Origin of the sequence: Arthrobacter sp. PM3 (genome assembly GCF_003352915.1) — a bacterium.
Classification (GTDB): Bacteria; Actinomycetota; Actinomycetes; order Actinomycetales; family Micrococcaceae; genus Arthrobacter.
The window spans coordinates 1,318,656-1,433,998 of the sequence record NZ_CP022314.1; the positions used below are offsets into that span (position 1 = coordinate 1,318,656).

Here is a 115,343-nt window from a genome sequence, read left to right on the forward strand (position 1 = left end):
GCTCCGGGGTGATGCCTCCCACCGGCGATCCCGCCGTCAGGACAAACTCGAGGTCGTACGGGGCCAGGACGGCCCGGTCCCGGCTGAGGTTCATCGCATGGATGCCGCCTTGGCTGTAACCCACGGCCACGAGCTGATCGCCGGCACTGGCTCCGGCCTGCCGCAGGGCCTCCCGGATCGCCGCGGAGGTGGCCGACGAGTCGTAGCCCAGGGCCTCGGCGACGCCGGCAGGGTCGAATGGATTCGTGCCGTCCGGCGGGCCGTCCAGCTGGGTCCCCGGAATGATCACCACCCATGCCGGCCGGCGTGCGCCCTCGACCTCGATGACTTCGATCCGGCCGCCCTGCGCCCCAACGTCCCCGGCGCGCCGCAGCAGGCCGGCCGGCGAGAGGTCGACGTCGGCGGAAATCGTCTCCCGGTCCACGATCTTCACGGGCCGGGGCTTGAGGAACGCCAGCCCCGGCGCCTCGGTGGCGTCCCTGACCAGGCGGCGCACGTCAGCGGGCCCGTTCAGGGCACCGAGCACCGCGGCCAGGGGCGCGGGCACGCCCAGCAGCGCGGTGAGGTGTCCCGGCATCCCGGCGATCCAGCCCTCCACGGCGCCCCGCACGCCGGGAAGGGCGAACGGCTCCGGCGCCGCCCCGTACCCGGCGCCCTGGAAGCCGAGCCGCATGAGCAAAGCGTTCCGGGCCTCGGCGTACTCGTACTCCCGGTGGCTGGCGCGGACGTCGTCGCCGATGCGCTGCAGCTGCGCGCGGACACGGCCGACATCGCGGCCGGCTTCCCCCACTGCGATGATCGCGTTGCTGCCGCTGGCATAGGAGTCGGACTGGAACGGCCCGAGGGCGTGTTTGACGGCGTCGGCCTCCACTTCCACAGCCTGCAGCTCCCGGACCAGCCCGTCCAGGGCCGTGGCGCCGGCCAGCAGCTCCTCGAACTGGAAGCGGATGCCGCCGATCCCGCCCCGGATGCGCAGGCTGCCGTCAGGCGGCGGCGCGGAGACCCGGGGCGCGCCGCCGGCGTCTGGCGGGGTCGCCTCGGCCATCAGGGGCCGGCCCTGCCCGCGGACAGTGCCACGTTGCAGGCGTGCCGCTGCACCACGGCCGCGGCTTCCAGCAGGGCGTCCCGGCTCCGGCGCAGCGACGCGGCCTGCAGGGACACGGTCACCCGGTAGGCGCGTCCGGCGGGCGACTGCCAGCCCTGCAGTTCAAGCCGGGCCAGGCCGGCGAGCACGGCGTCGGCCGCATCCGCGCACCGCGCCACGCGGGCGGCGAGCTGCTCCACGTCGGAACTGCGGGATGCGCACGCCTGGGCGTCGGCAGCCCGCACACCGGGGGCGGCCGCGTCCCCGGCCGGCATCCGGCTGGTCGTTTGCCCGGTCGTTTGGCTGGTCGTTGGGCTGGTGGTTTGGCTGGTCATTGCGCTGCTCACGAAACCGACGCTAACGGCCGGTCCGGAGCGGCTGAAGACGGGGGTCCTGCTATGTGGACAACACCCTGCACGGGAGCGGCCCCGGGCACCCGCAGGACCCCGCACTTTCATGGGAAGTGTCATACGGGCAGGTGCGCTTAAGGGCCGGCGGCACTTCGTGAAAGAATCGGACCATGCCTGAAACTGCCGCCACAGCTGATACCCGCACGCCGTCCGGACGCCTGGCCCTCGCCGCGTCCGACCACCAGATCGCGCTCGGCCCGCTGGACGGCCGCTACCAGTCCGCCGTCGCTCCACTGGTGGACTACCTGTCCGAGGCCGCCCTGAACCGGGACCGCGTCGCTGTGGAGGTCGAGTGGCTCATCCACCTGACCGGCAACAGCGTGCTCCCCGGCGCCGGTCCGCTCAGCGCGGCACAGCAGGAGCAGCTGCGCGCGATCGTCACGGAGTTCGACGCCGCGTCCGTCGCCGAACTGGCCGAGATCGAGGCCGTCACGGTGCACGACGTCAAGGCCGTGGAGTACTACATCGGCCGCCGCCTGCCCGGCATCGGGATCGAGCACCTGACCGCCCTCGTGCACTTCGGCTGCACCTCGGAGGACATCAACAACCTCTCCTACGCCCTCGGCGTCAAGGGCGCCGTGGAGGATGTGTGGCTGCCCGCGGCCCGCGCCCTCGTCGCGCAGATCAGCGCCATGGCCGAGGACAACCGTGCAGTGCCGATGCTCTCCCGCACGCACGGCCAGCCGGCCACCCCCACCACGCTGGGCAAGGAACTGGCGGTCATCGCGCACCGCCTGAACCGCCAACTGGACCGGATTGCCCGGACCGAATACCTCGGCAAGATCAACGGCGCCACCGGCACGTACGCCGCCCACGTCGCCTCCGTCCCGGGCGCCGACTGGGAGGCCGTTGCCAAGGGCTTCGTCGAAGGCCTCGGCCTGACCTGGAACCCGCTGACCACCCAGATCGAAAGCCACGACTGGCAGGCCGAACTGTATGCCGACGTCGCGCGCTTCAACCGCATCCTGCACAACGTCTGCACCGACATCTGGAGCTACATCTCGATCGGCTACTTCGTGCAGATCCCGGTCGCCGGCGCCACCGGCTCCTCCACCATGCCGCACAAGGTCAATCCGATCCGCTTCGAAAACGCCGAGGCCAACCTCGAGATCTCCTCCGGGCTGCTGGACGTGCTCGGCTCCACCCTGGTCACCTCCCGCTGGCAGCGCGACCTCACCGACTCCTCCTCCCAGCGCAACATCGGGGTGGCGTTCGGTCACTCGCTGCTCGCCATCTCCAACGTCGCCAAGGGCCTGGAGCGGCTCAAGGTTGCCGAGGACGTCCTGGCCGCGGACCTGGACACCAACTGGGAAGTCCTGGGCGAGGCCATCCAGATGGTCATGCGGGCCGAGGCGATCGCCGGCGTGGAGGGCATGGAGAACCCGTACGAGCGGCTCAAGGACCTGACCCGCGGACACCGTGTGGACGCCGCCCGGATGCAGGAGTTCGTCCAGGGCCTGGGCCTGTCCGCCGACGCCGAAGCCCGGCTCCTGGCGCTGACCCCCGGCCGCTACACCGGCATCGCGGACAAGCTGGTGGACCACCTGAAGTGAGGCTCCTGCTCATTCGCCACGGCCAGACGCCCGGGAACGTCCTCGGGCAGCTGGACACTGCCCACCCCGGCCCCGGGCTGACGGAGCTCGGCGAGCGGCAGGCCGCCGCGATGGCGGAATCACTGGCGAACGAGCGGATCGGCCTGCTGTACGCGTCCACCCTGGTCCGCACCCAGATCACGGCCCGGCCGCTGGCCGCCATGCGCGGCCTCGACGTCGAAGTCCTGGCCGGCCTGCGCGAAATCGAGGCAGGCGCGCTGGAGAAACTCACCGACCACGAATCGCATGCGCGCTACTTCGGGACGGTGGCCGCATGGACCGCGGGGGACCTGGACCGCCGGATGCCGGCCGGGCCCAGCGGCCACGACTTCTTCGACCGCTTCGACGCCTCGATTGACCGGATTGCCGCGGCGTCGGACGCCGCCGGCTCCGGCACGGTGGCCGTCGTGAGCCACGGCGCCGCCATCAGGGTCTGGGCGGGGCGGCGGGCCGTCAATGTGGGCCCGGAATTCGCCATCCGCCACGTGCTCGCCAACACCGGCATCGTGGCGCTGGAGGGCGATCCCGATGCCGGCTGGCAGCTGTTCCACTGGGATGAAAGCCCCATCGGCGGCCTGGCCCTGGCCGACCCGACGGCGGAGGATCCCACCGGCCGTCCCATGTAGCGGCCCGTTTCCCTGCCGGGCCCCACGGCCGGGCAGGGCTGGACGGCTCCCCCGAACGCGGCGATGATGAAAGCAGGCTTGGGGACAGGACGGTCGGCCGCGGCCTGCGGCCGATCCCGCGCAGTGGAGGCGCAGGGGCATGTCACGCAAATCGGAGCACCCGGGGCATGCGCCCGGCGGCGTCTTCCCCGGGTTCGATGACCAGTTCCTCGCGGCGTACTACGAGCACGCCGCGGCGGAGGACCTGCAGGGCTACAGCCCCGAAGACCTGGAGCGGCGGGCCCGGCGACATGCGGAACTGGCCGACAGCCGCCCCGCAGGCACGGCGGCGGTCAGCATCCTCACGGAGAGCGACGCCAGCGTCCTGCTGGTGGTTGCGGACGCCCTGCCGCACCTGATCCATTCCCTCACCGCCGAACTGGGCCGGCGCAACGAGTCCGTCCGGCTGCTGGTGCATCCCGGTTTCCTGGTGCGCCGGGATCCGCGGACGGACCGGCTGACCGAGGTGCGGCACAGCTCGCCCCCGTCAGGACTGCCCGGCCGGGGCGCCGGCGGCCCTGGGACGGCGGCTTCCGGCACGGGCCAGGCCCCGCCGGGGTGGTTTGCCGAAACCTGGGTGGCGGCAGAGATAGGCCGCCTGCCGGGGTCGCGGGCCATCGCTGAGCTCATCGGCACTGTGCGGCGCATCCTGGCCGACGTGCAGCTGGTGTCCGATGACGCCCCCGCCATCCACTCCTGCCTTGCCCGGGCGATCACCTCCCTGGACCGGCTTCCGGCCGGCACGGTTCCTGCGCCGGCGCAGCTGGCGGAGCTCCTGGGCTGGCTGGACCACGGCAACTTCACGTTCCTGGGGTACAGCGAGTATGACTACCCGACGGCGGAGGGACCCGACGTCGTGACCGTGCGGACCGGCGCGGGGCTGGGCCTGCTCAGGGACGGCCGGCCGGAGGCGCTCCAGCCCGTCAACGGGATGCCGCATGAGCAGGCCCTCACCCTCGCCATTTCGGACCTGAGATCGTCGGTGCCGCGCCCGGCCTACCTCGACGAATTCCTCATCCGCACCTTTGACGGCGCGGGAAGGGCCACCGGCGAGGTGCGGTTCGTGGGCCTCTTCACCCCGGGCGCCACGGGCCGGTCCGTGCGGCGCATCCCAGTCATCCGGGACAAAGTGCGCGCCATCCTGGACCATCTCGGCCACAGCGAGACCTCCCACCCGGGCAGGCAGCTCCTCAGCGTCCTCGAGTCCTTCCCCCTGGATGAGCTGTTCCACCGGGACCTGGATGAACTGTCCGGGCTGGCCCGGGAGATCCTGCTCCTGCAGGCCCGCCACCAGACGCGGGTGTTCCTGCGCTCGGACAGCTACGGACGCTTCATGACCGCCCTGGTTTTCCTGCCCCGCCAGAGGTACAGCACCGCCGTGCGCCTCAGGATCGAAAACGAGCTCAAGCAGGCTTTCGGGTCCGCCTCGCTCGAATTCGAAGTCCGGTTGGGCGGCTCTCCGATGGCCCGCGTGTTCTTCCGGATCCTGCTGCCGGCCGGCGGCATGCCCGACGTCGACCCCGCCGCCGTGGAGCGCAGCGTGATCAGTGCGACGCGGACCTGGGCCCAGGGCCTGGACGAGGCGCTCCGCGGCCGGCTGCCGTCCGCGGAGGCCCGCCGGTTGTCCGCGTTATGGTCCGGCGCCTTCCCGGCCAGCTACCGGGCCGATTTCGACGTCGAGGACGCCGTTGAGGACATTATCCGGTTTGAGCAGTTCGACCTCGACGGCGCGGGCGGCCGTCAGCTGAACGATCCGCAGCTGGCCGTCCAGGTCCGCCCGGTTGCGGCCCCCGCGCCCGCCCGGAACCCGGCCGAGGATGCCCGGATCCGGCTCTACCTGACCGCCGCCCACAGCCTGACCCGGATCCTGCCGTTCTTCCACAACCTCGGGCTGGAGGTGCTGAACCAGCGGCCCTTCGACCTGCTGCGCGGGAGCGGCCGGCCGCTGTTCCTCTACGACCTCGGCGTCCGGTACCCGGCCGGCATCGATCCGGCCCTGACCAGCGGCCTGCTCGGGGAGGCCTTCGCGGCGGCCATGCGCGGGGACTCGGAGTCGGACCGCTTTGACGCCCTGGTCCTCCGGGAGGGCATTCAATGGCGCCAGGCGGCGATCCTGCGCAGCTATGCCAAGTACCTGCAGCAGCTGGGCACAACGACCTCCTACGGCTTCATGGCCGATACCCTGCTGGCCAACGTCCGGGCCACCCGCGCGCTTTTGGCGCTGTTCCGGGCCAAGTTTGATCCGGGCCTGACGGCGCCGCGCAGGCTCGGGGACACCGAGGCTGCGCGAAAGGAGCTGCTGGCCGCGATCGAGGACATCCCCGTCCTCGACGCCGACCGGTTGCTGCGGACGTTCATGAACCTGGTGGAATCCACACTCCGCACCAACTACTTCCAACACCGCCCCCACCTGAGCCTGAAGCTGAATCCCGCCGCGATCGCGAGTGCGCCGTTTCCGCGGCCCAAATACGAAATCTGGGTTTACTCGCCGCGCGTGGAAGGCGTCCACCTGCGGTTCGGGGCGCTGGCCCGGGGCGGCCTGCGCTGGTCCGACCGCAGCGAGGACTTCCGCACGGAGGTCCTGGGCCTGGTCAAGGCGCAAAACGTGAAGAACTCGGTGATTGTGCCCACGGGCGCGAAGGGCGGTTTTTATCCCAAGCACCTGCCCGACCCGGCCGCGGACCGTGACGCCTGGCTGGCGGAGTCGCTGGAGTGCTACCGGATTTTCGTGCGGGGCCTGCTGGACGTCACCGACAATCTCGTCACCACCGCACACGGCGAAACAGTCGTGCCACCGGCGCGGGTGGTGCGGCACGACGCCGACGACTACTACCTCGTGGTGGCGGCGGACAAGGGAACAGCGTCATTTTCCGACGCCGCGAACGCGGTGGCCGCGGAATACGGCTTCTGGCTGGGCGACGCCTTCGCCTCCGGCGGGACCGTTGGCTATGACCACAAACAGATGGGCATCACGGCCCGCGGGGCGTGGGAATCGGTGAAGCACCATTTCCGCGAACTCGGGGTGGACTGCCAGGAACAGGATTTCACCGTGGCCGGCGTCGGCGACATGAGCGGCGACGTCTTCGGCAACGGGATGCTGCTCTCCCGCCACACCCGGCTTGTGGCGGCCTTCGATCACCGGCACATCTTCCTTGACCCGGCGCCGGACGCCGCGGCGTCGTTCGAGGAACGACGCCGGCTCTTCGCCCTCCCCCGCTCCTCGTGGGCGGATTACGACCCTGCGCTGATCAGCGACGGCGGGGGCGTCCACTCCCGCCGGACGAAGTCGATCCGCATCACGGACCAGGTCAGGGACGCGCTGGCGCTGGACCCCGGCACCGTGTCGCTGCCGCCCCATGCGCTGCTGCAGGCGATTCTCCGGGCGCCCGTGGACCTGCTTTACAACGGCGGCATCGGGACGTACGTCAAGGCCTCGACGGAGGACAACGCCGGGGTTGGCGACAAGGCGAACGATCCCATCCGGGTCAACGGCAATGAGGTCCGGGCGAAAATCATCGCCGAAGGCGGAAACCTGGGCATTACGCAGCTTGGCCGGATTGAGGCCGCCCTGGGCGGGGTCCTGCTCAACACCGATGCGATCGACAATTCAGCCGGCGTGGACTGCTCGGACCATGAGGTGAACATCAAGATCTTCGTGGACCGGATGATCGCTGCGGGAAAGATGCGGCCGGCCGAGCGCACCGGCTTCCTGCACTCCCTCACCGACGAAGTAGCCCGGCTCGTCCTGGCCAACAACACGGACCAGAATGTGCTGCTCTTCAACGACCGGCACTTGGTGCTGGACTGGAGCCACGGCTTCGAACGGACCATCGACTGGCTTGAGAACGCCACCGATCTCGACCGCAGGCTCGAGGGCCTGCCCAGCAGCAAGCAACTCCGGGAACGGGTACGTTCCGGTGCGGGCCTGACCGCACCGGAGCTGGCGGTGCTGGCCGCCTACGCGAAAATCGAACTGGCAGCCGAGCTCAACGCCAGCGGCCTGGCCGAGGACCCGTGGTTCCGGCGGGTCCTGCGCGGCTACTTCCCGCACCAGCTGTCCGCACGCTTCGAGGCCGAGCTGGACACGCACCCGCTGCGCCGCCAGATCGTGTGCACGGTGATGGCCAATGACATGATCAACCTCGGCGGCATCACCTTCGCCTTCCGTGCCATCGAGGAGACCACCGCCACGGCCGCCGTTGTTGCCAAGGCCTTCGTGGTGGCGCGGGAAGCGTACGACCTCCCGTGGATCGTCAACCGGCTGGCCGCACTGCCTGCCGGCTACCCCAACGAACACATCGCCGAAGCGACCCTGCACATGCGCCGGATCCTGGACCGGGCCACCCGGTGGTACGTCACGCACGACCACCGGGACCAGCCCGTGGACGCGGCCCTGGGCAGGATCATGCCTACCCTGGACCTCCTGCGGACGCGCACCGTGGACTACCTCCGCGGCTCCGACCTGGACCGGGTGCAGGAGCGGCTCGTGCACTGGGACGCCGTGGGAATGCCCCGCGAGCTGGGAATGCGCGCCTCGGACATGCTGGAAAGTTTCGGGCTTCTGGACATCTCCCTGATCTCCGAGCAGGTGCGCGAACCCGTCCTCACCATCACCGACCTGTACTACGCCGTCTTCCAGCGGATCGGCGCCGCGAACCTGCTCCTGAGCATCACCGACCTGCCCCGGCAGAGCCGCTGGGAGGCCCTCGCCCGGGCCGCCCTGCGCGATGACGTGTATTCCGCGGTGGCGGACATGACAGTCTCCGTCATGGAGACGACCCGGGGCCAGGGCGCCGACGCCGGCACGTCGGATGCCGTGGAACGCATCGTCGAATGGGAACGCGGTCACCAGGAACAGCTGGGCCGGATCAAGGACACCTTCGCCGAGGTCACCAAGCCCGGGCAGGTGGATATCGCCTCGATCTCCGTGGCGTTGAAACTCCTGCGGACACTCGTGCGGCGCTGACCGCCACAATTCTCCCGACGCTTACCGGGAGGAAACACAGCGGAAACCACTGCTGCCTAGCCTTGGACTGCATAACCCTTCGGCGAATCGAGGCAGTCATGCAGACCAATCCGCGGCTCAATATCCGTCAGGTCACCTGGGCCAACCCGGTCGGCGCCGACCTCCGGGCCGCCCAGCAGGCCGAACTCGACGCCCGGTTCGGCCGGCCGGACCACGAACCCGGGCCGCCGCCGTCGGAAGCGGACACGGCCGTGTTCCTGGTGGCGCACGACAAAGCCTCCGGCCAGCCGGTCGGGTGCGGGGGCCTGCGCATGCTGGACGCCCGCACGGCCGAAATCAAGCGGCTCTACGTGCTGCCCTACACGCGCGGCTCCGGGGTGGCGAGCTCCATCCTGGCGGCCCTCGAAGCCCATGCCCATGCCCTGGGGATCACCACCCTGACCGCGGAGGCCGGCTCGGTGCAGACCGACGGACGGCAGTTCTACGAGAATGCCGGCTTCGTGTCCGTGCCGAACTTCGGCCCGTACATCGGCGTGAAGCACTCGCACTGCTACGCGAAGCCGATCGACTCGCACAGTGCCGCGCACACCGCCATGGCCTAGGGCGGCACGGCTCAGCCGTCACACAAAGCCGTCCCGGCACGGAGTCGGCTAACCTCGCACTATGGAACCGGCCGACATCACTTTCCGCACCCGCAAATGGGTGCGGCCCGAGGACCTCAACGCCAACGGCACGCTCTTCGGCGGCAGCCTGCTGAAGTGGATCGACGAGGAGGCGGCCATCTACGCCATCCTGCAACTGGGCAACGGCCGGGCTGTCACCAAGTACATCTCCGAGATCAACTTCGTCAGCTCGGCCGTGCAGGGCGACCTGATCGAAATGGGCCTGACCGCGACCCGCTTCGGCCGGACGTCGCTGACCATGCGCGCCGAGGTCCGGAACATGATCACGCGGCAGAGCATCCTCACGATTGACCAGATAGTCTTCGTGAACCTGAACCCGGCCGGGAAGCCTGAGCCTCACGGGTACACCGAGATCACCTACGACCGGGACCGGATTCCGAACCACCACCTGACCGCAACCCTGGACCAGGACTGAACTTCAGGACGGGCGCCCGTCAGGTCCAGAAGTCGTCTGCCTTCGCCGTGTCCTCGAAGAACTCGCGCCCTTCCGTGATCATTCCGTCGCGGACCACAAACGTGATGACGGTGGGCATGTCCAGGGTCTTTCCGTTGTTGGTGGCGCGGGTTTGCTGGATCGCTACGGTGTGCTTGTCCCCGCCGACGATGTCCTGGACGTCGGCCTGGAACTGGCCCTGGGTGCGCGCTCCGAGTTCACCGAAGTAGGCCAGGATCGCGTCGCGGCCCTGTTTGGTTCCGGAAAGCACGCCGCTGCCGGCAACGTGCCAGACTGCGTCCTCCGCGAACATGTCGCTGAGGGTCGCCATATCCCCTGAGTTGAAGGCCGTGTAACCCCGCCGGACCAGCTCAACATTCTCTGCGGTTCCCATGATCGGACACCTCTCCGTCATCCTTGTCGGGTCATGCTGGGACGGTTAAAGGCTAGTCCTGGCCCGTAGGCCTGTCGACGGAAAAACGAAACCCGGCCGGGGCGGCCCTACCGTGCTCCCGGCCAGCCCGTGTAGGCCTCGGCGAGGTAGGCGCGGCCGTGCCGGGAGGACACCACGGAGTGGAGCTCGCCGAGCTGGCGGGCGCGGGCGAAGTCGTCGGCGTCGGCCGGGGTGTGCAGCATGGAGGTCATCCAGTAGGAGAACTGCTGTGCCTTCCACACCCTGTCCAGGGCGCGGTCGCTGTAGGCGTCCAGGAGCGCGGTGGAGCCGGTGGAGTAGAAGCTGTCGAATCCCTCGAACAGGACCCTGACATCGTTCAGCGCCAGGTTAAGGCCCTTGGCGCCGGTGGGGGGCACGGTGTGCGCGGCGTCGCCGGCGAGGAACAGGTTCCCGTGCCGCATGGGGGTGTGGACGAAGCTCCGGAATTTCAGGACCGTCTTGTCGATCACGGGTCCTTCCTTCACCTCGAAGCCGTTGCCGTTGACGCGGCTGCGGAAGGCGTCCCAGATCCGCTCCTCGCTCCAGTCGTTGACGTCCTCGTTGGGGTCGCACTGGAAGTACATCCGCTGGACTGTCTCGGTGCGCTGGCTGATCAGGGCGAAGCCGTTCGCGGAGTTGGCGTAGATCAGTTCGTCGGAGCTGCGCGGCGCCTCGGCCAGGATGCCGAACCAGGCGAACGGGTATTCGTGGAAGTACCACTTGCGCTGCGCCTCGGGGATCTGGAAGCGGCAATGGCTGCGCGAGCCGTCGGCCCCGGCGATGAAGTCGGCCTGCAGTTCGAATTCCACGCCGTCGGCATCCGTGAACCAGACCTTGGGCTTGCCTTCGATGTCATGGATGGTGGTGTCCGTGACGCTGTACCGGACGTCCCCGCCGTCGTCCTTTCGCCGTGCGGAGAGGTCCAGGAAGACGTCCGTCTGCGGGTAGAGCCAGACCGATTCCCCGACGAGGTCCTTGAAGTCGATCCGGTGGCTTTCGCCGTTGAACCGCAGTTCGATGCCGTCATGGCGGTCGCCTTCGCGCAGGACACGGTCGGAGACACCGCTGTCGACGAGCATGTTGACGGAGCCGTGTTCCAGGATGCCGGCCCGGACCGTCTCAGAGATTTCGCGGTGGCTGCGGATTTCGAGGACGGTGGATTCGATGCCGGCCTTGGCCAACAGGTGGGACAGCATGAGGCCGGCCGGGCCGGCACCCATGATCGCGACCTGGGTGGTGAGGATTTTTCGCTGTGCCATGTGCTTCTCGCTTCGTTGCGGGGCTCCCTGGCGGATTGTGTGGGTCAGGAGCCGGGGGCCGGAATGGTCATCTGGCTAACAGTGTGCCCCCCGGCGCGTGATGCGCGTTACAAGGATTCCGTTGAATGGAAACCAATAGCATCGCGCGGCTCGCCCAGCCGCCGGCCGATCCCGCGGGCCGCGGTCTGGAGGGCCGGGACGAGAGCCTGCAGGCGCATTTCGCGGAGCGGGACGACGACGCCGAGGGCCGCCACAGCCCGTTTCCTGCGGTCGAGCACGGGCACCGCGATCCCCCAGGCATCCGGGTCCACGACGCCGGCCAGCTGCGCATAACCCTGATGGGCCGCCTCACCAAGGAGGGTGCGGAGCTCCTCGGTGCCCAGCCGGCCGGTCGGATCGCTGAACCGTTCGAGGTAGTCGATCTGGACAGCGTGGGGCTGATGGGCCATGAGCACCAGTCCCGCGGAGGACACGTGCACGGGCATCCTGCCGGCCACCTGTGCGCGGTTGGCCACCGATCCCCGACGGGACAGCCGCTCCACGAAGAGCGCTTCCCAGCCGTCCAGCACGGCGAGGTTCACGTTCTGATTCAGCACCTGCTGGATGTCCTCCATGAAGGGCAGCGCGGCCTGGCGGAGCTCGAGCGTGGGCGAGTTGCGGTTGACGATTTCCCACAGCCGCAGGCCCAGGCTCACCGAGCCGCCGGGGCCGACATCCAGGAGCCCGTGGCCGGCCAGCTGCCGGACGAGCCTGTGCGCCGTGGTCAGGGGAAGTTCCGCCCTCGCGGCCAGCTCCGAGAGCGGCAACGCCGTCACGCCGGCCGGGAAGGCGGCGATCAGGCGCAGGACCCGGTCCACCACGGAGTCACCGGAGTTCGAATTGGCCACGATGCCCCTTCCGTTGAATGGTATGAAGTGTCCCATGCAACACCCGGGGGTGATAGAACTCTCACGTTAGAAAAGCCGCGGCCGGCGCCGGCCGGGCACAGGAAATCACGTCAACAGTATCGCTGAGGTAGCAATGTCAACGTCGTCATTGGAGAACAAGTCACGGTGGCCCGTGTGGCTTTGCTGGCTGGCCATGGTGCTGGACGGCTTTGACCTGGTGGTCCTCGGCACGGTCATCCCCACACTCATCAAGTCGCACGAGCTGGGCTTCGACGCCGTCGGGGCGACGTTCGCGGCGACCATTTCGCTGGTGGGCGTGGGGCTTGGCGCCCTCTTCATCGCCCCGCTGTCGGACCGGTTCGGCCGGCGAAACCTGCTGGTGGCCTGCGTGGCCTGGTTCTCGGTGTTCACGATCGCCGTCGTCTTCGCGCCGAACGTGGCGTTGTTCAGCACGTTCCGGCTGCTCGCCGGCCTGGGCCTGGGCGCCTGCCTGCCCGCCGCCCTGGCCTACATGAACGACTACGCACCGGCCGGAACGGCGGGCAAGTCCACCACCCGGACCATGACCGGCTACCACGTGGGCGCCGTCGCGACCGCCTTCCTGGCCCTCATGGTGATTCCCAGCTGGCGGACCATGTTCGTGGTGGGCGGCCTCGCCGGCCTTGCCCTCGTCCCGTTCCTGTGGTTCAAGCTCCCGGAAACCCTCCCGCCGGTGCACCACCACCCCGAGGCCGCCAAGGCTGAAGCAGCCGCGGCACCCGCGGAAGAGCGGGCCAGTTTCCGCGATCTGGCCCGCAAACCCTACCCGCTGATTGCGGCCGGCGTGGCCGTGGCGTCCTTCATGGGGCTACTGCTGGTCTACGGCCTGAACACCTGGCTGCCGCAGCTCATGGCCTCGGCCGGCTACGGCCTGAACGCCGGCCTGGCTTTGCTCCTGGTGCTCAACGTCGGCGCCGTCGTGGGCCTGCTGATCGCCGGTGTCCTGGCGGACCGGCACGGCACCAAGAAGATCGTCCTGCTTTGGTTTGGCCTGTCCGCCGTGTTCCTGGCCGCGCTCAGCATCCAGATCCAGAACGAAATCGTGCTGTACGCGGCCGTCTTCGTCACGGGCGTATTCGTCTTCAGTTCGCAGGTCCTGGTCTATGCCTGGGTCAGCCAGCTCTTCCCCGTCCGCCTGCGCGGCACGGCCCTCGGCTTCGCCGCCGGGGTGGGCCGGCTGGGAGCCATCCTGGGCCCGGCCGTGACCGGGGCGCTGGTAGCCGCCGGCATCGCCTACCCCTGGGGCTTCTATGTCTTCGCCGCGGCCGCGGTCCTGGCGGTCCTCGCCCTGGCCTTCGTTCCGCAGACCGTCGCCGCGGTGTCCCGCACCGGCGCCGGCGTCGGGCGCCAGTAGACGCATCCGGGGGACGCGGGGCCTAGCCGCGGCGTGCGGCCAGTCGCCGCCAGGCGCCCGGCGCCAGCACGACGGCGATGCCGACGGCGGCGCCGATGACGGTCTCCACAATCCGGTCGCGGAGCAGGATGCCGGGCGGGACGGGTGCCACGAGCAGCGTCGAAGTCAGGGCCAGCGGGGTGACGAAGACCTGCGCGAGCATGTACTGCCGCGCGATGAACATTTCGGCGCCGAACTGGCAGGCGGCAATCACCAGCACGGTCTGCCACGGCGTCGGCTGCAGGAGCAGGATCCCGGCGAGCAGCACCAGGCCAAGGGCGGTGCCCGCGATGCGCTGCAGGCCGCGGCTGACGCGATGCCGGGTGCTGTGCCCCACGAGCGGAACGACGGCGGCCACCATCGCCCAGTAGTTGTGGCCGACGCCGAGCCATTCACCGGCCAGCGTCCCCAGGGTTCCGGCCAGGCCCGCCGCCACGACGTACCCGGCGCTTTCCTGCCACGCCGCCCGCTTCTCGCGCGGGGTCAGGGCCGGGGGCTTCGACCTCACCCACGGGGTCCGGTGGCTGCGGGCGACGCGGGCGGACTGGCCGACCAGGAGGGAGAACACAACCGTCAGTACCGCCGCCAGCATGCACTGCCACAGCGGCGGCTGATTGGGGATCGACGCGATGGCGGCGAACGCGAAGATGTGGAACAGGGACCCGGAGGGGCGCAGGCGCCACCAGGCAACCACCAGCGAGCAGGCGCCCGCCACGACGGTGGTGGCCCCGACCAGGACCCAGGTGGTGCCTTCCGCCGAGAGCCCGGCCAACGCGTCGACCCGGGCAGTGAGGGCGGCCAGGAAGATGACCGCCAGCATGAGGCCGCCGGCCCGCACCTGCAGCCGCAGGCGCCTGGCGTGCGGCTCGTTCCGGCCGTAGATGCCGGCGAAGGCGCCGAACGAGGCGAAGATGGCCAGATCCAGCCGGCCCAGCAGCACCAGGGTGATCAGCGGGACGAAGACGCCCACGGCGCAGCGGAGCGCGACCTGATGGTCCTTGTTCGCCGGGGCCATGGTGAACATTTCGGCAAGCAGTTTCAACGCGCCGGCCTCACGGGGATTCCTTCATGGGTCGGGCGCCTTTCGTTGCAGTCTGGTGGTTCGACGGCGGCACTGGCATCCACGCTGAATTTTACGCGTGCACGGCCCCGGCGGCGCATTGGCGCCCGTTGATCGGAATCTGCCGCGCGGGCCCGAGGTGGTAGCGTCTACCGGTTGAAGCAACACCCTGAGTCCCAGCAACGCACACCGGAGGTTCCCATGCTCAAAGGATTCAAGGATTTCATCCTGCGCGGCAACGTGATCGAACTGTCCATCGCCGTCGTCGTCGGCACCGCCTTCACGGCCCTGGTCGGTGCCTTCACCACAAACATCGTGAATCCGATCATCGCGGCGGCCGGCGGCGTCGAGACCCAGGGCCTGGGCTTCCACATCTGGCCGGGCAATGACAAGACGTTCGTCAACATCGGCGCCGTGGTGACGGCCTTCCTGACTTTCCTGATCACGGCGGCGGTGGTGTACTTCATCTTCGTGGCGCCGATGAACCGGATCAACACCATGGTCAAGAACCGGCTGGGTGCGGCCGAGCCGGAGGAAGAACCCATCCCGGCTGAAACCGCACTGCTGGCCGAGATCCGGGACCTGCTGGCCCGCTTGGCCGGCCCGGACCCCGACGGCCGCAGCGCCGGCCCCGCGGGTGACGCCGAGGCATTGGATGACGACGCGGACGAGTCCCGTCCCCGCCACGCGACCAGTCGCTACTAGGAGCCGCTGGCAGCACCCGGCGGCCGTCCGAAACCGTCACCCGGCGGCAACCCGGCCGAAACAGCGGACCGGAATCATGGGGGCATGACGCGAAACGCCTTTGGCAACACCCGGCGCAGGAACCGGCCCGCGGCGACCTCCGAGTTAAGCTGCGAAGTGTGCGGCCAGATGCCCGAGCCGCCCAAGGCGCGGCTGACCCTGGCCAATATCGCGGTGATGCTTCCGATCGAATTGCTGGTTCACGCGGCGGTGGTGGGCACGCACCTGCCGTATGTTGCCAAGGTCCTGGTCCTGACCATGACCGCGACCGTGCTGGTGATCTGGGTGGCCGAGCCTTCGGCAGCCCGGATCCTGCGCGGCTGGCTGCACGCCCCGGCGCTGCGCCACCGCAAACGCCTCGTCGCCGCGCCGGCCCTGTGGCGGGCCCGGACCGTCCTGAAAGACCGGCCCGGGTCGCTGCAGAAACTCACGCAGGCCCTGGCCGGCCTGGACACGAACATTCTCAGCATCCACGTCCACCCGGTCACCGGCGGAGTCCTGGACGAATTCGTGCTTGCCGCGCCCGGCGGGATCCGTGAGGCCGACCTCCTCCGGGCGCTGCGCGCGGGCGGCGGGGCCCACCCGCACGTCTGGCCCACCACCGCCCTGGCCATGGCCGACGGCCAGACGGGGGCGCTGAGCCTGGCCGCCCGGATCGCGGCGAACCCGGACGAGCTGCCGCTGGCCGTCGCGGAGCTGCTGCGGGCCAGGATCGTCACCGCGCCCGTCCGCGGCGCCGCCTTGCCGGCGGCGGGCCCGGAGGGCACGGTCCTGAAGATCCCGACAGCGTGGCACGGGCCCATCACGTTTTCCCGTCCCGGCGAGCCGTTCACCCCGGCCGAGTCCGCCCGTGCGCACCGGCTGGCCGAACTCGCCGAAATCGTGGCGCACCGGCCAGTGGCACGCTAGATGGTCCGTGCCGGCGGACTAGGGCGAATCCTGCCCGGGCGTCGCCGGCAGACGGCTGCTCTCGTCGCGTTCCCACCCGCCTGCGGGCGCTGCACCCCGCCGGCCGGCAACCGCGAACCCCAGATACACGGCCGCGTTGACAGCGGAGAGCGGTCCGCGGATGGATCGGACAACCTCCTGCAGCGTGTCGCGGGCCGTGCTGCGGCGTCCTTCCGCCCGGTTCTGCTGGGTATTGCCACGATAGACCCGGTTCAGCACCGCCAGCTGGGCGCTGGGAGTCCGCGGGGGGCGTACCACCACCGGCTCCACGTTGAGGACCGCTTTCTCCGCCGGCGAGAAAAGCCGGTCCACGAAGAGATCGTCCCCGACCACGTCCGGGAACTCCGCGAACCGTTCATGTCCGGCCTTGCAGAGCCCGTAGGCGCCCGCCGACCAAAGCCCGTTGTGTGTCGACGGCAGACGCCGCCGCGTGCCATAGTAGGCGTGGATCAGCGGATGGGCACCCTCCAGGTCGAAGCGGACAGCGGGGCGTGCCGCCAGCAGGCCACCCGGAGCCAGTGCGGCCAGCACGTCCCGGACCGCCGCCGGGGTGATCTGGATGTCAGCATCCAGATACAGCCTCGGCCACCGGGTGGCGGCGGCATCGCCTGCGTTCAAAGCGGCGGACTTGGACGCCTGGTCGATCTCAAGCACGGTCACGCCCTCGAATCCGCGGGCGATCCCTGCCGTGTCGTCGGTGCAGCCGTTGCAGGCGACGAAAACATCAACCGCTCCTGCTGCAGCCAGCGGCGCCAGTGGCGCCAGAGTCCGCGCTATGACTGCAGCCTCATTGTGTGCCGGGATGATCACAGAGCCCTCGGGGAAGTCCTCCAGCGGAGTCGGTGTGGTGGGCCCGGGCAGGCCGGCCCAGAGCTGTTCGTTCAGGACCGTCCGCAGCACACCCTTACGGTCAGCCTTCCAGCAGCGCAGGGTCTCTGACAGGATGACCGCGCCGCGGAAAGCCGCCGCATAGGCCGCCGAATGGTGTTTGCGGATGTAGCGGATGCAGTTGACAGCCAGCAGCGCGTTCAATTCCGGCGACGCGCCGGACCCACCGCCCGCATGGGTCATGGTCGCGCCCGGTTCATACCAGACAGTCTCGCCCAGCATCCGCAGGCGACGGAAGAAATCGACCTCCTCCGAATACAGGAAATACGATTCGTCCCATGGCACGGCATCTGCGACCGCACGGCGCACCAGGAGGGCCGCTCCCGTTGCCCATTGCACCGGATGGGGGTGGTCGTAGCTTTCCGCGTCGAAATCACTCGTGGCGAGCCAGTCCGGCCGGCGGGCCGCGCGCCGCCCGAGGAACGCATCACCGACGGTCCGCGCGATACTTGGTTCGCGCCGCAGCGAATGACTGAGCTCCCCGCTCGGATCCAGTAGCCGGGGCACCACGGCGCCGGCCTTCGAGGCCTGCAGTCGGTGCAGCATCGTTTTCAGACTGCCTTGTTCGACCCGGAGGTCCGGGTTGAGCACCAGCACGGTGGCGGCGTCCCCCGCCCGCCGCATGGCGGCATTGATGCCGCCGGCGTATCCCAGGTTGCCTCCGGTGGAGAACGCGATAACGTCCGGGTCAGAGCGGCGGATCAGCCCCAGCGTGCCGTCGCTGGAGCAGTTGTCCGCGACCAGCACGCGTAAGTTCAGATCCCGGGTCTCGGTGCGCAGGCTCATCAGCAGCCCGCCGATGTCGCGTGAACTGTTATACGTCACGACGACGACGGCGACATCCGCCGTTCCGTCCGGTCCGGTGAAGTGGCCCGGTGTTCCGCCCGGCACCACTTTGTTCATCATCAAGTCGTCGCCCCCTCAGGACATTTCCTCGGGCAGCAGCTGCCCGTTCGCTTCGACGTACCGGCGTCCCGTGGCCGGGCAAAGCCAGCTGCCGCCGTCGTCCTGCTTCAACGGATGCCCGGCTTCCCCCACCCAGCCCACCTGCCGCGCCGGCACGCCCGCCACCACGGCGAACGCCGGTACGTCTTTGGTCACGACTGCGCCTGCCGCCACCGTGGCCCACTCGCCGATGCACGCGGGGGCGATGCACACAGCGCGGGCGCCAACGGAGGCACCCTTGCCGATCGTGACGCCGACGGCCACCCAGTCATCGGAGCCCTTGAGCGTGCCGTCCGGGGTGACGGCCCGCGGATACAGGTCATTCGTCAGCACGGCCGCCGGCCCCACGAAGACGCCGTCGGCCAAGCGGGCCGGCTCATAGACCAGGGCATAGTTCTGCAACTTGCAGTTATCCCCCAACTGCACGCCCGGCCCGACGTACGCACCACGGCCGATGTTGCAGTTCGCGCCCAGAACCGCGTCCTCGCGGATCTGGGCAAGGTGCCAGATCCGGGTGCCTTCACCGATGCTGGCGGTTTCGGCCACGTCTGCTGAGTTCGCCACCGTTGTCATGTCACTCCTGCCGTGCGGGGTTGCTGGACTGGGGATGGGCTGAGGATCCGGTGCCCGGGGCCGGGTGCGCGCCAGCCTGATGACCAGTGCGCCCAGCAAGGCTCCGAGAGTGTTGTTGACGACGTCGCGGAGGCTGGCCTGGCGTTGGCTGAGCATCACGAACTGGACGGCTTCAATAGCCGCAGAGGCCAAGAGGCCGGCCAGGACGGCCAGCCCCCACTTGCGCACGGGCAGCAAAAGGGCCACGAAGGCGCCAAGGGGGAGGAACAGGATGACGTTGGCCGTGCCCTCCACGACGTGGTAGTCGATGCCGGCCGTCAGGGCGTGCTCCTGCAGGACGGAGAGGACATCATCGAGGAATCCGGAGAGGGGCCGGTCCACCGGTGTGGGCCAAAACCCGATGCAGCCCAGGGCAGCAAGGTAAAGAGTCAGGAGGACGAGGACTCCGTGGCGTGCGTTCGGGTTGAGGCTTTGCCGTGCGCTCGTCCCCTGGTCTCTGGCTGCAGTGCGGGCACCCATGGCCTAGGCCGCCGTTCCGCTCGGAATTGCGGCCCGCAGGACGCGTGCGGGCACGCCCGCCCAGGTTTCGCCAGCCGGCACGTCGGTCAGGACAGCGGCGCCCATGCCGATTGTGGCGTTGGCGCCCACCGAGGCGCCTTCACGGACGCTGGCGTTCATGCCCAGGTAGGCGCCGCGACCGATCCTGACACCGCCGCCCAGGGAAACGCCGGCGGCAAAGGTGGCGAAGTCCTCCACGACGTCGTCGTGGGTCAGCGTCACTCCGGGCATCGCCACCACATGCTCACCGAGGTCGACCCCGGCGGTCAGGGTGACGTGGCCCAGCAGGACGCTGCCGCGGCCGATCCTGCATCCGGCCGGGATACGGACCGACGAGTCGATGACGGTGGCGTACCTGCGGTCCGCCACTCCGAGGGCGGCCAGCCGGTCCACAATCCGGGCGCGCCCGGCACCGGCGCCGACGCAGACCACGACGCCGGCCCCCGGATAGCGCAGAACGTCACTCGCCGGGCCCAGCACGCGGGTTCCATCCACGATGGTCCCGGTCTTGCCGGCGTCGTCGTCAAGGATCCCGATGACATCGAACTGTCCGCTTTCGCGGACGGCGGCGAGGACTTCACGTGCCAGGCCGCTCGCAGCCAGGAGGAGCAGCTCATCCATGGTTCCGCCCGCCGGCCGTCCGGAGCGAGTGGATCACCCGGAACTGCTCGTCAGGCGTCAACTGGTGGTAGACGGGAAGAATCACGGTGTTGTCCGTGAGCCGTTCAGTCACAGACAGATCGGCCCCGCCGGTGTCCCGCCCTGCGTAGGCCGGCTGCCGGTGCGCGGCCATGATGCCGCGCCGTGCCGAGATTCCGTCCCGGGCCAGGTGTGCCAGCAGTTCCTCCCGCCCCGGCCCGAAGTCCGGCAGGACCTCGAACCAGAATGACTGGAAATTGCTGGTGCCGAACGCTGGGTCCTGGCTGAACCGCAAGCCTTCGACATCGTCCAGGGCGGCCCGGTATCCTGCGACGATTCCGCGGCGCCGGGCGACGGCCTCCTGAAGCCTGCCCAGCTGGACCAGTCCGACGGCCGCCTGCATATCCGTCATCCGGTAATTGAAGCCGACCTCCACATACTCTTCCGCCGGGGCCAGCAGGCTGGCGTGCCGGTCATTCGCCGAAACGCTCATGGAATGTTCGCGCAACTGGCGGGCGCGGGATGCCCACTCCGGGTTGCGGGTGGTCAGCATGCCGCCCTCCCCTGTGGTCAGGATCTTGCGGGGATGGAAGGACCATGCGGCAAGCTCGGCCGACGCCCCTACCGGACTGCCCTTGTAGGTGGACCCTGCCCCGCAGGCGGCATCCTCGATCACAGTGATGCCCAGGGGGTCGCAGAGCTCGCGGATGGGGTCGAGGTCGACCGGCATGCCGCCCTGGTCCACAACGATCACGGCACGCGTGGCCGGGGTCAGGGCCGCCGCGATGCTGCGCGCGGACACGTTCCCGGTGTCGGTTTCGACGTCGGCAAATACCGGCCGGGCGCCAACGTAGACGGCGGCGTTGGCGGTGGCAATGAAGGACAAGGAGGGAACCACGACGTCGTCGCCCGGGCCGACGCCGGCAACTTTCAACGCCAGGTGCAGCGCCGTGGTGCAGTTGGACACGGCGACGGCATGCGGCGCTTGTTGCGCTGCGGCAAAGGCTTCCTCAAAGCGGGCCACGCGGGGTCCCTGTGCCACCCAGCCGGAAGCGATGACCTCGGCGACGGCGTCGGCTTCCTCGGTTCCGAGCCACGGCTTCATGACGTTGATCCGGCTCAGCGTCTGCTCTTGGAGCTGCTCCTGGTCGATGGTCACCTCACACCGCCTACCCGGGCGGCGGCAATCTCGCCGCGCAGCGGACGCCACCAGTCGACGAGTTCGCGCAGTCCTTCCTCCAGCCCGGTTTCGGCGGTGAAGCCGAGATCGCGCGTTGCCGCAGTCGTGTCCGCCAGCCGACGGATGACGCCGTTGACGGCGCGGTCCGGGCCGTGTTCCACTGCCAGGTCCGAATCCATGGCCCGCAGGAGCGCCTCGGCCAGTTGCAGGAGGCTCGTCTCGGAACCGCTGGCGACGTTGTACACGCCTTCGCGGACGCTGCTCCCCGCGGCCAGGATGTTTGACCGCGCGATGTCCCGGGTGTGGACGAAATCCATGGTCTGCCGTCCGTCGCCGAAGATCAGCGGCGGCTGGCCGTCCGCAATCCGCTCCATCCACCGCACCAGCACCTCGGTGTACAGACCGTGCACGTCCATCCGCGGCCCGTAGACGTTGAAGTAGCGCAGCAGCACGTAGTCCAGCCCGGTCATGGCCCGGAAGCTGCGGGCCATGCCTTCGTTGAAAGACTTCGCCGCGCCGTAGAAGGTGTCGTTGTTGTGGTGGTGGTGGCGTTCGGTGGTGGGGAATTCCTCCGCCATGCCGTAGACCGAGGCGCTGGAGGCTGCAATGAGCTTGTCGACGCGGTGGGCAGCGGCGGCCTCCAGCACGTTGAAGGTGCCATCGACGAGCACCTCCAGGGCCAGCCGGGGCTCCTCCGCGCACTGGGTGATGCGGATGGCTGCCTGGTGGAAGACGATGTCCTTGCCCCTCGTGAGGTCATGGACCAGGTCCCGGTCACGCAGGTCGCCTTCCACCAGGCGCACCCGGCCGCTTTCCATTGCGTCATCGAGATTGGCACGGCGTCCGCGGACAAGGTTGTCGAGGATGTCGATCCGCCCGGCTCCGGCGGCGAGCAAATGGTCAACAATGGTGGACCCGATGGTTCCGGCCCCTCCGGTCACGAGGACCCCAGCCCCCTGCAGTGTGCTCATCGTCTTCCTTCCAGCTGAAATTCGTTTCCTGTGACGGCGCTTGGCTGTCCGTTCGCGCCGAGGCTGTTGCTGACCGCTTCCAGCACCGAGAGGACGCGGAGCCCGGACGCCCCGCTGGTCCGCGCGGGCCTTCGCTGCCAGATGCTGCTGGCAAATTCGGCCACCATCTGGCCGAGCGCTTCGTGTTCGGGCAAGGCCGGGGACCAGGTGTCGCCCAGCCGGTAGGAAATGGCCGAGGCCTTTCTCTCCGCGGCGGAACGGGACTGCGCGTCCAGGCTGACGCCACGGTCGTAGACGCTGAGCCGCTGCTGCGGGTTCAGGTCATCCCAGACCAGCGTGCGCCGCGACCCGCCGACCACCAGTTGCCTGATCTTGGTGGGGCTGAGCCAATTCACGTGCACGTGGGCCATGCCGCCGGCCGGGAGTGCGAAGGTCAGGTGGCCCACACAGGCGTTGCCGGTGCCGAGAGGGTCCGCGCCGTGGGCCGAGACTTCCGCCGGCCTGAGGCCGCCGGGGAGAATGAAGTCGAGGATCGACAAGTCGTGGGGGGCGAGGTCCCAGAAGACGTCCACGTCCGGCTGGATGAGGCCAAGATTGATCCGGACGGAGTCGATGAACAGAATCTCGCCCAGGGAGCCGTCGGCAACCAGCTCGCGGATCTTTAGCACCGCCGGGGTGTAGCAATATGTGTGGTCCGCCATCAGAACCAGGCCGCGGTCTTCGGCTTCCGCGACCATTTCCAGGCCCTTGGCCCGGCCGTCGGCCAGCGGCTTTTCAACGAGCACGTGTTTTCCGGCCCGCAAGGCTGTGAGGGCGATGCCGTGGTGAGTCCGGGCCGGCGTCGCGATGGCCACGGCATCGACGTCAACCGTGTCCAGGAGATCCTCCACGGAACCGCAGACGGTGACGTCGCCATTCGCTGCGGCCAGCTTGGCGGCCCGTGAACGGTCCATGTCCACGATTGCCGCCAGCTCCCAGTCGGGGGCGGCCTTGAAATTGCGGGCCAGATTTGGCCCCCAGTACCCTGCCCCTATGACGGCCACCCGCAGAGGGGCCGGAGAGACCATAAACCCGGACTCGACGGACGGAATTGCCACGACCAACCCCCAGTGCGCTAGACGTCGGCATCGAGACGATGCCACTGCCTATCCAAGCCGGTACCCGGCTGGCCCGTCACGAGTGCTGATTACTTGCCTTTGCGAACAACGTCCCAGCCCGGCGCGTGGGTAGTACTCAGTTTTGCCCCGGGAGCCACCACGTGGTCCGCCCCGGGGCAACCGCCTGCGAACACACGGTCGACGCCCGGTCAGGGGCAGGGGATGGTTGTCTCAGATGGCCGACATCCGGACGGCGAGGGCGCCCGGTTCCACCGTGACGGCGAGGTGTTTGGCGGTGCCGAGGGGGTCGCCGTCGAGCTGGAACTCCTGCTCGTGCGCGAGTTCGATCTCGGCCGACCTGCCGGCGAAGTACTCGACCGACGCGTTCTTTGCCGTGTTCTTGCCGAAGACGCCCGCCAGCACGCCCAGCCAGCCGAACCGGCCGACAGGGGCGAGGATGACGACGTCGAGGACGCCGTCATCGACCTTGGCGTCGGGGAAGATCTCCACGCCGCCCATGATCTTGCCGCAGTTGCCGACCATGACGCTGCGGATCCGGCGCCGCACGGCGTGTTGGCCGTCGATGCTGATCTTCGCCTTGACGGGGCGGCCGGGAAGGTGCCGGATGCCCGCCTCGACGTAGGCGAGCCAGCCCACGCGGTCCTTGAGCTGGTCCACAGTGTTGGCCATGATCGCGGCGTCGTAGCCGAGACCGGCCATGACGAGGAAGACGTTCCCGTCCTCGGCGTGGTCCAGCGTGGCCCGCACCACGTCAACGGTGACATCGGTACCGCTCAGGACGTCATAGCTGGCGGCTACGGGGTCGGTGATGTCGACGCCGAGGTTTCGGGCCAGGAGGTTGCCGGTGCCCATCGGGACCAGGCCGATCGGGGTCCCGGTGCCGGCCAGCGCCTCAGCCACGCAGCGGACGGTTCCATCGCCGCCCGCGGCGATCACGACGTCGACCCCTGCCTCCAGCGCCTGGCGGGCCTGGCCAAAGCCGGTGTCCTCCTTGGTGGTTTCCAGCCACAGCGGCTCTTCCCAGCCCTGAGTCTCGCACAGCCGGAAGAAGGAGGCGCGGAAGCTCTCCCCCGGGGACTTCATGGGATTGATGACGACGGCGGCGCGGCGGGGCGCGACGGTATCCGTGGCGTCGTTCTCAGGCGCTGTGGTGTTCTCTGTCATGGCGTCCTCTGCGGAAAAGGGCGGGCGGGGTCCCGAAGTGAATCCTAGCCGCAGTCACCGGGCTACCCTGACAGGACCGGTGCGAACCGCCTTTCACCGGCCGGAGGTCAGGTCCTCCGAGATGAGTTCCGCCGTGGCGAGCGTCGCCTCACGGACCGCGGCCAGGTAGGCCTCCGGGTCCGGCTGCGCCGACACCGCCTGGGCCTGCAGGGAGACGTTGACCGCCGCCACCACCTTGGGCCCGTCGTGGACAGGCGCGGCGACGGACATCAGCCCGAGCTCCAGTTCCTGGTTCAGCAGGCACCAGCCCTGGGCGCGGACGGTGTCCAGTTCGGCCAGGAGGGCCGCCCGCGTCCCGATGGCCCCGGGGGTCAGGGCCCGGATCTCGGCGGCCGCGAAGTACTCGTCAAGCTTCGCGGGCGGAAGGGCCGCGAGCAGCACCCGGCCCATCGAGGTCGCGTAGGCGGGGAACCGGGTGCCCACCGTGATGCCGACCGTCATGATCCGCCGGGTGGCCACCCGGGCGATGTAGGCGATGTCGGTGCCTTCGAGCACCGCGGCCGACGTCGACTCCCCCAGTTCGAGCGAGAGCTCCTCCAGGTGCGGCTGGGCCAGCTGGGGCAGGGACAGCCCGGACAGGTAGGCGTAGCCAAGCTGCAGGACTTTGGCGGTCAGGGCGAAGATCTTGCCGTCCGTGCGGACATAGCCCAGCTCCACGAGGGTGTGCAGGAACCGCCGGGCCGTTGCCCGGGTCAGTCCGGTCCGGGCCGCAACCTCGGTCAGCGTCATCTTCGGGTGCTCTGTGTCGAAGGCGCGGATCACCGCGAGCCCGCGCGCCAGCGACTGCACGTACTGGTCGCTGGCCGCGGGCACGCCGCCGCTCCTGGCTGCCTCAATCATTTATCGCCTCCCGGTCCCGGAATACTTTAGCCCTGCTCAAGTGATCCCAGTACAGGGCGGTCAGCTTCCGTCCGCGGGCGCCGCCGTCAGCGGCACGGGGACCATGGCCTGGAGCTCGGCGAGGGTGCAGCCGAAGGTTTCGCGGACGCGGACGCCGTCGGGGCCGGTGAGGAAGACGGCTTTGTCGGTGTAGACGCGGGTGACACAGCCGATCCCGGTGAGCGGGTAGCTGCAGGCCTCGACCAGTTTGGAGACGCCGTCGCGGGTCAGGAGCGTCATCATGACGAAGACGTCCTTCGCGCCGGTGGCAAGATCCATGGCGCCGCCGACGGCCGGGATGGCGTCCGGGGCACCGGTGTGCCAGTTGGCGAGGTCGCCGGTCGCGGAGACCTGGAAGGCGCCGAGCACGCAGATGTCCAGATGTCCGCCGCGCATGATCGCGAAGGAGTCCGCGTGGTGGAAGTAGGACGCCCCGGGCAGTTCGGTAACGGGGATCTTGCCGGCGTTGATGAGGTCGCCGTCGATCTGGTCCCCGACGGCCTCCGGGCCCATGCCGAGCATGCCGTTCTCGGTGTGGAGCGTGATGTTCTGCTCCGGTTCGAGGTAGTTCGAGACCAGGGTGGGCTGGCCGATGCCGAGGTTCACGAAGGATCCCGGGGCGATGTCCCGGGCCACGAGGCGGGCGAGGTCGTCCCGGCCCAGCGGCGTGTCGCTGGTCCGGATGTTGGTCTGGCTGTTGGACTGGATGCTCATCTCAGGCCACCTTCACAATGCTGTTGACGTAGATTCCGGGGGTCACGATGTTTTCCGGGTCCAGGCTCCCGGTGGGGACGATCCCGGAGACCTGCACGACGGTGTGTTTCGCCGCGGCGGCCATGATCGGGCCGAAGTTCCGGGCGGTCTTGCGGTAGACCAGGTTGCCCTTGCCGTCGGCGGTGAGGGCCTTGATCAGGGCGACGTCGGCGTGGATGGGGGTCTCGAAGACCTGCCATTTGCCGTCCAGGAAGCGGGTTTCCTTGCCCTCGGCGAGCATGGTGCCGTAGCCGGTGGGGGTGAAGAATCCGCCGATCCCGGCCCCGGCGGCCCGGATCCGCTCGGCGAGGTTGCCCTGCGGGACTAGTTCGAGTTCGATCTCGCCGGCGCGGAACTTGGTATCGAAGTGCCAGGAGTCGGACTGGCGGGGGAAGGAGCAGATCATCTTCTTCACCCGGCCTTCCTTGATCAGCAGGGCCAGGCCCTGGTCGCCCTGGCCGGCGTTGTTGTTGACCACGGTCAGGTCCGTGGCGCCGCAGTCCATGAGGGCGTCGATCAGTTCGAACGGCTGGCCGGCGTTGCCGAAGCCGCCGATCATCACGGTGGAGCCGTCCTGGATGCCGGCGACGGCCTCGCCGACGGTGTCTACGAAGTTCAGCATTTTCCCTAACCCTCCACGCCAGCAGTTACGTTTTCGAGGACGACGGCCAGGCCCTGGCCGACGCCGATGCAGATCGCGGCGACGCCCCAGCGCTGCCCGGAGGCCTGCAGGGACCGGGCCAGGGTGCCCAGGATGCGTCCGCCGGAGGCGCCCAGCGGGTGGCCCATCGCGATGGCGCCGCCGTGCCGGTTCACGATTCCCGGGTCGATGCCCCAGGCGTTGATGCAGGCCAGGGACTGCGCGGCGAACGCCTCGTTGAGTTCGACGGCGCCCACCTCGTCCCAGCCGATCCCGGCCTTCGCGAGGGCCTTGTTGGCGGCCTCGACGGGGGCGTAGCCGAAGTACTGGGGGTCGTTGGCGTGCGCGCCGCGGCCGGCGATCCGGGCCAGCGGGTCCATCCCCAGCAGCCCGGCGGCGGCCTCGCTGCCCAGCCAGGCCGCGGAGGCGCCGTCGGAGAGCGGGGAGGCGTTCCCGGCGGTGACGGTGCCGTTCTCGGCCCGGAACACCGTCTTGAGGCCGGCGAGCTTCCCGGCCGAGGACCCGGCCCGGATGCCTTCGTCACGGACCAGGTCCGTGCCGGGGACCGGGGCCACGAGGGTGTCATAGAAGCCCTCGTCCCAGGCCGCGGCGGCCAGGTTGTGGGAGGCAGCGGAGAACTCGTCCTGCGCCTCACGGGTGATCGCGTACTTCTCGCGGAGCCGCTCGGTGGCCTCGCCCAGCGAGACGGTCCACTCGGCGGGCATGGCCTTGTTCACCAGCCGCCAGCCCAGCGTGGTGGAGGCCAGGGTCAGGTCCCCGGCGGGGTAGGGCTTCTCGGTCTTGGGCAGCACCCAGGGGGCGCGGGACATGGACTCGGCCCCGCCGATCAGCATGAGGTCGGCGTCGCCGGTGTTGATCTGCCGGGACGCGATGATCGCCGCGTCCAAAGAGGACCCGCACAGCCGGTTGACTGTGGTGCCCGGGACCGAGACCGGCAGGCCGGCCAGCAGGGTGCCCATCCGGGCGACGTTGCGGTTTTCCTCGCCCGCGCCGTTGGCGTTGCCGAACACCACCTCGTCAATCCGCTCCACGTCCAGCTTCGGGGCGCGTTTGACGGATTCGCGGATGACGTGAGCGGCGAGGTCGTCCGGGCGGACGGCGGCGAGGCCGGACCCGAACTTGCCGAAGGGGGTGCGCACGGCGTCGTACACAAAGGCCTGGTTCATGATGCGTTGTCCGTTCCGGTGCTGTCCATGGCGGCGTTGTCCATGGAATGGAAGACCTGTTGGGCGGTCTTGAAGGCGGTGTTGGCGGAGGGCACTCCGCAGTAGATGGCGGTCTGGAGCAGGATTTCCTTGATCTCGTCCCGGCTCAGGCCGTTGGTGATGGCGGCGCGGATGTGCATGGCCAGTTCTTCCCAGTGCCCGTGGGCCACCATCGCGGTGATGGTGACGGCCGAGCGCATCTGGCGGCTGATCCCGGGCCGGGTCCAGATGCCGCCCCAGGCGATCCGGGTGATCATGTCCTGGAAGTCCTCGGTGAAGGCATCTTTGTTGGCGTTGGCGCGGTCCACGTGCGCGTCACCGAGGACCTCGCGGCGTACTTTCATGCCGCCGTCGTAGATTTCCCGGCTTGTCGCGCCGGGCTGGACTGCACCGTTGCGTTCGGGGCCGTTCCGCTGGCTGTTCATGCGTCCGTTCCTTGCGTTTCGGTCCAGGTGATGAGGCCCTTGAGCAGCTCGGCTACGTGGCCGGGTGCCTCAAACGGGGCCAGGTGTGCCACGCCCTCCAGGCTGACGGCGGTGGCGGTCCCGCCGCCGGCGGTGATGCCGGCGGCCACTTCCTCGGCCATGGCCGGCGGGGCAACGGAGTCCAGGACCCCGGCAATGACCTGGGTGGGGACCCGGATGGTGCCCAGCTGGTCCCGGACGTCGAAGCCGGCCAGTGCCTCGCAGCAGTAGGCGTAGCTGAACCGGTCGGCGTCCCGGAGGGTGTGCAGGAGCCGGCCGCTGAGTTCCGGCTGGCGGTCCATGAATCCCGGGGCGAACCAGCGCTGCGCCGAGCCCTGGATCATCACCGGGGTCCCCTGGGTGCGCACGGTATCGGCGCGTTCCAGCCAGCCCTCGGCAGTGCCGAGCTTCGCCCCGGAGCACTGGACGGAGAGGCTCTTGAGCCGGTCGCCGTGCTTGATGCCCAGCTGCAGGCCGGCGGCCCCGCCGAGGGACACACCGGCGTAGTGGAAGCGCGCACCGGGGGCGATCGAATCGACCAGGCCGATCACGGCGTCGGCCAGTTCGGCGACGCTGAAGGTCTCCTGCGCCGCAGGTGAGACGCCGTGCCCGGGCAGGTCCCAGGCGATGACGTCAAACTCGGTGCCCAGCAGGGCGCCGGCCTGGCTCCAGAGCAGCGACGAGGTCCCGAGCGAGGACCCCACGATCAGGAGGGGCCTGTCGCCGAGCGCGCGCTGGGGCGAGAGCAGGACGGCTTTGACGATGGGTTTAGCCACGGGAGGCTCCGTTCTGGAGTAGGCGGGCACCGGCGTATTCCGGGTACGCGGCGAGGATGCGGCGGGTGATCTCAGCGGCCTGGCCGAGGTAGTTGGCCGGGTCCAGGAGCTCCTCGAGCCGGCGGTCGGCGAGCAGGTCCCCGGGGACCGCCGCGCGGAGCAGCCTCCGGTACGTGCCTGCCTGCTCCCCGGCCGGGGCCTGCAGGGTCTCATCCACGACGGCCTGCAGGCGCTGCTTGCCGGTCCGGCCGGATCCTGCTCCGTCGCCCGGGCTGTCCAGGAGCGGCGCGACGGCGGCGTTGACGGCCTCGGACAGCAGCAGGGGCCCGGCGAGGTCGAGGTTGCGCCGCATGGCGTCCGGGAACACCTGGAGCCCTTCGGCCAGTTCGCGGAGCTGTCCGGCGGCGCCGAGGGCCAGCCGGAGCAGCTGGCGCAGGGCCGCCCATTCGCTGTGCCAGGCACCGTCGGGGCGTTCGTCGTTGAAGTTGGCGGCCGCGAGGTGCAGCTGCGCGGCCAGGTTCGGGGACTGCAGGGCGGCGCTGCGGATCAGCACGGACAGCACCGGGTTCTGCTTCTGCGGCATGGCCGAGGACACGCCCCGGCCGGCGGCGCGCGGTTCGGCGAGTTCGGCCACTTCCGGCCGGCTCAGGAACAGGACGTCGGCGGCGATCTTCCCGGCCGCGTCGGTCACGGCGGTCAGGGCGTCACCGAGCGCGGTCACGGCCAGCCGGTTGGTGTGCCAGGGGGCCGGGACGGGGGTGAGGCCCAGGCGGGCGGCTAGCCGGTCGGCGAGATCGAACGGCGACAGCGTCCCGGCAGCAGGGCCGGCCCCCCCGCTCAGCCCGGCTCCCCCGGTCAGGAGCGTGCCGGCGGCCAGGGTCCCGGCGGCGCCGCCGGTCTGCACTGGCAGCTCGAGCGCTTCGAGCCGGCGGGCGGCGGCGGCCAGCCCGGCGAACCACTGCGCGGCCCGCAGCCCGAAACTGTAAGGCAGGGAGTGCTGGGTCAGGCTCCGGCCGACGCAGAGCGTCTGCCGGTGGGCCTCGGCCAGGCCGGCAAGGGCGGTCGCGGCCGCGGCGAGTTCCGCGCGCAGCGTGCGCACGGCCCCGGCCGCGAGCAGCATCAGCGCCGTGTCGAGGACGTCCTGGCTGGTCAGCGACGCGTGAACGGCCCGGACCGCGCCCGAACCGGCGGCGTCGAGCGAGATGACCTGGTCGCGGAGATCGGCGAGCAGCGGGATGACGGGGTTGCCGCCGCCCTGCGCGCGGACGGCAAGGTCCGCGACGTCGTAGCGCCGGACGTCCGCGGCGGCAGCCACCACCGCGGCGGAGCCGGCGGGCGCCAGGCCCGCCTCCTCCAGGACCGCCGCCCAGGCCGCCTCGACGTCCAGGACGGCGGCGAGCACCGCGCGGTCCCCGGTCAGCGCCGCCACAAGGGGCGACGCCGACACGGGGCTCAGCAGGCCGAAATCGCCGTCCGGTCCGGAACCGCCGGCCAGTCCGGCGTCACCCCCGGTTTCGAAGGAGGTCACTTCGAGGCACCCTCGGCGTCGCTGAAATCGAGGAAAACGGTCTCGCCGTCGCCCTGCAGCCGGATGTCCCAGGTCAGGCCGCCGTCCGGGTCGCGGCGTGCGATCAGGGTCTTGCGGCGCTCCGGTGCCAGCGAGGACAGCAGCGGGTCCGCCGCCAGGGCGGCCTCGTCCTCCGGCAGGTACACCCGCGTGAACAGGCGGTTCATGAGGCCGCGGGCAAACACGGCCACCGCGATGAACGGGGCGGCGCCGGGTTCGGTGGGTCCCGGGTTCACGGTGGTGAAGGTGAAGACCCCGGTGTTGCCTACCGCGCTGCGGCCGAAGCCGGTGAAGGTGTAGCCGTCCCGGACCAGCGAGCCGGTGTGGTGCGGGACCTTGCCGTCGGCGTCGGCCTGCCAGATTTCCAGGATCGCGTCCGGGATGGGGTGGCCGGCGCCGTCGTACACGGTGCCCTGGAGCCGGATGGATCCCGGGGACCCGGGGGCCAGGAGCTCGCGGTCCTTGGCGTAGGGCAGGGCGTAGCCGTAGAACGGACCGACGGTCTGGCCCGGGGTGGGTGTCAGTTTGGTGGGGTTACTCATGGTCGTCGCCTCCTGCGCCCAATGCCTCGTTCTCGGTCCAGGTCCGCTTCGACCCGGTCAGGACAATGTCCCAGTTGTACGCCAGGGCCCATTCGGGCCGGGTCTGCTCGTGGTTGTAGGTGGCCACGAGCCGGTCGCGGGCGTCCTGGTCCACGATCGACTGGTAGATCGGGTCCAGCGGGAACAGCTGGTCACCGGGGAAGTACATCTGGGTGATGATCCGCTGGGTGAACTCCTGCCCGAACAGGGAGAAATGGATGTGCGCCGGGCGCCAGGCGTTGAGGTGGTTCTTCCACGGGTACGCGCCGGGCTTGATGGTGGTGAAGCTGTAGGAGCCGTCCGCGCCCGTGATGCAGCGGCCCACGCCGGTGAAGTTCGGGTCGATCGGTGCCGGGTGCTGGTCGCGCTTGTGGATGTAGCGGCCGGCGGCGTTGGCCTGCCAGATTTCAACGAGCTGGCCGGCGACGGGGCGGCCGTCGCCGTCGAGCACACGGCCGGAGACGATGATGCGTTCACCCAGCGGCTCGCCGTTGTGCTGGATGGTCAGGTCCGATTCGAGCGCGTGGACGTCCATGTGGCCGAACGCCGGCGAGTAGAGCTCGATGGTTTCCGGGTCCGCGTGGTGCAGGTCCTTGGTGGGGTGGCGCAGGACGCTGCTGCGGTACGGCGCATAGTCGAGCCGCGGCTGGGTTTCGGCCGGGGCGCCGTTCTTGAGCGCCTGCGCGTAGGCTTCGCCGATCGCCTTCATCTCGGCGCTGAGGTCCGCCTGCGACTCTGCGGCGGCATCCAGCGGCGCGTACGTCTTCGTTGCGGCCTCCGTGGCGTCGTCGGACACGTCTTCGGTGATCGGGTCGGCATTGAAGGTCTCGAGGTTCAGTTCTTCAGGCACAGCAGCCTCCTTTCGATGGTGTGGTTGTTGTTCGGGTGGGGTCAGGAAGTGCGGGTCAGCTGGTGGAGGTGGTCGTACTGGACAGCGTGGCGGACGGGCGCATTCGGGGCGCCGTAGCCGTCATAGGCGCCGCGGCGTTCCACCATTTCGAAGAACACGCTGCCGACCGTGGCCGTGTAGAAGTGCAGGAATTCGCCGTCGGCGTCACGGTCGTAAAGCAGGTTGAGTTCGCGGAGGGTGGCCAGGAAGTCCGGGTCCAGCGCAAACCGGGCATCGAGGTCCTCGTAGTAGTTCGCCGGGATCTGCAGGAAGTCCAGGCCGCGGTCCCGCGCGGCCCGGGCCGTGGCGACGAGATCATCCACCGCGAACGCCACGTGCTCCTGGTAGGTGCGCGGCCGGCCGGCCCCTGAGGTTGCCGGGGCTTCCTGCTGCAGCAGCGGCGCCAGGTTCAGCACCAGGCGGACGCCCCGGTCCCGGGTGCGCATCACCTGGGAGCGGACCAGGCCCGTGGGGCTGGCCACTTCGGCATACGGCTGCGGCTCAAGTGCGAGGGCACTGGTGTAGAACAGCACGGCCTCGTCAAAGTGCTGCCAGGGCTGGGCCAGGTTCACGTGGTCGATCACGGCGCCGGCAGCGGACGCGGGCGGCGGGCCGCCGGATTCGCGGGGTGCACCGGGTTCACCGAATTCACCGACCCAGGCCGCCGTGCCGTCCGGGCTGCCCTGGCACAGGAAGATTTCGGTGGAGTCCGGCGCGGCGAAGCCCTGGAAGACTTCCTCGTTGGCCTGGCTCTTGCGCGGCACCGCGGGGGCCTTGAGCTGCCGGGCGCGGGCGGCGGCGATGACGGGAGAGCCGACGTCAAAGCCCAAGGCGGAAATAGCAGGCGAAATGGCGGCCGGCGTGCCGCCGGAGGCGGGTTCCTCGTTGATGATCAGGCGGGCCTGGCCCATGGTCCACAATTGCACGTTCTTGGTCCGGTGGCGCCCGTTGAACGCGAAGCCCAGCTGGCCGAGCAGGGTTTCCAGGCCGGCGGTGTCCCCGGCGCTGACTTCGGCGAAGTTGAAGCCGGCGGGCTCGGCCACCCGGGGAAGCGTGGCGAGCTCCATGGGATAGCGGCGGCGGGCCGCGGCGCCGCCGGCCTCCGGGCGCGCGGCCGGGTGCGCGTCGAGCCAGGTGGAGCTCTGCTCTTCGAGCCAGATCAGCGACCGCATGGCATCAACGGCGGTGCGTTCGACGTCGGACTGGCGGAAGACGTCGTTGAAGACTTCCAGGGACACCGGGCCGGTGTAGCCGGCGCGGACCACGTGGCCCATGAACTTGGGGAGGTCGAACTGCCCTTCGCCCGGGAAGACCCGGTAGTGCCGGCTCCAGGACAGCACGTCCATGGACAGTTTGGGGGCGTCCGCCACCTGGACGAAGAAGATCTTGTCCGGGTTGAACGCCTCGATCGGCGCGGTGTCCCAGTCTCGGGAGAGGATGTGGAACGAGTCCAGGCAGGTGCCCAGGTGCGGGTGGTCCACCATCCCGACCAGCCGGTGGGCGTGCTCGTAGTCATTGACGTACTTGCCCCAGGCGAGGGCCTCGTAGGCCACCCTGACGCCGTGTTCGCCCGCGAGGTCGGCCAGCCGGGAGAGCTGGGCCGCCCGGAGCTCGTCGTCGTCAATCGTGGCCGTGCCCACATTGGAGCACAGCAGCATGGTGTCCATGCCCAGGCGGGCCATGAGCCGGAACTTCGCCTCAGCGCGGCGCAGGTTGGCGGCGAGCAGGTCCGCCGGCACGCTGTCGAAGTCGCGGAACGGCTGGTAAAGGTCCAGGGTCAGGCCGAGGTCCGCGGCGAGTTTCCGGACATCTTCCGGGCTCAGCGGGGAAGTGACCAGGTCCTGTTCGAAGATCTCGATCCCGTCGAAGCCGGCCACGGCGCAGGCCTGCATCTTTTCCCGCAGGGTGCCGGACAGGCAGACGGTGGCGATTCCGGTGCGCATCAGGCGGACACCTCTTCGGCCGCCACGAGTTCCAGGAAGTGGGAGCGCATGCGGTCCGCGTCGGGCTCGCGGCCGGTGAAAATCCGGAACGCGTCCGCCGCCTGGCCCACCGCCATCCGGCCTCCGTCGAGGACCTCGCAGCCTTTGGCCCGGGCCTCGCGGACCAGCTCGGTTTCGATCGGGCGGTACACGATGTCGGCCACCCAGTGGCGCGACTCCACGAGGGACATGTCCAGCGGGACGCCCGGATGGGCAGCCATGCCCACCGGGGTGCAGTGCACCAGGCCGTCGGCCAGCGGCATCAGCTGCGGCAGCTCCGCCGTCGTCCGCGCGGTGACGGTCCGGTCCGGGAAGAAGTCGGCGAGTTCGGCTGCCCGGGCGGCGCAGCGCGCCGCATCCGTGTCCACGAGGTCCAGTTCCCGGACCCCCGCGGTGAGCAGGGCGTAGGCGACGGCGGATCCGGCGCCGCCGGCGCCCAGCTGCACCACACGGTCCAGTGTGGCCCCGGGGAGGCCGGAGGCCAGCGCGGCGGCGAAGCCGGAGAAGTCGGTGTTGTGCCCGATGAAGCGGCCGTCGCGGATCACGACGGTGTTGACGGCGCCCAGGCGGCGGGCGTCGGGGGAAACCTCGTCAAGGTAGTCGAGCACGATCTGCTTGCAGGGGTGGGTGATGTTCAGCCCGTTGAAGCCGAGGCTCCGGGCACCCGACAGCAGCTCCCCTACGGCCTGGCCGGGCAGGCCGAGCTCGATGAGGTCGATCGGGCGGTAGAGGTACCGGAGGCCCTGCACGTCCCCTTCGCGCTCATGCATATAGGGCGTGAGGGAGGGCATGACGCCGTCTCCCACGAGGCCCACGAGGAAGGACTCTGCTCGATTGCTCATCCGGTTAGCTCCTTTGACAACGTCACACGGCGGGCGGCGGCGCTTGCGGCGTCGCCGGCAGTCCGGGTGACAGGGATTACACTACAGACTTTGTTCACATATTGCACTGTTGTTCGAATGGCGAACATTTTGTTACGCCGCGCCAGCTTCCGTCCGGCTTCAGGCCTGCGGCAGCCGGGCGGACAGCTCGGCGGCCGCCGACTGCAGGAGCGGGACGTGGGCCACGAGGGCCTCCATGCTCAGCCGGAACACCGGCACGGCCGTGGCGAGGGAAGCGAAGGCGTGGCCCTGGGCATTGAAGACCGGAACCGCAACGGCACGCATGCCGAGCTCGTTTTCTTCGTCCATCGTGGCGTAGCCCTGGCGGCGGACGAGGTCGATCTCCGCCCGGAAGGCCGCGCGGTCCGTGATGGAGTGCTCCGTCAGCGGGTCGAGGGGCAACTCCTCGAGGAGCTGGGTGCGGGTGGCGTCATCGGCGAAGGCCACCAGGGCCTTGCCCACGGAGGTAGTGTGCAGCGCCCCGAGATGGCCGGGGTCGCTCGTGACGCGGAAGGTCCGCGGCCCGTCCACCTTGTTAACGGTCAGATGGTGGATGCCGTCGCGCACGGAGAGAATGGTGGCCTCGCCCGTCTCCTCGGTCACGCGCCGCAGGATGGGCAGCGCCGTTCCCGCGAAGCCGTGGTGGTTGGAGACCCGCTGGCCGAGCTGGAACACCCGCAGGCCCAGGTGGTAGCGGCGGCCGTCCGGTTCGTAGTCCACGAAACCGTCACGCGTCAGGGAGCCCAGCAACCGGTACGTGGTGCTGAACGGCAGCTCGGCCCGGCGGGAGATTTCCGCGGCACTGGCGCCGCGCGGCTCGTCTCCGAGCAGGACCAGCAGGCCCAGGGCCTTGCCCACCATGTCCGTCCGCGAGTCGTCTTTAGCGGACTTATTATCCGTCTTGCCAGTCCTGCCAGCCGGCTCTTCCGCGGCCCACTCGTCTGTGGCTTGATTCACACTCATGCATTGATATTGCCACATAGTGAGAGCTATTTCTAGATGGTGATTATTTTTCTTGACAAGTGACTATGCTCACAGCCATGATTGCTACATTGCACAAGTAGCTTCCACAATGTGGCTACTAGTCCGGGTCTTTCCACGGACTTCCGGCTGCACCACACTTATGAGGGCGGCAGTCGAGACCTTCCTGATCCATCCGCGACAACGTCGTCACACAAAAGGAACATCATGAGCCACACTGTCCCGTCCACGACGCCGGGTATCACCACAGGAGGGACGCCGAAGAAGGCGGCCCTTGCCAGCTTCCTGGGCAGCGCCGTCGAGTACTACGACTTCTTCATCTTCGGTTCGGCAGCGGCCCTGATCTTCCCGCACGTTTTCTTTCCGGACGCGGACACCAACGCGGCGATCATGTCGTTTGCCACCTTCGGCTTCGCGTACGTTGCCCGTCCCGTCGGCGCCATCATCCTCGGCCACTTCGGCGACAGGATCGGGCGACGGAAAGTCCTTATGTTCACGCTGCTGCTGATGGGCGCCTCCACCTTTGCCATCGGCTGCCTGCCGGACTTCAAGACCGTGGGCTGGTGGGCTCCCGCCCTGCTGGTGCTGGCACGCCTCTGCCAGGGCTTCTCCGCGGCAGGCGAGCAGGCCGGCGCCTCGTCCATGACCCTTGAGCACGCCCCGGACAACCGCCGCTCGTTCTTCACCTCCTGGACCCTGACCGGAACCCAGGGTGGACAGATCCTCGCGGCCCTGGTCTTCATCCCCGTCCTGGCCCTGCCCGACGAGATCAAGTACGGCATCGGCTGGCGCATCCCGTTCTGGCTCAGCGCCGTCGTCGTGCTGATCGCGTTCTTCATCCGCCGCACGCTGCACGAGCCGCCGGCGTTCGAAGAGGCCAAGAAGACCGCGCAGATCTCCAAGCTGCCCGTGGCCGACCTTCTGAAGGACCACTGGCGCGATGTCCTGCGCGTCATCGCCTGCGCCTTCATCGCCGCCGTTTCCACGGTCTTCGGCACCCTGGCCATCAGCTACGCCAAGAACGTCGCTGGGGTGGACGGCACCACCACCCTCTGGCTCGTCGTCGGCGCCAACTTCATGGCCCTGGGCACCCAGCCGCTCTTCGGCATGCTCGCCGACAAGATCGGCCGCAAGCCGGTGTTCATCTACGGCGCACTCTCCAGCGCCATCCTGACCCCGGTCTTCCTGCTGAGCCTCGAGTCGGGCAACGTCGCGCTGATGTTCCTGGCGGCAATCGGCTTCTTCTCCTTCGGCTACGCCGCGGCCAACGCCGTCTGGCCCTCCTTCTACGCCGAGATGTTCAGCACCAACGTCCGGTTCTCCGGCCTCGCCATCGGCACCCAGCTGGGCTTCCTGATGGCCGGGTTCGCCCCGGCAATCGTGGCGGCCATGGGCGGCATCCAGCCCGGCGGCTGGGTCCAGATCACCATCTTCACCGGCGTCATCTGCCTGATCTCTGCCGTCGCGGCGCTGACGGCCAAGGAAACCTTCAAGGTCCCCACCAAACAGCTGGGCGTCAGGTAGCCCCGCTTAGCCCCACCCGAGGTGGCCCTTCGCGGCAGTGTTTTCGAAAACACTGCCGTGAAGGGCCACCTCGCGTTTAATCGGGACTTCGGGCCGCCCCGAAAAACTAACCGGCCCCTAACCGGGCTGAAACGCGGGCGCAACATTGGCGCAGGACACTGGAAGTGCCGGCAAGAGCAGGCACCACTCTCCAGTCCAGGAGGCCCCGCCATGTTGAAGGAAGCCAAAGCCCATGTGACCCGAATCCGCGCCCTCGACCAGCTGCACCGCGGCGATGAAATCGAGGCCCGGCTGAGCGTCGGCCCCAATTACGACGACGTCGTGATCCGGCGCGGCAGCGTCCAGGAAACCGCCCCCGGAATCGGCGTCGTTTGGATCATGGACCGCCACACCGGCATGCGCAAAGCCATCAACGCGGACGAATGCACGGTGTGGCGGGTCGCCTGAGGCGTCAGCCCCCCGCGACGGACTGGATGATCAGTAGCTCCTGGCCCGGCGCTACCGTCGTTGCCAGGCCCTGCAGCCGCCGGATCTCATTCCCGTTGACGTAGATATTCACGTAACGGCGAACGGCTCCGGTCTCGTCCCGCAGCCGGCGCGACAGGGCCGGATAATCCCCGGTCACCGCATCCAGCAACGACCCCACCGTCACCGCCGCCTCAGCGGGCGCAGTCAGGATGGACTGCCCGCCGGCGAGCGGTTGGAGGACGCTCGGCAGGATGACACTGATCGCGGTATCCGCAGGCTCCCCCTTGGCCCCGGTCATACCGTCAGCAGACATCGCCTCAGTCATGCCGTCGCGGCAGCGGGGGCACCTGGGCGGCGGAAACCGCGGCGGCCCTCACGCACAGCACGTCCGGCAGGTGGGAAGCCACTTCGCTGAAGTGCTCCCCCTCGTCGGCGCTGGCGTAGACACTGCCTCCGCGCGTCCCGAAGTAGACCCCGGCCGGCTCCGCTTCGTCGACGCAGGCGGCATCGCGCAGCACCGCGTTGTACTCGGGGTCCGGGAGCCCGTCGTCGAGCCGCTTCCAGCTGGCACCGGCGTCGTCGGTCCGGTGCACCGCCAGCTTTCCGTCCGGCGGAATCCGCTCGCCGTCCGCCTTCAGGGGGATGACCCAGGCCGTGCCGGCCCGGCGCGGATGCGTCAGCATCACGAAGCCGAAGTCCGCCGGGAGCCCGTCGGCGATCGACTCCCACGATTCGGCGTCGTCATCGCTGCGGTACACGCCATGGTGGTTTTGCGCATACAGCCGGCCTCCGACGGCGGCATCGGCGGCGATCTTGTGGACGCACTGGCCGAACTCCGGGTTGGGGTCCGGCATGAAGTAAGCGGAGATTCCCTTGTTGCGCGGTTCCCAGGAGGTGCCGCCGTCGAGCGAGCGGTAGACCCCTCCCGTACTCATGGCCACGTGGACCTTGTCGCCCGTAGGGTCTACGACGATCGAGTGCGCCGCGGCGCCGCCGTAGCCGGCACCCCACTCGCTGCGGTGCGGATGGTCCCACAGGCCGCGGTTGAGCTCGAAGTGCTCGCCGCCGTCGGTCGATTTCCAAACAGAGATGGGCTCACAGCCTGCCCACACGACGCCCGGGCGGGAATCGGCGTCGGGGTGGATCTGCCAGATCCGCTCCAAGGCGGCGTCGGTGCCGTCGGGAAACGTGATGGCCCCGTTTTCGGGTTCGTTCCAGCTGGCGCCGAGGTCGTCGGAGTGGAAAACGGTGGGGCCCCAGTGCTCGGAACGGACCCCAACCAGGATCCGGGTCCGGCCGGCGCGGGTATCGATGCCGATGCTGGGGATTTCGCTCATCAGAAAATGCGGCCCGGACACGGACCAGTCCTTCCGGTCAGGACTGGTCGCAATCCAGAGGCCCTTCTTGGTCCCGATCGCCAGGACGTAACTCTCTGCAGTAGCCATGACCCCCATGCAACCATCCGCGCCAGGGGGCCGCAATGGTTTTCTCCAGGGATTAGTCCACGAACTCCGACTGCGTCTCGATGAAATCCCAATCGGCGGCCGTCAGGGCCGCGTCGCCGCCGGCGCTGCCGATCCCCTTCTGCACGTCCTCGGGCAGCTCGGCGCTCCGCAGGTTTTCCCGGAGCCATTCCTTGCTCGCCAAATCCAGATCCAGCCACCACATGTAGATTTCCACGACGGCCACCTCCTCCTCCTGTGTTCTTCAACCGTAGGCCCCGCCCCCGGGGTGTTCAAGGGAGACGGCGGGACGCCCTTCCGGGCCGGCTCGGGCCGCCGGGAGGGGGAGTAAGTCCCTGTTCAGGTCCCGTCCCGGGGGAAAGAATGAATGCATGTCAGCCGAGTCCGACGCCGGGCCGCCGCCCCTTGTGGTGGCCGTGCTGCCGGGACAGCATCCCGAGGTTGTGCAGACCGCGGCCTCGCTCGCGGCACGGCTGGGAGTGCCCGTGATCTGCGCCTATGTGGACGAGGCGAGCTACCTCGTGGAGTGGGATCCGGAGCGGTCCGCGCACCGCCTCTCGCTGCACCCGGACAGGGACGACGCCGAGATCCGGGCCACCGCCGAGGAGCTGCGGACCGCCGTTGAGTCCGGCTGTGCGGGCCGGGACATCGACTGGACCCTGCGCATCCTGGCGGGCGATCCGGCCCGGGCGATCGGCCGGCTCGCCGCGGAGGCCAACGCGCAAATGATTGTGGTGGGCACCCCCGAACCCGGCCTGGGCCACCGCATCTCGGCGGCGCTCAACGGCTCTGTCGCGGCGTGGCTAAGCCATCACCAGGAGCGCCCGGTCCTGATTGTTCCGGCCGCCGAAAAGTAAAGCGAAAGTACTTATTCGAGGTGCTGGCGCGCACCCGTACCGCCAAGTAAGCTCGATATGTAGGCCGGATGAACCGCCTACCCCCTAGCTGCTCCGGAGTGCGTATCCCCCAATAACGCACTCCGGAGCTCTTTAATTTCCGGATCAATTGTCCGCCCCGTCCGGAAGCGCTGCCGGCCCGGAACCGCCCACTTGAAACATACCCCTAGGGGGTATATGTTGGGGGCATGAGCGAGTCCGAGGTTCCCGCCACCGCCCCCGCGGCGCCCCCCGAGCAGCACGGCTACACCTCCAACAAGGAGGCCTATCTGCGCCGGCTCAAGCGGATCGAAGGCCAGGTGCGCGGGATCGCCCGCATGGTGGACGAGGACAAGTACTGCATCGACATCCTCACCCAGGTCGCCGCCGTGACCAAGGCCCTGCACGCGGTGAGCCTGGGGCTCGTGGAGGAGCACATCGGTCACTGCGTCGTCGGCGCCGCCTCCGAGCCGGACCCGGAGCTGCGGGCGGAAACCATCGACTTCAAAGTCAAAGAGGCCACCGACGCAATCGGCCGCCTGCTGCGCTAAGACCCGCACCATCCACCAGACCACCGGGCCGGGAAACACCCTGCGCCCAGCGACAAGGAGCACGCCATGAGTACTGTTTCCACCACCGTCAACGTTTCGGGCATGACCTGCGGACACTGCGTGTCCTCCGTCAGTGAGGAACTTGAGGCTCTCTCCGGCGTCGAAAAGGTCGACGTCGACCTCAAGGCCGGCGGCATCTCCACCGTCACGATCACCTCCAGTGAGGCGTTGTCATCCGCCGAGATCGGCGAGGCCGTGGCGGAAGCCGGCTACCTGGTGGTTGCCAGCGAAGCCTGAGCGCCGCCGCAGCCCCCGGGCGGCGGGGACCGGACCGGAACAAACGAGGAGAACAGGAAGGCGACGTGAAGAGCGAGCAGCTGCTGGACAGCAAACAACTGCTGGAGCACGCCGGAAGCCGTGTCATCGACCTCGACATCGAGGGGATGACCTGCGCCTCCTGCGTCAACCGGGTCGAACGCAAACTGGGAAAGCTCGACGGCGTCGAAGCCAGCGTCAACCTGCCTCTCGAGTCCGCCCGCGTCACCGTCCCGGCGGACATCACGGACGAACAAATCACCGCCACCGTCGCGGCGGCCGGTTACCGGGCCACGGTCCGGGCCGCCCAGGAGCCGGTGCAGGCGGCCGAGCCGGCGCCGTCCGCCGGTCCCGGGATGGCGGCCGGCGCAGCCGCCGCCGAACTCCGCCCCCGGCTCATCGTGGCAGCCGCCCTCACCGTTCCGGTGTTCGCGGTGTCGATGATCCCTGCGCTCCAGTTCCCGAACTGGGGCTGGGCAGCCGCCATCGCGGCCCTGCCGGTGGTCGGCTGGGCGGCCTGGCCCTTCCACCGGGCCGCGGCCATCAACGCCCGGCACCTCGCGTCGACAATGGACACCCTCGTTTCGATCGGCGTGACCGCGGCCTATGCGTTTTCCGCCGGCCAGCTCCTCGCGGACCCGCGCCTGACCGAACACCCGGCCATGGAAGGCATGGAAGCCGGCGGCCTCTATTTCGAGGTCGCCTGCGTGGTCACGACCTTCCTGCTGCTGGGCCGGTACCTCGAGGCAAATGCCAAGCAGAAGGCCGGAGACGCCCTCAAGGCCCTGCTCAGCCTGGGCGCCAAGGACGCCGCGGTGCTCCGCGACGGCAAGGAACTGCGGATCCCGGCGGCGGATCTGGCGGTGGGAGATGTGCTGGTGGTCCGGCCCGGCGAAAAGATCGCCACGGACGGCGTGGTCTTGGAGGGCTCCTCGGCCGTGGACGCCTCCTTGCTGACCGGCGAATCCGTGCCGGTGGAAGTCGGCCCGGACAGCCAGGTCACCGGGGCCACCATCAACACCTCCGGCCGTCTCCTGGTCCGCGCCACCCGCGTCGGTCCAGGGACCACCCTGGCCCAGATGGGCCGGCTGGTCTCCGCGGCGCAGACCGGAAAAGCCCCCATCGCTCGCCTCGCTGACCGGATCAGCGCTGTCTTCGTCCCCGTCGTCCTGGTGCTGGCGGCCCTCACTTTCGCGGCCTGGCTGCTGGCGGCCGGACCGGCCGCCGGTCCCGACGGGGTCCGGGCGGCCTTCACCGCCGCCGTCGCCGTGCTGGTCATCGCCTGCCCCTGCGCCCTCGGGCTGGCGACGCCCGTGGGGCTGCTGACGGGGACCGGCCGCGGTGCCCAACTCGGCATCCTCATCAAGGGGCCGCAGGTCCTGGAAGACACCCGGACCGTGGACACCATCCTGCTGGACAAGACCGGCACCGTGACCACCGGCCACCTGGCCGTGGACGGCATCGAGAGCTTCGGCACCTACAGCGACGCCGAGGTCCTGCGCCTGGCGGGGGCCGTGGAAAACGCCTCCGAGCACCCGATAGCCCGCGCCATCGCAGGGGCGGCCGGGGAAGACGGCGCCCTTCCCGCCGTAAGCGGCTTCCGCTCCGCGCCCGGCGGTGGCGTCCGGGGCACCGTCGAGGGCCGTCTGGTGACGGCGGGCCGGACGGGCTGGCTGGAGCAGAACGGCATCGTTCCCGCCGCCGCAGAGCAGGACGCCCTCGGCGGCGCCGAAAACTCCGGCGCCACCGCGATCTGGGTTGCCGTGGATGGCGACACCGCCGGCATCATCCGCCTGCGCGATGCCCTCAAGCCCGGCTCCAAAGCCGCCGTGGACCGGCTCCGGCAGCTCGGGCTCCGGCCCATCCTGCTCACGGGCGACAACGCTGCGGTGGCCGCCCAGGTGGCTGCCGCCGTCGGGATCCGACCCGGGGACGTCCATGCCGGCGTGCTGCCGGAAGGCAAGGTCAAGGCCGTGCGGGATCTGCAGGCGGCCGGCGCCACCGTGGCCATGGCCGGCGACGGCGTCAACGATGCCGCGGCGCTGGCCCAGGCGGACCTCGGGGTCGCCATGGGCTCCGGGACGGATGTGGCCATCGAGGCCGCCGACCTGACGGTTATGGGCAACGATCTGGAGCAGGTGGCGCAGGCGATCGAACTGTCCCGCAGGACGCTGGCCACCATCAAAACCAACCTCTTCTGGGCTTTCTTCTACAACGCCATCGGCATTCCCGTGGCGGCTTTGGGGCTTCTGAACCCGATGATCGCGGGGGCGGCCATGGCCGCCAGTTCCGTGCTGGTGGTGGCCAATTCGCTCCGGCTGCGCAGCTTCGGGAGGTAGCAGCCGGACGCCCTGCGGATCCGCGTTGCGGGCTCAGGCGGCGCCGAACCGGACGGCCGCCCTGGCACGGGCCTTGGCCGCTTCCTCCTCCCGGTCCCTGGCCGGGGCATGCGTCACCAGCGAGTCAAGGAGATGCTGCGTCGCGTGGGCGATCTCGTGCACGGCCCGGTTGAAGGCTTCCTCGTTGGCCTTGGACGGCTTCGTGGAGCCGCTGATTTTGCGCACGTACTGCAGCGCGGCGGCCTCCACCTCCGCGTCCGTGGCGTGCGGTTCGAAGTTATGCAGGGTCCTGATATTGCGGCACATAGCTCCACTGTAGGCGCCACACCTTCCGGGATCGAGGGCCGCCGGGATCGGGGCCTTCGGCCCCTGGCCGGCCCGACGCCTGGCCGGCACAGCGGTGTCAGGGCACGGGTTCGATATCGTTCGCGTGGTCCAGCTGCGCCGCCAGGGGAGCCGCGCGCAGTTCGTCCAGGCGGACCAGGAGCACGCCGCCGACGATCAGGAGGCCGCCGAGCAACTGGATGCTGCCGGGCAGTTCACCCAGGAGCAGCCACGCCCAGATGACGGCGAAGAGCACTTCGGTCAGCGAAACGAACGACGCCACCTTGGAGCCGAGTGCCCGCGCGGCCATGATTCCGGACACGTAGGCCAGAACCGTGGCCAGCACCACGAGCCCGCCGAGGGCGACCCACCAGGGGGTGATCCAGGGCCCCAGCCGGGTGTCCGCCGTGCCAAAGGCCATCGGGACCAGGCCGGTGGCGGCCGCGAGCCACATCACCACGGCCCCCACCATCAGCCCGCCCGAGGCCAGGACGATCGGCGGGAGGGTGTCGTTTTCCCGGGCCGTGATGAAGAAGTAGATCGCGAGGCAGACGGCGGCCGCCATTCCCCACAGCACGCCGATCAGGTCGATCTTCACGGCGCCCGTGAGGTCCAGGACCAGGATCAGCCCGCCCAGCGACAGGAGCGTGCCGGCGATGGTCAGCGGGCGGGGATGCTTCCGGCTCGCGGCCCACAGCCAAAAAACGATGATGACCGGCGCAAGGTACTCCAGCAGGAGCGCGACGCCCACGGACAGCCGGGCCACGGCATTGAAGTAGAACAGCTGGCAGGCGGCGACGCCGATGACCCCGAAGAGCAGGATGGTCAGCCAGTTGTCCTTGAGCCGGTGCCAGCGTCCGCGCAGCGCAAGGACGGCTGGAACCGCCAGGATCAGCGCGGCACCGGTGAGGCGGGCCGTGACGGCGGCCCCGGGCGACCAGCCTGTTTCCAGCAGTGCCTTGGCGAATGAGCCGGAAAGGCCGAAGACCGCCGAGGAGAACAGGGCGGTGCCCAGGCCCGAGGCCATGAAGCCGGGCGCGGCGCCGCGCCCGGTGCCGCCGGGTTCGGAGGCAGCCCGCTGGGCGGCGAGGTCTCGAACCGGGGCGGCGACGGTGCGGCGGGGGGCAGACACGGGCATCCTCCTGTCAGGAGTAAAGTAGGGTTATGGTCATGACATTACGCCCCGGCGAGGTAAGGAGTCAAGATGGTTTTTGCCCCTGACACGGAAGTTGCCCTGCGTTCGGTGGTCAACCTGATCAACACCGCGGCCAACGGTGAGGAACACTTGGCCACGCTCAAGGACCTGGACGAGTTCCTGGCCGACGAGGGCTTCACGGGTTCCCGGACCCGGGACGAGGCCGAACTCGACAGCATCCGTAAGCTGCGCGGCGAGCTCGCCGGGCTCTGGCTGGCAGAGGAGGCCGCCGCGGCGGAGACCGTCAACCGGCTGCTCCGGCAGGCAAGGGCACTCCCCCAGCTGGTCAAGCACGATCCGTGGGACTGGCATCTGCACGCGACTACCCCGGAGGCTCCGCTGGCGGACCGGATGAGCACGGAGGCGGCGATGGCGGTGGTGGACGTGATCCGCAGCAAGGAAATGGACCGGATGCTGGTCTGCGCCGCGGACGACTGCGACGCCGTCGTGCTGGACCTGAGCCGCAACCGCTCCAAGCGGTACTGCGACACCGGAAACTGCGCCAACCGCGCCCACGTGGCCGCATACCGGGCGCGCAAGGCGGTGTCCTGACCGCGGCGAGGGGCCCGGCTACAGGGTCAGGCGCGCGGGCCGCCGTCGTTCGGCTCGGCCGGACCGGCTGACTCAGGACCCGACTGGGCCGGCCCACCGCCATGGCCGGAAGAGGTCCGCTTGGAACTGAGGTTGACGCCGGAGCCCTTCCCCAGGTATTCGGCGTTGTCCTTGTGGCTCATCGAGAGCATGGCGGCAACCACGAGGATCACGATGAAGGCGATCCCGGCGCCGATCAAGGCGAGGTCGAAACGGGGCGAACGGGCGCTGCCGCCCGAGGCAAAGATCAGGACCCCGAAGAAGACCACCACGGCCCAGAACGCGGAGAACATGAGCGGTCCCTTGACCGAGGTCCGCAGGCTGCGGGGCGCTCCGGGTTTCTGCTGTGCCAAGGTCTCTTCCTCCTGCAGCCTGCGCGGGGACGCGTGGCTGTCTTGTTACCGCCAATGTTCTACGCCGGGTAGAACCTGTCGGTACTAGTTTACGGCCTCCGCAGCTGCGCCCCGGGCATCGTGCCGCAGGGTCAGCCCCGCCAGCGTCCAGAGCACGCCGCTGATGATGGCGCCGCCGCCGGCAACGCCGAGGAGCGCATGCGCACCGAGACCGATGAAGAACGGCAGCGTGATCGCCGTGCCGAGCCCGATCACGCCCGAGGTGATCCAGTCGCGGGCCAGCACGGACCGGCCGCGGCCCATAATGCCGGCAGACAGTTCAGCGGCGCCGGCCACCCCCAGACCCAGGGCCGCGATGGTCCCGAAGACGAGCGAACCGGGGAGCAGGCCCACGGCTGCGCCGGCGCCGGCCAGGGTGGCCCCGCCGGCGGAGAGGATCCTGCCGGCGCGTTCCCGCGGGCTGTACCCGGTCTTGGTCACCGTCCAGATCAGCACCGCGCCGGTGGTCAGCAGGTAGAGGCCGCCGGTCCAGGCCATGCCGGTCTCGGGCGGCGCGGCCCAGAACACCGTGACAGCGCCGAAGACGAGCGCGACGGCGGCCCTGACCAGCACGGGCTTCCAGAGATCGGCGGCGGCGCGGACAGCGGGGGTCGCGTCGGGGGTTGCGGGGAAAGTCACCCGTTCAGTTTAGTGCGAAGCTCCCGCCCGGCTTACCCCGCACCGAGGACCATCCACCGGTCGGTCCGGGCGCGGAGGCCCAGGGTCAGTGCCCGGGCCGCCATGTAGCCCAGGGAGAAGGAGGCCCAGAGCCACAGCAGCCCCGCGCCGGCCGACCATACGGCAAGCAGCAGCGGCAGGTACACCGCGAGATTCACGACGCCGGCAAGGGCCAGATAGCGGGCGTCGCCGGCCCCGATGAGCACGCCGTCGAGGACGAAGACGTAGCCGGCGATCGGCTGCCCGGCGGCGAGCATCCACAGGGCGAGCGTGAGCGCCGCCCGGACATCGGCGTCGGCGGTGAAGAGGGCACCCGTCCAGGGCGCCGCGAGGGCGAGGAGGATTCCGGTCAGGACGCCGAAGCCAAGCCCCCACCGGGTCATGGTGCGCGTCAGGGCACGCGCCGTCCCGGACCGGCCGGCCCCGAGTTCCTTGCCGATCAGGGCCTGGGCCGCGATCGCGAGGGCATCCAGGGCGAAGGCGAAGAATGTGAAGACCGTCATGGCCAGCTGGTGGGCGGCCAGATTGACGGGACCCTGCGCCGTGGCGACCACCACTGTGGCCAGAATCGCGATGCGCAGGCTCAGCGTGCGCAGCATGAGCCAGGAGCCCACCCTGGTCAGTGAGCGGACCCCCCGCCAGTCCGGCAGCAGGGATACACCGTGGTTGCGGGCGTTCCGCCGGACAATCAGCACATAGACGGCCGCCATGGCCCACTGCGCGATGCTCGTGCCGACGGCGGAGCCGGTCACGGACCAGCCCAGCCCGTAGACGAGGACCAGGTTCAGCACGATGTTCAGCGTGAACCCTGCCGCGGCGACCACCAGCGGGGTCCGCGTGTCCTGCAGACCCCGCAGCACGCCGGTGCCCGCGAAGATGAGCAGCATCGCCACGAGTCCCGGCATGGATCCGCGGAGGTAGTCCACAGCAAATCCGTGCACCTCGCCGCGGGCACCCATCAGCTCCAGCAGCGGCCCGGCGGCCACGAACCCGGCAGCGGCCAGGACGATGCCCAGCAGGAGCGCGAGCCAGATGCCGTCACGTCCGGCGGCCAGGGCCTTGGCCGGCTGGCCGTTGCCGATGGCCCGCGCGACTGCTGGCGTGGTGGAGTACGCGAGGAACACCATGAGGCCGACCGCTGTGTGCAGCACCGCCGACGCCAGCCCCACGCCGGCGAGCTCGGCCACGCCGAGATGGCCCACGATTGCCGAATCCGCGAGCAGGAACAACGGTTCGGCGATCAGCGCGCCGAACGCCGGCACGGCCAGGCGGAGGATCTCCCGCCGGTGCCCGGCAGGCGGCGGCAGGGTCTTGGACAGGAATGCGGAGGAAGGCACGGCTTAACCCTAGCCGGGGCGCACGCCGCGACACCCGGCGTTATTTTTAGTTGACATTTCAACTAAAAGCCGGGACCCTAGAACTTGAAAATACAACTATCGTCGCTGGGGCAGGGGCATCACATCCCGCCACGCAGCGGCGCCCGTCCTGCAGAAAAGGCACGTTATGAACCAGCCCGCACTGACCACCTCCGCCCGGACCATCCTGCGCGTCATCACGGGTTTCCTGTTCGCCGCCCACGGCTGGCAGAAGTTCAATGAATTCACCATCGCCGGCACCCAGGCGGCTTTCACCCAGATGGGCGTCCCGGCGGCCCACGCGGTGGCCCCGGTGGTCGCCACCCTCGAGCTGGTCGGCGGCATCGCCCTGATCCTGGGCGTGCTCACCCGCGTGTTCGCCGCCCTCCTGGCACTGGACATGCTCGGCGCCCTGTTCCTGGTCCACGCCTCCGCCGGCGTCTTTGTCGCCACCGGCGGCTACGAGCTCGTCCTGATCCTGGCCGCCGCCGCCGCGGCCGTGGCCCTGGTCGGCGCGGGCAGCTTCTCGGCCGACCGCGCCCTCTTCGGCCGCAGCAACTCGAAGCTCAGCGTCCTCGCTTAGGGATTCCCCGGAGGCGAGCAGCAGTCGACGGCGGGCAGTCACCGGAAGGTGGCTGCCCGCCGTCGCATATCCCCGCCTGCCAGGCGTTTCAGTACACTCGCACCATGAGCGAGAACGCGCCCAACTCCGTGACCCTGCGCTTCCTGGCGGCCCCCACCGACGTCGGCCACAGCGGCTCGGTGGACGCCGGCACCGTGCTGGAGTGGGTGGACAAGGCGGCCTATGCCGCCGCCGTCGGCTGGGCAAAGTCCTACTGCGTGACGGCCTATGTGGGCAACATCCACTTCGCGGATCCGGTCAACAGCGGCGACATGGTGGAGGTCGAGGCCACGATCGTCTACACCGGGCGGTCCTCGATGCATATCCGCACCGTGGTGTCCTCCGGCGATCCCAAGGGCGGCCCCGCCACCATGCGCAGCCAGTGCATGGTGATTTTCGTGGCCGTGGGCGCCGACGGCAGGCCCATTCCGGTGCCGCAGTTTGAGCCGGCGACGCCGGCGGAAGTCGAGCAGCGGGACCACGCGCTGGCCCGGATCAAGGTCCGCGAGGACATCGTCCAGGCCATGAGCGGACAGGAATATACCGACGCCGGCACGGCCGAGCGCGTTGTGCTGCGGTTCATGGCGGCCCCCATGGACGTGAACTGGGGCGGCAAGGTTCACGGCGGAATCGTCATGAAGTGGATCGACGAGGCCGCCTACGTCTGCGCCTCCCGGTACTGCGGGAGGGACACGGTGGCCGTCTTCTCAGGCGGCGTGCGGTTCTACCGGCCGCTGCTGATCGGCCATGTGGTGGAGGTGGAGGCCCGGCTGGTCTACACCGGCACGAAGGGCATGCATATCGCCGTCCACGTCCGCTCCGGTGATCCCAAAGGGCGCGAACTGAACCTCACGACTTACTGCCTGACGGTCATGGTGGCCCGCGACGAGGCGGGTACCTCGGTCCCGATCCCGCAGTGGGTGCCGGTCTCCGAGGAGGACAAGCGGCTGCATGCCCACGCCCGCGAACTGCTGGAAATCCGCGGCCGGGCCCCCGGAAACCGGCTGCCCAACCACCTGCTCGCGGCCGGCGAGGGCAAGGGCTAGCTAGAAGCCGCCGCCTCCTCCGGCGTCGGCCGCCATATTGGCAAACCGCGAGTAATGGCCCTGGAAGGCGACCACGATGTCTTTCGTGGGGCCGTTACGGTGCTTGGCGATCAGGATGTCCGCCTCTCCGGCGCGCGGGGATTCCTTGTCGTAGACGTCTTCACGGTGCAGCAGGATCACCATGTCGGCATCCTGCTCGATGGAACCGGATTCACGCAGGTCCGAGACCATGGGCCGCTTGTCCTGACGCTGCTCCGAGCCACGGTTCAGCTGGGAGAGCGCGATGACCGGGACCTGGAGTTCCTTCGCGAGGAGCTTCAGGGCACGGGAGAATTCGGAGACTTCCTGCTGGCGGGACTCCACCTTCTTGCCCGAGCTCATGAGCTGCAGATAGTCCAGGATCACGAGCTTGAGATCGTGCTGCTGCTTCAGGCGCCGGCACTTGGCGCGGATCTCCATCAGCGACATGTTGGGGCTGTCGTCGATAAACAGCGGGGCATCGTTCATGCGTCCCATGGTCGTGGCGATCTTGGACCACTGCTCGTCCTTGATGGTGCCCTTGCGCAGGTCCTGGAGACCGATCGTGGCCTCGGCGGACAGCAGGCGCATGGCGATCTCGTTGCGGCCCATTTCCAGCGAGAACATGACCGTGGTCAGGTTGTTCTTGATCGCGGCGGAGCGGGCGAAGTCCAGCGCGAAGGTGGACTTACCGACGGCCGGGCGCGCGGCGATGACGATCATCTGGCCCGGATGCAGGCCGTGGGTCAGTTCATCGAGCTCATAGAAGCCCGTGGGGACGCCCACCATGCCCTCGCCGCGGTGTCCCGAGGCCTCGATCTCGTCCACCGTGGATTCCATGACGTCCTTGAGGACCACGTAGTCCTCGGCGGTGCGGCGCTCGGCCACGGCATAGACCTCGGCCTGGGCCTGGTTGACAAGGTCCTCGACTTCGCCGTCCTGGCCGTAGCCGAGCTGGACGATCTTCGTGCCGGCGTTGACGAGGCGGCGCAGAACCGCGCGCTCGGCCACGATTTCGGCGTAGTAGCCGGCGTTCGCGGCCGTGGGAACGGTCTGGATGAGTTCATGCAGGTAGGCGGGGCCGCCGATCCGGTTGATTTCGCCGCGCTTGGTCAGCTCATCGGAGACCGTCACGGCGTCCGCGGGTTCGCCGCGGCCGTAGAGGTCGATGACGGCCTCGTAGATGGTTTCATGGGCCGGGCGGTAGAAGTCCTGACCGCGCAGGATCTCAACGACATCGGCGATCGCGTCCTTGGATAGCATCATGCCGCCAAGAACCGACTGTTCCGCAGGGATGTCCTGCGGCGGCTTGCGGCTGCCCTCGGCTCCCCGGGTGCCCTCGACTGAGTCCAGATGCGTAACTGACAAAACTGCCGTCCTTCATTGTGTGCCGCGGCGGACATCGGTTCGCCGGGCGGGTCTGCCTGTGCCTCAAGTCCGCCGGTGCCTGAACTGCGTGGCGCCCTGCGGCATGCTCCCGGCGAGAGCCGGCTGTTCGATTCCTATCAGCCAGCTCCGACAGTTCGTGCCGGATACTTCGCGCAGCCGTTTTCAACATCACAGGTGGGCCGGCAGCCGTCCGGATCGCGACGCCGGGCCGCGGGCGGACACCGCCAGCAACCTGGGGATTCGCGCCGCAACGCCCGGTCTCCTGCAACGTTATCCCCCGAGCCCGCAGGCACCAACCCGGCCGGCGCGCACCCCTGTGGATAACCTGTGCATTAGTGGCTGATGCTTGTGCACAGTCTGTGGGCAGGCCTGTGGATAGAAAAAAAGTTGCGTCTGTAATCCGGCGTTGACCTGCGGAAACATTGGATTCATCTTGTGGACACAAAACAATTTTTGCAAGGCTTCATCCACAGCCGGAACCTTGCGGCTGGGGATACCACACAGCAGAGGGCGCCGTATTTGCCCGCCGATATACACATTTTGTGACCGGACTCACGGCCGCAGGAGCAATCGGCAGGGAGCACCCACCGACATCGGCACTGAAAGGGCGCGGAGTCGGCTCACACCGGCCCCGGAACAGGCGCTGGCCGTGGGTGCATTACCCGGTCGGGAACATGCTGTGGATAACCGCAATCTGGCATAAGCTCTAGGCATGGGCGATGTACTGCTGGTCATGTTGCCTGCCCTCATTCTGGCGGCGGTGCTGTGGGCAGTCGCCACGGCCCTGAAACCCAGGAATTTCGGCATGTCGGACGCCGAGCGCTACCAGCGGGAACTGGCCGTCAAGTCCCAGGCCCATTACGCGGAGCAGGTCCAGGCTGCCATCGCGGCCCGCGCCCGGGTGGAAGCCGCCGTCCGACCCGGCCAGAATCCCCGGCCGCAGCAGCTGCCTGAGGTCCATGCCCGCGGTCACCGGAAGACCAAGACCAGGGTACTGCCGTGGGAGGCAGCCCACTCTGACACCACCACCGCCAAGAATCACAAAGATCGGCTGTAGCCCATGGACTCCCTGCTCATTCCCGTCCTGATCCTGGTGCTCGTGGCCGCCGGCGTGCTGCTGGTGGTCAGGGCGTGGAGCCGCCGCGGCGAACGTTCCCGGCCGGCAGCCCCGCCGCAGCCGGACACCGACTCCGCCGAGCTGGCCCGGGTGTCGGCCGCCCGGCTCAACCAGGAGCAGCACCGGCGAATCTATGCGCTAATCGCACAGGGGCAGGCTATGGCCGCCATTAAGGTGTACCTGGAGGCCACGGGCGAGGGCCTGCGGGCGTCCCGGGACGCCGTCGCGGCGATGGCGGCGCACCCCCAGCCGTACCGCGCCCCCGAGGCTGCCAGCCCGGCCGTCCCGGACGAGGACGACGTGCCGCAGCGCTTCCCGTACCGCTACCGCGCAATTGCCAGCAAAGGCGATGTGACGCGCGAGGTGAGCAGCAACATGCTCAATGACGAGATTTACGGGCGGATCCGCACCCTGGCCAAGAGCGGTGACACCGAGGCGGCGGCGACTGCGCTGACCCGCCACTCGGATATTTCCATGAAGCAGGCCAGGGAGTTCATCGCCCTGCTCGACGACTGAGCAGGGCGATGGCCCGGCCGCCGGACGCTACTGCCGGCCGGAGATGCCCGCAAGCAACTGCTCGAACGGCAGCGATTCCAGCGCGGCAGGCTTATGCCGGGACTCTGCGTCCTGCAGCAGGCGGACGAACTCTCCGCCGGCACGGTCCACCCGTACCGACAGGGGCGAGCCGCCGTCGTCGTTGTTACCCCAGTCCTGGGGACCGGCGAAGACCGCTGTGGCGGCGATCCGGGTGCGCAGGTAGGTGAAGAGAGGCCGGAGTGCGAAGTCCAGGACCATCTGGTGCCGGTCCGTGCCGGCGGTGGCCCCGATGAGGACGGCTTTGCCCTCGAGCGACTTGGGGTCCAGAACGTCGATGAACGACTTGAAGAGCCCGCTGTAGGACGCGCTGAAGACGGGGCTGACGGCGATCAGGCCGTCCGAGGCCTCGACGCCGGCGATCACCTCGGCCAGCCGCGGTGCCGCGTAGCCGGTGACGAAGTTGTTCGCGATGTCCACGGCGAGGTCCCGCAGTTCCACGACCTCGATGTCCACGGCGTACCCCGCCGCGGCCAGCTGCCGCCGGGCCGACGCGGCCAGCTGGTCGGCGAGCAGGCGGCTTGACGACGGGACGCCGAGGCCGGCGGAGATAACGGTGATACGGCGGGTTTCCACGGAGTGCTCCTAAGTTGAATCCAGGTCGGCAACGCCACTACATGCGTTTGCATCTACCTGCACAAGCGGCGGCCGCGGGGATTTATTCCCGCAGCCGCCCGACCCGGCGCTGGCCGGAATCTGGCAGACTGCCTTCATGGCGGAGAACAAGACCCAGGTAACCGGCGCGTCCGTGGACGGGTTCCTCGCCGCCGTCGGGCATCCGGTCCGGCGCGCCGACGGGCTCCGGCTGCTGGCACTGATGTCCGGGCTCACCGGCCAGCCGGCGGAAATGTGGGGCCCGACGATTGTGGGATTCGGCCGCTACCACTACAGGTATGCCAGCGGCCGGGAGGGAGATGCCCCGGCGGTAGGGTTCTCGCCCCGGAAGTCCAGCCTCTCGCTGTACGGCCTGACGTGCGGACCGGAGGCGGCGGGACTGCTCGGCGGGCTGGGCAAGCACAAGCTGGGCGCCGGCTGCCTGTACATCAACAAGCTCGAGGACATCGACGAGCACGTCTTGGCCGAGCTGGTCCGCCGCGGGTACCGGCACGCCACCACAGTGCTCCACCACGGCTGACCCCGAGTTGCGTTGAGGACCCGGTTAAGCGCAGAAGGCCCCCGCTTCCGGTTCCCCTAGGGGCTTCCGATGACGGGGGCCTTCCGGCCGTACAGGCTGCAGCCGTGAAGACTACCTGCGCTGAGTGACTACTTGCCGGCGACGACGTCGAGTTCGATCACAGCGGAAACGTCGTCGTGCAGACGGACGTTTGCCTGGTAGGAACCAGTCGACTTGATGTGTGCCGGCAGTTCGACCTTGCGCTTGTCGATGCGGCCGAGGCCAGCGGCCTCAACAGCGTCGGCCACGTCGCCCTGCTTGACGGTGCCGAACAGGCGTCCGGTAGCGCCGGCCTTGACGACCAGCTTGACCGGCTTGGCGGAGAGTGCAGCGGCCTGCTTCTGAGCGTCTTCCAGGGAAGCGTGCTCGCGGGCAACGCGGGCAGCCTTGATGGACTCAACCTGCTTCTCGCCACCCTTCGACCAGGTCAGGGCGAAGTTGCGGGGCAGCAGGTAGTTACGGGCGTAACCGTCCTTGACCTCGACAACATCGCCAGCAGCACCGAGACCGGTTACTTCGTGGGTCAGAATGAGCTTTGCCATGTTAGTTAATCCCTTCCTTAGCCGCGGCCAGCGCCGGAGTAAGGCAGCAGAGCAACTTCGCGGGCGTTCTTGATTGCCTGGGCGATCTTGCGCTGTTCCTGCACCGTGACGCCGGTGACGCGACGGGCGCGGATCTTTCCGCGGTCGGAGATGAACTTGCGCAGCAATGCTACGTCCTTGTAGTCGATGACAGTGATGTCAGCGGCCTTCAAGGGGTTGGACTTTGGTTTGGGCTTACGGAGTTCAGCCTTAGCCATCGTGGAGCTCCTATTCGTTGGAGCCCGTGGATATTGATCCACGGGATGGTGGTGATCCGGCACAGTCCGTGCCCGGACGCCTCGCGGCGTCCCGGCGGTTTTCGTTGCCGGACCTTAGATGTTGTTTAGAAGGGAGGTTCGGAGTCCGGGCCGTTGCCCCAGCCGCCGCCTGCGTTGCTGACCCCGGGCGTCGCCCAGGGGTCGTCCTGCGCTGCGGACTGGTTGCCGCCCCAGCTTCCGCCGGAGTTGCCGCCCTGGTTTCCACCAGAGTTGCCGCCGAAACCGCCGCTGTTGCCGCCGCCGAAGCCGCCCTGCCCACCCTGGCCGCCGGAGCGCTGGGTGCGGTTGACCTTGGCATTGGCGTAGCGCAGGCTCGGGCCGATTTCATCGACCTCGAGCTCGATAACGGTGCGCTTCTCGCCTTCTTTTGTTTCGTAGGAACGGCTCTTCAGCCGGCCGGAGACAATCACGCGCATGCCCTTGGTGAGGGATTCGGCGACGTTTTCGGCGGCTTCGCGCCAGACCGACGCGCGGAGGAACAGGGTTTCCCCGTCCTTCCACTCATTGGACTGCCGGTCGAAGGTGCGGGGAGTAGACGCGATGGTGAAATTCGCTACGGCCGAACCCGACGGCGTGAACCTGAGTTCGGGGTCATTGGTGAGATTGCCGATAACCGTGATAGTGGTTTCGCCTGCCATCTACTGCCTCCTTGTGCGTTCCTGCGGGGATGAAGATTGAAAATCGTCGGCTGAATTACTCAGCAACAACCTTCTGCTCTTCGGGGCGGGTGATCTTGGTGCGCATGATGGTCTCGTTGAGACTCAGCTGGCGGTCAAGTTCCTTGGCGGTAGCCGGCTCAGCGGTGAAGTTCACCACGGCGTAGATACCCTCGGACTTCTTCTGGATTTCGTAAGCCAGGCGACGGCGGCCCCAGATGTCAACCTTTTCGATGGTTCCACCATCGTTGGTGATGACGTTCAGGAACTTCTGAAGCGACGGCTCAACGGCACGCTCTTCGACCTCGGGGTCGATGATTACCATCAATTCGTAAGGACGCATATGTGAACCCACCTCCTTTGGGCTAAGCGGTTACGGCATTTCCGTAACAGGAGGTTCATTTGCGGTGCCCTGCACTGCCCGGCCGCCGGAACGGAGGCTGGGCGCAGCACAGACTTCACTATCTTAGTGCATCGGAAGGTGATTCGACGATTCCCGACGCGTCAACGCTAGCCGGGGCCGCCCGGCGTCGGAAACCGGGAAACTGACCCATGTGGAAAACCGCCGCACGTCCGGCGGTCGGGGAGCGTAAGCACAGTCTGTGCCATGATCTGAAAATGGACACCGACACCGATTCCGCCGCCGTGCCGCCCCCGGTCCGGCGCAGCCGGCTCCGCTTCGCCGTCATGGTGCTGGTGGGGGTGCTGGCCGCCGGTCTGACCGGCCTGGCCGGCTACTGGGTGGAGGCCCCGGCGGTCGGGTGGGGCTGCGCCGCGGCCTGCTACGTGATCTGGGTGTGGCTCGTGGTGGGCCGCCTCGGCCCGGCCGAAACCGAAGCGCACGCCACGGCGGAGGATCCGTCCCGCAGCGTCACCGACCTGCTGATCCTGGCCACGAACGCAGCGAGCCTGGTGGCGGTGGTCGCCGTCGTCATCGATTCGCACAGCAGCAACACCACCACGCGCCTCGGCGGCGGCGTCCTGGCCCTGGCGTCGGTGGCCTTGTCCTGGCTGTTGGTCCAGACCCTGTTCACCCTGCGGTACGCCGAGCTGTATTACAGCACCGAGCCACGGGCCGGAGCGGCCGTGGGCGGCATCAGCTTCAACCAGGACGGCCCCCCGCAGTACACGGATTTCGCCTACCTTGCCACGAGCCTCGGCATGACATACCAGGTCTCGGACACCGCCCTGGAAAACCACAGCGTGCGGGCCGAGGCCCTGAAGCACAGCCTGCTGTCCTATGTTTTCGGGACCATCATCCTGGCCGCCACCCTCAACCTCGTGGTCGGGCTCACCGCCTAGGTCGACACGCTGCTGCGCACGCCCGGGTGGGTGCCGCGCCGGCTATGCGAACGGTCCTGCAGCCCCATCTGAGTACACCCGGGGCCAATTACTCGTGTTTTGCAAACCCTGTACTCGATTATCCGAACTTCCTAGTCCCCGGCTGGGAGCCAAGCTACATTGGCAACAGCGCGGCCATTTGGTCAGGGATTCCGCTCCAGCCCCGGAGTTTGATCCCTGATCTTTGCTTTGGAAGAAGTATTGGACCGCGGATTAAACGGCTCGGACCGGCTTCATTGCTCCGAAAGGGAAATGATGCCGGTCCGGGCGGTCTCAGGGGATGAAATGGGGGGTCCATGGTTCTGTTTGGCCGAGACAAGGAAATCGCCCGTATCCGCGCGTTGATCCGAAGTGCCCGCGAGTCCGCGATGACGGTCACGGGAAGCCACGGAAGCGGAAAGTCCTCGCTGCTCGCGGAGATTCCGGGATTGCATGAGTACCGCACAGTCCTCCTCCGCGCCAATATCTCAGAATCGGAATGGCCTTTTTCCGGGCTTACCGCCCTGCTCAACGGGATTGACGATCCCGCGTTGGCGCCCCTCGCCGACTATGTGGCCACCTCGCCGCGTGGAAGCCTGGAGGCTGCAGACATTTCAACGATGCTCCTGTCCGCGCTCCGGCAATGGTCGGCGGACCGGACGGTTGTGGTTATTGACGACGCCGAACAGCTGGATTCTGCCAGCCAGGTTGTCCTGGGCTTCCTGGCCCGGCGGCTCGCCGGCACGGGAATTGTGCTCATTGCAGGCATGCGCGGTGAGGCGCCGGAAAGTCCGTTTGCCAGGCTGGCCACTCTCAGGTTGGAGAACCTGAGCCGCAGCGACACTATAAAAATGCTCGAGGACATGCCTGGACAGGCCGACGCGGCAACAATGCACGCTGTTGCGACGGCTACTGATGGCAATCCGCTGGCATCGATTGGTCTTTTCAATCAGCTGACGCAGCGCCGGCCGCAGGGAAATTACGCATTTCCTACCCCCCTGCACTGGAACGGAAGCTTCGAACCTGAACTCGCTGCATCAATTTCAGGACTTTCACCGCACGCGCGCCGGGCACTTGACCTGCTTTCCCTTTCTTACCAGAGCAGCATCACTCTCCTGGAAGAGATGCCCGGAAACCTACGGGAGGGTGTGGAAGAAATTGTCTCCGCCGGGATTGCTGTCCGCACGGGTTCGTACGTCAGAATTCAGAACCAAATGCTGCGCGCGCACATCTTCTCCGCCCTGCCCCCGGCTGAGAGAACAGCCCATCACCAGGCGTTGGCTGCGGTTGCCGAAACCGCGGACCGCCAGGCGTGGCCCTGGCACTTGAGCTACACCCCCGGCGTCCGCCGCGACACATCATTCAGCCTGCTCCGGCATGCCATTGAACTTGTGCGCGCGGGCGAGACGCACTCCGCGGTTGAGTACATCGAGCGTGCCCTGACCATCAATCCCTGGGAAGCAGAGACGGCGGCGCGGCTGGGCACCGTCGCGGAAGTGCTGTTTAGCAGAGGTGAATTCGTTTATGCGAAGCGCTACTTGGACTGGGCGCAGCGGATTACGAAGAACCGGGCATTGACGCTGCGCCTTACCGGCCTCGATTTCCAGATAGAGCTGATGAAGGGCAATTCTGTACGGCCGAGCATGATGGTTCGGCTCGTCAAGGAGTTTGGGCACCATGATCCGGGACTCTCGGCCTGTCTGCTGTCCATCGGCGCGCTGCATATGGTCGAGCGCTGGCAAGTCGAGGATGCCGAGGAACTGCTGGAGCAAGCGGAACAATTCCTGGGTAACGCCTCCGGCGAGGCTTTGGCTGTGAACCAGCGCGCAAATCTTATGGTTGACGCCGTTAAGGGGCGGCTTGAGCGGATCTCCCGGGCAGCCGACGCAGGCGTCAGCAGTTCCCCGGCATCGCTGCTGCTCAAGGGGCGTGCCCTGACCTATGCCGAGAATTACGAGGGAGCCCGCGACCTCTTTTCCCTGGTGCGGAACTTGAGCGCAAGCAGCGATGCGAACTGGAGTGAGACGGCACGATACTTCGCGGCGGACAACGAAATCCGCGCCGGAAACTTTCGTGCCGCCATTGCCCTAATTGATGAAATTGCCGGTTCGGGAACAAGCCGGCAGTATCACCTTGGAATGCGCAACAACTTTCTGCTCTGGCGGGCCCATTCTGTCGGGGACACGGTGGAGGCCCAGGTTTGCCTCGCCGAGGCTCAAAAGTTTGTCAGCGCTGACGCGCCACCGCAGACGGCAGCGCAGCTGTTCGCGTGCCAGGGGCATTTTGCCCTGATGCGGGGTGACCTTGAAGACGCCTGCACCCTCTTGTCCAGGGCTGCCGAGATCGGAACCGGTTTCAGCAACCCGGCCCTTCTGCGGTGCGAGGCAGACCTGGTGGAATCACTGGTCAAGTCGGGCCGCCGCCGCGAGGGCGCCCGGGTACTCACTGGGATGGAATACCGGTCGGCCGGCCTGAAATCCCGGTGGCTGCGGATGGCGGTCTCCCGGTCCCGGGCCTTGGTCGCTGAGGGCGATCAGTCTTTGGAGCTCTTCGTCCAGGCCCTGAATACGTGGCAGAAGGACGATTCCCTGTTCGAGCGGGCCAGGACGTTGCTTTGTTATGCCGACCGGCTGAAGACGTCCGGCAGGCACAATGACGCCAAAACTGCCCTGCTCCGGTCAAAGGCGCTGTTCGAAGAGGCAGGCGCCGCGTCATGGACACAGTCAGTAGACGCGCAGCTGCTCGGTGACCAGCTGCGGGATGTTCCTCAGATCCAGAGCCCGGTCTTGCCCTTGCTCTCGGACCAGGAGCGCGAACTTGTACAGCTCGTCGCCCGGGGCCGGCGCAACAAGGAAATTGCAGCATCCCTGTTCGTGTCCGTCAGAACGGTTGAAGTGCGCCTCACCGCGATATATCGAAAGCTAGGGGTTCAGTCACGCTCCCAGCTGACGTGCCTCGTTTCTGCCGGAGGACCCGTTCCAGCACCAGCACTGAGCGGCGGGACATCCCCGCTGTCAGTCTGAAGTTTCGACTGTCCGGCGATGGTGCACACCACATCCACAATCCCGCAAATCCCGCATACTTCTCTCCCCCGGACCACATCAAGCACCCGATTCCGGTTCTTGCCGGTCCGTCCGCGCTAGCTTTTTCGTAGGCACACGGAATGAACTGCCGAACCGGGTCGCAAGGACCACCGGCAGGATCCGCGAACAATCGGCGCCGCGCCGTTATGGTGCGGCGGGAGAGAAGGTGGGGGATGGCGGCTTGGCGAGTGGCAGGTCGGGACAGGCAACCCGGAGCGAGCCAATCGGCGTCCGGCATAAAGTTCCGCTTTGCCGGGACCGCGGACACCCATCACAGATTCAATCCGGTCAATTCCGGCCGGATTGCCGGGCCCGTTGCTGCACAGCGGACCCACGAACAGGGGCTGGCAGCATCCGGCGCAGACGGAACCCTCGCCCGGATGCTGCCAGCCCGCCTCAACCCTGTGGCTGCCGGGTGCGCTCCGCAGTCCCGCGCCGGCGTCACGGGCAAGAGGATGGTGAACCAGTGAGCGAGCTCTTGCTGATCGCCGCCACGGGCCTGGCCCGTGAAGTGCTGGCTACCGTTCGCAGCAGCGGACGATACGACGTCGTCGGATTCCTTGACGACGACGCCGACAGGATCGGGACCGACGTGGACGGGGCGCCAGTCCTGGGAACCATCGATGACTCGGTCCATTACACTCACGCTTTCTTCCTGGTCTGCCAGGATTCCGGGCAGTCCCGAAGGGCGGTGGTTGAACGCCTGAGCGCCTTGGGCATTGGCGCCAACCGCTATGCCACCGTCATGGACCCGGCTGTCCGCATACCTGAAGGATGCCGGATCGGGCGGGGCAGCATTCTGTTGCAGAACGTAACGCTTACCGCCTCTGTGACCTTGGGTTCGCACGTCGTGGCAATGCCCGGCGTCACGTTCACGCACGACGCCGTCGTCGCGGACTTCGCAACGTTTGCCGCCGGCGCCTCTCTTGGCGGCGGGGTGCGGATAGGCCATGCCGCCCACCTCGGTATGAATTCCAGTGTGCGGGAACGGACGTCGGTGGGAGCCAACGCGGTCGTGGGGATGGGGGCCGCGGTCCTTAGTAACGTGCCCGACGGCGAGACCTGGGTCGGTGTCCCGGCGCACGGACTGGACCGTGAAGCGTTCTGTTTCGGGGGCGGACAATGAGCGCGGGCATACCGCTGAGGGCGGATGCTTCCGTCCCCTTGGTGGACTTGGTCGCGCAACAGGCCGAAGTGAACGCGGAGGTCATGGAGGGGCTCGCGGACGTCTTCAGCAAAGCGGCTTTTGTCGGTGGTCCGGCCGTGGCACAATTCGAGGCTGCATACGCCGGATTCCTGGGTGCCCGGCACTGCATAGGCGTGGCCAATGGAACCGATGCGCTGGAACTGGCGTTGCGGGCATCCGGAGTTGCGGCCGGCGACGAGGTCATCCTTCCGGCAAACACCTTCATCGCCACCGCGGAGGCGGCAAGCCGGATTGGCGCGGTCCCCGTGCTGGTCGACGTCGATCCTGAATACTTGCTGATCGACCCTCAGGCCGTGGCAGCCGCTGTCACGCCGCGTACCCGGGCCATTGTGCCGGTGCACCTCTTCGGTCAGACGGCCTTCGTGGAGCAGCTCATTCCTATTGCCTCGGCCTGCGGCGCCGTCATCATCGAGGACGCCGCGCAGTCGCAGGGCGCCACCCGGTTCGGCCGTTCAGCAGGCACGCTGGGGCTGGCTGCCGGAACCAGTTTCTACCCCGGCAAGAATTTGGGGGCGGCCGGCGACGCCGGTGCCGTCATGACGGACGACGCCGGGCTGGCAGCCCAAGTGCGTACGCTCAGCTCCCACGGAAGCTTGACCAAGTACATGCACGACGTCGTAGGGTTCAATTCGCGTCTTGACGCCGTCCAGGCAGTAGTGCTTGGCGCCAAACTCATGAAGCTCCAGATGTGGAACCAGCAACGGCGGGCCGCAGCTGAAAGGTACAGCCGCATGCTCGCTGACGTGCCGGGGGTGGAAACCCCGCGCGAGGCTCCCGGCAATGTGGATGTCTGGCACCTGTACGTCGTTCGTGTCCCCGACCGCGATGCCGTGCTCGCCGCCCTTCAGGCCGCTGGAATCCAGGCCGGGGTCCACTATCCGGTACCCGTGCACCTCAGTGGCGCCTACGCCGTCCCGGAGGTGCGGGAAGGCTCGTTCCCTGTCACGGAGCACGCCGCCGGCCGCATCATTTCGCTGCCGCTGTATCCACACATCACTCAGGCGCAGCAGGAACGCGTGGTGGGTGCCCTGATCGAGGCGAGGAACTGGTCATGAAGACCGCCGTTGCAGCGCCCGGGGCCACCAATGCCTTCGCGTGGAGCCTTCTCAATACAGCGCTCTCCCGGCTGGGAACCATGGCGATCGGCATACTGCTGGCCCGCCTGCTCGGGCCGGAGTCATTCGGAACCTTTGCCATTGCCCTCGTGGCCCTGATGGCCATCCTCAGTTTCAACGAGCTCGGAGTCTCTCTGGCAATCGTGCGATGGCCGGGAGACCCGCGGGAAATTGCCCCGACGGTCAACACCATCTCCGTCGTTGGCAGCGCCGTGTTCTGCTGCGGTGCTTTCTTCGCAGCGCCACTGTTCACCGCAGCGATGGGCGACCCTGAAGCCACCGATGTGATTCGGGTGCTCATCGCGAGTGTCTTCATCAATGGGATTGTTGCGTCACCGGCCGCACTACTCCAGCGCGGATTCCGCGAAAAGACCCGCCTGCTGGTGGACCAGGTGAACGTTTGGATTGGAGCGGTCCTCTCAGTCCTTCTGGCCATAGCCGGAATGGGAGCGATGGCATTGGCGGTGGGCCGTGTTGCAGGCAGCCTCATCTCCGGAGTCGTGTTTCTGGCGGCCTCACCCCTCCCGTATCGGTTCGGGCTGGACCGTTCTCTGGTTGGACCCCTGCTTCGCTTCGGGATGCCGCTGGCCGGCACCAGCCTGATTTTCTTTGCGGTCAGCTACGCGGACCAATTGACGGTCGGTACCATCCTGGGTTCCACCGCCCTGGGTTTTTACGCGTTGGCATTTAACCTGTCCAACTGGCCAGTCAGCATCGTCGCCCAGCCACTGCGACGGGTCGCCCCTGCGTCATTTTCCACACTGCAGCATGACCGTCCCGCCATGAACGCAGCGCTGACTTCCATCATCGCCCTGCTGGCATCAGCAGCGCTTCCTCCCGTCTTCTTCCTCGTGGGCGGCGCGGTCCCCATGGTGAATTTCATTTACGGCCAAGCGTGGCTGCCCGCCGCTTCGGCACTGTCCTGGCTTGCCGTAGCAGCGATCTCTAAAGTGTTCTGTGATCTTGCCTATGACTTCCTCGTGGTGTTGGGAAAGTCCGGGACGGTCCTGATGATCCAGGCTGCGAGTCTGCTGGTGCTGGTACCCGCGCTTGTCGCCGGGGCAACATGGTTTGGGTTGGCGGGGATCGCCGCGGCGCAAGCCTTCGTTGCCTGCTGCGTCGTACTGCCCCTGTACCTTTGGCAACTGCAGAAGAGCGGCATACGGCTGCACCCGCTGGCCAGAAAAATGCTGCTCCCCCTTATGACTGCGGTTATCACGGGGCTGCTGGCGTGGGCAGCGGCATCGATGATCCCGGACCCGTTCCTGGCTCTCATCGCCGGAGGCGTTGCCGCGCTCGTGGGTGCCGCGATCCTGGTTCGCGGGCAAGCGGACCAGTTCAGACTGCTGCGAACCATTGGCCGCCCCGCGCCCAAGGAGGTGCCGGCATGAGGATTGTTGTTTACCCCCATGACCTGAATATGGGCGGAAGCCAGCTCAACGCGATAGAACTGGCAGCCGCGGTGCGCGCCTTGGGCCATGACGTGATCATGTTCGGCCAGCCCGGCTCCCTGACCCTTCGAATCAAGGAGTTGGGACTGGAGTTCATTGCTGCCCCGAAGCCGCACCACCAGCCGTCCCGCACAATCGTGCGCGCACTGGCTGAGGTCATCCGCGACAGGAAGATCGACATAGTGCACGGCTATGAATGGCCACCTGCCCTGGAGTCCCGGCTCGCCGCCGACCGCAACCCCGGGACGGCCGTGGTGTGCACTGTGATGTCCATGGCAGTTGCACCGTTTATTCCCAAGACGATGCCCCTGCTGGTGGGGACGCGCGAAATCCTTGCTACGGAAGTCGCTTTCGGTCGGGCCAGCGTCGGGCTCCTGGAACCACCTGTCGACGTCAAGCTCAACAACCCCTTCCTGGAACTGCCCTTGGACGACTTCCGGCAGCGTTGGAACCTCGACCCTGACGCCCACACCGTGGTCCTGGTCACCAGGCTTGCCCAACAGCTGAAGCTTGAGGGCATCATTGCCGCCATCAAGGCAGTTGGTGCCCTGGCCGGGGAAATGAAAATCCAACTGCTCCTGGTCGGTGACGGTCCAGAGAGGGATGTTGTGCGGGCCGCGGCCCGGGAAATCAACCAATTGCACGGCCCGGGAACAATCGTCCTGACCGGTCAGCTCGAAGATCCTCGGCCCGCGTACTTGTTGGCAGACGTGGCTTTGGGCATGGGAGGCTCCGCCCTGCGCGCCATGGCCTTTGCCAAGCCGCTCATCGTGCAAGGAGAAATGGGCTACTGGAATCTGGTCACCCCTGAAACGCTTCCAGAATTCCTGGAGCAAGGCTGGTTCGGAGTCGGCCCCGGCAAACATGCAGGGGAAGGGCGCCTGGTGGAAATTCTGCGCCGGCTCCTGCCCGATGACAAGCAGCGGACGGCACTGGGCGAACTGGGCCGGCGGACCGTTCAGGACAGATTTTCTCTCGACCGGGCCGCCAAGTTTCAGGAGGACTTTTACCGTCAGGCCCTGAGCGCTCCGCGTCGGTCCAGCCCCGTGTCGGACGCACTGGCGGTGCGGCAGCTGATCGAATACCAGGTGGCCGCCCACGCCAAACGGCTCTTTGGACGGCTTGCTGCCGACGATTTCAACGCCAGGCCAGTCAGGGCGCGAACCGCTGCACGCGCAAAGGGATCCACGACGAGCCCGGGGGGGATGCTGTGAACTTTCGAGACAGCAAAACCATCAAGATCTTCGTCTACATCTCAGGAAATCGGTGGGACGACGTCGAGGGCACTGACCGGCGCCTGGCCGCCGCGCTGGGGGAAGACATCCCTGTGCTGTGGGTGGACCCGCCGCTCGCCGTCCATCGCGCATTCGATCGCGGTGCGCGGGCACTGTTCCGAGGCATTGAGCTTCAGGACGTTGCACCCGGTATCACGCGACTGAGGTGGCTTTTTGTTCCCGGCGCCACCAGGGGAGCGGTAGCCCCCCTCACGGCGGCTGCTCTTTACAACGTCATTAACCGTTGCCTGAAAGTACTAGGGGTCGCCCCTGCCGCCGTCATGTGCACTTCGCCCGTCATGACCCTCCCGGACAGAGTCTCCGGCACAAAAATTTTGTATGTCACGGACGATTGGGTCTCAGGTGCGGACTTAATGGGGCTTTCCCTGAGGCTGGTCAAAAAGAACCTGGTCCGCAATCTGCAACGCGCCGACATCACGTTGGCGGTGTCACCGCACCTGGTCAATACGCTCAACCGGGAACCCGGGCGGCAAGTCGAAGCCGGGCTCCTTCCCAATGGCTGTGTGCTCCCCGCGGGAACTGCCCAAAGCAGTCGAGGCCGAACGGCGGCACTTGTTGGAACGCTGAACGAACGCCTGGACCTTGCGCTGCTCGAAAAGCTGGCCGAATCAGGTACACCGCTGCTCGTCATCGGGCCCCGTGCCGACAAGGACCCGGCGTTCAGTGCGCGATTGGACCGGTTTCTTGCCGCCGACACAGTCCGCTGGCTGGGCAAACTTCCGGCAGCGTCCCTCCCCGGTTATCTCGCCACTGCCAGCGTCGGCCTGACACCCTACGTAAGCAGTGAGTTCAACCGCGCCAGCTTTCCCCTGAAGACCCTGGACTATCTGGCAGCAGGCTTGGCGGTAGTGGCCACGGATCTCCCCGCCGTGCGCTGGCTGGATTCCGAGGACGTGGCGGTGGCAAAGGATCACACCGAATTTCTGAATCTGGTGCACTTGGCCCTGCGCACGCCGTCGGATCCGGCGACCGAAGCCCGGCGCCGCAGCTTTGCCGGCTCGCACTCTTGGAGCGCCCGGTCGTCCGCCTTGCTGGCACTCGTGGACGCACGCGCAAGCAAGACTGCCAGCACCCGCACCGCCGTCAGCCTAGCGAAGGAATGACATGCGAACCGACGTGGACCACGTGATCCTGACCCGTTTCAATCTTCCCTCCGAAGGTGCCGAAAGTACCGTCCGGGCCAAAGAAGGCTGGCTGCGCACCCGCGTTGAGCTTTTCGAACGCTACTGCCTGCCGTCAGTGGAAAACCAGACGGTACGTTCGTTCAACTGGGTGATCTACTTTGATCCGCAAAGTCCGGAGTGGCTGAAAGCCAGGATCGACAAGCTGTCCCGTGGGTCGGTCTTCACACCGATCTACCGGGCACGGGTCAGTCAGGCGGAACTCGTGACGGATCTCCGCGCGGTTACCGGGGCGAAGGCGCCGCGCCTGCTCACCACCAACTTGGACAACGACGATGGTCTGGCCTCGGATTTCGTCGCCCGGCTTCAACAAGTTCCCGTCGGCGAGCAGCGTGCTGCCATCTATTTGGTACACGGACTTATCCGTTCCGGAACGGGGCTCTACCTCAGAACCGACAGGGCAAATGCATTCTGCTCGGTTCAAGAGGACTGGCATTCTGCACAAACATGTTGGGCCGACTGGCACAACCTGCTTGGCCGGACCATGAACGTCATTGAAATCGGAGGGGATCCCGCCTGGCTTCAGGTGATCCATGGAACCAATGTCAGCAACCGCATCCGCGGACGACTCACAACGGTTGAGGCCTTCGAACCCCTGTTTGGCGCGCTGCTGGACGGTGCAGTGAACCCGGGACGCGCGGCTCTTGCACGCGACCTTCTGGTGGCCCGGCCGGGACGCTACGCCCGGGATCTCGGGCGTGAGGCGCTCAAGCGCGCAGCGATGTCGGTGCTGGGAAAGGAGGGCATCGACCGGCTAAAGGCCGAATGGGCATCCCGCCCGGTGCAGCGGAATCAGGTCTCCCGCTGAAATCAGAAGTAGTTTGCTCCGTGGCCCCGCCGGGTCACGTGAATGGAAGAGGGGAGCTGGGCAATGTTCTTGCACAATCTTGGTTGGGGACTCCTGAGACGGTGGTATTTCGCCCTCGCGGGTATTCTCATCACAGCAGCCGGAGCACTGTTTGTCTGGACCGCCGTTCCCCCTTCATACCAGGCCACCTCGACGGCTGTCCTTCTGCCGCCCTCCTCATTGGTCGGAGAGAAGGGGAACCCTTACCTCTACATGGGTGGACTGGAACAGGCATTGACAGTCCTGACTGTCAGGCTCAGGTCCGCCGAGGTCGAAGAACCGTTGATTCAAGGCCGCGGAGACCTGAGCTACCTGGTCGAGAAAGACCCAGCTTCCCCGGGCCCCGTCATGCTGATAACTGCCACCGCCGGCTCACAGGCAAGCGCCATGGAACTACTGGAGGAGGTGGTGAAGGTTATCCCCGCAAACCTCGCCGTGATGCAGGACCAGCTTCGGATTCCGACCTTCAACCGGGTTGAAGTGATGACGGTCGTTCAGGACCATACCGCAGTCCTCCTCATCAAGGACCAGTTGCGCGTGCTCCTGGCCGCCGTCGCGGGCGGTCTCGCAGTCACCGTCCTGGTGACGGCGCTGTTGGACCGGGTCCTGACATCGAGGAGAAAAAAACGGGATGAACATCGCATACAAGCGTCGAATCAGGTACCGGCGCTTCTGCCGGAGCCGGAAACTCCGAATCTCGAGTCACAGCCCACAGCCCGCAGGCGAGCCGCGGGCGCAAGCAAGGGGAATCTGGGTAATGCTCTCGCCCGGGATCAGGAGTTTGAAATTCCGACCGCGACTTCGAACCCCTAGCCATGTCCAACGTTGGAACACCAGCTCTGGCCCGTCTGGCCGAGCTTCGCGGCGAGCTCGGCCGGATCCGGCCTGACGCCACAACGGTCCTTACGGCCTATGCAGTCCTGCTGTATGTGGTCCCGTCTGACCGGCGCATTGCGCCCCTGGGGGGCGCAGGATCACTGGCGTCCCTGCTCGCCACCGCAGCGTTGCTTTGGTGGGGCTGGCACCAAATCAACGTCGCAACCCCAGTGCTGCGGCCCAGGATCCAATGGGTCCGCGTCGGCGCCTTCACGTTCTTCGGGGCCTGTGTGGCCAGCTACGCGGTGTCGGCGCTGACTCCACTGACCGCCGCCGACGCAAGCGTAGCGGACCTCGGGCTGGTCCGCGTCGCGGCGTTGGTGGGGATCCTGCTTGTCGCAAACGACGGCATAACCACCGAAGAGCGTCTGCTGCTGCTGACACGCCGCCTTTGCTGGTTGGGGGCCGCGTATGCCGGCCTTGGAATCGTGCAATTCTTTACGGGAACAAGCTTCGTTGACACGATCCAGATCCCAGGGCTCACAGCGTCCGTTGATGCGGGGATCAACGCGCGGAACGGCTTTCCGCGGCCCGTCTCGACGGCCCTCCACCCACTGGAGTATTCGGTGGTCCTGACCATGATCCTGCCGCTGTCCCTGGCTATGGCCATCCATGACAAGCAACGGCCCGCCATTCCCCGCTGGAGCCCCGTGGTGCTGATCACCATGGCCTCCGCCCTCTCCGTCACCCGATCGGCGCTCCTCGCGACGGCCGCCGTCTTTCTGGTGCTTCTTCCCTCCTGGCCCCGCGCTGCCCGGCGAGCCATGATCGCCGCAGCTGCCTGCGGATCGCTGGCGCTCTACCTGGTCGTGCCCGGGATGGCGAGCACCATCCTCGCCATGTTTACCGAACACGACACCAGCGTCACGTCCAGGACGGACAGCTACGGCACGGCGCTGTCATTCATTTCCATCAGTCCGCTGTTCGGGCGCGGTTTTGGAACCTTCACGCCTGCCTACCGAATCGTCGACAACCAATATCTGCTAAGCACCATTGAAATCGGCGTCGTGGGTCTGGCATCCCTGCTGGCACTGGTACTCGCAGCAATGATCATCCCCCTAAAGCGCCGGCGGTCATGGAACACCCAACCCATGCGGGGACTGGGACCGGCACTGTTCGCGTCCATGCTTGCAGGCGGCATGATTCTTGCCTTTTTCGATGCCTTCGCCTTCTCGCAGGCCTGCGGCACGCTCTTCATGATCATGGGACTGTGCGGCTGTTACTGCAACATACCCAGCACTGGGTTTGAGACAACAGAGGAACGATGATGGGCACGTGGACCCGGTTGTTGCACCGCCTCAGAGCCAACGCCAGCACCATCTTGCGCAGAAGGCTCCTGGCACTCCTTGTCATTCTCATGATGCTCCCGGTGACTTTTGCCGCCAAGGGTGTGGAAGGAGTGTTTTACAGCCGCGCGGATGTACTCTTCCTGCCTCCGTCAGCGCTTTTTGGCGGGAATCTCCTCCAGGCAGATCCAGCCCAGACGCTGTCATTTGCCGCCATCATCGAACACCGAATCAATGCCGAGCAGCCCAGCACCGCTCCACGCAGCACATCGGCACCCCTGTACGGAACGGGCGCCCGAAACACCCACGCCGTGTACATTCCCAGCTCCGGCGGTCAGTGGCAACTGAGTTTTAGCCGGCCAGTGATCACCGTGGAAGTTGTTGCCGACTCCGCTGAAGCAGCCACCAAAATGCTCAATCAACTCGTGGGAAGAATTTCCGACCTGTCGTCGCAAACCCAGACGGACAACGGCATTCAAACAGCTGCCCAGATAAGTACCGAACTATCTCCCGGACTGCCTTACGTGACCTATGTTGCCGTGCGCAATGATCGGGCGGTCGGTGCCCTCGTCCTGCTGACTCTCGGGCTTGCCGTCGGCATTCCGTTGGTCACGGAGCACTTCACCACGAGCCGCAGGAAACCGGCCCTTCGCATCTAGGCAGGGTGGAGTGTGATCGCGCGGAAGGGGCCGGTGTGCCTGGCGGCGAGTAGGCGCCTCGTTGCGCGAGGGCGCGATCGGACGGAACAGCTCACAGGACGGAACAGCTCACAGGACGCTGCAAGGCAGGGCCCGCCGGTTCCAAATTAGTCAGGGCTTCAAGACCCCATCGCAGCATTTGCTATAACCCGGTTAATGCCGTCGCTGAAAATGCGGTTGTCTTTGTCCCGCTCCACCAACAAGCGGCCTGCCGCTCCCATTTTGTCGGCCCTCGCAGGATCGTTCCACAGCGAAACAATGGCCGCCCGCAACGCCTCTACGTCCCCCGGAGGAACCCAGAGACCCTCGTGTCCTTCAGTAAACGCACCCCGTTGCCCCTCCACATCAGAAACAATTACCGGCCGGCCCATTGCCCACGCCTCATTCATGCACGTGATGCCGTTATCACTGTTTGTGGGTTTGAGAGGAACAACCACCAGGCGGCACTTAGCGTACATGGCCCGCAGCTGGGAAGGCGGCATTATGCCAAACGTTACATTCGCCGGAATTCTTTCCTCGGCATCGAATTCTCCGGATGCAGAGTTCCACCAGTCCTGCCGTGACGTATCCAGGGCGCCGGCAATATGACAGGGAATATCCAGCCCCTCCAAGGCCTTCACAAGAGTACGGTAGTCACGCATCTCACCGCCAGCGGCGCAAACCATGGAGCGCTCAGGAGTCTGACCGCGCCCGCTCCAGAATTCAGAGTCGGTTGTCCACGGCAAGCCGATAAGCTTTTCCGCTGGAACGCCGAGTTCGATTTCCGCAATCTCGCGCTGGGTTGCCGGGGGCAGGATTATTTTGGATATTCTGCTATGCACCAGTTTAAGCAATCTGGCCTTCTTGGGCTCAGAAATTCTGGTGAAGAGAGCTACGATCGTCATGCGTCGGAATGTCACCTTGAGCAGCAGGGCCAGCACGAGCGCAACATTGGCAACGCTCCAAAAGAAGACAACATCATATTTTCGTCCCGTTCGGTATACCTCCAGGACTTGGACAACCCACATCGGCAATCGCTTATAGATCGATCGCCGCCATTTGGGCGGATTAGTTTGAAGGCGCTGGTCCAGATACTCCACTTCAGCGTCGATATCATGCACCCAGCTGCGCGGAATGGTCCCTCCACGTTCCAACTCGCGCAAGTCTTCGAGGTATGGCGGAAAGAATAATGAGTTTGGCACGAGCAACACCCGCAGTTTTTTGTCATCCATCAGATCTGCCACCTCCGGACACGGTTTTGGGCCCTCCTGCCGTCATCGAGTCCAGCGATACTTCATCACGTTGGGGTGCCTGCGTGACGATTCCCGGTCGTCTCGGGCCACGCGACCGGAAACTCCGCAGCTGGTTCGGACCCCGCAAGACTGGCACGGCCGGAAACGCCTTTGCGGAACTCTCTCCAGTCGATTTGTGCGGCTCCAGGCCGGCCGCTTCTTCAAGCACTGCATCACCGCTGTCCGACAGATCAAGGGCCCTGCCGAGGCCCCTGCTAAGAATTTCCCGGGCGAAGTACTCCTGGTGGTCGTCGACATGCTCACCGTTGTGCGCCGACCGAACAGCCAAGACAGGCACGGCGCCGTTGTCCAACGCCTGCAGGACAGAACCCACACCCGCGTGGCAAACAAAAGCGTCGGCCTCCCTTATGAGTTGCCCCATCTCCGTCCAGGGCAATTCACGGTGTGCCGCTCCGGGCAGGTCATGGCGTGACGTGGCTCCGAGCTGCCACGTCACTGAACAATCGTCGGGCAGGATTGCCTTCAACGCATCGACGGCACGGTCGAATCGGTACGGCTGGATGGTGCCCAGGCTAACCAGGACATTCCTGACCGGCGTGCCGTCGCCCCGAGACCGGACTTCCCAGTTGTCCAGCACGGATCCTGCGTATTTCCACCGGTCATTCGCCCAGCGTTCATATTGGGTGTAGGTCCGCACGGCGGGAAACAGGCCAAGGATCCTGCCCGTGGTCGACGCCGCATGTGTTCTCGTCAAACTCTCCACATAAAGCGCTCGGACACCCATTGCGGAGGCAAGCGGCAGGAAGGAGACGGCTACTGCGGCTCCGGTGCTCACGACGTAGTCGAATGACCCCCTTCGAAGAATTCTGTATGCGGTCACTAGCGTGCGCAGTGTGCCCAGCGCATCCCGGGTTCCAACGGGGGAAATGAAGCGCACATTGTGGCCGGCAAGCATGGACCGCGCCTGAGGGGTATCAAAGGTGACCCACGTGGATTCTGTATCTGGACCCGGGTACAGGTCGGCAATCTTCTTCAGTTCGGCCAGGTGTCCACCGCTTGAAGATACCCATAAGACACGTTTTCCCGGCGCGATCAATGCGCCCAGTGTGGCCGTCACGATCGTCCAGTCCCAAAACGGGCCAACGAAAGCCGTTTGCGGGAGATACGTTGCAGTGCAGACTTCATTTCCGGCTCCATCACTCGCGGCACAGCCACGCAGCGGCATGATCCGGGGGTCTGCACTCCCCCTTTTCCTGCCAGCGGTACCGGCTTCCGGCACCTGCTGTCGCGTTCCGTCCGTTGATACAGCTGTCCCGCAGGTGGTGAGACGGTGAGTCTCTACGCCATGCGGCCCGGAACCATGAGGCCGCATGCCCGCGGGGCATCCGTATTTTTTTCAACCGTAGGCATGGCCGTCCGCATCCGCTAGACGTGCCGGTCGACTATGTGGCTATCCGCACCAACTTTGTGGTGCGGACCAGACCCCGGACCTTCACGCCGCCGTGCGGAAGAACAGCTCGGTCACCTCCGCCAGCCGGCGCGGGTCCTCGACGCCGCACAGTTCGCGCGCCGAGTGCATCGACAGCAGCGGCACCCCGACGTCGACCGTCCTGATCCCCAGCCGGGTGGCCGTGAGCGGGCCGATCGTCGAGCCGCACGGCATCACGTTGTTGGAGACGAACTCCTGGTACGGAACGCCGGCCTCGGTGCACAGCCGCGCCCAGTAGGCGGCACCGGCGGCATCTGTGGCGTAGCGCTGGTTCGCGTTGATCTTCAGCAGCGGCCCGCCGTTGAGGACCGGGCGGTTGGCGGGATCGTGCCGCTCCGGGTAGTTCGGGTGCACGGCATGGCCGGCATCCGCCGACACGCAGAACGACGCCGCGAACGCCTGCCGCCGCTGGCTTGCCGTGGCGTCGAGCCCGTCGGAGATCCGCACCAGGATGTCTTCAAGGACAGGCCCGCACGCACCGGACCTCGACGCCGAGCCGATCTCCTCGTGATCGAAGGCGGCCAGCACGGCGATCGGCGCCTCTTCCGGCAGCGGTGTCCCGGCGTGCGCGATCAGCGCTGTCAGCCCGGCGTGCGTCGCGGAGAGGTTGTCGAGCCTGCCGGAGGCGAAGAACTCGCCCTTCGCACCGAACACCGCCGGAGCCTGGGTGTCGGCGATGACGATGTCGTACCCGCCGATCTGCGCCGGGTCCACCGCGGCGCCAGCGACCCGCGCCGCGAGCAGGCCGAGCAGGTCCTCGGCGGCAGGATCGCCCAATCCGAACACCGGGTTCATGTGCTGCTGCTTGTCCAGGGCCAGCCCGTCATTCACTGCCCGGTCCAGGTGGATGGCCAGCTGCGGGAAGCGCAGCAGCGGGCCGGTGGCCGTGAGGTGCTGCGTGCCGTCGCGCATAACGAGGCGGCCGGCGAGCTGGAGTTCGCGGTCCAGCCAGGAGTTCAGGAGCGGCCCGCCGTAGACTTCGACGCCGGCCTGGAGCCAGCCGAACCTGCCAGTGGTGGGCTTCGGCTTGAGTTTGAACGACGGCGAGTCCGTGTGGGCGCCGAGGATGTTGAAGCCGGTGGTCGCGCCGGCGCCGGCGGGCAGCACCCAGGCGATGAGCGCGCCGTCGCGGATCACGTAGAACTTGCCGCCCGCGGCGGATGCCGGCCAGGGCAGCAGTTCATCGAGTCCCGTGAAGCCGGCCGCGTCGAGCCGGCGTGCCGCCTCCCGGACGGCGTGGAAGCTCGACGGCGACGCGCTGACGTAGGCGCCGAGGTCCTGGATGTGGTCTGCGGCAGTGCTCGGTGTTGGCATGGCTTCGAGTCTAGCCCGGCCCGCGACGGCCCGGACCCTGACGCTGAGGCCCGCGGCGGACGCGGACATGCCCTCCCTCCGCGCCGAAGAGTGGACATGAGGGCACTATGTCCAGTGCTGGGCGTCGGGGGAGGGCATGTCCCGTGGTGAGGGTCAACTCGGGGGAGCATGTCCAGTGCTGGGCGCCGGGGGAGGGCATGTCCGGTGGGTGGGGTCAGCGCGGGGGAGCATGTCCAGTCCTGGGCGCCGGGGGAGGACATGTCCCGCAGTACGGCCCCCGCGGGGTGCGGGATCCTACGCCTCGGTGCGGGCCCCCGCGCCGGCCGACCCGGTGCGGGCCCCGGCTGCCTCCAGGTCGGCACGCTTCGCCGCGGCCCCGCCCACAGCATCCGAAGCCCGCCCGGCGGGAGCGGCGGAAGCAGCACCCGCCGCCGGGGCGGCCGCTGCAGCGCCGTTCCTGCGGTACCGGAAGACGCCGATCCCCACCACCACGGCGGCGAGGGCCAGCGAGAGCACCAGCGATTCCCGCGTGGATTCCAGGATCACCATGCCGATCAGGAGGGCGACGATGCTGCCGATGGCCACCCAGGTCAGGTACGGGAAGAGCCACATCTTCAGCTGCAGGTCCTTGGCCGCGGCGCCCATGCGCCGGCGCAGCACCAGCTGGGAGGCGGTGATTACGAGCCACACAAACAGGGCGATGGCTCCGGAGGTGTTGACCAGGAACAGGAAGACGGTGTCCGGGGCGATGTAGTTCAGGCCCACCGTGATGAAGCCGACCACCGTGGAGGCCAGCACCGCGGCGGAGGGCACGCCGGTCTTGGAAATCCGCATCCAGGACCGGGGTGCATCCCCGCGCCGGGACAGTGAGAACAGCATGCGGCTGGCGGTGTAAAGGCCGGAATTCAGGCAGGAGAGCACCGAGGTCAGCACCACGATGTCCATGATGGTGCCGGCGCCGGGGATGCCGAACAGTTCGATGACGGCCACGTAGGGGCTCTTGGCGACGGAGGCCGAGTTCCACGGCAGCAGGGTGACCACAATGGCGATGGAACCGATGTAGAAGACGAGGATGCGCCAGACGGTGGACTTCACGGCCTTCTTGACGGCGTCGACCGGGTTCTCGGATTCGCCTGCGGCGATGGTGGCGATCTCGGCGCCGAAGAAGGAGAAGACGACGACGAGGATGCCGGCCAGGACGGCCCCGGGACCGTTGGGCATGAACCCGCCGTTGCCGATCAGGTTGTCCAGTCCGGGCGCCGGGACGCCGGGGATGAGGCCGAGGATCGCGGCGACGCCGAAGATCAGGAACAGCACGATGGCCGCCACCTTGATGGACGCGAACCAGAACTCGAATTCGCCGTACGACTTCACGGACCCGAGGTTGGTCAGCGTCAACAGCACCATGAGGGCCAGCGCCCACACCCACTGGTCGATGCCGGGGACCCAGCGGTGCATGATGGCTGCCCCGGCCGTGGCTTCGATGCCGAGGACAATGATCCAGAACCACGCGTAGAGCCAGCCGATGCTGAAACCGGCCCAGCGGCCCAGGGCCTTGTCCGCGTAGGTGGAGAAGGATCCGGTTTCCGGGTTGGCGGCGGCCATTTCACCCAGCATCCGCATGACGAGGATGACGACCAGTCCCGCCGCGGCGTAGGCCACCAGGATGCCGGGGCCGGCCTGCTGGATCGCCGCGCCCGAACCGACAAATAGTCCGGCGCCGATCACCCCGGCGATGGCGATCATGGACAGATGCCTGGGTTTCAACGATTTTGATAGCTGCTGGTCAGCGTGCATGGAAGCGCCGTCCTTCGTGGGGGTCCAGGGCCGCTCGGATGCCGGCACGGCATGGATTCCATACGGTGCGGCGGGCCACAATGTCGTTTCACCCTAAACGCCGTCGCACAGGGCCCGTCTTGTGCAGTCCTCCAAATGGAGCCGGAACAAACGGGGCCATGCTCCAACATAAAGGCACAGAGAGCAACCAATGTTGCCTCAAGGGCAATTCGGTAATGTGCCTGAAACCACTGCTTCAGAAGCTACCGGCCGGTTCCCGGCTGTCCGGCCTTTTGTGACGCGGTCCTAATAGTCCGCGTTGCTCGGCACCACGAGGCCGGTCTCGTACGCGTATACGACAGCCTGGACGCGGTCGCGCAGGTGAAGCTTGGTGAGGATCCGGCGCACGTGCGTCTTGACAGTGGCCTCGGACAGGAAATACCGGTGGGCGATCTCGGCATTGGAGAGTCCCTCCGCCATCGCCCCGAGCATCTCGGCCTCCCGCGGGGTGAGGTCCTCCAGCAGCGGGTCCCGCGCCGGGCGGGCGGGAACGCCGGCACCGCCGGGGACGCCGGCACCGCGGACATAGGTCTCCAGGAGCCGCTGCGTGACCCGCGGGGCGACGACGGCGTCTCCGCTGGCCACGACCCGGACGGCGCTGACGAGTTCGTCCGGGGCCACGTCCTTGAGGAGGAACGCCGAGGCCCCGGCCCGCAGCCCGGCGAAGGCGTATTCGTCGAGGTCAAACGTGGTCAGGATGATGATTTTGGCCGCGGATCCCGCGGACGTGATGGCCCGGGTCGCCTCGATCCCGTCCAGAACCGGCATCCGCACGTCCATCAGGACGACGTCCGGCGCGAGCTCGCGGACGTGACGGACCGCTTCGGCCCCGTCGGACGCCTCCCCCACGACGCACAAGTCGTCTTCACCCTCCAGGATGAGGCGGAACCCCATCCTGAGCAGCGGCTGGTCATCGACCAGCAGAACGCGAATCGGTGGTTTGTCGGCCACTGTGCCCCCTCGTTTGCGTTGCAGTGTCTGAAGTGTCTTCAGTGTCTTCAGGTTCTTCATGGCAGTTCAGCTCGGCGTGCACCCGCCAGCCGCCGTCGCCGGACCGTCCGGCGTGCACGGTCCCGGCGTAGATGCGGGCCCGCTCGCGCATCCCGGCGATTCCTTGCCCGGTGCCGGGGGATGCCGGGGCGCCGCCTGCGGTTGCGGCGGAGTCGACGGTGCCCCGGCCGTCGTCGACGACGTCGATGGTGACCCGGGACCCGTCCCGGAGAATATGCACATCTACCCGGCTAAGCGCCCGGCCGTAGCGCAGCACGTTGGTCAGCGACTCCTGGACGATCCGGTACACGGTCAGCTGGAACGCCGCGTCCGCGGGCAGCGAGGGCCCGGTGTGCGTGTAATGCAGCGGCAGGCCCGCGGTGCGGAAGCCCTCCAGCAGCTTGGTCAGGTTGCCGCCGGCCACCAGCGGCTCGCGCGGGGCATGTCCAGCGGCGCCGGCGTCGTCGCGCAGCACGCCCAGGACGCTGCGCATGTCCGCCAGTGCGGTGCGCCCCGTCCGGGACAGTTCCGCGAGGACGCCCGCGGCGCGCCCGGGATCTTTCCTGACCACGACGGCGGCGCCGTCCGACAGGCTGATCATGACCGTCAGCGAGTGGGCCACGACGTCGTGCATTTCCCGGGCGATCCGGTTCCGTTCGGTGACCGAGCCCAGTTGCCGGGCCCGGGCGGCCCAGGCCGCAATTTCGTGCTCGTGCTCGCGCCGCTGCCGGACCGAGATCCCGATCCCGGCGGCGATCACATTGGACAGGGTGATGCTGATGGCGGCTGCGATGCTCGCCACCAGCTGGAAGTTCTCCGGGCTGCTGACCGCCATGTCCGGAAGCCTGCCGTCGAGAGGTCCGACGGCCAGCGTGAAGTACAGGAGCACCAGCGGGGCCGTCGTCAGGGCCAGGGCCGCCACGGTGAACCGCCGGGTGCGGACCAGGGCCACGGAGTACAGCGAAAACCAGAGCCCGGCGGAGACATTGGATCCCCAGGGATGAAGGAACGTGGCGGACAGTTCCAGCGACGCCACGGCCGCCGCCACCAGCACCGGACGGGTCCGCCGGAAGAGCAGGACGGGGCCGGCCGCGGCGAGCAGCAATGCCACCGGCCAGTCGCCGTCGGCAATGGACTCGACCGCCGTCGGCGTGACCAGGACCAGGTAGCAGAGCATCACCAGGACATCCATGACCCGCGGACGGGCGAACAGGTAGCGCCGAATCCGGCCCCGCCGGCGGGCGGTCAGTTCGGCAAGGGACGCGTCAGCCTGTCCGGCCGGCGCGTCCCTTGCAGGCACAGCGTCTATGGGCACTGCGTCCAAGGGCACCGCATCGATCATGCTCCGAGCCTAGACGTTCGGGGCCCCGGCCTAGACGTCCCGCTTCTTGAGCAGGACCGCGGCCAGGACCACGGGGATCACCACCCACGCGCCCAGGACCAGGCCGGCCTGCCAGGCTTCCAGGGTGTTCGGGACGTGTTCCACCGCCGTGAGCGGCTCCACCGTGTTGCCGGGCAGGTACTTGCGGGCCTCCACGAAGAAGTCGCCCGGAATGAGCTGGAAAGCGATGGGCGCCACGAAGAACAGGCCCACCAGGCTCATGATGCCGCCGGCGGAGTTGCGGATCAGCGTCCCCAAGGCCATGCCGATCGCCGCGACGGCGGCCACGTAGATGCTGTTGACGATCAGCAGCTTGACCGACTGCGAGCTGCCCATGTCCAGGCCCAGGCCGTAGTTGTCCAGGATCGGCACCGACACGAACCCGGCGGCCAGGGTGGACGCGGCGGTGATGACGAAGGACGTCACACCCACCACCACGAGCTTCGCCGCGAACGCGGGGATGCGCTTGGGCACGGCAGCGAACGTCGAGCGTGCCATGCCGGTAGTGAATTCCGAGCTCATCAGCAGCACCCCGAGGGAGCCGAGGATCAGCTGGGCGAACGCGATCCCGGAGGTGGGGACCCCGACGGCGAGGTCTCCGCCCTGCGCCGCGAACTGGGCGGCCGCCTGCGGGTCCGAGGCCGCGGCCTCGGAGAACTGTCCCGTGCCCCAGGCCGAAAGCGCCCCGAAGCCCACCATGACCGCCACGGTGGAGCCGAGCAGGATCAGGGTGGAGAGCAGGGTGCGGAACTTGATGAATTCGGAGTTGAGGACCCGCGCGAAGCTGGGGCCGGGGCCGGAACTGGTGCCGTTGCCGGTCCGCTGGTGGCCGGTGGCGGCGCCGCGGGGCGAGGGCGTGGATTCAACGGTGGTTGAGCTCATGGCTTACTTGCCTCCGGCTTCGACGGGAACGGCGCCCGTGGTGATCAGCGAGTGGTATTCGACCTCGTCCTTGGTCAGTTCCATGTAGGCCTCTTCGAGGCTGGCCGTCAGCGGCGTGAGTTCGTAGACCAGGACCTGGTTTTCCAGTGCCGCCGCGGCGATCTGGCGGGCGTCCAGTCCCGTCACTTCCAACAGTTCGCGCTCCTGGACCTCCACGGAGACGCCCGTCCCGGCCAGCACCTGCATGAGACGCTCGGGCTGGTCGGTGCGGACCCGGGTGCGGCCCTGGCCCTTGCCGGTGATGATCTCCTGGATCGGGGCGTCCGCGATGATCTTCCCGCGGCCGATCACGATCAGGTGGTCCGCCGTAACAGCCATCTCGCTCATGAGGTGGCTGGAGAGGAACACCGTGCGGCCCTCGGAGGCCAGGTACTTGACCAGGTTGCGGACCCACACCACCCCTTCGGGATCCAGGCCGTTGACGGGTTCGTCGAGGATGACGGTCTGCGGGTCGCCGAGGAGGGCCGCGGCGATGCCCAGCCGCTGGCCCATGCCGAGGGAGAAGCCGCCGACCTTCTTCCGGGCCACCTCGGCCAGCCCCGTCATCTCGATGACCTCATGGACGCGCTTCTTGGGGATGCTGTGCGTTGCGGCCATGGCCAGCAGGTGGTTGTACGCCGAGCGGCTTGTGTGGACGGCCTTGGCGTCCAGCAGCGCGCCGACGTCGCGCAGCGGCGCGGCGTGCTTGGTGAGCGGCGATCCGTTGACGGTGACAGAGCCCGACGTCGGCCGGTCCAGTCCCATGATCATGCGCATGGTGGTGGATTTTCCGGCCCCGTTTGGACCCAGGAAGCCGGTGACCCGGCCGGCTTCGACGGTGAAGTTGACGCCGGCGACGGCGGTCTTGTCGCCATAAACCTTGGTCAGGCCTCGTGCTTCGATCATGGAAGCGATCCTTTGCGTAGCGGGTGGTGGTCCGGGAGACCGCAAGTGCGGGCCCGTCTGCACTCCACGCTACCGACGCCGGCGGCGCATTTCGCCGGTCTCAGGGATGATTCAGGGGCGAATCAGGGTCGTCCGGGAGGATGACATCGTCGGGGACATCGGCTCAGCCAAGCGGCGAGTAGTAGGTCAGCGCGTCACGGCGGACCGCGAAGTCCACCCGCCGCACGCCGGGCATGACTTCGCCGTCGACGGCCAGGACCATGGGGCCGTTTCCGGGTTCCACCGTAATCCGGTCCGTTTCGGTGAGGTGGGTGATCCCCGAGGTCGCCACGGTCCCGGTCAGCACCGCCCAGAGCAGCCGCAGCCGGGCGAACGGCTCGTCGGCCGTGATCATCCGCAGGTCCAGGACGCCGTCGGCCAGAACGGGCCGCACCAGCGGCGCGTGATCGCGGGGGTAGTAGCGGCCGCGGCCGATGTACAGGATCCACAGCCGGTGCCGGACCCCGTTGACAACCAGGGTGGTGGGCGTGCCGGCGGCGAAAGTCCGGAACATGGCCACCACACCGGCCAGGGGCTTGCCCAGGGCGGGCTGCAGCTGCTCCCGGCGGCGCACCAGGTTCGGGTAGAGCCCGATGCTGGCCGTATTGAGCATGCTCAGTTCAAGGCGTTCGGGGCTGTCCGGAAGTCCGCGCTCGACGCTCACATTCCCGATGTCGGCCACGGCGGCCTCCCCGCGCGTCGCGGCCTGCACGGCGGCCTCCAGGGTGGGTGTCCCGGCATCGCGGGCAAAGTGGTTCAGTGTCCCTCCGGGGAGCACCAGGAGAGGCAGGGAATTTTCGACGGCGGCGGCCGCCGCGGTGCCCACGGTGCCGTCCCCGCCCCAGACGCCGAGCGCCACGATGCCCGGCCGGGACGCAACCCGGGCGATTTGCGCCGCGATGTCCTCGCCCTGCCCGATTTCCTGTATATACGCTTTGGGGAATATTTTCTGGAGGGCTTCGACGGTCTCGTCGGCATAGGAGCCGCCGAGGGTGTTGACGGCGATGCCGAGGCCCTGCCCGTCGGGGAGTTCCGGGGCACGGACGGCGCTGCGGCGGGTGTCCGGGAAGGGCGGCCGGACGGGCCACCATTTGCGGGTCAGCAGCGCCGCGCCGGCGCCGATCGCGGAGCCGAACAGGACGTCCGAGGGCCAGTGGGCTCCGGTATGGATCCGGGAGTAGGCCACCCCGGCCGCGACGGGAGCCAGTCCCGCGCCGAGCCCGGGCCGGACCAGTCCGACCCCTAGCGCGAAGGCAACCGCGGAGGCGGAATGGCCCGACGGCATGGAGGAGCTTGTGGGCTGCGGATGGACAAACCGGAAGACCGGCAGGTGCTCGGGCAGGGGGCGCCTGCGGGGCAGGAGGGTCTTGAACACCACGTTCGTCACGGCCGACGCCACGCCCTGGGCCAGGAGCCCGTGAACCGCCGCGCGCCTGGTCTTTCCGGGCACGAGCGCCATCACGCCGGCTATGCCCAGCCAGAGCTTGCCCTTGTTGGCCGCCGCGGACAAGCGGCGGAAGAATTCATCATGGCTGCCGGCCGGGAGGTGGGAAACCGCGCGCACCAGCCGGCGGTCGAAGGCCGCCAGGCGGCCGGGCGCCTTCCTCAGCATGGTTCGCATCAGTCCACCATACGTCCCGACCCGGCCTCCCGGCGGCAGTGCCCCGCGGGAAGTTGCCGGGCCCGGACATGATGCGGCGGCCGGTCTTTACCGGGCGGCCGGTTCTACGTGGCGGACGGTTTCACTTGGCGGCCAGGGGCTTGGCGGCCAGGGGCTTGGCGGCGCCGGCGAGCAGCAGGGCCACGAGAATGGGAATCCCGATGGCCAGCAGGGCGGTCCTGATGCCGGTCACGTCGCCCAGGTAGCCCAGCAGGGGAGGCCCTGCGAGGAACGCGATGTAGCCCAGGGTCGACACGACGGACACGCGGGCCGCGGCCCGCGCCGGATCGTCCGCCGCGGCGGACATGCCCATCGGAAAGGCCAGGGCCGCTCCGACACCCCACAGCGCGGCCCCGGCGGCGGCCAGCCAGATGTTGCCGGCGAACACGAAGAGCGTGAGGCCGGCCGCGGCTGCGGCCATACTGGCGCGGAGCACGGCCACCCGGCCGTAGACATCGATGGCGCGGCCGCCGAAGAACCGCATGGCGGTCATCGCGAGCACGAAGACGGCGAACAGCAGGGCACCGGTGGACTCCTCGGCACCCAGGCCGTCGACGGAGGCCTTGGCGATCCAGTCGTTGCCGGCGCCTTCGGTCAGGGTGGCGCCCAGAACCACGACGCCGATCAGCAGGGTGCGTCCGTCCCGCCACGCCGATCCGCCCTTGGCGGGGGCCTCTTCCCCGGCTGCCGGCGCGGCGGCCGCCTGGTGCGGCAGGAAGAACCGGGGGGCCACCAGGGCCACCACGGCCACGATCGCGGCAATGACCAGCAGGTGGACCGGCAGTCCGACGCCCGCAGTAGAGAGACCGGCACCGATCAGCGCCCCCACAAAGGCTCCGCCGCTGAAGGCGGCGTGGAACTGCGGCATGATGGTGCGCCCGAGCTGGTGTTCGACGTCGGCCCCTTCGATGTTCTGCGAAACATCCCACAAACCGATCCCGATCCCGAAAAAGAACAGGGCAATGGCGGTCGCCGGGACGGAGGCCGCCATCAGGGACAGGGCCACTGCCACGCCGGCCGCCGCGGCGATGATGCCGGCGCCCCGCACGGTATTGGCCGTGCCGATCCGGCCCACGACGAACCCTGCCGTGGGCAGCGCGATGAGCGAACCGACGGCAACGCACAACAGCAGCGTTCCCATCTGGCCCGAGGTGAGCTGCAGGATTTCCGTCACGGCGGGGATCCGGGCGGCCCAGCTGGCGAAGACCAGTCCGTTGATGCCGAAGACCAGGAAGGTGGCCCCGGTGGCGGCTTTGAGCTGCGGCCTGGTTGCGGTACTGGTCATACGATCACGGCTTCCACTGAGTGTTGGGCAAGGAGGGTCAGTTCGTCGGCGCTGAGGGCCTTGTCGGTGACAATGGCATCCACGGCACTCAGCGGAGCAACCAGCGCCATGGCACTGGCGTTCCATTTGGCGCCGGAACAGGCCACGATCACCTTGGCCGCCGATTCCAGGCCGGCGCGCTTCACCGCGGCGTCGTCGAGATCGTGGGCCAGCAGCCCGTCACGGAGGCTCAGCGCACAGGGCGTGACCACGGCGGCGTCAAAGCGCAGCGAGCGGACGTTTCCCTCCGTCATGGGTCCGCGGAAGGACAGTTCGCCCGGAACGAGGCTCCCGCCCGGCAGCAGCAGCTCGGGGCGGTGCCCGGCCTGGCCCTGGTCACCGGCCAGCGCACTGACGGCCTGCAGGGACATTGGCATGATCGTCATGTCGCGCTGTTGCAGGTGCCGGGCGATCTCGGTAGCCGTGGTGCCGCTGTCCAGCCAGAAGCGGCCCCGGTCCTTGAGCATCGCAGCCACCGCGGCGGCGATCCGGACCTTGGCCGCGTGGCCCTCCAGCTCGCGCTGCCCGTAGCCGGGGTTTTCGCCCTGCAGCAGCAGGCTCATGGCTCCACCGTGGACCCGGCGGAGCACGCCATGTCCGGCCAGGATGTCGAGATCACGCCGGATGGTTGCCCCGGAGGCACCGCAGGCGGCCATCAGCTCGTCCACGGTGATCTGCTCGCGATGCCTCAGCAGCTCGCCGATCAGGCGGTGCCGCTCATCAGTATTCATGAGTAAATGCTAGCAGTTGATGATCATTTGATCACTATGTGCGCATTTCGAGCACAGCGGCGCGGGTGCCGGACTGGGCAGAGACCCGCCTCACCCCGGGACGCTCCCTCACTTCCTGCAGTCAATTTCGCTACGCTCCCTCACGGTGTGCGGGAGCGATGGCCGAAAACGTGCAGGACGTGATGGAGGGTCCGGCTCAGCGGGCGCGCTCGACGCGCTTTTCGTCCCAGACCGGCTCGGCGGACTCGTAGACCTTGCCGTCGGAGCCGAAGACCAGGAAACGGTCGAAGGTCCGGGCGAACCAGCGGTCGTGGGTGACGGCCAGGACGGTGCCTTCGAAGTGGTCGATCGCCCGTTCCAGTGCCTCGGCCGAGTGCAGGTCCAGGTTGTCCGTGGGCTCGTCGAGCAGCAGCAGGGTGGCGCCGGACAACTGGAGGAGCAGGATCTGGAACCGGGCCTGCTGGCCGCCGGAGAGGGACTCGTACTTCTGCTCGGACTGCCCGGCCAGGCCGTAGCCGTCCAGCGCACCGGCGGCGGCTTCGCGGCCCAGTCCTGAACGGTGCTCGTCGCCGCGGTGCAGGATCTCCAGAAGGGTCTTACCCAGGAGGTCGGGCCGGACGTGGGTCTGGGCGAAAAAGCCGGGCCGGATCCGGGCACCGAGTTTCACGGTGCCCTCGTGCGGGACCTCTGCGATTTCGACGTCGGACACCGGCAGGTGCTCCCGTTCCGGGTCGGTGCCACCGGTGGCGAGCAGGCGCAGGAAGTGGCTCTTGCCCGAGCCGTTGGAGCCGAGCACGCCGACGCGGTCCCCGAACCAGATCTCGGTGGAAAACGGCTTCATGAGACCGGTCAGTTCCAGCCTTTCCGCCACGATGGCGCGCTTGGCGGTGCGGCCGCCCTTGAGCCGCATCTGCACGTTCTGCTCGATGGGCAGGGCCTCGGGCGGCCCGGCCTCCAGGAACTTCGCCAGCCGGGTCTGCGCCGCGTGGTACCGGTTGGCCATGTCCGACCGGAACGCGGCCTTGTTCTTGTACATGTTGACGAGTTCCTTGAGCTTGACGTGCTCCTCGTCCCAGCGCTTGCGCAGCTCCTCGAAGCGGGCGTTGCGGTCCGCGCGCGCGTCCACGTAGGAGCCGAAACCGCCGCCGTGGATCCAGGCGCCGGCACCGTTGATGCCCGGCTCCAGGGTGACGATGCGTCCCGCCGCGTTGTTGAGCAACTCCCGGTCGTGGCTGATGAAGAACACGGTCTTCTTGGACTCGTTGAGCTTGGCCTCAAGCCAGCGCTTGCCGGGGACGTCGAGGTAGTTGTCCGGTTCGTCGAGGAGCAGGAGTTCGTCGGGGCCTGCGAAGAGGGCCTCGAGCACCAGCCGCTTCTGCTCGCCGCCGGAAAGGCTCGACGCCGGGCGGTGCTGCGCGCGGTCGAACGGCAGGCCGAGTGCGGCCATGCAGACCTCGTCCCAGACGGTCTCGACGTCGTAGCCCCCGGCGTCTCCCCAGTCCACGATCGCCTGGGCATAGGCCATCTGGGTGGGTTCGTCGTCGTGCTCCAGCATGGCGAGCTCGGCCTCGTCCACGGCGCGCGCGGCGGCAGCCAGCGCGGGCGGGGCCGCGGAGACCAGGAGGTCGCGGACCGTGGAGTCGTCACGGACCTGGCCCACGAACTGGCGCATGATGCCCATATTGCCGGAGCGCCCGATCACCCCTTCGTCGGGGACGAGGTCGCCGGCGATGATCCGGAACAGTGTGGTCTTGCCGGTGCCGTTCGGCCCGATCAGCGCCGTCTTGGTGCCGTCCGGAACCTTGAACGTCACCCCGTTGAGCAGCTGGGTGCCGTCGGAGAGGAAGTAGTCGATGCCGGAAACGTCAATATGAGCCACGCGTACAATCTTCCCACGGCAGGACGGGGCCCCGGCGGCCGGTGGTTGCCCGCACGGCAGGAGGGAGCGTCCGGCCGTTCCGTGCGAAACCTGAGGGAGCGTCCGGCCGTTCCGTGCAGAACCTGAGGGAGCATCCGGCGGTTCCGTGCAGAACCTGAGGGAGCGTCGGGTCAGCTGGCCCGGGTGAGGAACTCCTTCAGCAGCGGTCCGGAGGTGGTGGCGCCGAGGCCGCCGTCCTCGACGAAGACGGCGACGGCGAGGTCACCGTGCGTCGCCACGATCCAGGCGTGGGTCTTCGGCGGATTGTCGTTGCCGAATTCCGCCGTCCCGGTCTTCGCACCGACGGGCTCGCCCGGGACGGACGCCAGGAACCCGGCGTGCCCGCTGGTCACCACGGCGCGCATCATGTCGGCCAGCGACGCCGCCTCCGCCGCGGTCACGGGCGTCCCGGCCGCGGGGGCGGGTGCAGGGACGGTGGACGGCGGGGCATCACCGGACGGTGAGGCACCCGATGACGGGCCCGCTGAGGCGGTGCCGGATCCGCCGGCCGCCGGATCCGCGACGCTCTCGTTCGGATTCAGGACCAGCCGGGCCGCCACGGGGGCGCCCTTGGCCACGGAACCGGCCATGATGGCGGCGGCCAGCGGCGACAGCAGGACCTTCCCCTGGCCGATCATCGACGCGGCGTGTTCGGTGCCCTCGGCCTCGCCGGGCACGGAGCCCAGGAAGGCGGCGGCCCCCAGCGCGGGCGCTTCGACGGCGACACCGAGGGAGGTGGCGGCGGATTCGAGCTGCGCCTGGCTGACGCCGTCCCGGGCGTTGATGAAGGCCGTGTTGCAGGAATGCGCGAAGGCGTCGCGGAGGGTCACGGAGCCCAGGGAGGACGCGGGGTAGCCTTCGGCGTTCTTGAAGGTGCGGCCGTCCACGGTCAGGGTTGCCGGGCAGTCGACTTTCGAATCCGGGGTCATCCCGTTGCGGAACATGGCCAGGGAGTCGACCAACTTGAAAATCGAACCGGGGGCGTACTGGCCCAGCATGGCGGTGTCGTAACCGTTGCTGCCGGGTCCCGAGGCTGCGGCCAGGACCGCACCGCTGGAGGGCCGGAGCGCCACGATGGCCGATGCAGGGCCGACGCCGGCCAGGACGTCCTCGGCCAGCTGCTGCAGGTTCGGGTCAAGGGTGGTCCTCAGCGGGGTCCCTGCCTTGATCTTGGTCTCGAACAGGTTCCGGCGCTGATCCGGGGTGGCGGACTGGATTTCCGCGGGGGTGAGGCCGGCTTTCTGTGCCCTGATGACGATGCCGTCGGTTCCACGCAGCTGCGCGTCATACTGCTGCTGCAGACCGCCGGTGCCGGTGGTGTCGCCGGGTTTGAGGGCACCGCCGGACTTCTCGATCTGTTCGGCGTTGGCCTCAGCTGCTGTCCCCAGGAGGGCCCGCGCGAACGTGCGGGTTGGCGCCAGCGGGAGATAGTCCTTGATGGCCCGGCCGCCGGGGATGGCCGAAATCTGTGCGTCCGTGATGGTCCGGGACCCGTCCTCGCGCAAGGTGATGGCCGCAACGAAGGCGTCCGGTCCGGCGGCGGCGACCTGCTGGGCGTAGGCGGCCGGGTCGACACCCACGAGCTGCGCGAGCTTGGTGGCGGCGTCAGCGGGGTCCGCGCCGCCGAGCTTGGGCTTGTCGATGCCGACGTTGACGACCGGCCGGTAGGTGACGAGCGGAACGTCGCCGGCCCCGAGGATGGCGGCACGCTGCGGGGTGTTCGTGGAGCGGGTGAGGATCTCACCATCGGCCAGGTCCGGGGCCAGCATCGCCGGCTTCCACACGGGCAGCCATTTGTCGCCGGACTTCTTCAGCTGCGCGGACACGGTGTATTTCCATTCCTCCGCGCCGACCTTCCAGGTGTAGTTCAGCGGAAACGTGGCCGTGTCCGCCTCAAAGGCCAGGTCCCCGGCCTGCACGGCGGGTTTGTCCGGAGCGAGCCCCTGGAACACCTCTTTGAGCTGTTCGTTGGCGGCGCCGGATTCCTTGCCGTCAAAGGCGACGGCCCCGACATCGAGCGCGGACACGGCGCCGGCAAGCTGATTGGCAGCGTCTGCCGCGCCGGCCCGGCCGTCGCTGCAGGCGACCAGCGAGCCGCCAAGGACAAGGCCGACAAGGGCCAGTGAAAGTTTTGATGAGTTCCCCATGGCGCCATTATGCCCCGAGCCGCCGACATTGCCCTTGTCACAAAGAGGAGCACAAAGCGCCGCAGAGCGCCATCGACCGATGCCGCTAAGGCCGCCTGATGATCCGGCGCCGCGCGGCCACGGCGATGGCGGCAGTGCGGTTGTCCACGCCGAGCTTGCCGTAGATGTGCACGAGATGGGTTTTCACGGTCGCCTCGGAGATGAACAGCTGCTTCGCGATCGCCCGGTTTCCCATCCCGGTGGCCAGCAGTTCCAGCAGCTGGATCTCGCGGGCGGACAGCGCCGGCTCCGGATTCCGGATCCGGCCCATCAGCCGGGCCGCAACCTCGGGCGCCAGCGCCGTCTGCCCGGCGGCGGCGGAGAGCACGGCCTGGCGGATCTGCTCGGGCGGGGCATCCTTGAGCATGTAGCCGCTGGCGCCGGCCTCCACGGCGGCGAGGATGTCGGCGTCGGAATCATAGGTGGTGAGAATCAGCACCGGCGGCGCCGGCTGGCCGGCCTCCCCGGCCCTGATCCGGCCGGTGGCGGTGACCCCGTCCATGCCCTCACCCATCTGCAGATCCATGAGCACCACGTCCGCGGGCTCGCCCAGGGTGTGAAGCCTGGCCAGTCCGGCCAGGGCGGCGCCGCCGTCCGCGGCCTCGGCAACCACGCTGATGCCCTCGAGGTCACCCAGCATGGCCCGCAGCCCGGCCCGGACCACCGGGTGGTCGTCCACCAGGAACACGCGGATGGTGTTCATGTCCGGTCCCCCGTCGCCGGTGCCGGAGCGGAACCGGCCGCTTCGCCCAGCGGGAGCCGGATGGCAACAACCGTGCCCTCGCCCGGGGCGGATTCAATGTCCAGCCGGCCGTGCAGGGCGGCCACGCGGTCGCGCAAGGACGTCAGCCCGTACCCGGATCCGTCCGGCCGGGCGGCCGGGGCGGGCAGCGCTGCGGGATCGAAGCCGGTGCCGTCGTCGTAGATGTCCATCGCGACGTCGGGACCCAGGAAGGAAAGGGTGACGACGGCGGTGCTCGCCTGTGCGTGGGCCCGGACGTTGGCCAGGCTCGACTGTGCGGCGCGGAGCAGTGCTGTCTGGTGGGTTCCGGGGAGCGGCACCGGGACTCCCTCGACGTCGAGGCGGCAGTGCAGCCCGGCGCCGTGCGCGGCGGACTGCGCTTCGGTCTGGGCGCACAGCCGCTGCAGGCCGGCCACGAGGGAGCCGCCCTCGAGGTCGGGGGACTGCAGCGCCCTGACGAAGTTGCGGGCCTCTGCCAGGTTGGCGGCGGCCGTGTCCCGGACAATGCGGAGCCTGTCCCGGGCCACGGCGGTGTCGCCGTCGTCCAGGGCTTTCTCGGCGGCGCGGCCCATCAGGACAATGCTGGACAGGCCCTGGGCCAGGGTGTCGTGGATTTCGCGGGCCAGCCGGGTGCGCTCGGCGAGGGTGCCGGCGTTGTGCTGGGTGCGGGCGAGTTCGGCGCGGGTGCGCCGGAGCTCCTGGGCCGCCAGCCGCTGGTTCTCTGCTTCAAGGAACAGCGCCCGGTACGCCAGTCCCGTGACCACGGCGAACGCCGCGCCGAACAGGGGGCCGAGCACCATGGGCAGCTGCAGCGCCGCGCCGCCCGGCACCGGCGGGCCGGCCCCGCCGTTGTGGAACCAGAGCGCCGCGATGACCACGAGGGTGCTCAGCGCGATGGCCGGCAGCGCCAGCCGCCGCCGCAGCACGTGCAGCTGCAGGAAGAACAGCGGGAACGCCAGCCACACGAAGTCGGCGCTGGCGAGGACCAGCAGCAGCCAGAGGACGCTGACGCCGGCCAGCCACCAGCCCGAATACGGCCGCGGATCGAACCGGGCGTGGTGGGCGGCATGCCGCTTTTCCAGGACGGTCCCGGCGAGGTAAACGGTAGCCAGCAACAGGGCGAGGAGCAGGGTGATCCAGCCCGTGCCGGCGACTCCGCCGGCCAGGAGCCGGATGACGGCCACCAGGAGCAGCACCGCGAAGCCGACGTGAAGGCTCACGCGCAGGACGCGCAGGATGACGGCTGCCCCGGTGGACTCCGCGGAAATCTCGCGGCTGTCTGCGAGGTGTGTGCCCGCTTGTTCCATGCCCGCGTGGTGTCTGCCGTGGACCGGTTTGCCGGCGTCGCCCTCCATGCTTCCAGCGTAGCGCCGGCAGCGCGGCGCCCCCGCGGAAAACGGCCTGCCTGCGCTCGAATCAACCTTTCGGTTGATTCCGCGGCCGTCCGTCCGGTGCCGGTGATCCGGCCGGCCGGCCGATGCCGTCATCCGGGGCGGCAGGAAGGCTGGAAGAAACGCCAATTACGTCACCACAAAGGACAACCATGTATCTCGCCATCCGCGACATCCGCTTCGCCAAGGGCCGGTTCGCCCTGATGGGCGCGGTCGTCGCCCTCATCACGCTCCTGCTCGTCATGCTTTCCGGCCTCACGGCCGGGCTGGGCAACCAGTCGACGTCGGCCCTCGCCGCCCTTCCGGCAGACCAGGTGGTCTTCGGCGCCCCGGCCGGCAGCGAGCCCAAGGCCTCGTTCACGGAGTCGGAGGTCACGCGCGCCCAGCAGGCGCAGTGGACGGCCCGCGACGGCGTCGCCCGCGCCGAGGCCCTGGGAATCAGCCAGGGCCGGTTCCAGGCGCTGGGCGCCGGGGGCCTCCCGGCCCGCACCGCCAGCGTGGCCGTCTTCGGCGCCGACCCCGGCACAGGCCTTGCTCCCGCCCGGCTGTCAGAGGGGGGCGTCGCCGTCGGAACCGGCCTGGCCCAGGAACTGGACCTCAGCCTCGGCAGCCGGGCGTCGGTGGGCGGCACGGAGCTCGTCGTGACGGCCATCGTTCCGGATCAGTGGTACTCACACACCGGCGTTGTCTGGACCACCCTCGCGGACTGGCAGAAACTGGCGCATGTCCGGGACGCGGGCGCCGCAACGGTGCTCGCCGTGACGTTTGAACCGGGGAGCGCCGGCGCGGACGTCGCCGCGGCCAACGCGGCCGCGGGAACAGTCAGCACCACCGTGGACGGCTCCTTCCAGGCCCTTGGCTCCTACAAGAGCGAGAACGGCTCGCTACTGCTCATGCAGGCATTTCTCTACGGCATTTCAGCACTCGTCATCGTCGCCTTCCTGACGGTCTGGACGGTGCAGCGCACCCGTGACATCGCCGTCCTGAAGGCCCTGGGCGGGTCCGCCCGCTACGTTCTCCGCGACGCCATGGCACAGGCAGCCCTGATTCTGCTGGCCGGTGCCGCGGCGGGGGGAGCGGCCGGAGCCGCCGCCGGGGTCCTCGCCTCCCGGGCCGCGCCGTTCCTCCTCACGCCCTGGACAACCCTGCTGCCCGTGGCCGGAATCGTGATCCTGGGCCTGGCCGGCGCAGCCCTGGCCGTCCGCAGCGTCGCCCGCGTCGATCCACTGATCGCCCTTGGCGGCAACTGAGCTCACCAGCACCGCCCTGTACATTCCCAGAAAGGCATATTTTGTGAACCCCGCCCAGAACAATTCCGTTCCTACCAATTCCGCCCTGAACCTTGTCAACGTCACACTGGAGTACCCGGACGGAGACGGCACCCTCAAGGCCCTGGACGAGGTCAGCCTCAAAGTCCGCCCGGGGGAGTTCGTCTCCCTGATCGGCCCCTCGGGGTCGGGGAAGTCGTCCCTGCTGGCCGTCGCGGCCACCCTCGTCCGGCCCTCGGCGGGCCTGGTGCTGATCGACGGGCAGGACGCGGGCAGCCTGTCCGACGCCGGCCGCACGGCTTTGCGCCGGGACAGGATCGGCATCATCTTTCAGCAGCCCAACCTCCTGCCCTCACTGACCGCTGTGGAGCAACTGGTGATCACCCAGCGGCTGCGCGGCGGGACCGCCCGCCAGGCGGCAGAACGCGCCACGGAGCTGCTGGATCTCGTGGGACTCGCCCAGTCCTTGTCGAAGCGGCCACACCAGCTCTCCGGCGGCCAGCGGCAGCGCGTCAACATCGCCCGGGCGCTCATGGGCAGTCCCGCCGTGCTGCTCGTGGATGAGCCGACGGCGGCCCTCGACCATGAGCGCAGCGACGCGATCGTCCGGCTGCTGCGGCAGGTCACGGACGAATTCGGCGTGGCCACCGTCATGGTCACCCACGACACCCACTTTGTCGCGTTGACGGATGCCGTGGCGAACATGCGCGACGGGCGACTTTCCGCTGCGGCGGCACCGGACCGGCGGCTTTCCGCCGCAGCGCCGCGCCTCGGCTAGCGCGTCACGGGCGCCGGTAACCGAGGTCGGGGACGCCCATCCCGAACATGTCCCGCAGCGCATGGCCGGCCGCGTGGAAGCCGGGCATCCCGGTGACCCCGGGTCCTGGCGGCGTGGAGGACGAGCACAGGTACACGCCCGGCAGCGGCGTCCGCCACGGCACCCGGCTCAGGACCGGCCGCCGGAACACGCCGCGAAGGTCCATCCGGCCGGCGCTGAAGTCCCCGCCGACGTAGTTCTCGTCGTACGCCGCCAGCCCGGCCGCCGTCGTGACCCTGAAGTGGACCACCAGGTCCCGGAATCCCGGTGCGAAGCGTTCCAGCTGCGCCATGACGGCCTCGCCCATGTCCACTGTGGAGCCGGCCGGAACATGGCAGTAGGTCCAGAGGATATGCCGGCCGGCGGGGGCGCGGCCGGGATCGAGGCGTGAGGGCTGCGCGACCAGCACGTAGGGCCGGTCCGGGTGCCTGCCGGACGCGACTTCGTTCTCCGCCGCCGCAATCTCGGCCCGGGTCCCGCCCACGTGGACGGTCCCGGCGTCGGCAAGCCCGCCGGCCGCCCACGGCACGGGCCCGGAAAGGATGAAGTCCACTTTGCAGGCTGCGTTCCCGAAACGAAAGGCCTCGAGGGCGCGCCGGTAGCCGGCCGGGAACTGCCCGTCCGCCAGGCGCAGCAGGGCCGGGGGCGCCACGTCCAGCAGGGTCGCGCGGGCCGGCGGCAGTTCGGCGAGTGAACTGATCCGCGTCCCGGTCTGGATCACTGCGCCGTGGGCTTCGAGGTCGGCTGTCAGCGCCCGGGCTATTGCGGCGGACCCGCCGAGCGGGACGGGCCAGCCGCCGGCGTGGCCCAGGGCGCCGAGCAGGAGGCCTGCACCGGCGGCGGTGGCCGAGGGCAGCCTGCCCACGGCATGCGCGGCAGCCCCGCTGAGCAGCGCGGGAGCTAAATCGTCCCGGAACCTCGCATTCCAGAACAGTGTGCCCTGTTCGAGCGTCCGGGCGCCGAACACGGCAGCCGCGCCGGGATCCCGCGGAATCCGCAGGAGATGGTTCAGGGCCAGCCCGGCGACGCCCTCCACCCGGCGCACGAGCGGGGCCATCAACCGGCGGTAGGCTGCGCCGTCCCGCCCGAGCCCGGCCGCCGTGCGCTCCAGGGAGCGGTGTGCCAGTGCTGCCCGGCCGCCGTCGAGCGGGGACCCGTAGGAGATGTCCGGCACCGCGAAGCCCACGCGCCGGGACAACTCGAAGCGGCGGAAGAACGGGGACGCCAGGGCCATGGGGTGCACGGCCGAGCAGACATCGTGGAAATGGCCGGGTTCGATCAGTTGGGCCGTCCGGAGTCCTCCGCCGGGGGTGGGGGCGGCCTCGAACACCTGGACTTTGAGCCCGGCCCGCGCCATGGTCACCGCGGCAGCCAGCCCGTTGGGGCCTGAACCGACGACGGCGACGTCAGTCACCCGCGGCGGCCCTCCGCCAGGGCAGGAGGGACTCCGCGGGGCGGCGGAGATCCACCCGCAACCAGTCCGAGGCGCCGTCAAAGGGTCCGCCGTGCGGATCATCGACGCGCTGGTGGCGGATCACGTCCGAGGACGGTTCCCAGATGTCCCAGGCGACCCGCACCATGAGGTAGCCGGTGGCCGCCATGTGGGCCACCACCGCCAGGACGTAATACGGCATGTCGATGTTGTGCTGGGTCGACCCACCGCTGGTTGCCTGCCCGAGGTACATCCAGATGGCGCCCCAGTGCAAGGCTTCGATGGCCTGCCAGATCAGGAAGTCACGCCAGCGGGGCCGGGCGAGGGCGATCAGCGGGATCAGCCAGAGCACGAACTGGGGCGAGTAGACCTTGTTGGTGAGGATGAACGCCGCGACGATCAGGAAGGCCAGCTGCGCGATCCGCGGCCGCCGCGGCGCCGTCAGGGCGAGCACCGCGATCAGGACGCAGGCCACGAAGAACAGGTCCAAGGCCAACGTGTTGATGGGCTGGGCCTCGAGCGGGTTCCAGCCGAGGCGCCCGGCCACCAGGTTGTACGCGAACCAGGGCGAGCTGTAGCCGGCCGGCCGTTCCTGGGTGAACTGGTAGAAGTACTTCCAGCCGTCCGGGTTGGTCGCAGCCACCGGGACGTTCACCGCCAGCCACGCCACGGCCGCGGACCCGGCGGTGACCAGGAGCGCCCGAAGCCGTCCGGTCCGGAGCGCCAGCAACAGGACGGCCCCGAGGATCAGCACGGGGTAGAGCTTGGTGGCCGTGCCGAGGCCGATGAAGATTCCGGCCACGACCAGCCGGTCGCGCGAGAAGAAATACATGCCGAGCGCCAGCAGGCACACAGCCCACATGTCCCAGTTGATGACGCCGGCCAGGACGATGCCGGGGGCGAGGGCAACCATCGCCGCGTCCCAGGACCGCCGGCGGTACGTCCGGGCCGTGGCAAGGACGGTGATGATCCAGACGGCGGCGATCAGGGTGGCATTGACGTCGAAGTACCCCAGAATACGGTTCTCTCCCGTGCCGGCGCCGGGCACCAGCAGCGCCGTGGCGCCGGCGATGAGTCCCATGAGGACCGGGTACTCAAAGAGGGCTCCCTGGGTGATGAAGGGGAAGGCGCCGTCGGCCAGGCCGCGGTTGCGGAACAGCTCCGGAAAGTCCGAGTAGCACGTGGCGTAGAACTGCCCGGGGGTTGCCCAGCCGTTGGTGCGGCAGTAGTTCTTGAGCAGAATCCCGGCCAGGGCGGCCAGAACAGTGAGGATCACCAGGACGCGGTCCACGGTGAAGAAGCCGGGCGAGACGATCCCGGGGGCCGAGCGGTTGCCCAGGGGGCCGCCGACGAGTTCGGTGAAGTTTCGAAGGAAAGGGTCGTTGCGGCTCGGGATGACCAATCGGGCCCGTTTGCGGTGCTCCGGCGGCTTTGTCTCCTGCATGACCTCGAGCTTACCGGGCCGTAGGAGGCTCATCCGGCGAGGCTTAACGGGCGGTGCTTAAAGGGGGGAGCCCGCGCGTCGCCGCACGGGCTCCCGGGAATCGGTTCCGATGTGGATCATGAAGTCTCCTTCGCTGCGGACAGTCCTGCCGGTGCCTGCTTTCGCTCCTGCCAGGAACGACGGCGGAAGTGTCCGGTCAGCGGCTGAGCCCGGCCTGGTAGAGCGCGAGGAAGACGTCGTCACGCTTTTGGTCCAGGAGCTGACCGTTGAAGCGGGGTGCTTCGCTGCGGGCCGGCTTCCTGGTCAGGAATAGGGCCTTGTAGAGCTTTTTCATCATGGGTGTCACCTCCTCGTTGGGGTTCAGTTGCGGCTGCCGGGTGGCGGACGCGGTGCTTCGGGGGGCAGGGGGAGTAGTTGCGGTAGTCACGGTCGACCTTCCTGGCGGGGTTGCTGACCGTCCCCGGGTACGGGAACGGCCGGATAAACGGACACGAATGAATAGACAGAGAGTTTTTGGGCATGACAATAAAGCCCTGCAGTGCATCGCTTTTGAACCGAATGAATTCGAGCCGCCGAATCCGGGCACGCCAATTAGGCGCATAATTTCAATGCTCTAAATAAGCCGAAATTCCGGGCATGGCAGGTTATGTGCTGGAAAGCGGCCGGAACGCAGTAGCGCCGCACACCCCAACAGGAAGCTGGGTTCCGAACTATGGGGTGCTGCGCAACCGCGCTGTTCCGGCTGTCGGCTCTCGTCTGAATGCGCGTTTCCGCGTGATCAGGCTGGCGTCAGGAAGCTTCCCTAGGGGAAGCCCGCATCCGGCGGTCCCGGGCAGCAGTGTCCGGGACGGAGAGGCGGTTAGGAGACGGTCAGTCCTGAATTCGGGCGCACGACAGGGAACAGGGCCGGGATCGCGGTGGTGAAATGCATCCGTCCGCTAGTCAAAGTAATCATTATTATCCCAACCTCCTTTTCCGTCCTGCCGTGGCTCCGGCTGACTGGCCGGGCGACGTGCGCCGTGACCCCGGCAAGCCGCTCTGGGGTCAGAAATAAAAATACACCACGAATATGGCAGTTGCCTACCTAATTCATAAAGTTTTTGAATTTTTTATTTCCGGAATCAGGCTCAGAGGCCCCAGCGGACGATCGCCGGCGTTTTCTTGTCCCATCCGAGGGTGCAGACTTTCGCGGTCCCCAGGACGAAATGCCGGCCCTCATGGGGGTCGAGTCCAAGCCACCGGGCGGTCAGGATGCGGGAGAAATGCCCGTGCGCAACGATCAGCACGTTGTCCAGTCCCGATTCCAGCACCCGGGCCACGATCTTGTCCGCCCGGGCGGCGACGTCGTCGAGCGCCTCGCCGTTGGGGACGCCGTGGGTCCAGATCAGGTACTCCGGGTTGTCCTTGCGGATGAGGTCCGAGCTGATGCCCTCGTAGTCTCCGTAGTCCCATTCCACCGCGAGCGGTTCCAGCTGGGCATCGGGGTAGCCGGCGAGCTCGGCGGTCCGGCGCGCGCGGCGCAGGGGGGAGGTCAGCACGAGGTCAAAGTCGACCGTCTCAAGCACCCTGCGCGCCTCCACGGCCTGCTGCTCGCCTTCCACCGTGAGGGGCATGTCGGTGAGCCCGGTGTACTGCCCGCTCTTGGACCATTCAGTTTCACCGTGCCGCAGGATCCATAGTTGGGGGCGGGGGCCGTTGGAAGGTGCATTCACTTAGGACTCCTCAGGGGTGGAAGGGTCGACGCCGGCGGGCGCCGCTTCGGGCTGGGCCGCCCACCAGTCCCGCAGGCGGGACTCGGCGACGGCGGGTTCGAGCGGGCCGTGTTCCATGCGTTCTTCCAGCAGGAATTTGTAGGCGCGGCCTACCACGGGGCCGGGTTTGAGTCCCAGCAGGGCCATGATCTGCCCGCCGTCCAGGTCCGGGCGGACGGCGTCGAGGGATTCCTGTTCGCGCAGGGCGGCGATGCGGTCCTCGAGGTCGTCGTAGGCGAAGGACAGCCGGTCCGCCTTCCGCTGGTTGCGGGTGGTGACGTCCGAGCGGGTGAGCCGGTGCAGCCGCTCCAGGAGCGGGCCGGCGTCGGTGACGTAGCGGCGGACCGCGGAATCGCTCCAGCCGGCGTCGCCGTAGCCGTAGAAGCGCATGTGCAGCTCGACCAGCCGGGCGACGGCCTTGATGGTGTCGTTGTCGAAGCGGAGCGCCTTCATGCGCTTGGTGGTCAGCTTGGCGCCCACCATGTCGTGGTGGCGGAAGCTGACGGCGCCGCCGGCTTCGAAGCGGCGCGTGGCCGGCTTCCCGACGTCGTGCATGAGAGCGGCGAACCGCAGCACAAAATCGGGCCCGGGAACCGGGCCGTCCGCCTCCGTTTCCAGGGCGGCGGCCTGCTCCAGGACCTGGAGCGAGTGCTGGTAGACGTCCTTGTGGCGGTGGTGCTCGTCGGCTTCCAGGCGCAGGGCCGAGACTTCGGGCAGGACGAGGTCGGCGAGGCCGGTGTCCACCAGGAGATCCACGCCGGCGCGCGGGTGCGCGGCGCAGATGAGCTTGGTCAGTTCGTCGCGGACGCGTTCGGCGGAGATGATGCTGATCCGCTCGGCCATCCGGACCATCGCCTCACGGACCTCCGGGTGCAGCGACACGCCGAGCTGGGCGGCGAATCTGGCGGCGCGCATCATGCGCAGGGGATCGTCGGAGAACGAGGTTTCCGGCGGCCCGGGGGTGTTGAGGACGGAGGCGTGAAGGTCGCGGATGCCGCCGAAGGGATCCACGAGCTCCAGCATCGGCAGCCGCAGGGCCATCGCGTTGATGGTGAAGTCCCGGCGCAGCAGGTCATCCGTGAGTGAGGTTCCAAAGGCCACCACGGGCTTGCGGGATTCAGGATCGTAGGCGTCGGCACGGTAAGTGGTGATTTCGATCTGGAAGCCGCCCTTGCGCATCCCGATGGTGCCGAAAGGCCGCCCGATCTCCCAGTAGGTGTCCGCCCACTTCTTGATCAGGGCGACGGTTTCATCCGGTGTGGCATCGGTGGTGAAGTCAAGGTCCGGGGAGGTCCGGCCGAGGAAGAGGTCGCGGACGGGGCCGCCCACCAGGGACAGCTCATGGCCGGCGTCGACAAAGCGCTGCCCAAGCTCCAGAACCACCGGGTCCACCTGGAAGGAGACGGTGTGGGAGTCAGTCTTGTGATCTGCGTGCGCCATAGTTACTTAAGCTTGTCAGAAATCCGCGCCAGCACCACACCGGAGCCCCCGGGGATCCGGCGGGTTCGTCACGATTGCCGGGTGAAGGGGCGCCGGACCACTTTCCCGGCCGTCTACTTTCCTGTCATGTTTAGGTCATCAACAGCGGGCAAGAGTCGTTAGAGTGGACCTCATGGCCCATCCCGTACCGAGTGCTCCCGGCAGGAGGACAAACGCACCGTTGCCGTCGGCAATAGGTGCCAATGTCGCGCCCGTGCAGCACGCGGGCCAGGCGTCCCTGCCAACTGTGGAGGAAGTTTCCGCCGGCGGCGTCGTGGTGGACATGTCCGACGCCGAACTGCGGGTGGCGATCATCGCCCGGCTTAACCGCGGCGGCCGCCTGGAATGGTGCCTGCCGAAGGGGCATCCGGAAGGCAAGGAAAGCAATGAGGAAGCCGCCGTCCGCGAGATCGCCGAGGAGACCGGGATCGAAGGCCGGATCCTGGCGCCGCTGGGCAGCATCGACTACTGGTTCACCGTGAGCGGGCACCGTGTCCACAAGACCGTGCACCACTATCTCCTGCGCGCCACGGGCGGGGAGCTGACCATTGAGAACGATCCTGACAAGGAAGCCGTGGACGTTGCCTGGGTTCCGCTCCAGGAGCTGGCCCGCAAGCTGTCCTTTCCCAACGAACGCCGCATCGCGGACCTGGCGAAGGAAGTCCTCCCGGAGGACCAATGACGTCCCCGAGGCGGCCGGTCACGGCCCCGGATAGCGACTAATGCCCCGCGCGGGTGAGACGATGAAGACGATGTCATCAGCCAAACCCGCCCCCGTACCCTCCGGCCGCGCCGAATCCCCGGCCGTCCAATCCGGAGAAGCCCGCTCCAGCGCCATCATGGCCGCCGGAACGCTCGTTTCGCGTTTCCTGGGCTTCGCGAAGACCTGGATGCTGGCGGCCGCCCTGGGCCTGGGCTCCACCGTCAACGACACCTTCATCAACGCCAACAACCTCCCCAACCTGATCTTCCTGCTGGTGGCGGGCGGGGTGTTCAACGCCGTGCTGGTGCCGCAGATCATCAAGGCCAGCAGGGCCCCTGACAAGGGAGCCGACTACATCAGCCGGCTGCTGACCCTGGCCGTGCTGGTGTTGCTGGTGCTGACGCTGCTGGTCACGCTCATGGCACCCTGGGTCATTCAGCTGACCACACAGGGCTACTCACCGCAGCAGAAGGCCCTCGCGGTGTCGTTCGCGTTCTGGTGCCTCCCGCAGATCTTCTTCTACGGCCTCTACGCCCTGCTTACGCAGGTCCTCAACGCCCACGGGGCGTTCGGGCCGGCGATGTGGGCGCCGATCGTCAACAACATCGTGGCGATTGCCGGGCTGGGCATGTTTATCGGCATCATGGGCGCCAATGCCGCCAATCCCCACACGGTTGACAACTGGGGCCCCTTGCAGACACTCCTCGTGGCGGGTTTCTCCACGATCGGCGTCGTCACCCAGACCGCCGTCCTGCTCATTCCCGTGTTTCGGCTCCGGCTGGGGCTGCGCCCGCGCTTCGGCTGGCGCGGGGTCGGGCTGGGCCACGCTGCAAAACTGAGCGTCTGGACCCTGGCGACGGCCGCCGTCGGGCAACTGGCGTTCCTCTACGTCATGCGCATCGCCACTATCCCGGGCGCGGAGCGGCTCCGGCTGCAGGAGGCCGGAGACCCGGCGGCGGCCAGCATGCCGGGCAACGCCGTGCTGGAGGTCGCCAGCCAGCTGTATCTGCTGCCGCACTCCATCATTGCCCTGTCCCTGGCCACCGTGCTGTTTAACCGGATGACCCGGGCGTCGCAGGACGGAAACCGGGCGGCACTTCGCAGCGCGCTCTCGCACGGGTTGCGGACCATGGCCGTGGCCACGGTCTTCGGGGCGCTGGCGCTCTTCGCGCTGGCCGGGCCGCTGGGCATGTTCTTCTCCGGCGGCGTGCGCGAGGACGGCGTCATGCTGGCCCAGACCCTCACCATCCTGGCCCTCAGCACGCCGTTCATGAGCGCCAACTTCATGATGTCGCGGGTCTTCTACGCCAATGAGGACGCCCGGACGCCCTTCTTCATCCAGCTGGTGCTCGCCCTGGTCAATGTGGTGGCCGCGTTCGCGATCCAGTTCCTGGCGTTCGACCAGATCATCTTCGCGATCGCCACCTTGTACACCGGCGGCAACATCCTCTCCGTGATTGTCAGCGCGATCTTCCTGCGCCGGCTCCTGGGCCACTTGGACGGTCCCCGCGTGGCCAGCTCCTATATCCGCATGGGGTACGCGGCGCTGGGTTCCGCATTGGCCGGAGCCGTGGCCCTGTGGCTGCTGGGCAGCTACAACCCGGAGGGCTACGCCTGGAGCGACCGGATGGCCGCCCTCGTGACGATCGTCGTCGTCGGTCCCGTCATGCTGGCCGCCTATTTCCTGCTGCTGAAGATGTTCCGGGTGACCGAACTCCAGGACCTCTTGCAGCCGCTGTTGGGCCGGCTCCGGCGCGGTGCCGCCGCAGCGCCGGCCGCGCAGCCGGGTGCGGAGGCGGGCACGGAGGCCCGTGCCGGCGCGGCGGAGGAGCCTCGGATGCCGGAGCGGGCCACCGTCTCGGTGGACACCGGCCTGATTCCGCGGATCTCGGGCGAGTTCGACGCCGCGTCTTTCCGTGCCGGTCCCGACATTCGGGACGTCGACACGTTGCCGTACGGCCGTCCGGCCGGACCGGAGGGCGGCTACCTGCCGGCGGAGGATCTCCCCAGCACCGCGCAGGGCGGCCTGGGCCGGGGGGATGTGCCGCTGCCTGGCCGGCGGACCTACCAGGGGCCGGCAGGCCATAACCCGTACTTCCCGTTCAACCGGAAAAAGAAAAAATGAGGCCGGCCCCGATTCACATAGCCGTGCTCACACGGGCCGGACAGAGCATCGGCTAGGATCGAAGACTAACAAGGGGAGTTGCAGACCAGCGGTCAACCGGCTTACCGGAGGGCGTGCGGTCGCCCGCGGCGTGACCACGCCGGCAAGTCCCGGACAGTCTAGGAGGAGCCAGTGTCCCACCCGATCGATGTCGGATCAGTACTCGGTGGCCGTTACAAGGTCACTGCCACCGTACTGACCTCGCATGACCAGGATCTGGTGCTGGACGGCGTGGACCAGGTGCTCAATCGTCCGGTGAGCATCCTCGTTGCCGGTCCGGGCAACGCCGATCAGGTGGCCCAGAGCGCCCGCGAAGTGGCCACCGGCGAACGCCCGGGCAGCGTACAGATCCTGGACCTCGGCGTCAGCGACTCCACCACATACCTGATCACGAACCACACCTCAGCGGCGGACCTGCTGGATCTCGTGGTGTCCTCCAACCCGCCATATGTGGAGCCCTTCTTCACGGATACCCTGGGCAGCGAGATCTTCGGCCAGGCCCGTTCCCACGAACCCGAAACCTATGACGGACTCTACGACGACGAGGAAGTCGACGCCGGGTACATCAACTATGGGAAGACCCAGCAGGCTGCCGGACAGCAGCCGGCTGCTCCGGCGGCGGGCGCTCCGGCACGTCCCGCCTCCGCGCCGTCCGGCGCAGGGGCAGCGGCGGGTGCCGCGGCAGCAGGGGCCGGGGCCGCCGCTGCCGCCGCCAGGGCTCCCAAAGCCCCCACAACAGCACCCCAGGAGACCGCGGTGCACCCTGCTGTCGAGGAGACCACCGCGCCCCAGCCAGTCCAGCAGGCCAAGCCGGCACGCCCGGCCGAGCAGGCCGCGGAACAGCCGGCAACCGCGGCGGCGCCCAAAGTCTCGCTGTGGTCCGACGACGACTACACCGACGCCGACCGGCAGGGCGCTGCCGATCACCACGCCGGCGCGGGTGCCGCAGCGGCCGCTGCCGCCGGAGCTGGTGCGGCCGCCGGGGCCGGATACGAGCCCGTCAACCGCGCTCCGGGAAACTTCCCCGCCTCCGCACGCACCGCCGTCGACCACGACGAGTACGAAGAGTATGAGGAAGACACCGGCGCCCGCCGGGAGCCGCGCTCCACGCGCTGGCTCGTTGGGGGCCTGCTGGCGGCCGTCCTGGTGGTGGGTCTCGTCTTCGCTGTCACCAATCTTGGCAGCCTCTTCAAGAGCAGCCCGCAGACGAACGCCGGAACCTCGTCGTCGACGTCGACCAGCGCCCCCGAACAGTCGACCGGGCAGCCCACGTCCTCCGCCAGTGAGGCGCCGGCCGCCGGGCCTCCCGTCATCACGGACGTGACGCGCATTGGCAACTTCGATTTCGCCGGCAACTACGACACCGACCTCGTCAAGACCTTCGACGGCAACGGGGCGAGCTACTGGTCGGACATGGAGTTTGCCACCGAGGACTGGGGCGGCCTGGCCTCCGAGGTTCCGCTCGTCGTGAAGCTGAAGGGCCCCTCCAAGGTTTCCTCGGTAACGCTGAGCCAACTCGGCGCGTCCGGCGGCAGCATCAGTGTCTTCACCAATGACCGGCCAAGCCTGGACGGCGCGAAGCAGATCGGCAGCAACAGCTTCACGTCCCCGGACCTGACCATGCAGCTGCCGGAACCGGTCACGGCACAGTATGTGATCGTGTCGATCAAGACGCTTCCGAAGCTGGCCGCGCCCAAGACCCGCTACGGCTACGGCCTGCGCCTGGCCGAGATCAAGGTGCAGTAGCGGCCCTGTCATCCGGGGCCTCCTCCGGCCCGCAGCTGCCCTCACCCGGTACCCTGAGTAGTGGCGTCGCTCCGTGATGCCCATTTGCGCCGGAATATTCAATGCCCGGCGATAGTTGTGCCATGTGGCCGGCCATCGAGGCGGGCGCGTCGACAAAGGAAGAGGTTCACCGTTCAGTGAGCAACGCAGAAGACACTGCCTCCGAAGTACGTGATGTCATCATCGTCGGGTCCGGGCCGGCGGGCTACACAGCAGCGGTGTACACGGCGCGCGCGAACCTCAAGCCCCTGCTCCTGGCCGGTTCGGTCACCGCCGGCGGCGAACTGATGAACACCACGGACGTTGAGAATTACCCCGGGTTCCCGGACGGCATCATGGGCCCGGACCTGATGGAAAACTTCGAAAAGCAGGCTGCCCGCTTCGGCACGGAAATCCAGTTCGAGGACGTTACCGAGCTGGACCTCGACGGTGCGATCAAGACCGTGACCATCGGCACGGGGGAGACCTTCAAGGCCCGCTCGATCATCCTTTCGACCGGCTCTGCTTACCGCGAGCTCGGGCTGCCGAACGAGAAGCGACTGTCCGGCCACGGCGTCAGCTGGTGCGCAACCTGCGACGGTTTCTTCTTCAAGGACCAGGACATCGCGGTGATCGGCGGCGGTGACTCCGCCATGGAAGAGGCACTGTTCCTGACCAAATTCGCCAAGTCCGTCACCGTCGTGCACCGCCGCGATACCCTCCGTGCCTCCAAGATCATGGCTGATCGCGCACTCGCCCACGAGAAGATCAACTTCGTCTGGAACACCGCTGTGGAAGACGTCCTCGGACAGGACAAGGTCACCGGATTGCAGTTGAAGAACCTCGTGGACGGCACAGTATCCGAGCTGGCTGTCACCGGCGTTTTCGTGGCGATCGGCAACGATCCCCGGACGGACCTGGTCAAGGGCAAGCTCGAGCTGACCGCCGAGGGCACCATCGCCGTCGACGGACGCACCTCGAAGACCAGCGTCCCGGGCGTCTTCGCTGCCGGCGACGTCATTGACCCGACGTACCGTCAGGCAATCACGGCGTCGGGTTCCGGCTGTGTCGCGGCCCTCGACGTCGAGCACTACCTCGCAGATGTCCACGCCTAACGGCGCGCAGCAACCAAATCGAAGAGAGAGACAAAGGTTATGAGCAACGCAAAAGATGTAACTGACGCCAGCTTCAGCACCGATGTGCTGGCCTCTGACAAGCCGGTCATCGTGGACTTCTGGGCCGAATGGTGCGGCCCCTGCCGCAAGCTCGGACCCATCCTCGACGAAATCTCGGTGGAGTACAGCGAGAAGGTCGATGTGGTCAAGGTGAACGTTGACGACAACCCGGCCATCGCTGCAGAGTATGGCATCACTTCGATCCCCGCTGTTTACCTGTTCCAGGGCGGCGAGGTCAAGGGCACCGTCATCGGCGCACGGCCCAAGCAGTTCTTTGAAAAGGAATTCGCGGACGTCCTGTCCTAAGGATCCGGACGAGGCTTCGCGGCTTGCCTGTCCGCATGTGCCGCAAAGCCGCTGATCCCGGGCAGTACCTGACTTAGTCGCCGGTTCAGCCCTTGGTGGTCCCCGCTTTGGCGGGGGCCACTTTTTTCGTTTCCGACCGATCTGTTGGTCACCGCCACTGTCAGATGTCGACGGGTTGGTGACGATCCCGTTCGTTGCCTACTTGTTCGGTGCCGACGCGTTGATCTCAGCGCCCGCTATCGCGGGCAATCATAGCCGCGTTGCGGGCGCAGGAGGGGAGTGGGGAGCCCCGGAAAGGTCCGCCAGGTCGCGAGTAGGGATCATTGACAGACGCTGGAGGTTGCCTCGGCCTTATGTTTTTGTCTGTAGGCCCTGTTTGCTCGAAGCATTGCGAATGCCCGGTCTCTGGCATGATGATCACGCTGCGGGCTTCGAGGAGAACACCGTCGTTGGTGATCCTGGCCGCTGGGAGTGCATTTGCACGGATTCCCGGAGTTCTCCGGAGACGTACCGTTTCACGTGAAACTCCGGCCACCCGCCAACCCTGCGCTGGGCATCGCGGTCCTCCCGTCCGCAGGCCGCCGAGAGCGGTGCCGGGCTCATGTTTCACGTGAAACGGCCGCCCCCTTTGAAAGGACGTGAAACACAGCGCAGGCAGGACGTACCGTGGGGCGTTCGGCGATAGTAGCGAAGCCAACAGGCGCAATGTTGAACCGCCGACCCCCGGAAGTGAGGCTGCGACCCTCTCCCCACGGGCCTTCCTCATCAGCTCTCCCGGGGCCAGTCGCCAGGTCCGGAGGCGTCCACCCCATTGGCGGGTGTTCCATGTGTGGGCCTGCCGTGCGACTTGTGACTCCACAGACGCGCAGTTCGGATGTGGCCTCCCCATGAGACCTGGTAGGCCGGCCACTTGAAATGGATGGGGCCGCGCATCCCGTCACTGTCACCGGTCCCGACGAGCGGAAGCAGAGGAGATTCCGCGCATGACGCATACGCAAGGCACGGACTTGCCCTAGCTAGCAGCAATCCGAGGCCACGCAGATGGAGCCGAACTACCTCCCACAGTTGGCAGTTCAAGCCGGTCCTCGCTGAATGGCGTCGTCGAATGGAGTCGTCGAATAGCGTCCCTGAACCGTTCGCCCCACACGGTGACCAATGTTTCACGTGAAACAGTCAGCCCGCGCGCCGTTGAATCGTATTGATAGTTTCGTATTATTTTAATCCGGACCTGTACCTCCCCGGGCTCTGCAGCTTTGAGCCACCGCCCTTCCGCTCGCCGCGCCCGTTCATCCTGCATGGAGACCAACCCTCGGGGTGGACTCCGAAGCCTCCACAGCGTCTCCCAGAAGCCGGACCATGGCACGGAGGTTCGCTCCACGACTTTGTGGCGGTCCGGCCCCGGGCCCAACCCACTTCCGATATCCCTCGACCAGCCGCCGGACTCCTGGAAGCACGCGGGTGGAAGCCCCCGAGCCGCCGGTGCGGCCCGCCGGTCTTGTTTCACGTGAAACAGGATGCACGCGCAGCTGGCCGCCGATCTTGGGTGCCTGACGTCGGGGTGGCCGACTCAGGCACCATCACTGCCACGCCCCCAGGCTGGGAGAATTCCCGTGACCAGCAGCAAGCGGCCTGTGGCCAATGGCCAAAGGCACGAATGCAGGCCATCCGGCCGCGAAACAAGGCTGCCGAGATAACGAACCTTCCTGCGGTGAAGCGCCGGAAGATGCTCTTCAGGTCGCCTTGCAAAGGCGCCGCCCACACGCCCAAGATCAGGAGCCCGCGCACAAGCTATGAGACACCGCCCTCTGCTCGGTCTCGCGGCAAGCCGTCCTCCATCGCTCCTGACTTCGCGGCTTCTGTGTCCCGGCCGCGCGGGCGGCCCGACGCGGACCCTGTGCTGCCCACCGTCGTGACCGATCCCTAACGGGAGACGCAGGCGTAGCTCACCCGCCATGCAGTACCCCCGCCGTTGGCTGTTCCGAGGGGGAAGAGTGGTGCCGGGACAGTCCGGGCTTCCGGGTACCGGTCAGGCTCGTCGGCTCTTCCGTGCCGATTCACCACACGCAGGTCTTAGCCGAACCACACGCCGCATTCCGGCTGGACCCCCAGGTCCTCCCGACCCGGTGTCGCTCCATGTCGGACTTCGCCGACAGCTGCACACTCGGCGATCAGCAAGACCTTGACCCGGCAGCCGCCCACTGCGCGCAAGGCACCGCTGCGACCACGATGCTCACGAAGCCGGCCCCTCCCAGAAAGACTCGGGCATGCTTGCCTGGGAACCAGTCCGCCCGTGCTGCGGACCCGGATGAGCCCAGTGCCCGGTGCCCAGTGTCTGGTTGTCAGGCTAGCAAGCCGCCGACCACCGAAGCAGCCGCTCCGGTGAAATGACCGGGGGAGTCTCCTCCGGTCCGATAGTTCTGGCAGTTCTGGCCCGGTTGCACGGGAGTCGTGTCGGAGGTCAGCGACATCCCGCAAGGACAGTGTTCACCGCCAGGCATCGGATCCTCGTGACACAGGGTCCTCGTCGATCCGGTGGCGGGAATCGGCCAGGCTTCTCTAGACGTCGCCGCCCGCCTCACTGCGACACCGATACCACCCGTGTCAGCGACGCCCGGGAGTACACAGGGAGCCCTTTCAATGAGATTCCTAGCACCATAAGCAGTCAGGTAGACACGCAGGTAGCCACTCGATTTGCCGCTTCCTGGCCGTCGGGCAGCTCGGGAAGGACGCACCGCCTCGTTCTATGTGGCGTTCTCCACAGAAGTTGTTCACACAGTTATCCACAGGCCATGAGAGATTATTCACACCTGCTCGCCACCTGTTGAATCGCGCGTCCGGGAACCCCCAACAAGTACCGCGAGCTCCGCTTCCAAAGCCTTACTTCAAGGTTCTGCGGCCCCTTGGCTGGACGTGTTCCCACTGGACCAAAGTCGCCCAAGAATGCCCGAAAATTAACCATTGAACGCCGATTTGACCGGACCCTTGCGTGACTCAGGCGACCGCCGCAGGGCCACACCAATGTGTTTCACGTGAAACCAGATATGGCGCCGGCGCTTGTTCACCCGCCCCGGCCAGCCGCTACTCAAGGTCTAAGTGACCGAGGCTGCGGGGCGTCCCAGCCCTTGAATAATCCACAAAGTTATCCACAGCGATATCCACCGTTCGATCCACTGTGGATGATGGATCGAATTGCCAAAAGCAGTCCTGCCCCTCTGCCTCGGGGCGCCAACGCCTGCCGTGCCTCCGGTCCCGCACGGGAGCGATCGAGCGGCCTCATGCACCTGTACGCCCACCCAGGACAACAACGACGTCTCCGCCCTCCGAGCCACTGGCACCACCCACCAGCCGGCCAGCAGGCCACCCCAGCGACGCGGGCGGGGCGTTCAGTAGACGAAGCGTCCAGGAGGCGACGCATCCGGTAGGTGTCGGACATCGAAGGAACAGCGCGCGGCCGACGTCCCTCACGCGGCACCTCAGACCGAAACATGGAGGCATGACTCCGGCGCAATGCGGCCGTCCACAGAACCTTCTGAGGGGGGAGCGCCGCTGCCTCCAAGACGTGGCGGCGTCCTCCCGGACACGCCGGCATGCCAAGCCCCACGGCCAGCAGCAGCTCGCCCAGCCACCCCAAAGCACGTGGTCCCCGCGCGGTGAACGTCCCCCGGTGAACCTTGCCCTAGCATCGCGGGCCTCGTCCGCTCGAACCCGACCGGAGTCTCCAAGTTGCATTGTTGCCGCGAGCGTCGCGCAATCGGCGGACCGAAGAGGGTGGGCGGGAGCATGCGAAGGGACATTGGGCAATGCAGGACGTTCTCCCTGGGGGAGCGGGGAGCAATGAGTGGGGGACCACTCCTGGCTCTGTCCTCGTACACGCGCGCAGCGGCGGCCCATCTTATGGTCCTCGGTACGACGACCTCGATCCCCTTCCAGGGCCGGACAGGATCATGGCTCGGTCATGGTCCGAGTCAGGGACGTCGGGCCAGGAAGTAGCTAAGGGGGTAGGAACTCGGGCATGACCGATCCTCCAGCTGCAGTCGAGTAGCACAAACTGTAAGGCCGGGTACGCAAGACGACAGCAGCACGCGGGGATGCAGCCTCCCACGAATGCGGACGACCTGGCGGCTTCCATCCTCGCGAGAGTCGAGACAGAGCCACTCCGATGTGAACTGCCCACACGGAATCATTGGCCAGGGCGCGACGCCCATCCGTGACACGGCGTCAGCAGGAGTGGAGGATGATGTCCGCGTAACCTCCTGGCGTGCGCATCGGGCGCTATGCCGGCATTCCGCCCTCGTGACTGTCCCGTCGGAGGTCTAGTGGAGATCGGATCTACGATGGCGCCATCGGGGACTCCCGTCCGGTTCAGGGGCTGGCCGGTTCATGGGTGGCCGGTTCCCCGGCTTACCATCCATCAACTGTCCCGCCAGAGCCAGTCCGCAGAAATCCCTGCCACCTCAGTCTTCGCGCATCACCACACAAGCCCGGAGGGGAGGAGCGCCAGCCGAATTTTGGCACCGCTCGCGACCGCGGGGGCGCCGGCGCCCTGTCGCCGTTTCACGTGAAACCGTGCAGCAGGTGACGAGTCACCTAGCTTTCACGTGAAACCATGCACCTGCTGACGAGTCACTTACCGTTTCACGTGAAACCGAACCCCTCCTTCCGCATCTGCATCATGGTGTTTCACGTGAAACACAGTTCATGTCCCTGGCTTCCTCCCGATCAGCCATGCCGCCGTCGCGCATGGCAGTCACGGACAGAACCTTCCGGATCAAGCACGACCGCCTCCCGTCCAACTTCGAAGCCTGAGGAGACGGGCTTCATCGGCAGGAGGGACGTTCGCCCAGGTGCTCAATGTTCCTCAGGCCCTGAATGCTGCACTCCATCGGCCAGCAACCAGGAGGTCAAGAGCAGGCGCATCCACCCCACAGCGGGCCGCCCAGCAGGCCGAGGGGCGTCGGGAGACGACGACAAGCCTACAATTCACCTGCACGACTGTCTCAGTGGCCGCAGGGGCCGAAGCAGCGGGGCACACCGAGGTCGAGGCGACGTGAAAGGGGCGGCATGAGCACCACTTGCAGGCGCGGCATGCCCCTCGGTCCGCCTTTGCGTGCCGGCGCTCGCTCGGCAGCAGCAACACGTTCCGGCCCTACTGAGAGAACCGGCCTTTGGCAGCCGTCCGCAACGACTGCCTCTATCTTGGGAAGCAGTGGCAAGATGACACTAGGGCAGTCCACATGTGCGACGGAGGGCGGGCAGACAGCCGTACGCACCTCGGCATCGGCTCAGCGGCAGCGTCTGCCTCCGTGAGAACATCACCAAAGCCTGGGCTCCACGCCGACGGCACCTGTGACTGGCGCTGGCCTGCAACGCAGACGTCCGAAGTTCCGGGCCCAGTTGGGTGCCAAGAGGGGGCCATTGCACGCAATCCGAGCCGGATTTGTTGCAAGAGTGCCAGTGCGCAAAAGTGCCAGTGCGCAGGAGTGCAGGGCGCAAGAGTGCAGGGCGCGAGCATGCCGGTGCCTGGTCGGCCTGCTGCCGACTTCCTAACTCCGCCGTCATTCCACCTATCACACGCCGCACGGCACGCATACCTGCCAAGGGCCCCTTAGGGACGCCGGCCGTGCGGACGCACCCCGGCCTTGTGAAGCCGTCCGGAGATCGGCAGTTGAATGTGTTCGATTGTCGGGCTTCCGGACGCGCATTGCTCCCCAGGAGACAACGCGCGGCACAGCGTGGGCACACATGCGCCGCGGACGTGCCCATGCGGGCGCCTGCGCTTGGGGACGCTTGAAGAACTGAACGGGGGCACCCGGCACACAAAAGGAGGGTCTGTTTCACGTGAAACAGACCCTCCGGGACGCGTGGCCATCAGCGCCCTGGCTGGAGCAAGGGCGCTGGCGGGATACAGGATCCTAGCTGGATGAACCCGGCGTCAGGACGTCCATGATCCGGTTCAGGTCCTCAACACTGGCAAACTCAATGCTGACACGACCCTTGCGTGCGCCCAGGGAGATCTTGACGTTGGTATCAAGTCGGTCGGCCAGCGACGATGCAAGATAGTCGAGGCGCTCGTGACGTGCACCCGGCCGCGGGATGTTGTTCTTGGCCGGCGACGCGGGGCTCTGGTACAGCGTCACGGCTTCTTCCGTGGCGCGCACGGACATGCCTTCGGCAACGATCTTCTGGGCCAGGCGTTCCATGGCCGCTGCATCGGGGAGGGCCAGGAGGGCGCGGGCATGGCCAGCCGAGATCACGTTTGCGGCCACGCGCCGCTGCACCAGCGGAGGAAGCTTCAACAGCCGCAGGGTATTCGACACCTGCGGCCGCGAACGCCCGATCCGGTCCGCCAGCTGCTCGTGGGTGGTACCAAAGTCCTCGAGGAGCTGCTGGTAGGCCGCAGCCTCTTCGAGCGGATTCAGCTGGCTCCGGTGGAGGTTCTCCAGGAGGGCGTCGCGCAGGAGGTCATCGTCAGTGGTGTCGCGGACAATCGCGGGGATCGTTTCCAGGCCTGCGGCCTGCACTGCACGCCAGCGGCGCTCACCCATGACCAGCTCGTAGGGTTCGCCACCTTCTTCGGTTGAAGTGCGGACCACGATTGGCTGGAGGACGCCGATTTCGCGCACGGAGTGCACGAGCTCCGCCATGTCGTCCTCATCGAAGACGGACCGGGGCTGCTTGCGGTTGGGATGGATGTCGGTGACCGGAATTTCGGCAAACCTGACACCGGGCACAGCGACCAGTTCGACTTCTGCTGCGGCGTCGACGTGGGTAGTGGCATCAAATGCCAGCTGCTCGCCGGCGGGGGCGGCAGCGCCGGCCTGCGAGGACTTTGGAGCTGCGGGCTTCCGCGCCGGCGCCTTCCTGGGCTCGGTCGCAGCAGGAGCTACGTCGCCGGGCGCGTCGCCCGACGTCGAAGCTGCCGGCTGCGGTGACTTAGTCTGCGACTTGGCAGGAGACTTTGCAGGTGACTTGGAGGGCGCTGCTTTGTCCTGGCCCGGCTCGGGAATCGAACCTGGAATATCCAAGAGCGCGCCCGGTCCCGTGTCCGAAGCCTTCTTCCGGGCTTCGGGGAAGAATAGGTCCACAGGCCGGGACGGGGCAGCACCGTTACCGGAGGTATTAGCCGCGGCGGAACTTGGAATGAGTGCGCCAAGTCCACGGCCGAGGCCGCGTCGCTTATCGCTCATGGATAAATCCCTCCAGTGGAAGAGCCGGCGTGCACCTGGCTCTGGCTAGTGCAAATTTTGAAAAGATTCTAACGTTCAGCGATTTCCGCTGCGGCTTCCAGATAGGACAAGGCGCCGCTGGAAGAAGGATCGTACGTCATGACCGTCTGCTGGTAGCTCGGTGCTTCGGAAATGCGAACTGAACGCGGCACTACGGCTCCCAGCACCTGCTGCGGGAAGTGCTCGCGGACTTCGGCTGCCACCTGGGCCGCGAGGTTGGTGCGGCCGTCGTACATGGTCAGCAGAATGGTGGACACAACCAGATCGGCATTCAAGTGCTTCTGGATCATCTCGATGTTCTTCAGCAACTGGCTCAATCCCTCGAGCGCGTAGTACTCGCACTGGATCGGGATGAGCACTTCACCGGCGGCGCAGAAGGCGTTGACCGTCAGGAGACCCAGGCTCGGCGGGCAGTCAATGAAGATATAGTCCAGCCGCTCCTCGCCGTTCTTGGCGCGCTCCTTGGAATACACGTCGATGGCCCGGCGCAGCCGCTGCTCGCGTGCCACGAGGCTGACGAGTTCGATTTCTGCGCCGGCCAGGTGAATGGTGGCGGGGGCGCAGATCAGCTTGTCAATGTCGGGGCACGGGGCCACAACATCCTTCAACGGGACGTCGTTGATCAGGACATCGTAGATGCTGTCGACGTCGGCGTGGTGCTCAATGCCCAGGGCAGTCGAGGCGTTCCCCTGCGGATCGATGTCGATCACGAGCACGTTCAGGCCGGCCGCGGCCAGCGCGGCGGCGATGTTGACGGTCGTCGTGGTCTTGCCGACGCCGCCCTTCTGGTTCGACACCGTGAAGATCCGGGTCTTTTCCGGCTTGGGCAACTGCCGGCCCAGGAGCCGTTCACGGCGCTTGTTCTCGTGCGCGAGGTCCCGGGCGATGGGGCTGGAGTCGTCGATGGAGTCCAGCACTGTCCCAAGGTGCGGCAAGGACGTTTCACGTGAAACACCGGCCATCCCGGTGGCTCTTGCAACCGGTCCCGTGTGAGTACCGGAGTAATCATGAGCGACTGCGGGAGCCGTAAACGCCCGGGCGGACCCCAGGGACACAAACGGCGGGATCCGCTGTGTGGAGGCTTCGCTACTGCTCACTATGACACGCTCACTCTCATTCGGCTCTTGCTGCCGGTTACTAGCCTAACCTCTTCCCCTCAAACTCCCCGGGCACCGGGGCCGGTGCTAGGCAATCTTTTGAGGCTTGTTCACTACGATTCGCACGACGGTGGTGGGTTCTTCGAGCAGGTCCTCGCCCACCACAACCACGGACGTCTCAACGCCGCCCAGCTTGCGGATCACTTTGGCTGCCTTCTCGATTTCCTCGCCGGCGCTGCGTCCCTTGATGGCAACGACCTCGCCCTTGCCGTTCAGCAGCGGGATGGTCAGTCCGGCCAGGTTGGACAGTGCTGATACCGCACGGGCCGTGACGACGTCTGCGTTCACGAGTCCCACGGCGAGCTCCGCCCGCGTGCGCATGATGGTGACGTTGTCGAGCCCGAGATCATCGACGACCTCCTGGAGCCAGATGACCCGGCGTTCCAGCGGTTCGATCAGGGTCAGTTCGAGATCCGGACGGGCAATGGCCAGGCACAGACCGGGCAGGCCTGCGCCGCTGCCGACGTCGGCAACATGGCTTCCGTGGGCAATCTGGCTCTCGATGACGGCACAGTTGAGCACGTGCCGGCTCCACAGGCGCGGCACCTCTCGCGGCCCGATCAGGCCCCGTTCGGTTCCGGAGGTCGCCAGGTGTTCGACGTAGCGCTTGGCCAGGTCCAGCCGGTCGCCGAAAATGGACTCGGCTGCCTTGAGTTCGGGTTCGGTGATTTCAACCATCAAGCTAGTCAATGGTTCAGTCTGCGGAGACGACGATGTGCCGGTCGGCGCCTTCGCCTTCGGATTCGCTCACCAGACCCAGATCGGCCACGGCGTCGTGCACGATCTTGCGCTCGTAGGCGCTCATCGGGGCCAGGGCCACGGCTTCGCCGGACTTCTTGACCTCGGCGACGGCATCCTCAGCGATCTTCTGCAAATCGCCGGCACGATCAGCACGGTAGCCGTTGATATCCAGGACCAAGCGGGAGCGGTTTTCGGTGGCGGAGAGTACGGCCAGCCGGGTCAGTTCCTGGAGTGCCTCGAGCACTTCGCCGTCCCGGCCTACCAGGCTCTCCAGCCCGGCCGATTCCTCTTCGGCAACGATCGAGATGTAGGTGCGCCCGTTGCGGACCTCGATGTCGATGTCACCGTCAATGTCCGCGATGTCCAGCAGTTCCTCGAGGTAGTCGGCGGCGACGTCGCCCTCCTCTTCGAGACGGCTTGCGGAGACACTCTTGACGGGGCTGTTCCCCTCGGGAGACGCGTCGCGGGACGCCTCCTGGGCGTCGTCGCGGTCCTCGTCAAACTCGGCGGAAATAGCGTGTTCGGTGCTCTCGGCGGACATTACTTCCTCTTCCTGTTTTTACGTTGCGGCTGGACGCGCTGGGTCTTGGCATCCACGGGGGCAACCACGGCTTCGGCTGCCTGTGCTTCTGCCTTCTTGCCGCCCATGAGGGGCAGAGCCGGCAGGCCCTTGGCGGCCCGGCGTTCGGCGAGAGCCTTGGCGGCCGGGGATCCGGGGGTGGGCATCCGGCGGATCACGAAGAACTGCTGCCCCATGGTCCAGAGGTTGGTGGTGGTCCAGTAGATCAGGACGCCAATGGGGAAGTTGATGCCGCCCACACCGAAGACGACCGGCAGGATGTAGAGCATCATTTTTTGCTGGCGCATGAACGGGCTGGCCAAGGCCTCTTCGGACATGTTCTTGGCCATGATCTGCTTCTGCGTGATGAACTGCGAGGCCGTCATGGCCAGGATCATCACGATGGACAGGATCCATACCGACACCACATTGCCACCCGGGGGCGTGCCGTGAAGCAGCGTGGCGGAGAGCGGGGCACCGAAAATCGTGGACTGGTCGAACTGGACGACCTGTTCGTGGCTCATGGCGCCGATGCCCTGGCCGCTGCTGGCCGCCGAGGTGATGCCGGAGAGCACCTGGAACAGGGCAAAGAAGAACGGCATCTGGATCAGCATGGGCAGGCAGGCCGAGAACGGATTGGTGCCGTGCTTCTTGTACAGGGCCATCTGCTCCTGCGCCATGGCCTGGCGGGACAGCTGATCGGTCTTGCCCTTGTACTTGTCCTGCATTTTCTTCAGGTCCGGCTGCAGGAGCTGCATCCCACGCTGGGCCTTGATCTGCTTGACGAAGACGGGAATCAGGGCCGCGCGGATCACCAGCACCAGCCCGATGATGGCAAAGGTCCACGTCCAGCCACTGGCCGCCGGCATGCCGATGGCGCTCAGGCCATCGTGGAAGCCCACCATGATGGCTGAGACCAGCCATTTGAACGGGGCCAGTATTGTTCCAAAGATGTCCATACGATTTCCCTATTCGTCAGGCCGCGCCGCGGCCTTCTCCATCAGGCTGAGCAGCCAAGTACTTGTCCGGATTGTTCAGCACAACAATTGTGGGGGTGCGGCCGGCCGGCCATTCCCGGTGCC

At 67.6% G+C, this 115,343-nt stretch carries 103 protein-coding genes and 1 pseudogene (2 of these 104 cut by a window edge); 38 read left to right on the top strand and 66 right to left on the bottom strand.

What is annotated here, in order from left to right; genetic code table 11:
• Together CFN17_RS06095 and CFN17_RS06100 are read right to left on the bottom strand one after the other, a co-directional pair.
• Window positions 1–1,045: the 5' portion of a hypothetical protein gene (locus CFN17_RS06095; RefSeq protein WP_208750448.1), read on the bottom strand. Its footprint begins 386 nt before the window's first position; the window shows 1,045 of its 1,431 coding nt (coding positions 1–1,045); the start codon lies at window positions 1,043–1,045; the stop codon falls past the left edge of the window.
• Window positions 1,045–1,419, bottom strand: coding sequence for a hypothetical protein (locus CFN17_RS06100; protein WP_261792389.1), 375 nt, complete (start codon window positions 1,417–1,419; stop codon window positions 1,045–1,047). The genes CFN17_RS06095 and CFN17_RS06100 overlap by 1 nt, the downstream gene beginning before the upstream one ends.
• Window positions 1,420–1,604: 185 nt before the next feature.
• Between CFN17_RS06100 and purB the strand changes: the two genes are divergently transcribed.
• The 5 genes from purB to CFN17_RS06125 all read left to right on the top strand — a co-directional run bounded on the left by purB (window position 1,605) and on the right by CFN17_RS06125 (window position 9,815).
• A complete protein-coding gene (gene purB, locus CFN17_RS06105) occupies window positions 1,605–3,047 on the top strand; it encodes an adenylosuccinate lyase (protein ID WP_208750449.1) in 1,443 nt (480 codons plus the stop codon).
• A complete protein-coding gene (locus CFN17_RS06110) occupies window positions 3,044–3,712 on the top strand; it encodes a histidine phosphatase family protein (RefSeq protein ID WP_208750450.1) in 669 nt (222 codons plus the stop codon). The genes purB and CFN17_RS06110 overlap by 4 nt, the downstream gene beginning before the upstream one ends.
• A 139-nt stretch (window positions 3,713–3,851) precedes the next feature.
• Window positions 3,852–8,717: an NAD-glutamate dehydrogenase gene (locus CFN17_RS06115; RefSeq protein ID WP_208750451.1), complete on the top strand. Its 4,866-nt coding sequence runs from the start codon at window positions 3,852–3,854 to the stop codon at window positions 8,715–8,717.
• Between the two features lie 98 nt (window positions 8,718–8,815).
• Window positions 8,816–9,319 (top strand): GNAT family N-acetyltransferase, encoded by a 504-nt coding sequence (locus CFN17_RS06120; protein ID WP_208750452.1) that lies wholly within the window; start codon window positions 8,816–8,818, stop codon window positions 9,317–9,319.
• A 61-nt stretch (window positions 9,320–9,380) separates the two neighbouring features.
• The gene (locus CFN17_RS06125) at window positions 9,381–9,815 is read left to right on the top strand and encodes an acyl-CoA thioesterase (protein ID WP_208750453.1); all 435 of its coding nucleotides are present in this window, start codon (window positions 9,381–9,383) and stop codon (window positions 9,813–9,815) included.
• A gap of 19 nt (window positions 9,816–9,834) precedes the next feature.
• On the opposite strand, the gene CFN17_RS06130 is transcribed toward CFN17_RS06125, so the two are convergent.
• The 3 genes from CFN17_RS06130 to CFN17_RS06140 form a co-directional block, all read right to left on the bottom strand.
• Complete coding sequence (locus tag CFN17_RS06130; RefSeq protein ID WP_208750454.1) at window positions 9,835–10,227, bottom strand: nuclear transport factor 2 family protein; 393 nt, start codon at window positions 10,225–10,227, stop codon at window positions 9,835–9,837.
• Between the two features lie 107 nt (window positions 10,228–10,334).
• The gene (locus tag CFN17_RS06135; RefSeq protein ID WP_208750455.1) at window positions 10,335–11,525 is read right to left on the bottom strand and encodes a 4-hydroxybenzoate 3-monooxygenase; all 1,191 of its coding nucleotides are present in this window, start codon (window positions 11,523–11,525) and stop codon (window positions 10,335–10,337) included.
• 107 nt (window positions 11,526–11,632) lie between these two features.
• A complete protein-coding gene (locus CFN17_RS06140) occupies window positions 11,633–12,412 on the bottom strand; it encodes an IclR family transcriptional regulator (RefSeq protein WP_208750456.1) in 780 nt (259 codons plus the stop codon).
• A gap of 133 nt (window positions 12,413–12,545) precedes the next feature.
• Here CFN17_RS06140 and CFN17_RS06145 point away from each other — a divergent pair, with 133 nt between their 5' ends.
• Entirely contained in the window at window positions 12,546–13,805 is a 1,260-nt protein-coding gene (locus CFN17_RS06145; protein WP_208750457.1) for an aromatic acid/H+ symport family MFS transporter, read from the top strand.
• 22 nt (window positions 13,806–13,827) lie between these two features.
• Here CFN17_RS06145 and CFN17_RS06150 read toward each other — a convergent pair whose 3' ends face one another.
• A complete protein-coding gene (locus CFN17_RS06150) occupies window positions 13,828–14,886 on the bottom strand; it encodes an FUSC family protein (protein ID WP_208750458.1) in 1,059 nt (352 codons plus the stop codon).
• Between the two features lie 219 nt (window positions 14,887–15,105).
• Here CFN17_RS06150 and mscL point away from each other — a divergent pair, with 219 nt between their 5' ends.
• Both mscL and CFN17_RS06160 read left to right on the top strand, forming a co-directional pair.
• On the top strand, window positions 15,106–15,609 hold the full coding sequence (gene mscL, locus CFN17_RS06155; protein ID WP_208751364.1) for a large conductance mechanosensitive channel protein MscL: 504 nt from the start codon (window positions 15,106–15,108) through the stop codon (window positions 15,607–15,609).
• A gap of 84 nt (window positions 15,610–15,693) precedes the next feature.
• Window positions 15,694–16,557, top strand: coding sequence for an ACT domain-containing protein (locus tag CFN17_RS06160; protein WP_208750459.1), 864 nt, complete (start codon window positions 15,694–15,696; stop codon window positions 16,555–16,557).
• 18 nt (window positions 16,558–16,575) lie between these two features.
• On the opposite strand, the gene CFN17_RS06165 is transcribed toward CFN17_RS06160, so the two are convergent.
• From CFN17_RS06165 to CFN17_RS06255, 20 genes and pseudogenes are all read right to left on the bottom strand, one after another.
• Complete coding sequence (locus tag CFN17_RS06165; protein ID WP_261792440.1) at window positions 16,576–18,390, bottom strand: glycosyltransferase; 1,815 nt, start codon at window positions 18,388–18,390, stop codon at window positions 16,576–16,578.
• A 15-nt stretch (window positions 18,391–18,405) separates the two neighbouring features.
• Complete coding sequence (locus CFN17_RS19900; protein ID WP_261792441.1) at window positions 18,406–19,002, bottom strand: acyltransferase; 597 nt, start codon at window positions 19,000–19,002, stop codon at window positions 18,406–18,408.
• Window positions 19,003–19,083: 81 nt separating this feature from the next.
• Window positions 19,084–19,521: pseudogene (locus CFN17_RS19905) on the bottom strand (VanZ family protein); the annotation flags it as partial.
• Between the two features lie 3 nt (window positions 19,522–19,524).
• A complete protein-coding gene (locus tag CFN17_RS06175) occupies window positions 19,525–20,181 on the bottom strand; it encodes a NeuD/PglB/VioB family sugar acetyltransferase (RefSeq protein WP_208750462.1) in 657 nt (218 codons plus the stop codon).
• The gene (locus tag CFN17_RS06180; RefSeq protein WP_208751365.1) at window positions 20,174–21,304 is read right to left on the bottom strand and encodes a DegT/DnrJ/EryC1/StrS aminotransferase family protein; all 1,131 of its coding nucleotides are present in this window, start codon (window positions 21,302–21,304) and stop codon (window positions 20,174–20,176) included. Before CFN17_RS06180 ends, CFN17_RS06175 begins: the two co-directional genes overlap by 8 nt.
• 50 nt (window positions 21,305–21,354) lie before the next feature.
• Window positions 21,355–22,350, bottom strand: coding sequence for an NAD-dependent epimerase/dehydratase family protein (locus CFN17_RS06185; protein ID WP_208750463.1), 996 nt, complete (start codon window positions 22,348–22,350; stop codon window positions 21,355–21,357).
• On the bottom strand, window positions 22,347–23,447 hold the full coding sequence (locus CFN17_RS06190) for a Gfo/Idh/MocA family protein (protein WP_395926408.1): 1,101 nt from the start codon (window positions 23,445–23,447) through the stop codon (window positions 22,347–22,349). The genes CFN17_RS06185 and CFN17_RS06190 overlap by 4 nt, the downstream gene beginning before the upstream one ends.
• Window positions 23,448–23,678: 231 nt before the next feature.
• Window positions 23,679–24,632, bottom strand: coding sequence for a diacylglycerol kinase family protein (locus tag CFN17_RS06195; RefSeq protein ID WP_208750464.1), 954 nt, complete (start codon window positions 24,630–24,632; stop codon window positions 23,679–23,681).
• 93 nt (window positions 24,633–24,725) lie between these two features.
• Window positions 24,726–25,532: an IclR family transcriptional regulator C-terminal domain-containing protein gene (locus CFN17_RS06200; protein ID WP_208750465.1), complete on the bottom strand. Its 807-nt coding sequence runs from the start codon at window positions 25,530–25,532 to the stop codon at window positions 24,726–24,728.
• Between the two features lie 60 nt (window positions 25,533–25,592).
• On the bottom strand, window positions 25,593–26,285 hold the full coding sequence (locus tag CFN17_RS06205; RefSeq protein WP_208750466.1) for a 3-oxoacid CoA-transferase subunit B: 693 nt from the start codon (window positions 26,283–26,285) through the stop codon (window positions 25,593–25,595).
• Between the two features lies 1 nt (window position 26,286).
• A complete protein-coding gene (locus tag CFN17_RS06210) occupies window positions 26,287–26,946 on the bottom strand; it encodes a 3-oxoacid CoA-transferase subunit A (RefSeq protein ID WP_208750467.1) in 660 nt (219 codons plus the stop codon).
• A gap of 5 nt (window positions 26,947–26,951) precedes the next feature.
• Window positions 26,952–28,151 (bottom strand): thiolase family protein, encoded by a 1,200-nt coding sequence (locus CFN17_RS06215; protein WP_208750468.1) that lies wholly within the window; start codon window positions 28,149–28,151, stop codon window positions 26,952–26,954.
• Window positions 28,148–28,615, bottom strand: a complete 468-nt coding sequence (gene pcaC, locus CFN17_RS06220) for a 4-carboxymuconolactone decarboxylase (RefSeq protein ID WP_208750470.1) — start codon at window positions 28,613–28,615, stop codon at window positions 28,148–28,150. The genes CFN17_RS06215 and pcaC overlap by 4 nt, the downstream gene beginning before the upstream one ends.
• The gene (locus CFN17_RS06225) at window positions 28,612–29,430 is read right to left on the bottom strand and encodes an alpha/beta fold hydrolase (RefSeq protein ID WP_208750472.1); all 819 of its coding nucleotides are present in this window, start codon (window positions 29,428–29,430) and stop codon (window positions 28,612–28,614) included. The genes pcaC and CFN17_RS06225 overlap by 4 nt, the downstream gene beginning before the upstream one ends.
• Window positions 29,423–30,958 carry a lyase family protein gene (locus CFN17_RS06230; RefSeq protein WP_395926414.1) on the bottom strand — a complete coding sequence of 512 codons (1,536 nt, stop codon included), beginning with the start codon at window positions 30,956–30,958 and terminating at the stop codon, window positions 29,423–29,425. Before CFN17_RS06230 ends, CFN17_RS06225 begins: the two co-directional genes overlap by 8 nt.
• Complete coding sequence (gene pcaG / locus CFN17_RS06235) at window positions 30,955–31,539, bottom strand: protocatechuate 3,4-dioxygenase subunit alpha (RefSeq protein ID WP_208750474.1); 585 nt, start codon at window positions 31,537–31,539, stop codon at window positions 30,955–30,957. The genes CFN17_RS06230 and pcaG overlap by 4 nt, the downstream gene beginning before the upstream one ends.
• A complete protein-coding gene (gene pcaH, locus CFN17_RS06240; RefSeq protein ID WP_208750475.1) occupies window positions 31,532–32,428 on the bottom strand; it encodes a protocatechuate 3,4-dioxygenase subunit beta in 897 nt (298 codons plus the stop codon). Before pcaH ends, pcaG begins: the two co-directional genes overlap by 8 nt.
• Window positions 32,429–32,469: 41 nt before the next feature.
• On the bottom strand, window positions 32,470–34,410 hold the full coding sequence (locus tag CFN17_RS06245) for a bifunctional sugar phosphate isomerase/epimerase/4-hydroxyphenylpyruvate dioxygenase family protein (RefSeq protein WP_208750476.1): 1,941 nt from the start codon (window positions 34,408–34,410) through the stop codon (window positions 32,470–32,472).
• The gene (locus CFN17_RS06250; protein ID WP_208750480.1) at window positions 34,410–35,291 is read right to left on the bottom strand and encodes a shikimate dehydrogenase; all 882 of its coding nucleotides are present in this window, start codon (window positions 35,289–35,291) and stop codon (window positions 34,410–34,412) included. Before CFN17_RS06250 ends, CFN17_RS06245 begins: the two co-directional genes overlap by 1 nt.
• Window positions 35,292–35,450: 159 nt before the next feature.
• Window positions 35,451–36,293 (bottom strand): IclR family transcriptional regulator, encoded by an 843-nt coding sequence (locus CFN17_RS06255; protein WP_208750482.1) that lies wholly within the window; start codon window positions 36,291–36,293, stop codon window positions 35,451–35,453.
• Window positions 36,294–36,518: 225 nt separating this feature from the next.
• On the opposite strand from CFN17_RS06255, the gene CFN17_RS06260 reads away from it, so the two are divergent.
• Complete coding sequence (locus tag CFN17_RS06260; protein WP_208750483.1) at window positions 36,519–37,835, top strand: MFS transporter; 1,317 nt, start codon at window positions 36,519–36,521, stop codon at window positions 37,833–37,835.
• Window positions 37,836–38,045: 210 nt separating this feature from the next.
• Entirely contained in the window at window positions 38,046–38,282 is a 237-nt protein-coding gene (locus CFN17_RS06265) for a hypothetical protein (RefSeq protein ID WP_208750484.1), read from the top strand.
• A gap of 4 nt (window positions 38,283–38,286) precedes the next feature.
• On the opposite strand, the gene CFN17_RS06270 is transcribed toward CFN17_RS06265, so the two are convergent.
• The 3 genes from CFN17_RS06270 to CFN17_RS06280 are packed head-to-tail and all read right to left on the bottom strand — an operon-like array spanning window position 38,287 to window position 39,983.
• On the bottom strand, window positions 38,287–38,616 hold the full coding sequence (locus tag CFN17_RS06270) for a MoaD/ThiS family protein (RefSeq protein ID WP_261792391.1): 330 nt from the start codon (window positions 38,614–38,616) through the stop codon (window positions 38,287–38,289).
• Between the two features lie 4 nt (window positions 38,617–38,620).
• The gene (locus CFN17_RS06275) at window positions 38,621–39,757 is read right to left on the bottom strand and encodes an exo-alpha-sialidase (RefSeq protein WP_208750490.1); all 1,137 of its coding nucleotides are present in this window, start codon (window positions 39,755–39,757) and stop codon (window positions 38,621–38,623) included.
• Window positions 39,758–39,800: 43 nt separating this feature from the next.
• The gene (locus CFN17_RS06280) at window positions 39,801–39,983 is read right to left on the bottom strand and encodes a hypothetical protein (RefSeq protein ID WP_208751369.1); all 183 of its coding nucleotides are present in this window, start codon (window positions 39,981–39,983) and stop codon (window positions 39,801–39,803) included.
• Window positions 39,984–40,137: 154 nt separating this feature from the next.
• On the opposite strand from CFN17_RS06280, the gene CFN17_RS06285 reads away from it, so the two are divergent.
• The 4 genes from CFN17_RS06285 (at window position 40,138) to CFN17_RS06300 (ending at window position 43,846) form a co-directional block, all read left to right on the top strand.
• Window positions 40,138–40,623: a universal stress protein gene (locus CFN17_RS06285; RefSeq protein WP_208750497.1), complete on the top strand. Its 486-nt coding sequence runs from the start codon at window positions 40,138–40,140 to the stop codon at window positions 40,621–40,623.
• 227 nt (window positions 40,624–40,850) lie between these two features.
• The gene (locus CFN17_RS06290) at window positions 40,851–41,192 is read left to right on the top strand and encodes a metal-sensitive transcriptional regulator (protein ID WP_208750499.1); all 342 of its coding nucleotides are present in this window, start codon (window positions 40,851–40,853) and stop codon (window positions 41,190–41,192) included.
• 66 nt (window positions 41,193–41,258) lie between these two features.
• Window positions 41,259–41,489 carry a heavy-metal-associated domain-containing protein gene (locus CFN17_RS06295; protein WP_208750501.1) on the top strand — a complete coding sequence of 77 codons (231 nt, stop codon included), beginning with the start codon at window positions 41,259–41,261 and terminating at the stop codon, window positions 41,487–41,489.
• Between the two features lie 146 nt (window positions 41,490–41,635).
• Entirely contained in the window at window positions 41,636–43,846 is a 2,211-nt protein-coding gene (locus CFN17_RS06300) for a heavy metal translocating P-type ATPase (protein WP_395926855.1), read from the top strand.
• A gap of 33 nt (window positions 43,847–43,879) precedes the next feature.
• Here the strand turns inward: CFN17_RS06300 and CFN17_RS06305 are convergent, their stop codons facing one another.
• Together CFN17_RS06305 and CFN17_RS06310 are read right to left on the bottom strand one after the other, a co-directional pair.
• Window positions 43,880–44,152, bottom strand: coding sequence for a DUF2277 domain-containing protein (locus CFN17_RS06305; protein WP_208750502.1), 273 nt, complete (start codon window positions 44,150–44,152; stop codon window positions 43,880–43,882).
• Window positions 44,153–44,249: 97 nt separating this feature from the next.
• Entirely contained in the window at window positions 44,250–45,197 is a 948-nt protein-coding gene (locus tag CFN17_RS06310) for a DMT family transporter (protein WP_261792443.1), read from the bottom strand.
• 177 nt (window positions 45,198–45,374) lie between these two features.
• On the opposite strand from CFN17_RS06310, the gene CFN17_RS06315 reads away from it, so the two are divergent.
• A complete protein-coding gene (locus CFN17_RS06315) occupies window positions 45,375–45,917 on the top strand; it encodes a CGNR zinc finger domain-containing protein (RefSeq protein ID WP_208750505.1) in 543 nt (180 codons plus the stop codon).
• A gap of 26 nt (window positions 45,918–45,943) precedes the next feature.
• Here the strand turns inward: CFN17_RS06315 and CFN17_RS06320 are convergent, their stop codons facing one another.
• The 3 genes from CFN17_RS06320 to CFN17_RS06330 form a co-directional block, all read right to left on the bottom strand.
• Window positions 45,944–46,309, bottom strand: coding sequence for a hypothetical protein (locus tag CFN17_RS06320; RefSeq protein ID WP_208750507.1), 366 nt, complete (start codon window positions 46,307–46,309; stop codon window positions 45,944–45,946).
• A gap of 84 nt (window positions 46,310–46,393) precedes the next feature.
• Window positions 46,394–46,987 carry a hypothetical protein gene (locus tag CFN17_RS06325; RefSeq protein WP_208750509.1) on the bottom strand — a complete coding sequence of 198 codons (594 nt, stop codon included), beginning with the start codon at window positions 46,985–46,987 and terminating at the stop codon, window positions 46,394–46,396.
• A gap of 32 nt (window positions 46,988–47,019) precedes the next feature.
• On the bottom strand, window positions 47,020–48,363 hold the full coding sequence (locus CFN17_RS06330) for an MATE family efflux transporter (RefSeq protein WP_261792392.1): 1,344 nt from the start codon (window positions 48,361–48,363) through the stop codon (window positions 47,020–47,022).
• Window positions 48,364–48,529: 166 nt separating this feature from the next.
• Here CFN17_RS06330 and CFN17_RS06335 point away from each other — a divergent pair, with 166 nt between their 5' ends.
• Window positions 48,530–48,964, top strand: coding sequence for a DoxX family protein (locus CFN17_RS06335; RefSeq protein ID WP_208750510.1), 435 nt, complete (start codon window positions 48,530–48,532; stop codon window positions 48,962–48,964).
• 104 nt (window positions 48,965–49,068) lie between these two features.
• Window positions 49,069–50,049, top strand: a complete 981-nt coding sequence (locus CFN17_RS06340; protein ID WP_208750511.1) for an acyl-CoA thioesterase — start codon at window positions 49,069–49,071, stop codon at window positions 50,047–50,049.
• Here the strand turns inward: CFN17_RS06340 and dnaB are convergent, their stop codons facing one another.
• A complete protein-coding gene (dnaB, locus tag CFN17_RS06345) occupies window positions 50,050–51,435 on the bottom strand; it encodes a replicative DNA helicase (RefSeq protein ID WP_208750515.1) in 1,386 nt (461 codons plus the stop codon).
• Window positions 51,436–52,168: 733 nt separating this feature from the next.
• On the opposite strand from dnaB, the gene CFN17_RS06350 reads away from it, so the two are divergent.
• The gene (locus CFN17_RS06350) at window positions 52,169–52,513 is read left to right on the top strand and encodes a hypothetical protein (RefSeq protein ID WP_208750517.1); all 345 of its coding nucleotides are present in this window, start codon (window positions 52,169–52,171) and stop codon (window positions 52,511–52,513) included.
• A gap of 3 nt (window positions 52,514–52,516) precedes the next feature.
• On the top strand, window positions 52,517–53,089 hold the full coding sequence (locus CFN17_RS06355) for a hypothetical protein (RefSeq protein WP_208750519.1): 573 nt from the start codon (window positions 52,517–52,519) through the stop codon (window positions 53,087–53,089).
• 27 nt (window positions 53,090–53,116) lie between these two features.
• Here CFN17_RS06355 and CFN17_RS06360 read toward each other — a convergent pair whose 3' ends face one another.
• A complete protein-coding gene (locus CFN17_RS06360) occupies window positions 53,117–53,743 on the bottom strand; it encodes an FMN reductase (protein WP_208750521.1) in 627 nt (208 codons plus the stop codon).
• A gap of 136 nt (window positions 53,744–53,879) precedes the next feature.
• On the opposite strand from CFN17_RS06360, the gene CFN17_RS06365 reads away from it, so the two are divergent.
• Window positions 53,880–54,302, top strand: a complete 423-nt coding sequence (locus CFN17_RS06365; RefSeq protein WP_208750522.1) for a DUF1801 domain-containing protein — start codon at window positions 53,880–53,882, stop codon at window positions 54,300–54,302.
• Window positions 54,303–54,430: 128 nt separating this feature from the next.
• Here the strand turns inward: CFN17_RS06365 and rplI are convergent, their stop codons facing one another.
• The 4 genes from rplI to rpsF all read right to left on the bottom strand — a co-directional run bounded on the left by rplI (window position 54,431) and on the right by rpsF (window position 56,199).
• Window positions 54,431–54,883: a 50S ribosomal protein L9 gene (gene rplI, locus CFN17_RS06370; protein ID WP_018775331.1), complete on the bottom strand. Its 453-nt coding sequence runs from the start codon at window positions 54,881–54,883 to the stop codon at window positions 54,431–54,433.
• A 17-nt stretch (window positions 54,884–54,900) separates the two neighbouring features.
• Window positions 54,901–55,140 carry a 30S ribosomal protein S18 gene (gene rpsR, locus CFN17_RS06375; RefSeq protein WP_003800144.1) on the bottom strand — a complete coding sequence of 80 codons (240 nt, stop codon included), beginning with the start codon at window positions 55,138–55,140 and terminating at the stop codon, window positions 54,901–54,903.
• A 125-nt stretch (window positions 55,141–55,265) separates the two neighbouring features.
• On the bottom strand, window positions 55,266–55,838 hold the full coding sequence (locus CFN17_RS06380; protein ID WP_208750524.1) for a single-stranded DNA-binding protein: 573 nt from the start codon (window positions 55,836–55,838) through the stop codon (window positions 55,266–55,268).
• A gap of 55 nt (window positions 55,839–55,893) precedes the next feature.
• Entirely contained in the window at window positions 55,894–56,199 is a 306-nt protein-coding gene (gene rpsF / locus CFN17_RS06385) for a 30S ribosomal protein S6 (RefSeq protein ID WP_026266755.1), read from the bottom strand.
• Window positions 56,200–56,474: 275 nt separating this feature from the next.
• Between rpsF and CFN17_RS06390 the strand changes: the two genes are divergently transcribed.
• The 11 genes from CFN17_RS06390 (at window position 56,475) to CFN17_RS06440 (ending at window position 70,176) form a co-directional block, all read left to right on the top strand.
• The gene (locus tag CFN17_RS06390; RefSeq protein WP_208750526.1) at window positions 56,475–57,158 is read left to right on the top strand and encodes a DUF1345 domain-containing protein; all 684 of its coding nucleotides are present in this window, start codon (window positions 56,475–56,477) and stop codon (window positions 57,156–57,158) included.
• A gap of 335 nt (window positions 57,159–57,493) precedes the next feature.
• A complete protein-coding gene (locus CFN17_RS06395; RefSeq protein WP_208750528.1) occupies window positions 57,494–60,199 on the top strand; it encodes an AAA family ATPase in 2,706 nt (901 codons plus the stop codon).
• 526 nt (window positions 60,200–60,725) lie between these two features.
• Entirely contained in the window at window positions 60,726–61,385 is a 660-nt protein-coding gene (locus CFN17_RS06400) for a NeuD/PglB/VioB family sugar acetyltransferase (protein ID WP_208750533.1), read from the top strand.
• Entirely contained in the window at window positions 61,382–62,521 is a 1,140-nt protein-coding gene (locus CFN17_RS06405) for a DegT/DnrJ/EryC1/StrS aminotransferase family protein (RefSeq protein ID WP_208750536.1), read from the top strand. Before CFN17_RS06400 ends, CFN17_RS06405 begins: the two co-directional genes overlap by 4 nt.
• The gene (locus CFN17_RS06410; protein WP_208750538.1) at window positions 62,518–63,972 is read left to right on the top strand and encodes an oligosaccharide flippase family protein; all 1,455 of its coding nucleotides are present in this window, start codon (window positions 62,518–62,520) and stop codon (window positions 63,970–63,972) included. The genes CFN17_RS06405 and CFN17_RS06410 overlap by 4 nt, the downstream gene beginning before the upstream one ends.
• Window positions 63,969–65,246 carry a glycosyltransferase family 4 protein gene (locus CFN17_RS06415; RefSeq protein ID WP_208750539.1) on the top strand — a complete coding sequence of 426 codons (1,278 nt, stop codon included), beginning with the start codon at window positions 63,969–63,971 and terminating at the stop codon, window positions 65,244–65,246. Before CFN17_RS06410 ends, CFN17_RS06415 begins: the two co-directional genes overlap by 4 nt.
• Entirely contained in the window at window positions 65,243–66,430 is a 1,188-nt protein-coding gene (locus CFN17_RS06420) for a glycosyltransferase (RefSeq protein ID WP_208750540.1), read from the top strand. The genes CFN17_RS06415 and CFN17_RS06420 overlap by 4 nt, the downstream gene beginning before the upstream one ends.
• Window position 66,431: 1 nt before the next feature.
• Window positions 66,432–67,316, top strand: coding sequence for a glycosyltransferase (locus tag CFN17_RS06425; RefSeq protein WP_208750541.1), 885 nt, complete (start codon window positions 66,432–66,434; stop codon window positions 67,314–67,316).
• 63 nt (window positions 67,317–67,379) lie between these two features.
• The gene (locus CFN17_RS06430) at window positions 67,380–68,168 is read left to right on the top strand and encodes a hypothetical protein (protein ID WP_208750542.1); all 789 of its coding nucleotides are present in this window, start codon (window positions 67,380–67,382) and stop codon (window positions 68,166–68,168) included.
• A gap of 2 nt (window positions 68,169–68,170) precedes the next feature.
• A complete protein-coding gene (locus CFN17_RS06435; protein WP_208750543.1) occupies window positions 68,171–69,499 on the top strand; it encodes an O-antigen ligase in 1,329 nt (442 codons plus the stop codon).
• A 101-nt stretch (window positions 69,500–69,600) separates the two neighbouring features.
• A complete protein-coding gene (locus tag CFN17_RS06440; protein ID WP_222612661.1) occupies window positions 69,601–70,176 on the top strand; it encodes a hypothetical protein in 576 nt (191 codons plus the stop codon).
• Window positions 70,177–70,334: 158 nt separating this feature from the next.
• On the opposite strand, the gene CFN17_RS06445 is transcribed toward CFN17_RS06440, so the two are convergent.
• The 15 genes from CFN17_RS06445 to CFN17_RS06515 all read right to left on the bottom strand — a co-directional run bounded on the left by CFN17_RS06445 (window position 70,335) and on the right by CFN17_RS06515 (window position 90,191).
• The gene (locus CFN17_RS06445) at window positions 70,335–71,426 is read right to left on the bottom strand and encodes a glycosyltransferase family 4 protein (protein ID WP_222612662.1); all 1,092 of its coding nucleotides are present in this window, start codon (window positions 71,424–71,426) and stop codon (window positions 70,335–70,337) included.
• Window positions 71,419–72,564 carry a glycosyltransferase gene (locus CFN17_RS06450; RefSeq protein ID WP_208750552.1) on the bottom strand — a complete coding sequence of 382 codons (1,146 nt, stop codon included), beginning with the start codon at window positions 72,562–72,564 and terminating at the stop codon, window positions 71,419–71,421. The genes CFN17_RS06445 and CFN17_RS06450 overlap by 8 nt, the downstream gene beginning before the upstream one ends.
• Window positions 72,565–72,939: 375 nt before the next feature.
• On the bottom strand, window positions 72,940–74,250 hold the full coding sequence (locus tag CFN17_RS06455) for a M18 family aminopeptidase (RefSeq protein ID WP_208750555.1): 1,311 nt from the start codon (window positions 74,248–74,250) through the stop codon (window positions 72,940–72,942).
• A 294-nt stretch (window positions 74,251–74,544) separates the two neighbouring features.
• Window positions 74,545–76,047 (bottom strand): amino acid permease, encoded by a 1,503-nt coding sequence (locus CFN17_RS06460; protein ID WP_261792393.1) that lies wholly within the window; start codon window positions 76,045–76,047, stop codon window positions 74,545–74,547.
• Window positions 76,048–76,332: 285 nt separating this feature from the next.
• Window positions 76,333–76,980, bottom strand: coding sequence for a response regulator (locus CFN17_RS06465; RefSeq protein WP_395926858.1), 648 nt, complete (start codon window positions 76,978–76,980; stop codon window positions 76,333–76,335).
• A gap of 16 nt (window positions 76,981–76,996) precedes the next feature.
• Complete coding sequence (locus CFN17_RS06470) at window positions 76,997–78,418, bottom strand: sensor histidine kinase (protein WP_208750558.1); 1,422 nt, start codon at window positions 78,416–78,418, stop codon at window positions 76,997–76,999.
• Window positions 78,419–78,448: 30 nt separating this feature from the next.
• Entirely contained in the window at window positions 78,449–79,339 is an 891-nt protein-coding gene (locus CFN17_RS06475) for an ABC transporter permease (RefSeq protein ID WP_208750560.1), read from the bottom strand.
• Window positions 79,340–79,342: 3 nt separating this feature from the next.
• The gene (locus CFN17_RS06480; protein ID WP_208750561.1) at window positions 79,343–80,284 is read right to left on the bottom strand and encodes an ABC transporter ATP-binding protein; all 942 of its coding nucleotides are present in this window, start codon (window positions 80,282–80,284) and stop codon (window positions 79,343–79,345) included.
• 163 nt (window positions 80,285–80,447) lie between these two features.
• Window positions 80,448–81,944, bottom strand: a complete 1,497-nt coding sequence (locus CFN17_RS06485; RefSeq protein WP_208750563.1) for a bifunctional phosphatase PAP2/diacylglycerol kinase family protein — start codon at window positions 81,942–81,944, stop codon at window positions 80,448–80,450.
• 121 nt (window positions 81,945–82,065) lie between these two features.
• Window positions 82,066–83,268 carry an MFS transporter gene (locus tag CFN17_RS06490; protein ID WP_208750564.1) on the bottom strand — a complete coding sequence of 401 codons (1,203 nt, stop codon included), beginning with the start codon at window positions 83,266–83,268 and terminating at the stop codon, window positions 82,066–82,068.
• A complete protein-coding gene (locus CFN17_RS06495; protein WP_208750570.1) occupies window positions 83,265–84,038 on the bottom strand; it encodes a DeoR/GlpR family DNA-binding transcription regulator in 774 nt (257 codons plus the stop codon). Before CFN17_RS06495 ends, CFN17_RS06490 begins: the two co-directional genes overlap by 4 nt.
• Before the next feature lie 196 nt (window positions 84,039–84,234).
• On the bottom strand, window positions 84,235–85,917 hold the full coding sequence (locus CFN17_RS06500; protein ID WP_208750572.1) for an ABC-F family ATP-binding cassette domain-containing protein: 1,683 nt from the start codon (window positions 85,915–85,917) through the stop codon (window positions 84,235–84,237).
• A gap of 170 nt (window positions 85,918–86,087) precedes the next feature.
• On the bottom strand, window positions 86,088–88,103 hold the full coding sequence (locus CFN17_RS06505) for a penicillin-binding transpeptidase domain-containing protein (protein WP_208750573.1): 2,016 nt from the start codon (window positions 88,101–88,103) through the stop codon (window positions 86,088–86,090).
• Between the two features lie 85 nt (window positions 88,104–88,188).
• Entirely contained in the window at window positions 88,189–88,845 is a 657-nt protein-coding gene (locus tag CFN17_RS06510; protein WP_208750574.1) for a response regulator transcription factor, read from the bottom strand.
• Window positions 88,842–90,191, bottom strand: a complete 1,350-nt coding sequence (locus CFN17_RS06515; RefSeq protein WP_208751372.1) for a sensor histidine kinase — start codon at window positions 90,189–90,191, stop codon at window positions 88,842–88,844. Before CFN17_RS06515 ends, CFN17_RS06510 begins: the two co-directional genes overlap by 4 nt.
• A gap of 236 nt (window positions 90,192–90,427) precedes the next feature.
• Between CFN17_RS06515 and CFN17_RS06520 the strand changes: the two genes are divergently transcribed.
• Together CFN17_RS06520 and CFN17_RS06525 are read left to right on the top strand one after the other, a co-directional pair.
• Window positions 90,428–91,525, top strand: a complete 1,098-nt coding sequence (locus CFN17_RS06520) for an ABC transporter permease (RefSeq protein WP_208750575.1) — start codon at window positions 90,428–90,430, stop codon at window positions 91,523–91,525.
• A gap of 43 nt (window positions 91,526–91,568) precedes the next feature.
• On the top strand, window positions 91,569–92,321 hold the full coding sequence (locus tag CFN17_RS06525; RefSeq protein ID WP_208750576.1) for an ABC transporter ATP-binding protein: 753 nt from the start codon (window positions 91,569–91,571) through the stop codon (window positions 92,319–92,321).
• Window positions 92,322–92,325: 4 nt separating this feature from the next.
• Here CFN17_RS06525 and CFN17_RS06530 read toward each other — a convergent pair whose 3' ends face one another.
• The 5 genes from CFN17_RS06530 to CFN17_RS06550 form a co-directional block, all read right to left on the bottom strand.
• Entirely contained in the window at window positions 92,326–93,774 is a 1,449-nt protein-coding gene (locus CFN17_RS06530; RefSeq protein WP_208750577.1) for an NAD(P)/FAD-dependent oxidoreductase, read from the bottom strand.
• Entirely contained in the window at window positions 93,767–95,236 is a 1,470-nt protein-coding gene (locus CFN17_RS06535) for a glycosyltransferase family 87 protein (RefSeq protein WP_208751373.1), read from the bottom strand. Before CFN17_RS06535 ends, CFN17_RS06530 begins: the two co-directional genes overlap by 8 nt.
• A gap of 196 nt (window positions 95,237–95,432) precedes the next feature.
• On the bottom strand, window positions 95,433–95,663 hold the full coding sequence (locus tag CFN17_RS06540; RefSeq protein WP_208750579.1) for a hypothetical protein: 231 nt from the start codon (window positions 95,661–95,663) through the stop codon (window positions 95,433–95,435).
• A gap of 700 nt (window positions 95,664–96,363) precedes the next feature.
• Entirely contained in the window at window positions 96,364–96,948 is a 585-nt protein-coding gene (locus CFN17_RS06545) for a histidine phosphatase family protein (RefSeq protein ID WP_208750581.1), read from the bottom strand.
• A complete protein-coding gene (locus CFN17_RS06550) occupies window positions 96,949–98,427 on the bottom strand; it encodes a CCA tRNA nucleotidyltransferase (protein WP_208750583.1) in 1,479 nt (492 codons plus the stop codon).
• A 220-nt stretch (window positions 98,428–98,647) separates the two neighbouring features.
• On the opposite strand from CFN17_RS06550, the gene CFN17_RS06555 reads away from it, so the two are divergent.
• The 5 genes from CFN17_RS06555 to trxA all read left to right on the top strand — a co-directional run bounded on the left by CFN17_RS06555 (window position 98,648) and on the right by trxA (window position 104,578).
• Window positions 98,648–99,148: an NUDIX hydrolase gene (locus CFN17_RS06555; RefSeq protein WP_208751374.1), complete on the top strand. Its 501-nt coding sequence runs from the start codon at window positions 98,648–98,650 to the stop codon at window positions 99,146–99,148.
• Window positions 99,149–99,209: 61 nt separating this feature from the next.
• The gene (gene murJ / locus CFN17_RS06560; protein WP_208750585.1) at window positions 99,210–101,294 is read left to right on the top strand and encodes a murein biosynthesis integral membrane protein MurJ; all 2,085 of its coding nucleotides are present in this window, start codon (window positions 99,210–99,212) and stop codon (window positions 101,292–101,294) included.
• Between the two features lie 171 nt (window positions 101,295–101,465).
• Window positions 101,466–103,079: an ABC transporter substrate-binding protein gene (locus CFN17_RS06565; protein WP_208750587.1), complete on the top strand. Its 1,614-nt coding sequence runs from the start codon at window positions 101,466–101,468 to the stop codon at window positions 103,077–103,079.
• A gap of 176 nt (window positions 103,080–103,255) precedes the next feature.
• Complete coding sequence (gene trxB / locus CFN17_RS06570) at window positions 103,256–104,212, top strand: thioredoxin-disulfide reductase (RefSeq protein WP_208750592.1); 957 nt, start codon at window positions 103,256–103,258, stop codon at window positions 104,210–104,212.
• A 39-nt stretch (window positions 104,213–104,251) separates the two neighbouring features.
• Window positions 104,252–104,578, top strand: a complete 327-nt coding sequence (trxA, locus tag CFN17_RS06575) for a thioredoxin (protein ID WP_208750594.1) — start codon at window positions 104,252–104,254, stop codon at window positions 104,576–104,578.
• Between the two features lie 5,912 nt (window positions 104,579–110,490).
• Here the strand turns inward: trxA and CFN17_RS06580 are convergent.
• The 6 genes from CFN17_RS06580 to yidD form a co-directional block, all read right to left on the bottom strand.
• The gene (locus CFN17_RS06580; RefSeq protein WP_208750596.1) at window positions 110,491–111,765 is read right to left on the bottom strand and encodes a ParB/RepB/Spo0J family partition protein; all 1,275 of its coding nucleotides are present in this window, start codon (window positions 111,763–111,765) and stop codon (window positions 110,491–110,493) included.
• Between the two features lie 68 nt (window positions 111,766–111,833).
• The gene (locus CFN17_RS06585) at window positions 111,834–112,901 is read right to left on the bottom strand and encodes a ParA family protein (RefSeq protein ID WP_315968660.1); all 1,068 of its coding nucleotides are present in this window, start codon (window positions 112,899–112,901) and stop codon (window positions 111,834–111,836) included.
• A gap of 87 nt (window positions 112,902–112,988) precedes the next feature.
• Window positions 112,989–113,639, bottom strand: coding sequence for a 16S rRNA (guanine(527)-N(7))-methyltransferase RsmG (gene rsmG, locus CFN17_RS06590; protein ID WP_208750598.1), 651 nt, complete (start codon window positions 113,637–113,639; stop codon window positions 112,989–112,991).
• A gap of 16 nt (window positions 113,640–113,655) precedes the next feature.
• Window positions 113,656–114,243, bottom strand: a complete 588-nt coding sequence (locus CFN17_RS06595) for a R3H domain-containing nucleic acid-binding protein (protein ID WP_208750600.1) — start codon at window positions 114,241–114,243, stop codon at window positions 113,656–113,658.
• Window positions 114,243–115,220: a membrane protein insertase YidC gene (gene yidC, locus CFN17_RS06600; RefSeq protein WP_208750601.1), complete on the bottom strand. Its 978-nt coding sequence runs from the start codon at window positions 115,218–115,220 to the stop codon at window positions 114,243–114,245. Before yidC ends, CFN17_RS06595 begins: the two co-directional genes overlap by 1 nt.
• A gap of 16 nt (window positions 115,221–115,236) precedes the next feature.
• Window positions 115,237–115,343: the end of a membrane protein insertion efficiency factor YidD gene (gene yidD, locus CFN17_RS06605; protein ID WP_395926454.1), read on the bottom strand. It continues 304 nt past the right edge of the window; only the last 107 of its 411 coding nucleotides appear in the window; its start codon lies beyond the right edge, outside the window; it ends in the stop codon at window positions 115,237–115,239.

Coding starts and splice junctions, on each gene's coding strand:
- CFN17_RS06205 (WP_208750466.1), bottom strand. CDS start 26,285: ATGAGCATCCAGTCCAACAGCCAGACCAACATCCGGACCAGCGACACG.
- CFN17_RS06165 (WP_261792440.1), bottom strand. CDS start 18,390: ATGATGAACAAAGTGGTGCCGGGCGGAACACCGGGCCACTTCACCGGA.
- CFN17_RS06355 (WP_208750519.1), top strand. CDS start 52,517: ATGGACTCCCTGCTCATTCCCGTCCTGATCCTGGTGCTCGTGGCCGCC.
- CFN17_RS06285 (WP_208750497.1), top strand. CDS start 40,138: ATGTCAGCCGAGTCCGACGCCGGGCCGCCGCCCCTTGTGGTGGCCGTG.
- trxA (WP_208750594.1), top strand. CDS start 104,252: ATGAGCAACGCAAAAGATGTAACTGACGCCAGCTTCAGCACCGATGTG.
- murJ (WP_208750585.1), top strand. CDS start 99,210: ATGAAGACGATGTCATCAGCCAAACCCGCCCCCGTACCCTCCGGCCGC.
- CFN17_RS19900 (WP_261792441.1), bottom strand. CDS start 19,002: ATGACAACGGTGGCGAACTCAGCAGACGTGGCCGAAACCGCCAGCATC.
- purB (WP_208750449.1), top strand. CDS start 1,605: ATGCCTGAAACTGCCGCCACAGCTGATACCCGCACGCCGTCCGGACGC.
- CFN17_RS06300 (WP_395926855.1), top strand. CDS start 41,636: ATGACCTGCGCCTCCTGCGTCAACCGGGTCGAACGCAAACTGGGAAAG.
- CFN17_RS06395 (WP_208750528.1), top strand. CDS start 57,494: ATGGTTCTGTTTGGCCGAGACAAGGAAATCGCCCGTATCCGCGCGTTG.
- CFN17_RS06510 (WP_208750574.1), bottom strand. CDS start 88,845: ATGAACACCATCCGCGTGTTCCTGGTGGACGACCACCCGGTGGTCCGG.
- CFN17_RS06470 (WP_208750558.1), bottom strand. CDS start 78,418: ATGATCGATGCGGTGCCCTTGGACGCAGTGCCCATAGACGCTGTGCCT.
- CFN17_RS06180 (WP_208751365.1), bottom strand. CDS start 21,304: ATGAAGCCGTGGCTCGGAACCGAGGAAGCCGACGCCGTCGCCGAGGTC.
- rpsF (WP_026266755.1), bottom strand. CDS start 56,199: ATGCGTCCTTACGAATTGATGGTAATCATCGACCCCGAGGTCGAAGAG.
- CFN17_RS06430 (WP_208750542.1), top strand. CDS start 67,380: ATGTTCTTGCACAATCTTGGTTGGGGACTCCTGAGACGGTGGTATTTC.
- CFN17_RS06100 (WP_261792389.1), bottom strand. CDS start 1,419: ATGACCAGCCAAACCACCAGCCCAACGACCAGCCAAACGACCGGGCAA.
- CFN17_RS06495 (WP_208750570.1), bottom strand. CDS start 84,038: ATGAATACTGATGAGCGGCACCGCCTGATCGGCGAGCTGCTGAGGCAT.
- CFN17_RS06200 (WP_208750465.1), bottom strand. CDS start 25,532: ATGATTGAGGCAGCCAGGAGCGGCGGCGTGCCCGCGGCCAGCGACCAG.
- CFN17_RS06135 (WP_208750455.1), bottom strand. CDS start 11,525: ATGGCACAGCGAAAAATCCTCACCACCCAGGTCGCGATCATGGGTGCC.
- yidC (WP_208750601.1), bottom strand. CDS start 115,220: ATGGACATCTTTGGAACAATACTGGCCCCGTTCAAATGGCTGGTCTCA.
- CFN17_RS06340 (WP_208750511.1), top strand. CDS start 49,069: ATGAGCGAGAACGCGCCCAACTCCGTGACCCTGCGCTTCCTGGCGGCC.
- CFN17_RS06210 (WP_208750467.1), bottom strand. CDS start 26,946: ATGCTGAACTTCGTAGACACCGTCGGCGAGGCCGTCGCCGGCATCCAG.
- CFN17_RS06405 (WP_208750536.1), top strand. CDS start 61,382: ATGAGCGCGGGCATACCGCTGAGGGCGGATGCTTCCGTCCCCTTGGTG.
- CFN17_RS06160 (WP_208750459.1), top strand. CDS start 15,694: ATGACGCGAAACGCCTTTGGCAACACCCGGCGCAGGAACCGGCCCGCG.
- CFN17_RS06175 (WP_208750462.1), bottom strand. CDS start 20,181: ATGGATGAGCTGCTCCTCCTGGCTGCGAGCGGCCTGGCACGTGAAGTC.
- CFN17_RS06350 (WP_208750517.1), top strand. CDS start 52,169: ATGGGCGATGTACTGCTGGTCATGTTGCCTGCCCTCATTCTGGCGGCG.
- mscL (WP_208751364.1), top strand. CDS start 15,106: ATGCTCAAAGGATTCAAGGATTTCATCCTGCGCGGCAACGTGATCGAA.
- CFN17_RS06460 (WP_261792393.1), bottom strand. CDS start 76,047: ATGCACGCTGACCAGCAGCTATCAAAATCGTTGAAACCCAGGCATCTG.
- rsmG (WP_208750598.1), bottom strand. CDS start 113,639: ATGGTTGAAATCACCGAACCCGAACTCAAGGCAGCCGAGTCCATTTTC.
- CFN17_RS06595 (WP_208750600.1), bottom strand. CDS start 114,243: ATGTCCGCCGAGAGCACCGAACACGCTATTTCCGCCGAGTTTGACGAG.
- CFN17_RS06465 (WP_395926858.1), bottom strand. CDS start 76,980: ATGGGGTTCCGCCTCATCCTGGAGGGTGAAGACGACTTGTGCGTCGTG.
- pcaG (WP_208750474.1), bottom strand. CDS start 31,539: ATGAGTAACCCCACCAAACTGACACCCACCCCGGGCCAGACCGTCGGT.
- CFN17_RS06365 (WP_208750522.1), top strand. CDS start 53,880: ATGGCGGAGAACAAGACCCAGGTAACCGGCGCGTCCGTGGACGGGTTC.
- CFN17_RS06145 (WP_208750457.1), top strand. CDS start 12,546: ATGTCAACGTCGTCATTGGAGAACAAGTCACGGTGGCCCGTGTGGCTT.
- CFN17_RS06215 (WP_208750468.1), bottom strand. CDS start 28,151: ATGAACCAGGCCTTTGTGTACGACGCCGTGCGCACCCCCTTCGGCAAG.
- CFN17_RS06275 (WP_208750490.1), bottom strand. CDS start 39,757: ATGGGGGTCATGGCTACTGCAGAGAGTTACGTCCTGGCGATCGGGACC.
- CFN17_RS06305 (WP_208750502.1), bottom strand. CDS start 44,152: ATGTGCCGCAATATCAGGACCCTGCATAACTTCGAACCGCACGCCACG.
- CFN17_RS06260 (WP_208750483.1), top strand. CDS start 36,519: ATGAGCCACACTGTCCCGTCCACGACGCCGGGTATCACCACAGGAGGG.
- pcaC (WP_208750470.1), bottom strand. CDS start 28,615: ATGAACAGCCAGCGGAACGGCCCCGAACGCAACGGTGCAGTCCAGCCC.
- CFN17_RS06415 (WP_208750539.1), top strand. CDS start 63,969: ATGAGGATTGTTGTTTACCCCCATGACCTGAATATGGGCGGAAGCCAG.
- CFN17_RS06270 (WP_261792391.1), bottom strand. CDS start 38,616: ATGTCTGCTGACGGTATGACCGGGGCCAAGGGGGAGCCTGCGGATACC.
- CFN17_RS06185 (WP_208750463.1), bottom strand. CDS start 22,350: ATGAGCACACTGCAGGGGGCTGGGGTCCTCGTGACCGGAGGGGCCGGA.
- CFN17_RS06515 (WP_208751372.1), bottom strand. CDS start 90,191: ATGGAACAAGCGGGCACACACCTCGCAGACAGCCGCGAGATTTCCGCG.
- CFN17_RS06535 (WP_208751373.1), bottom strand. CDS start 95,236: ATGCAGGAGACAAAGCCGCCGGAGCACCGCAAACGGGCCCGATTGGTC.
- CFN17_RS06335 (WP_208750510.1), top strand. CDS start 48,530: ATGAACCAGCCCGCACTGACCACCTCCGCCCGGACCATCCTGCGCGTC.
- CFN17_RS06195 (WP_208750464.1), bottom strand. CDS start 24,632: ATGACAGAGAACACCACAGCGCCTGAGAACGACGCCACGGATACCGTC.
- CFN17_RS06130 (WP_208750454.1), bottom strand. CDS start 10,227: ATGGGAACCGCAGAGAATGTTGAGCTGGTCCGGCGGGGTTACACGGCC.
- CFN17_RS06550 (WP_208750583.1), bottom strand. CDS start 98,427: ATGGCGCACGCAGATCACAAGACTGACTCCCACACCGTCTCCTTCCAG.
- CFN17_RS06445 (WP_222612662.1), bottom strand. CDS start 71,426: ATGGATGACAAAAAACTGCGGGTGTTGCTCGTGCCAAACTCATTATTC.
- CFN17_RS06255 (WP_208750482.1), bottom strand. CDS start 36,293: ATGAGTGTGAATCAAGCCACAGACGAGTGGGCCGCGGAAGAGCCGGCT.
- CFN17_RS06295 (WP_208750501.1), top strand. CDS start 41,259: ATGAGTACTGTTTCCACCACCGTCAACGTTTCGGGCATGACCTGCGGA.
- CFN17_RS06380 (WP_208750524.1), bottom strand. CDS start 55,838: ATGGCAGGCGAAACCACTATCACGGTTATCGGCAATCTCACCAATGAC.
- CFN17_RS06520 (WP_208750575.1), top strand. CDS start 90,428: ATGTATCTCGCCATCCGCGACATCCGCTTCGCCAAGGGCCGGTTCGCC.
- CFN17_RS06390 (WP_208750526.1), top strand. CDS start 56,475: ATGGACACCGACACCGATTCCGCCGCCGTGCCGCCCCCGGTCCGGCGC.
- CFN17_RS06490 (WP_208750564.1), bottom strand. CDS start 83,268: ATGACCAGTACCGCAACCAGGCCGCAGCTCAAAGCCGCCACCGGGGCC.
- CFN17_RS06475 (WP_208750560.1), bottom strand. CDS start 79,339: ATGAGCTCAACCACCGTTGAATCCACGCCCTCGCCCCGCGGCGCCGCC.
- CFN17_RS06435 (WP_208750543.1), top strand. CDS start 68,171: ATGTCCAACGTTGGAACACCAGCTCTGGCCCGTCTGGCCGAGCTTCGC.
- CFN17_RS06245 (WP_208750476.1), bottom strand. CDS start 34,410: ATGCGCACCGGAATCGCCACCGTCTGCCTGTCCGGCACCCTGCGGGAA.
- CFN17_RS06410 (WP_208750538.1), top strand. CDS start 62,518: ATGAAGACCGCCGTTGCAGCGCCCGGGGCCACCAATGCCTTCGCGTGG.
- CFN17_RS06115 (WP_208750451.1), top strand. CDS start 3,852: ATGTCACGCAAATCGGAGCACCCGGGGCATGCGCCCGGCGGCGTCTTC.
- CFN17_RS06290 (WP_208750499.1), top strand. CDS start 40,851: ATGAGCGAGTCCGAGGTTCCCGCCACCGCCCCCGCGGCGCCCCCCGAG.
- CFN17_RS06310 (WP_261792443.1), bottom strand. CDS start 45,197: ATGGCCTCGGGCCTGGGCACCGCCCTGTTCTCCTCGGCGGTCTTCGGC.
- CFN17_RS06455 (WP_208750555.1), bottom strand. CDS start 74,250: ATGCCAACACCGAGCACTGCCGCAGACCACATCCAGGACCTCGGCGCC.
- CFN17_RS06315 (WP_208750505.1), top strand. CDS start 45,375: ATGGTTTTTGCCCCTGACACGGAAGTTGCCCTGCGTTCGGTGGTCAAC.
- CFN17_RS06505 (WP_208750573.1), bottom strand. CDS start 88,103: ATGGGGAACTCATCAAAACTTTCACTGGCCCTTGTCGGCCTTGTCCTT.
- CFN17_RS06125 (WP_208750453.1), top strand. CDS start 9,381: ATGGAACCGGCCGACATCACTTTCCGCACCCGCAAATGGGTGCGGCCC.
- CFN17_RS06480 (WP_208750561.1), bottom strand. CDS start 80,284: ATGATCGAAGCACGAGGCCTGACCAAGGTTTATGGCGACAAGACCGCC.
- rplI (WP_018775331.1), bottom strand. CDS start 54,883: ATGGCAAAGCTCATTCTGACCCACGAAGTAACCGGTCTCGGTGCTGCT.
- CFN17_RS06580 (WP_208750596.1), bottom strand. CDS start 111,765: ATGAGCGATAAGCGACGCGGCCTCGGCCGTGGACTTGGCGCACTCATT.
- CFN17_RS06265 (WP_208750484.1), top strand. CDS start 38,046: ATGTTGAAGGAAGCCAAAGCCCATGTGACCCGAATCCGCGCCCTCGAC.
- CFN17_RS06250 (WP_208750480.1), bottom strand. CDS start 35,291: ATGAGCAATCGAGCAGAGTCCTTCCTCGTGGGCCTCGTGGGAGACGGC.
- rpsR (WP_003800144.1), bottom strand. CDS start 55,140: ATGGCTAAGGCTGAACTCCGTAAGCCCAAACCAAAGTCCAACCCCTTG.
- CFN17_RS06485 (WP_208750563.1), bottom strand. CDS start 81,944: ATGCGAACCATGCTGAGGAAGGCGCCCGGCCGCCTGGCGGCCTTCGAC.
- CFN17_RS06120 (WP_208750452.1), top strand. CDS start 8,816: ATGCAGACCAATCCGCGGCTCAATATCCGTCAGGTCACCTGGGCCAAC.
- CFN17_RS06425 (WP_208750541.1), top strand. CDS start 66,432: ATGCGAACCGACGTGGACCACGTGATCCTGACCCGTTTCAATCTTCCC.